78 protein-coding genes, 2 tRNA genes and 2 pseudogenes (1 of these 82 only partly in view) are annotated in these 82,989 nt (G+C 66.1%); 37 read left to right on the top strand and 45 right to left on the bottom strand.

Features of this window, described 5'->3' with window-relative positions; genetic code table 11:
* The 3 genes from ACT53T_RS14840 to ACT53T_RS14830 form a co-directional block, all read left to right on the top strand.
* A partial coding sequence (locus ACT53T_RS14840; RefSeq protein WP_476161780.1) for a DUF3363 domain-containing protein occupies nt 1-255 on the top strand: 255 nt, incomplete at its 5' end.
* 115 nt (nt 256-370) lie between these two features.
* On the top strand, nt 371-610 hold the full coding sequence (locus tag ACT53T_RS14835; protein ID WP_196409916.1) for an antitoxin MazE family protein: 240 nt from the start codon (nt 371-373) through the stop codon (nt 608-610).
* Nucleotides 607-966, top strand: coding sequence for a type II toxin-antitoxin system PemK/MazF family toxin (locus tag ACT53T_RS14830; RefSeq protein WP_476161779.1), 360 nt, complete (start codon nt 607-609; stop codon nt 964-966). The genes ACT53T_RS14835 and ACT53T_RS14830 overlap by 4 nt, the downstream gene beginning before the upstream one ends.
* A gap of 395 nt (nt 967-1,361) precedes the next feature.
* Here ACT53T_RS14830 and ACT53T_RS14825 read toward each other — a convergent pair whose 3' ends face one another.
* Entirely contained in the window at nt 1,362-1,601 is a 240-nt protein-coding gene (locus ACT53T_RS14825) for a transcriptional regulator (RefSeq protein ID WP_196410648.1), read from the bottom strand.
* A gap of 311 nt (nt 1,602-1,912) precedes the next feature.
* Here ACT53T_RS14825 and ACT53T_RS14820 point away from each other — a divergent pair, with 311 nt between their 5' ends.
* Nucleotides 1,913-2,365 carry a hypothetical protein gene (locus tag ACT53T_RS14820; protein ID WP_476161778.1) on the top strand — a complete coding sequence of 151 codons (453 nt, stop codon included), beginning with the start codon at nt 1,913-1,915 and terminating at the stop codon, nt 2,363-2,365.
* Between the two features lie 215 nt (nt 2,366-2,580).
* Nucleotides 2,581-3,618, top strand: a pseudogene (locus tag ACT53T_RS14815) (recombinase family protein); the annotation flags it as partial.
* Nucleotides 3,619-3,951: 333 nt separating this feature from the next.
* Here the strand turns inward: ACT53T_RS14815 and ACT53T_RS14810 are convergent.
* From ACT53T_RS14810 to ACT53T_RS14795, 4 genes are all read right to left on the bottom strand, one after another.
* The gene (locus ACT53T_RS14810) at nt 3,952-4,143 is read right to left on the bottom strand and encodes a hypothetical protein (protein WP_476161777.1); all 192 of its coding nucleotides are present in this window, start codon (nt 4,141-4,143) and stop codon (nt 3,952-3,954) included.
* Between the two features lie 33 nt (nt 4,144-4,176).
* Nucleotides 4,177-4,252 (bottom strand) — tRNA-Glu (locus ACT53T_RS14805).
* Nucleotides 4,253-4,359: 107 nt separating this feature from the next.
* Nucleotides 4,360-5,919 (bottom strand): leucyl aminopeptidase, encoded by a 1,560-nt coding sequence (locus ACT53T_RS14800; RefSeq protein WP_400769320.1) that lies wholly within the window; start codon nt 5,917-5,919, stop codon nt 4,360-4,362.
* Nucleotides 5,920-6,125: 206 nt separating this feature from the next.
* Nucleotides 6,126-7,052, bottom strand: a complete 927-nt coding sequence (locus ACT53T_RS14795) for an MBL fold metallo-hydrolase (protein WP_476161776.1) — start codon at nt 7,050-7,052, stop codon at nt 6,126-6,128.
* Nucleotides 7,053-7,341: 289 nt separating this feature from the next.
* Here ACT53T_RS14795 and ACT53T_RS14790 point away from each other — a divergent pair, with 289 nt between their 5' ends.
* Nucleotides 7,342-8,547: an MFS transporter gene (locus tag ACT53T_RS14790; RefSeq protein WP_476161775.1), complete on the top strand. Its 1,206-nt coding sequence runs from the start codon at nt 7,342-7,344 to the stop codon at nt 8,545-8,547.
* On the opposite strand, the gene ACT53T_RS14785 is transcribed toward ACT53T_RS14790, so the two are convergent.
* Genes ACT53T_RS14785 through ACT53T_RS14775 form a run of 3 tightly spaced genes read right to left on the bottom strand, consistent with a single transcriptional unit; the run spans nt 8,469 to nt 10,790 of the window.
* The gene (locus tag ACT53T_RS14785) at nt 8,469-9,104 is read right to left on the bottom strand and encodes a LabA-like NYN domain-containing protein (RefSeq protein WP_476161774.1); all 636 of its coding nucleotides are present in this window, start codon (nt 9,102-9,104) and stop codon (nt 8,469-8,471) included. The genes ACT53T_RS14790 and ACT53T_RS14785 overlap by 79 nt on opposite strands.
* Before the next feature lie 40 nt (nt 9,105-9,144).
* Nucleotides 9,145-9,288, bottom strand: coding sequence for a hypothetical protein (locus tag ACT53T_RS14780; protein ID WP_018266354.1), 144 nt, complete (start codon nt 9,286-9,288; stop codon nt 9,145-9,147).
* Nucleotides 9,285-10,790: a glycosyltransferase family 4 protein gene (locus ACT53T_RS14775; protein ID WP_476161773.1), complete on the bottom strand. Its 1,506-nt coding sequence runs from the start codon at nt 10,788-10,790 to the stop codon at nt 9,285-9,287. The genes ACT53T_RS14780 and ACT53T_RS14775 overlap by 4 nt, the downstream gene beginning before the upstream one ends.
* A gap of 228 nt (nt 10,791-11,018) precedes the next feature.
* On the opposite strand from ACT53T_RS14775, the gene ACT53T_RS14770 reads away from it, so the two are divergent.
* Together ACT53T_RS14770 and ACT53T_RS14765 are read left to right on the top strand one after the other, a co-directional pair.
* A complete protein-coding gene (locus ACT53T_RS14770; protein ID WP_476161772.1) occupies nt 11,019-11,882 on the top strand; it encodes a DUF6502 family protein in 864 nt (287 codons plus the stop codon).
* A complete protein-coding gene (locus ACT53T_RS14765; RefSeq protein WP_476161771.1) occupies nt 11,879-13,057 on the top strand; it encodes a DUF5666 domain-containing protein in 1,179 nt (392 codons plus the stop codon). Before ACT53T_RS14770 ends, ACT53T_RS14765 begins: the two co-directional genes overlap by 4 nt.
* A gap of 178 nt (nt 13,058-13,235) precedes the next feature.
* Here ACT53T_RS14765 and ACT53T_RS14760 read toward each other — a convergent pair.
* Nucleotides 13,236-13,312: transfer RNA gene (locus tag ACT53T_RS14760), tRNA-His, on the bottom strand.
* A gap of 162 nt (nt 13,313-13,474) precedes the next feature.
* Here ACT53T_RS14760 and ACT53T_RS14755 point away from each other — a divergent pair.
* Both ACT53T_RS14755 and ACT53T_RS14750 read left to right on the top strand, forming a co-directional pair.
* Nucleotides 13,475-14,299: a carbon-nitrogen hydrolase family protein gene (locus ACT53T_RS14755; protein WP_018266369.1), complete on the top strand. Its 825-nt coding sequence runs from the start codon at nt 13,475-13,477 to the stop codon at nt 14,297-14,299.
* Nucleotides 14,300-14,526: 227 nt separating this feature from the next.
* Nucleotides 14,527-14,865: an integration host factor subunit alpha gene (locus ACT53T_RS14750; protein WP_018266370.1), complete on the top strand. Its 339-nt coding sequence runs from the start codon at nt 14,527-14,529 to the stop codon at nt 14,863-14,865.
* 127 nt (nt 14,866-14,992) lie between these two features.
* Here ACT53T_RS14750 and ACT53T_RS14745 read toward each other — a convergent pair whose 3' ends face one another.
* Together ACT53T_RS14745 and ACT53T_RS14740 are read right to left on the bottom strand one after the other, a co-directional pair.
* On the bottom strand, nt 14,993-15,739 hold the full coding sequence (locus ACT53T_RS14745; RefSeq protein WP_018266371.1) for a YebC/PmpR family DNA-binding transcriptional regulator: 747 nt from the start codon (nt 15,737-15,739) through the stop codon (nt 14,993-14,995).
* A 162-nt stretch (nt 15,740-15,901) separates the two neighbouring features.
* On the bottom strand, nt 15,902-16,393 hold the full coding sequence (locus ACT53T_RS14740; protein WP_476161770.1) for a DUF4265 domain-containing protein: 492 nt from the start codon (nt 16,391-16,393) through the stop codon (nt 15,902-15,904).
* Between the two features lie 140 nt (nt 16,394-16,533).
* On the opposite strand from ACT53T_RS14740, the gene ACT53T_RS14735 reads away from it, so the two are divergent.
* On the top strand, nt 16,534-16,938 hold the full coding sequence (locus ACT53T_RS14735) for a YidB family protein (RefSeq protein WP_476161769.1): 405 nt from the start codon (nt 16,534-16,536) through the stop codon (nt 16,936-16,938).
* Between the two features lie 41 nt (nt 16,939-16,979).
* Here ACT53T_RS14735 and ACT53T_RS14730 read toward each other — a convergent pair whose 3' ends face one another.
* The 4 genes and pseudogenes from ACT53T_RS14730 to ACT53T_RS14715 all read right to left on the bottom strand — a co-directional run.
* Nucleotides 16,980-18,050, bottom strand: a complete 1,071-nt coding sequence (locus tag ACT53T_RS14730) for a hypothetical protein (RefSeq protein ID WP_476161768.1) — start codon at nt 18,048-18,050, stop codon at nt 16,980-16,982.
* 148 nt (nt 18,051-18,198) lie between these two features.
* A complete protein-coding gene (gene mutL, locus ACT53T_RS14725) occupies nt 18,199-20,049 on the bottom strand; it encodes a DNA mismatch repair endonuclease MutL (protein ID WP_476161767.1) in 1,851 nt (616 codons plus the stop codon).
* Nucleotides 20,050-20,125: 76 nt separating this feature from the next.
* Nucleotides 20,126-20,584: a YaiI/YqxD family protein gene (locus ACT53T_RS14720; RefSeq protein ID WP_476161766.1), complete on the bottom strand. Its 459-nt coding sequence runs from the start codon at nt 20,582-20,584 to the stop codon at nt 20,126-20,128.
* Between the two features lie 352 nt (nt 20,585-20,936).
* Nucleotides 20,937-21,059 (bottom strand): annotated as a pseudogene (locus ACT53T_RS14715) (ClpX C4-type zinc finger protein); the annotation flags it as partial.
* A gap of 180 nt (nt 21,060-21,239) precedes the next feature.
* Between ACT53T_RS14715 and ACT53T_RS14710 the strand changes: the two are divergent.
* The gene (locus tag ACT53T_RS14710) at nt 21,240-21,587 is read left to right on the top strand and encodes a hypothetical protein (RefSeq protein WP_476161765.1); all 348 of its coding nucleotides are present in this window, start codon (nt 21,240-21,242) and stop codon (nt 21,585-21,587) included.
* A gap of 90 nt (nt 21,588-21,677) precedes the next feature.
* Here the strand turns inward: ACT53T_RS14710 and ACT53T_RS14705 are convergent, their stop codons facing one another.
* The 6 genes from ACT53T_RS14705 to ACT53T_RS14680 form a co-directional block, all read right to left on the bottom strand.
* Nucleotides 21,678-22,022 (bottom strand): ADP-ribosylation/crystallin J1, encoded by a 345-nt coding sequence (locus ACT53T_RS14705; RefSeq protein WP_196409075.1) that lies wholly within the window; start codon nt 22,020-22,022, stop codon nt 21,678-21,680.
* 670 nt (nt 22,023-22,692) lie between these two features.
* A complete protein-coding gene (locus ACT53T_RS14700; RefSeq protein ID WP_400769421.1) occupies nt 22,693-23,289 on the bottom strand; it encodes a Yip1 family protein in 597 nt (198 codons plus the stop codon).
* 93 nt (nt 23,290-23,382) lie between these two features.
* Complete coding sequence (locus tag ACT53T_RS14695; protein ID WP_476161764.1) at nt 23,383-23,907, bottom strand: hypothetical protein; 525 nt, start codon at nt 23,905-23,907, stop codon at nt 23,383-23,385.
* Nucleotides 23,908-23,992: 85 nt separating this feature from the next.
* Nucleotides 23,993-24,670 (bottom strand): response regulator FixJ, encoded by a 678-nt coding sequence (gene fixJ / locus ACT53T_RS14690; RefSeq protein ID WP_400769425.1) that lies wholly within the window; start codon nt 24,668-24,670, stop codon nt 23,993-23,995.
* Entirely contained in the window at nt 24,667-27,450 is a 2,784-nt protein-coding gene (locus ACT53T_RS14685; protein WP_476161763.1) for a PAS domain S-box protein, read from the bottom strand. Before ACT53T_RS14685 ends, fixJ begins: the two co-directional genes overlap by 4 nt.
* Nucleotides 27,451-27,775: 325 nt before the next feature.
* Nucleotides 27,776-29,389 (bottom strand): methyl-accepting chemotaxis protein, encoded by a 1,614-nt coding sequence (locus ACT53T_RS14680; protein ID WP_476161762.1) that lies wholly within the window; start codon nt 29,387-29,389, stop codon nt 27,776-27,778.
* Nucleotides 29,390-29,643: 254 nt separating this feature from the next.
* Between ACT53T_RS14680 and ACT53T_RS14675 the strand changes: the two genes are divergently transcribed.
* Nucleotides 29,644-32,175: a tetratricopeptide repeat protein gene (locus ACT53T_RS14675; protein ID WP_476161761.1), complete on the top strand. Its 2,532-nt coding sequence runs from the start codon at nt 29,644-29,646 to the stop codon at nt 32,173-32,175.
* Nucleotides 32,176-32,193: 18 nt separating this feature from the next.
* Here the strand turns inward: ACT53T_RS14675 and ACT53T_RS14670 are convergent, their stop codons facing one another.
* Entirely contained in the window at nt 32,194-33,525 is a 1,332-nt protein-coding gene (locus ACT53T_RS14670) for a TldD/PmbA family protein (protein WP_476161760.1), read from the bottom strand.
* 205 nt (nt 33,526-33,730) lie between these two features.
* Here ACT53T_RS14670 and ACT53T_RS14665 point away from each other — a divergent pair, with 205 nt between their 5' ends.
* From ACT53T_RS14665 to ACT53T_RS14650, 4 genes are all read left to right on the top strand, one after another.
* Entirely contained in the window at nt 33,731-34,102 is a 372-nt protein-coding gene (locus ACT53T_RS14665) for a hypothetical protein (RefSeq protein ID WP_476161759.1), read from the top strand.
* An 88-nt stretch (nt 34,103-34,190) separates the two neighbouring features.
* Nucleotides 34,191-34,736: an RNA polymerase sigma factor gene (locus ACT53T_RS14660; RefSeq protein WP_400769439.1), complete on the top strand. Its 546-nt coding sequence runs from the start codon at nt 34,191-34,193 to the stop codon at nt 34,734-34,736.
* Between the two features lie 88 nt (nt 34,737-34,824).
* Nucleotides 34,825-35,769 (top strand): FecR family protein, encoded by a 945-nt coding sequence (locus tag ACT53T_RS14655; RefSeq protein ID WP_476161758.1) that lies wholly within the window; start codon nt 34,825-34,827, stop codon nt 35,767-35,769.
* Between the two features lie 127 nt (nt 35,770-35,896).
* Entirely contained in the window at nt 35,897-38,605 is a 2,709-nt protein-coding gene (locus ACT53T_RS14650; protein ID WP_476161757.1) for a TonB-dependent receptor domain-containing protein, read from the top strand.
* A 251-nt stretch (nt 38,606-38,856) separates the two neighbouring features.
* Here ACT53T_RS14650 and ACT53T_RS14645 read toward each other — a convergent pair whose 3' ends face one another.
* Both ACT53T_RS14645 and modA read right to left on the bottom strand, forming a co-directional pair.
* Nucleotides 38,857-40,380, bottom strand: a complete 1,524-nt coding sequence (locus ACT53T_RS14645; RefSeq protein WP_476161756.1) for a TldD/PmbA family protein — start codon at nt 40,378-40,380, stop codon at nt 38,857-38,859.
* 53 nt (nt 40,381-40,433) lie between these two features.
* Nucleotides 40,434-41,234 (bottom strand): molybdate ABC transporter substrate-binding protein, encoded by an 801-nt coding sequence (gene modA / locus ACT53T_RS14640; RefSeq protein WP_476161755.1) that lies wholly within the window; start codon nt 41,232-41,234, stop codon nt 40,434-40,436.
* 213 nt (nt 41,235-41,447) lie between these two features.
* Between modA and ACT53T_RS14635 the strand changes: the two genes are divergently transcribed.
* Nucleotides 41,448-42,329, top strand: a complete 882-nt coding sequence (locus ACT53T_RS14635) for a substrate-binding domain-containing protein (protein ID WP_476161754.1) — start codon at nt 41,448-41,450, stop codon at nt 42,327-42,329.
* Between the two features lie 121 nt (nt 42,330-42,450).
* Complete coding sequence (locus tag ACT53T_RS14630; RefSeq protein WP_476161753.1) at nt 42,451-42,867, top strand: group III truncated hemoglobin; 417 nt, start codon at nt 42,451-42,453, stop codon at nt 42,865-42,867.
* 17 nt (nt 42,868-42,884) lie between these two features.
* Here the strand turns inward: ACT53T_RS14630 and ACT53T_RS14625 are convergent, their stop codons facing one another.
* Nucleotides 42,885-43,727: a hypothetical protein gene (locus ACT53T_RS14625; protein ID WP_018266393.1), complete on the bottom strand. Its 843-nt coding sequence runs from the start codon at nt 43,725-43,727 to the stop codon at nt 42,885-42,887.
* Nucleotides 43,728-44,005: 278 nt separating this feature from the next.
* Here ACT53T_RS14625 and ACT53T_RS14620 point away from each other — a divergent pair, with 278 nt between their 5' ends.
* Together ACT53T_RS14620 and ACT53T_RS14615 are read left to right on the top strand one after the other, a co-directional pair.
* On the top strand, nt 44,006-44,326 hold the full coding sequence (locus tag ACT53T_RS14620; protein WP_476161752.1) for a hypothetical protein: 321 nt from the start codon (nt 44,006-44,008) through the stop codon (nt 44,324-44,326).
* A 136-nt stretch (nt 44,327-44,462) separates the two neighbouring features.
* Entirely contained in the window at nt 44,463-44,951 is a 489-nt protein-coding gene (locus ACT53T_RS14615; protein WP_400769460.1) for a TOBE domain-containing protein, read from the top strand.
* Here ACT53T_RS14615 and ACT53T_RS14610 read toward each other — a convergent pair.
* From ACT53T_RS14610 to ACT53T_RS14585, 6 genes are all read right to left on the bottom strand, one after another.
* A complete protein-coding gene (locus ACT53T_RS14610; RefSeq protein ID WP_018266396.1) occupies nt 44,866-45,282 on the bottom strand; it encodes a winged helix-turn-helix domain-containing protein in 417 nt (138 codons plus the stop codon). The genes ACT53T_RS14615 and ACT53T_RS14610 overlap by 86 nt on opposite strands.
* 86 nt (nt 45,283-45,368) lie before the next feature.
* Nucleotides 45,369-46,238, bottom strand: coding sequence for a xanthine dehydrogenase (locus tag ACT53T_RS14605; RefSeq protein ID WP_400769462.1), 870 nt, complete (start codon nt 46,236-46,238; stop codon nt 45,369-45,371).
* Between the two features lie 169 nt (nt 46,239-46,407).
* Nucleotides 46,408-46,743, bottom strand: a complete 336-nt coding sequence (locus ACT53T_RS14600) for a cupin domain-containing protein (protein WP_476161751.1) — start codon at nt 46,741-46,743, stop codon at nt 46,408-46,410.
* A 47-nt stretch (nt 46,744-46,790) separates the two neighbouring features.
* Nucleotides 46,791-47,963, bottom strand: coding sequence for a DNA methyltransferase (locus tag ACT53T_RS14595; protein ID WP_476161750.1), 1,173 nt, complete (start codon nt 47,961-47,963; stop codon nt 46,791-46,793).
* A gap of 155 nt (nt 47,964-48,118) precedes the next feature.
* Entirely contained in the window at nt 48,119-48,751 is a 633-nt protein-coding gene (locus ACT53T_RS14590; protein WP_476161749.1) for a ribonuclease HII, read from the bottom strand.
* A gap of 81 nt (nt 48,752-48,832) precedes the next feature.
* Nucleotides 48,833-50,014 (bottom strand): PA0069 family radical SAM protein, encoded by a 1,182-nt coding sequence (locus ACT53T_RS14585; protein ID WP_476161784.1) that lies wholly within the window; start codon nt 50,012-50,014, stop codon nt 48,833-48,835.
* A 369-nt stretch (nt 50,015-50,383) separates the two neighbouring features.
* Between ACT53T_RS14585 and ACT53T_RS14580 the strand changes: the two genes are divergently transcribed.
* Nucleotides 50,384-51,883: an ATP-binding protein gene (locus ACT53T_RS14580; protein WP_476161748.1), complete on the top strand. Its 1,500-nt coding sequence runs from the start codon at nt 50,384-50,386 to the stop codon at nt 51,881-51,883.
* 92 nt (nt 51,884-51,975) lie between these two features.
* Here ACT53T_RS14580 and scpA read toward each other — a convergent pair whose 3' ends face one another.
* From scpA to ACT53T_RS14565, 3 genes are all read right to left on the bottom strand, one after another.
* Entirely contained in the window at nt 51,976-54,141 is a 2,166-nt protein-coding gene (gene scpA / locus ACT53T_RS14575; protein ID WP_476161747.1) for a methylmalonyl-CoA mutase, read from the bottom strand.
* Nucleotides 54,142-54,235: 94 nt separating this feature from the next.
* Nucleotides 54,236-55,045: an SDR family oxidoreductase gene (locus ACT53T_RS14570; RefSeq protein WP_476161746.1), complete on the bottom strand. Its 810-nt coding sequence runs from the start codon at nt 55,043-55,045 to the stop codon at nt 54,236-54,238.
* Between the two features lie 213 nt (nt 55,046-55,258).
* Nucleotides 55,259-56,170 carry an aspartyl protease family protein gene (locus ACT53T_RS14565; RefSeq protein WP_476161745.1) on the bottom strand — a complete coding sequence of 304 codons (912 nt, stop codon included), beginning with the start codon at nt 56,168-56,170 and terminating at the stop codon, nt 55,259-55,261.
* A gap of 157 nt (nt 56,171-56,327) precedes the next feature.
* Here ACT53T_RS14565 and ACT53T_RS14560 point away from each other — a divergent pair, with 157 nt between their 5' ends.
* The gene (locus tag ACT53T_RS14560) at nt 56,328-56,909 is read left to right on the top strand and encodes an EF-hand domain-containing protein (protein ID WP_476161744.1); all 582 of its coding nucleotides are present in this window, start codon (nt 56,328-56,330) and stop codon (nt 56,907-56,909) included.
* A gap of 89 nt (nt 56,910-56,998) precedes the next feature.
* On the opposite strand, the gene ACT53T_RS14555 is transcribed toward ACT53T_RS14560, so the two are convergent.
* The 4 genes from ACT53T_RS14555 to ACT53T_RS14540 all read right to left on the bottom strand — a co-directional run bounded on the left by ACT53T_RS14555 (nt 56,999) and on the right by ACT53T_RS14540 (nt 61,280).
* On the bottom strand, nt 56,999-58,891 hold the full coding sequence (locus ACT53T_RS14555) for a methyl-accepting chemotaxis protein (protein WP_476161743.1): 1,893 nt from the start codon (nt 58,889-58,891) through the stop codon (nt 56,999-57,001).
* 253 nt (nt 58,892-59,144) lie between these two features.
* Nucleotides 59,145-59,501, bottom strand: a complete 357-nt coding sequence (locus tag ACT53T_RS14550) for a c-type cytochrome (protein ID WP_400769481.1) — start codon at nt 59,499-59,501, stop codon at nt 59,145-59,147.
* Between the two features lie 25 nt (nt 59,502-59,526).
* Entirely contained in the window at nt 59,527-60,744 is a 1,218-nt protein-coding gene (locus ACT53T_RS14545) for an LL-diaminopimelate aminotransferase (RefSeq protein WP_018266410.1), read from the bottom strand.
* Between the two features lie 152 nt (nt 60,745-60,896).
* Nucleotides 60,897-61,280 carry a hypothetical protein gene (locus ACT53T_RS14540; protein WP_400769484.1) on the bottom strand — a complete coding sequence of 128 codons (384 nt, stop codon included), beginning with the start codon at nt 61,278-61,280 and terminating at the stop codon, nt 60,897-60,899.
* A 218-nt stretch (nt 61,281-61,498) separates the two neighbouring features.
* Between ACT53T_RS14540 and ACT53T_RS14535 the strand changes: the two genes are divergently transcribed.
* Nucleotides 61,499-63,757, top strand: coding sequence for a PHA/PHB synthase family protein (locus tag ACT53T_RS14535; RefSeq protein WP_476161742.1), 2,259 nt, complete (start codon nt 61,499-61,501; stop codon nt 63,755-63,757).
* Between the two features lie 56 nt (nt 63,758-63,813).
* Here the strand turns inward: ACT53T_RS14535 and ACT53T_RS14530 are convergent, their stop codons facing one another.
* Nucleotides 63,814-64,107, bottom strand: coding sequence for a type II toxin-antitoxin system RelE/ParE family toxin (locus tag ACT53T_RS14530; RefSeq protein WP_476161741.1), 294 nt, complete (start codon nt 64,105-64,107; stop codon nt 63,814-63,816).
* Entirely contained in the window at nt 64,104-64,349 is a 246-nt protein-coding gene (locus ACT53T_RS14525) for a CopG family ribbon-helix-helix protein (RefSeq protein ID WP_476161740.1), read from the bottom strand. Before ACT53T_RS14525 ends, ACT53T_RS14530 begins: the two co-directional genes overlap by 4 nt.
* Nucleotides 64,350-64,506: 157 nt before the next feature.
* Here ACT53T_RS14525 and ACT53T_RS14520 point away from each other — a divergent pair, with 157 nt between their 5' ends.
* Both ACT53T_RS14520 and ACT53T_RS14515 read left to right on the top strand, forming a co-directional pair.
* The gene (locus ACT53T_RS14520; RefSeq protein ID WP_018266414.1) at nt 64,507-64,767 is read left to right on the top strand and encodes a zinc-finger domain-containing protein; all 261 of its coding nucleotides are present in this window, start codon (nt 64,507-64,509) and stop codon (nt 64,765-64,767) included.
* Between the two features lie 10 nt (nt 64,768-64,777).
* Entirely contained in the window at nt 64,778-65,941 is a 1,164-nt protein-coding gene (locus ACT53T_RS14515) for an FAD-dependent monooxygenase (protein ID WP_476161739.1), read from the top strand.
* Here the strand turns inward: ACT53T_RS14515 and ACT53T_RS14510 are convergent.
* Nucleotides 65,932-66,525 carry a TMEM175 family protein gene (locus ACT53T_RS14510; protein WP_400769492.1) on the bottom strand — a complete coding sequence of 198 codons (594 nt, stop codon included), beginning with the start codon at nt 66,523-66,525 and terminating at the stop codon, nt 65,932-65,934. The genes ACT53T_RS14515 and ACT53T_RS14510 overlap by 10 nt on opposite strands.
* A gap of 129 nt (nt 66,526-66,654) precedes the next feature.
* Between ACT53T_RS14510 and ACT53T_RS14505 the strand changes: the two genes are divergently transcribed.
* Together ACT53T_RS14505 and ACT53T_RS14500 are read left to right on the top strand one after the other, a co-directional pair.
* Nucleotides 66,655-67,572: a MipA/OmpV family protein gene (locus tag ACT53T_RS14505; RefSeq protein ID WP_476161738.1), complete on the top strand. Its 918-nt coding sequence runs from the start codon at nt 66,655-66,657 to the stop codon at nt 67,570-67,572.
* Between the two features lie 38 nt (nt 67,573-67,610).
* Nucleotides 67,611-67,997 carry a hypothetical protein gene (locus ACT53T_RS14500; RefSeq protein WP_400769496.1) on the top strand — a complete coding sequence of 129 codons (387 nt, stop codon included), beginning with the start codon at nt 67,611-67,613 and terminating at the stop codon, nt 67,995-67,997.
* A 506-nt stretch (nt 67,998-68,503) separates the two neighbouring features.
* Here the strand turns inward: ACT53T_RS14500 and ACT53T_RS14495 are convergent.
* The 3 genes from ACT53T_RS14495 to hppD form a co-directional block, all read right to left on the bottom strand.
* Nucleotides 68,504-69,520 (bottom strand): fumarylacetoacetate hydrolase family protein, encoded by a 1,017-nt coding sequence (locus ACT53T_RS14495; RefSeq protein WP_476161737.1) that lies wholly within the window; start codon nt 69,518-69,520, stop codon nt 68,504-68,506.
* A gap of 9 nt (nt 69,521-69,529) precedes the next feature.
* On the bottom strand, nt 69,530-70,828 hold the full coding sequence (gene hmgA / locus ACT53T_RS14490) for a homogentisate 1,2-dioxygenase (protein ID WP_476161736.1): 1,299 nt from the start codon (nt 70,826-70,828) through the stop codon (nt 69,530-69,532).
* Nucleotides 70,829-71,010: 182 nt separating this feature from the next.
* Complete coding sequence (gene hppD, locus ACT53T_RS14485; protein ID WP_476161735.1) at nt 71,011-72,075, bottom strand: 4-hydroxyphenylpyruvate dioxygenase; 1,065 nt, start codon at nt 72,073-72,075, stop codon at nt 71,011-71,013.
* An 83-nt stretch (nt 72,076-72,158) separates the two neighbouring features.
* Here hppD and maiA point away from each other — a divergent pair, with 83 nt between their 5' ends.
* The 3 genes from maiA to ACT53T_RS14470 all read left to right on the top strand — a co-directional run bounded on the left by maiA (nt 72,159) and on the right by ACT53T_RS14470 (nt 74,789).
* Complete coding sequence (gene maiA / locus ACT53T_RS14480; protein ID WP_476161734.1) at nt 72,159-72,794, top strand: maleylacetoacetate isomerase; 636 nt, start codon at nt 72,159-72,161, stop codon at nt 72,792-72,794.
* Nucleotides 72,795-73,092: 298 nt separating this feature from the next.
* On the top strand, nt 73,093-73,752 hold the full coding sequence (locus tag ACT53T_RS14475; RefSeq protein ID WP_018266423.1) for a peroxiredoxin: 660 nt from the start codon (nt 73,093-73,095) through the stop codon (nt 73,750-73,752).
* Between the two features lie 266 nt (nt 73,753-74,018).
* Nucleotides 74,019-74,789 carry a L,D-transpeptidase gene (locus tag ACT53T_RS14470; RefSeq protein ID WP_476161733.1) on the top strand — a complete coding sequence of 257 codons (771 nt, stop codon included), beginning with the start codon at nt 74,019-74,021 and terminating at the stop codon, nt 74,787-74,789.
* Here ACT53T_RS14470 and ACT53T_RS14465 read toward each other — a convergent pair whose 3' ends face one another.
* On the bottom strand, nt 74,790-75,080 hold the full coding sequence (locus ACT53T_RS14465) for an acyl carrier protein (RefSeq protein WP_476161732.1): 291 nt from the start codon (nt 75,078-75,080) through the stop codon (nt 74,790-74,792).
* Nucleotides 75,081-75,276: 196 nt separating this feature from the next.
* Between ACT53T_RS14465 and egtB the strand changes: the two genes are divergently transcribed.
* From egtB to ACT53T_RS14435, 6 genes are all read left to right on the top strand, one after another.
* Entirely contained in the window at nt 75,277-76,614 is a 1,338-nt protein-coding gene (gene egtB, locus ACT53T_RS14460; RefSeq protein ID WP_476161731.1) for an ergothioneine biosynthesis protein EgtB, read from the top strand.
* A complete protein-coding gene (egtD, locus tag ACT53T_RS14455; RefSeq protein WP_476161730.1) occupies nt 76,611-77,573 on the top strand; it encodes an L-histidine N(alpha)-methyltransferase in 963 nt (320 codons plus the stop codon). The genes egtB and egtD overlap by 4 nt, the downstream gene beginning before the upstream one ends.
* Nucleotides 77,574-77,811: 238 nt before the next feature.
* Nucleotides 77,812-79,608: a PHA/PHB synthase family protein gene (locus ACT53T_RS14450; protein WP_476161729.1), complete on the top strand. Its 1,797-nt coding sequence runs from the start codon at nt 77,812-77,814 to the stop codon at nt 79,606-79,608.
* Between the two features lie 69 nt (nt 79,609-79,677).
* A complete protein-coding gene (locus ACT53T_RS14445; protein ID WP_476161728.1) occupies nt 79,678-80,370 on the top strand; it encodes a Crp/Fnr family transcriptional regulator in 693 nt (230 codons plus the stop codon).
* 101 nt (nt 80,371-80,471) lie between these two features.
* Nucleotides 80,472-80,927: a hypothetical protein gene (locus tag ACT53T_RS14440; protein WP_476161727.1), complete on the top strand. Its 456-nt coding sequence runs from the start codon at nt 80,472-80,474 to the stop codon at nt 80,925-80,927.
* 55 nt (nt 80,928-80,982) lie between these two features.
* Nucleotides 80,983-82,989, top strand: partial view of a CHASE2 domain-containing protein gene (locus tag ACT53T_RS14435; protein WP_476161726.1) — the 5' portion only. It continues 225 nt past the right edge of the window; 2,007 of the gene's 2,232 nt are visible here — the first part of the coding sequence; it begins with the start codon at nt 80,983-80,985; its stop codon lies off the right edge, out of view.

Raw genomic sequence — 82,989 nt, 5'->3', positions numbered from 1 at the left:
GGCCGGCAGATGGCCGCGGAGCGCGGGCTGACGTATTCGCCGAGCGGGCCGGGCGAATATGTGTCGGGGCGGCTGGCGGGCGTCGCCAATCTCGCCAGCGGGCGCTTCGCGATGATCGAGGACGGCCTCGGCTTCCAGCTCGTGCCTTGGCAGCCCGTTCTCGAAAAGCGCATTGGCCAATATCTCAGCGGCGTTCACCGTGACGGCGGCGGCATCGAGTGGGGCCTCGGCCGGAAGCGCGGGCTGGGACTGTGATGAAAGCCTCGAGCCCCGTGGAGGTCCGGCCGCGACCAGAGCCGATGCAAAAGGTCGGGATTGTCGAAACGCAACGGCTCGTGATATGTTACATGTAACCAATTGGAGACTGATTATGACCCCAGCGGCGAAGCCCAAGCCCTCCCGCGTCAAGGTGCGCGATCATCGCGAGCGCCTGCGCGCCCAAGGGCTGCGCCCTATTCAGATCTGGGTGCCGGACGTGCGCGCCGCTTCCTTCCGGGCGGAGGCGCATCGCCAGTCGCTCGCGGTCGCCACGAGCCCCCATTCTCTCGATGACCAATCGTTCATCGATACGGTGTCGGTCATCGACGTCGATGACAACGGTAACGAATGAGACGCGGCGACATCTGGACCGTTGCCGGCGGCAAGGACTACGCGGGCAAGCCGCGCCCTGTGGTCATTATTCAGGATGACAGTTTCGACGCGACGGACTCCATCACCATTTGCGCTTTCACGACAGACGAGACGGATGCGCCTCTGTTCCGTCTGCCCGTGGAGCCGAACGAGCGCAACGGATTGCGCGTGCCCTGCCGCTTGATGGCGGACAAGGTCACCACCGTTCCGAAATCGAAGATCGGCGCACATATCGGGCGCTTGGACGAAGAGGACATTTTGCGTCTCAACCAAGCGGTGCTCGTCTTCCTCGGACTCGCTGTGTCGCCGAGACCTCGGCGCGCACGGCGATCATGAGTTGGCCGTCATCCGTTCAACGTCTCGATGGCAGTGCATAGGAAAGCGCATCCCGGAGTAAAATTAGGCCATTCTTGTTCGAGATCGAGCGCGCGATCCTGCCGGGATGTCGCGAGCGCGCGCAAATCCTCTCGATCCTCGCTGCGTCGGCGCCGATCGCCGCGTCGCGTCGACGCGGAATGACGCTCGGTCAAACATCGATCGAGAGGCGCAACGAGACCTCGAAACCTGGACTGTCACCGATGATTGGCCCGAAGAAGTCCCGGTCACGCGCGCCGAGGTCGATGTAATCGAGGCGTGGCTCGGGGACTTGTTCGACCAACAATTCGGACCACGTCGATGAAGGGGCAAGGAAACGAAGATCGCCCACTTGTTGCCGGTCGACGGCGACCCCTCTACTTCTTCAGCCGCACGCCGGCGCCGGCGCCATTCTCGGGAATGAATTCCACGCCTGCATTCTCCAAGGCGATGCGAATAGCGTTCAGGTTTGCAGCGGTGGTCGACGGCTGCCCGTCTTCGCCCTCGGCGCGTCGCACGGTGGCGATGCCGACTTTTGCGGTAGACGCTAAGTCTTCGGCGGTCCAACGAATGAGGGCGCGCGCCGCCCGTATTTGCGCTCCTGTGATCACATACAGCTCATATGATATATTGTTGATCTCCACGGCGGGCGTGATATGATTCCACTCGCATGGCGTTCTCGCTATCACATCGCCCGAGCAACTGGAAACAGCCTCGAGCCGTGTGCGCCTGTGCGGCCGGACGACGTGCGTCAACACCTCGCCCGGCCTGACCACAACCCGGCTTATGAGGAGCTCGGATCATGGCTGACCCCGAGACTATCACGAGTGCGTCTGCTTTCACCCGAAGGACTTTGTTGGTTTCGAGCGTCGGCGCCGTCACGCCGGCGCCTTTCAAGGGAATCGCGAGCGTCGACTCGTCTCATACGATGGTCGTCGATCCGGCAACGTCCCTGTGGACGCAATGGAAGACCGCCCAGGACCTCACCGACGTTCTCTGCCAGAAGCAGCAGAGCTTGGAAACCCGATTGATGCAGATGATCCGCGCGTCAGACGGCGTCGACGATGACGAAGGCACCGAGGCGGGCTGCGCCACCGAGGAAGAAATCTATCGGGCGCGCTGGGCCGCCGCCGATTTGGCTGTCGATTACTCCGAAGCGAAAAAAGACGAAGAGCGAGCCGCAGATATAGCGAGAGATCTCGCCGATGCGCTGGCGGCCACGCCGGCGTCGACCGTCGAAGGCGTCGCGGCCAAGCTCCACGCTGTGCTCCGCGAGGGCGAATGGTGCGAGAACTGCCCCGAATTTCCCTGGCCGCAGGTCCGCTCGGCCCTGACCGACTTTGTCCGTATCGGTCGCCTCGATTCGTTTCCGAAGTTTTGAAGCGGGCCGTGTGACGGCGAGATTGTCGATCTCACAATTTTCGAGCCGCGGTCTCCGCGGCTCGTTTTGCTTCTCATTGCGGGGCGATCCGGGGCGATCCGGGGCGATTGTCGCTGGCGCAGCCGAAATTCCGGTGACGCCTGCGAATCTCGGGAATAGACTCGGCCGATTGATCGGACTCGCGCCACGAATTTGATGACGACGGGAGTTTTCCCATGCCCGATTGCATCCGCGCCGCGCTCTATCTCCGGGTTTCGACGACGCGGCAGGCGGAGGTCGACCTGTCGATCCCCGACCAGCTGGCGCAGACGAGCGCCTATTGCGCACGCCATGGCTGGCGCATCGTCGCCGAATATATCGAGCCCGGCGCTTCCGCCATGGACGACCAGCGGCCAGAGTTTCAGCGCATGATCGAACGCGCCTGCGACGATGATCATCCGATCGATGTCATCGTGGTCCATTCGTTCTCTCGCTTCTTCCGTGACGCCTTCGGCCTGGAAATGTATGTGCGCAGGCTCGCCAAGCACAATGTGCGGCTCGTCTCGATCACCCAGGAACTCGGCGACGACCCGGCCCAGGTGATGATGCGGCAGGTCATCGCTCTGTTCGACGAATATCAGAGCCGTGAGAACGGCAAGCATGTCTTGCGCGCCATGAAGGAGAACGCCCGCCAGGGATTCTACAACGGCTCACGCCTGCCGCTCGGCTATGCGCTCGCCGAAGTGGAGAAACGCGGACACAGGACAAAGAAAAAGCTCGTCGTCGATCCTGTCGAGGCCGAGACCGTGCGGATGATCTACCGCTTGTATCTCGAAGGCGAGGCCGGCAAGGGGCCGATGGGCGTCAAGGAGGTGACGAAGACGCTCAATGGGCGCGGGCTGAGAACGCGACTCGGCGCGCGCTTCGGCGTCGCGTCGGTCCACAAAGTCTTGACCAATCCGGTCTATGCGGGCCGGTGGCGCTTCAACAAGCGCGAGGCCAAAACCGGGAGAGCCAAGGCCGAAAGTGAAGTCATAGAGATCGCCGTTCCGCCGATCATCGAAACGGCGGTGTTCGACAAGGCCCAGGCGAGCCTGAAAGCCAGAGACCCGCGCGTCCTGCCGCCTCGCGTCGTCACCGGCCCCATTCTCCTTACCGGCCTCGTCGTCTGCGCTACTTGCGGCGGCGCGATGACGCTGCGCACCGGGACCTCGAAGAGCGGCAAAGTGCATCGCTATTACAGCTGCTCCACGGCCGCCCGCGTCGGCAAGACCGGCTGCAAGGGCCGCTCGATCCCGATGGACCGGCTCGACGGGCTGGTCACGACCCATCTCGCCGGCCGGCTATTCGGCCCGAACCGGCTGGCCGGCATATTGACGTCCCTGGCTCAGAAGCGCGCCGCCGGCGACGACGAGGTCCGGAATCGAGTTGAAGCCCTCCAAGCAGAAATCCTCGACGCCGAGAACAAGCTGAAGCGCCTCTATAAATTGGTCGAGGACGGCCTCACCGACATGGACGATCTTTTGCGAGAACGTCTCGCCGCGCTCAAGTCGGAGCGGGAGCGCGCGAAAGCCGCGCTGGACCGGATCAAAGCCCAGTCCGCGCCGTCAATCGCAATCGAACCGGACCAGCTCGAGCGATTCGGGACGTTCATGCGCGAAAAGATCACGGTCGGCGAAACGTCGTTCCGCAGAGCCTATTTGCGGGCGGTCGTCGAAGCCATCGAGGTCGACGACCAAGTCGTCCGCATTCACGGCTCGAAAACCAGCCTCGAACAGGCCGTCGTCGCCGGAGAACAAATCGGCAAGGGTGTTCGTAGTTTTATACGCAAATGGCGCTCCCTAGGGGACTCGAACCCCTGTTTTCGCCGTGAGAGGGCGACGTCCTGGGCCACTAGACGAAGGGAGCGGACGAGGGGGTCTATAGACTGCTCCGGTCGGTCGAGCAAGAGGTTATCGGAACCAAATCGCGCGTCTTTCGCCGCCCCGCCGAAGCCCGGCGGGGCGGCCTTCTCGTCAGGCCTCGTAATAATCCTTCACCAAGCGATCCAGCAGCCGCACGCCCCAGCCGGAAGCCCAGCTCTGGTTGATGTCGGAGGCCGGGGAGCCCATGCCCGTGCCGGCGATGTCGAGATGCGCCCAGGGCGTCTTGTCGACGAATCGCTCCAGAAATTGCGCCGCCGTGATCGAGCCGGCGTGGCGGCCGCCCGTGTTCTTCATATCGGCGAATTTCGAATCGACGAGCTTGTCATAGGCCGGCCCCATCGGCAGCCGCCACAGCTTCTCGCCGGTCGCCTTGCCCGCCTCGAGAATGCGGCCCGCCAGCTCGTCATTGTTGGAGAAGAGGCCGGCGTGCTCCTGGCCCAGCGCCACGAGAATGGCGCCGGTCAGCGTCGCCAGATCGATGATGAAGGCGGGCTTGTATTTCTCCTTCACATGCCAGAGCGCGTCGGCGAGCACGAGGCGCCCTTCCGCGTCGGTGTTGATGATCTCGATGGTCTGGCCGGAGAGCGAGGTGACGATGTCGCCCGGCCGCTGCGCCTCTCCCGAGGGCATGTTCTCGACGAGGCCGAGCACGCCGATGACATTGGCCTTGGCCTTGCGCGTGGCGAGCGCGTGGAGAAGGCCGGTCACGGCGGCGGCGCCGGCCATGTCGCCCTTCATATCCTCCATGCTGGCGGCGGGCTTGATGGAGATGCCGCCCGTGTCGAAGCAGACGCCCTTGCCCACGAAAGCGATGGGCTGCGCGCCGGGGGCGCCGCCGTTCCAGCGCAGCACCACCACGCGGCTCGGATGCGCGGAGCCCTGGCCGACGCCGAGCAGCGCGCGGAAGCCCAGCGCCTGCAGCGCCGGCACGTCGAGAATCTCCACCTCGACGCCGAGAGCGGCGAGCTTGGCGGCGCGGCGCGCGAACTCCTCTGGATAGAGGACATTGGCCGGCTCATTGACGAGATCGCGGGCGATGACGACGCCCTCGGCGAGGCCGAGCGACTGCCCGACCGCGGCGCGCGCGGCGTCCGGGTCGGCGATGGCGAGCGCAATGTCGCTCGCGCCGTCGCGCTCCGTATCGTCCTTTTTCTTTTTGGTGCGGTAGAGATCGAACTTATAGGCGCGCAGCTCCGCGCCGAGCGCGAATTGGCCGGCCGCAGCGGCCGGATCGGCCGGCGCCTCCGGCGGGTCGAAGACGACGAGCGCATTCTGGCCCTGGCCGAGCTTGGCGGACAGCTGGCCGCCGAGGCCGAGGAAATCGTCGAAAATCTCGGCCTTGTCGGCCGCATCGCCCTCCGTGGCGGCGCCGACGCCGACGACCAGCAGGCGGCCGACGTTGGGAAGCCCCTGCGGCGCATAGAGATCGAGCGAGGTTCCGCGCTTGCCGGTGAATTTCGCCGCGGCGGCGGCGCGGGTCAGCTGCGGAAGCGCCTCTTTGAGAATGGTCTCCGACTCGGAGCCGAAGCGAAGCTTGGCGCCGGCGAAAGCGACGAGGACGAGAGGTTTGCCGCCGTCCTCCGAAGCCGTCGCCAGGCGTCGCTCCGCCTCGCCGAAAGACACAGTCTCGATTTTCACATAGGCGGACATCTTCTAACCTCTCATAGGGAAAACAGGCGCTTGCCGCATTTGCGCGGAGTCGTTGCCGCACTATCGTCCCGACGGCGCCGAGGGTCAACGCTCGTCAGAGCGCGGCCGCCGCCCGCAGCGGCGGGGCCGGCGTCGAGAGCGGGCCGCAAATAAGCCGAAGGCGGCCGTCGCCGGCCGCCCTCGCGTCGATTGGAAATCGTCTCGGCTCAGCGCGCGGCTGTCTTGGTCTTGGCCGTCTTGACCTCGGCGTAGAGCCATTTGACGAAGCGCTCGGAGCTCTGCTCCGCATTCGGAACCTTGGCGTCGAACTCGGCCGTCGGCTTGGCGGCGATGGTCTCCTCCAGCGTCTTGCCCTGATCGACGAGCGCGGCGACCTTGTCGCGCACGGCGATGATGAGATCGCGCTGGGCGATGAGCGCATCGCGACCGACGATCGGGCCATGGCCGGGCACGACCTTGGTGTTGGGACCCGCGCGGCCGATGGTGGCGCCGAGCCCGTCTATGATGCCGGCGAGCGTGCCGCCATTGTTGAGATCGACGACCGGATAGCCCGTGCTGCGGAAATAATCGCCGACCGCGAGAATGTCGTGCTCGGGGAAGAAGACCAGCGTGTCGCCATCCGTATGCGCGCTGCGGATGGGAATGAGCCGCACATGCTCGCCGTCGATATGAATCGTGACCTGATTGTCATAGGTGACGACAGGCAGCGCCTCGGCCACGGCGGGCTTGCCGGGCGTTCCATCCGCCGCCGGATTGGGATTCTGCAGGCGGGCGCGCAGCTGATCGCGCGCGAAGATCAGCGCGCCGGCCTTGGCCAGATTCTCATTGCCGCCCACATGGTCGCCATGCACATGCGTGTTGACGAGGAAGCGGATCGGCTTGTCGGAGATCTTCTTGATCGCCTCGACGATCTTGTCGGTCAGCGGCGCGAATTGCGAGTCGACGAGCAGCACGCCCTCGGGACCGCTCAGCACGCTGATCGCGCCGCCCTGCCCTTCCAGAACGTGGAAATTCGGCGCGAGCTGCGTCGTCTTGATTTCGACCTTGCTGAAGTCGGGGCGCTGCTGCGCCGCGGCCGCGAGAGCGAAAACGCTCGCGACGAGAACGAGGGAGGCGCGGGCGATCTTATGCATCGTCGGGAGGCTCCATTAGCTGACTAATATACTAGGAAATAGACATATGCGGCCCGCGCCGACAAGCGATTTTTTGGCGGGGCCGCTTATTCTCTCCGGCGAGAGCAAAGAGAGAAAAATCGCGCGGCGACGCGCGCGCCGCGTCGATTTTCCTCCCCTCGGCGACGCCTCTTCGGGTGGACGACGAAGGCTCCGCCTTTTATGAATCGCCGCCTCGGACGGCGTGAGCCCCGAGTCGGAATTCCCTCTCCAGCCGCGGCCTCGCGCGCCGAGGGAGAAAGGCGTCCCCTTGAGCAGATCCGTCGCCGATCGGCCGGAGGCCGGCGCGCCCGCATTTCCCGTGCTGGGCGCGATCAGCTTCAGCCATTTTCTGAACGATATGATGCAGTCGCTGCTGCCGGCGATCTATCCGCTGCTGAAAGGCGGGTTCGATCTCGATTTCGGGCAGATCGGCCTGCTCAGCCTCACCTATCAGATCACCGCCTCGCTGCTGCAGCCGCTGGTCGGCCTCTACACGGATCGCCGCCCGCAACCGTTCTCGCTGGTCGTCGGCATGGGATCGACCCTGTGCGGCCTGCTCGGCCTCGCCTTCGCGCCGAGCTATCCGGCGCTGCTCGCGGCGGCGGCGCTGCTCGGCGTCGGCTCCTCCATCTTCCATCCCGAATCCTCGCGCATCGCCCGCATCGCCTCGGGCGGCGCGCATGGCCTCGCGCAATCGCTGTTTCAGGTCGGCGGCAATTTCGGCTCCTCGCTCGGACCATTGCTCGCCGCATTCTTCATTCTGCCGCGCGGACAGAGCAGCCTCGCCTGGTTCGCGCTCGTCGCGCTCGCCGGCATTTGCGTGGTGACGCCGCTCGGACATTGGATTCGCAGCAATGGCCATGCGCGGACCAGATCCAGCGCGGCGACGCGCGAGAGCGCCGGCCTCTCGCCCGCGCAACGCCGCCGCACGCTCGCTGTGCTCATCGCGCTGATGTTCTCGAAATTCGTCTATCTCGCCGGGCTCAGCAATTATTACGTCTTCTATCTGATGAGCCGCTTCGACACCTCGCCGCGGGACTCACAAATCTATCTGTTCGTCTTTCTCGCCACATCGGCGGGAGGCACGGTCATCGGCGGCGCGGTGGGCGATCGGCTCGGCCGCAAGCGCGTGATCTGGGGCTCCATTCTCGGCGTCCTGCCCTTCACTCTCGCCCTGCCCTATGTCGGCCTGCCGGCGACGGTCGGCCTCAGCGCGGTGATCGGCTTCATGCTGTCCTCGGCCTTTCCGGCGATTCTCGTCTATGCGCAGGAGCTGACGCCCAATCGCATCGGCGCGGTCTCCGGCCTCTTCTTCGGCTTCGCATTCGGCATGAGCGGACTCGGCGCGGCGGCGCTGGGCGCGCTCGCGGATCGCACGAGCATAGAATTCGTCTATCAGATCTGCTCTTTCCTGCCGCTGATCGGGCTGCTCGCGGTCTTCCTTCCCGCAGGCGACGCAAAGGCGCGGGCGTGATCGCCAGCGCTCTCCTCGGCCGCTTCGATCAAACCGACATTCGCGATGGAGACGCGTTTGATCTTATCCGCTATGGCGCCGATATCGATGAAGTCATCGGCTTGGCGCCGTAGCTCCTCGGCGATGATCGGCGGGTGCGTCTTGATCGTGGACGCGACTGAGACGCGCACGCCCTTGCGCTGAACGGCGCCGATCAGCGATCGATAAGCGCCATTGCCCGACACCAATGTCATCGCATCGACACGCTCGGCCATCGCCATGGCGGCGACGGCGAGATCGACGTCTATGCTGCCTTTGAACCGTCGCCGGCCGAAACCGTCGATCGTTTCGGCGATCGGCTTCGCGACGACGATATATCCATTATAGGCGAGCCAGTCCGTCAGCCGATTTATGGAGCCATTGGCTTGCGTGTCGCTCAACGCCACGTAATAGAAGGCCTGAGCGGAGGACGCCTTTCCGCGCAGCGCCCGCAGCAGCCGGGCGTAATCGAGCTCTATGCCGAGACAGCTGACCGTCAGATGAAGATTCGCGCCGTCGATGAATATTGCGCTTCGCATTTTCTGTCTCGCAACCGCATGCGCCGCTCTGGCGGCGGCGTCAAAATAGCTCGAAGACGAGAGCTCCGAGGATAAGCAGAAAGCCGGCGAGGTCGATGACGACGAGCCCATTGCCCAAGAGCCGAAGAACGCCGTCGGCTTTCTCGATCAGCGGCTGGATCATCATGATGACCGATAGATTCATGAAGGCTCCTGTTGCGGCATGTTGCAAAAATCGCTGGCCGCGCCGGCGATTCGCGCCTGATAGGCGTCATTCGTCACCAGCTCCAGCAGCGCATCCGCGGCGTCGTCCCATGTGAGATAGGAGGCTTCGCCACGCATCGGCGCCTCGCGCGCGAGACGCAGAATCTCGCGCGCGAGATCGACCGAATCGAGAAGATCGAAATAGCGGACGTCAGGGCCGGCGATTTCGCGAAACACCGGAATATCCGAGGCGATGACGGGAACTCCGCGCCGGCCGGCCTCGACGAGCGGCAGGCCGAATCCTTCGACCATGGACGGAAAGATCAAGCCGCGCGCGCGCTCATAGCAATGGCGAAGATCGGCGTCGCTCGCATCGTTCAGCCAGAAGAGACGGCGACCGAACTCTGGATGTTCTCTGATCTCGCGCTGAAGCGCCTCGCTCTGCCAGCCGGGACGGCCGATGATGACATAGCGCGCGTCGAGGACATTGGAGCGCCACAGAAGATCGAAGGCTTCGAGCGCGATCGGATAGGCTTTTCTGGGCTCGAGCGTGCCGACGCTCAAAAAGAAAGGCGTCTCGTCGGCCGCTATCGCCCGCGCCTCGGCGGACACGGATTTTTCGGCCTGCTCGTCGAAATCGGCGCCGAGGCGCCACCAGCCGACGCGCAGATCCGGCTTCGTCCGCGCGCCTTCGCGCGAGATATAGGCGACGACGTCATCCGCCACGCTGCGCGATATGCAGAGGATGCGATCGCTCTTCAGCACGATGGATTCGAACCATGTCCTGAATTGATCGGTCATCGGCCCGGCGACGCTGAGCGGCTGCGTCAGCGGGATGAGATCATAGACCAGAGTGACGAGCTGGCCGCCCGCGGCCGTCAGCTTTTCGATGATCGGAACATATTCGGCCGTCGCCTGCCAGCTCGCGTCCAAGATCAGGAATTTATCGCCCTTGCGAAATTCTATCGGCGGCAGCGGCGCGCGGCGCTCGAAGAAAGGCGCGAGCCGACCATTGGCGATCACCACGGGAAGCGCGCCTTCGCCGCGCATGGAACGCTTGGCGATCTCACGAACGACGCGCTGAATTCCCTGATTGCCGCCATGCCGATAGGTCGGCGTCACATCGATGAAGAGGCGCGGCGAGGCGGAGTCGAGAATGGCGCGAGTGGGGTCGTTCTCGCCCAGCGGATTCAGAGGATGCCGCGGCGCGGGAATGCGCTTGCGCGTGCCGTCGTGCAGATGCGCGAGGCCGAGCAGACGCATCATGGTCCAGCCGAATTCCTTGATCTTCAGATAGCAATGCGCGGTGACGGGATCGATGGCGCCGGCGACGCGCTGGCGATGCAGCTCGAAATGCTCTTTTTGAATCTGCGCAGCGAGATAGAGCGCGATCCGCGTCGCCTCATCCTGCTGTCGCGCCATGTCCTGCTGTCGCGCCATGTCTTCGGCGAGCCGGGCCGAGGCTGCGTCTTTCAGAAAATCCGGCGTTGCATGCATGTTCATGGCTCGAAGTTTCCCGAATGCTCCGACGATCGCCGCCGCCTCGCGCCTTTCGACCACAGCCGTCATCGGCAATGGGTCGAGAAAGCGCGTTTCGAGCGTGACATTCGCCCATATCCGCCAACCCTTCGCGTGGCGTGGGAAAATGTCCCACGCACTCTGCGAACAAAAATCCAGCCTGTCAAGAGCGCGTGGGATTGTGTCCCACGGCGTCGCGGGTTAGATTCGATCATGGCCGATAGCGAGGACAATGGGCTTACCGACGCCGCGCGTCTGCAACAGCCGATCGCCCGGCTGCTGCGTCCGCTCGTGCGGCTGCTGATTCGCTACGGCGTGACATTTCCCGCGCTCTGCGAGCTGCTGCGCGAGCTCTATGTGAATGTCGCGGTTCACGACTGCGCTCTGCCGGACAAGGAGCAGACCGACAGCCGCATCAGCCTGCTCACCGGCATTCACCGCAAGGAGATCCGCCGCCTCCGAGAGGCCGGCGCGCCGGTGCGAACCGTTCCCGCCAGCGTCTCGCGCACCTCGCAGATCGTCGCGCTCTGGCTCGGCGATCGGCGCTTCGCCGATCGGAAAGGCGCCCCGGCGCCGCTGCGGCGCGCCGGATCGCCGGGGCGCGGTCCGACCTTCGAATCGCTGGTCGAGGAAGTGACGCGCGACGTGCGGCCGCGCGCCGTGCTCGACGAATGGCTCGATCGCAAGATCGTCTCGCTGGATGCGGATGGACGCGTCGTGCTCGGCGAGGCGGCGATCGCGCCCGACAAGGGCGACGAGCGTCAGCTCTACTATTTCGGCCGCAATCTCCACGATCACATAGCGGCGGCGGCCGCCAATATCGTTCAGGAGCCGGCGCCCTTCATGGAACGCGCCGTTCATTATGAAGGTCTCTCGGAAGCTGGCGCGCGGCGTCTCGAGGCGCTGTCGCGCGAGCTGGCGATGGATGGGCTGATCGCGGCCAATCGCGAGGCGCAGACGCTCCAGCGCAGCGACGAGGAAGGACGCTGGCGCTGGACCTTCGGCGTCTATGTCTATCGTGAGGACGAGCGGCCATCGAGCGAGCCGGCGAGCGGAAAGAAGGGCGCGCGCGCGTGAGCCCGTTCCGCCATCCGACCCGACGGCAATTGGCGAGCCTGCTCGCCTCGCTGCTCTCCTCCGCCGTGACGCGCGTCCAGGCCGCGGGCGACAAGCCCAAGGACAATGGCATTGGCGGGACCGGCTATATTTCCGTCATTCCCGACCGCGACAATGGCATTGGCGGAACCGGCGTCGTCGGAACCATTCGCGCTTTCGGCAGTATCATCGTCAACGGGCTTCGCATCTCCTATCCCGCGGACGCGGACGTGCGCATCGACGGCCGCGCGGCGAGCGTCGGCGATCTGCGCATCGGCCATGTCGTCTCGCTGGTGGCCGTCAACGACGGCGGACGATCGACGACGAATAAAATTCAGATTTTGCGCGAGGTCGTCGGGCCGGTGGAGCAAGTCTCCGACCATGGCTTGCGCGTTCTCGGCCAAAGAATCGAATTCGGGCGCGGCGCCCGGATCGAGAAGCCGAGCGCCTTCGCCATCGGCCAGCATGTGGCGGTGAGCGGCCTTCGCCTGCCGGATCAGACGATCGTCGCGAGCCTCGTGGAGCGCGTGGAGCCCGGCGCCGCCCAGATCGCCGGCGTCGTCACGCGCGCGGCGGATCGCCGGCTCGCGATCGGCGCGCAAACCCTGTCCGGCGTCGCGGAGGCCATGCTCGGCCAACGCATATTGGTGCGCGGCGCCGCCATGGACGGAACGCTGGACGTCACCTCGACATCCGCCGACGCCTGGCTCCCGCGCGGGCCGAGCAATTTTCTCGTCGAGACCTATCTCGAGCGGCGCGGCGCGACAGTGAAGACCGCGAGCGGCCTGGCGCTGGGCGGCGGCCGCGACCTTTCCTTCCAGGGCGTGGCGCGCGCGGTCGTCGACATAGACGCGACATCGGCGGGCGGCTGGTCGATCCGCTCGCTGACGACGAGCGAGACGCTCGGCAAGCGCGGCGCCGCCAAGGAGCAGCGCGAGAGCCCCGAGCTGCCGAGCCCGACGCGCCGGCCCGCGGACACATCCCCCGGCGTCGGCGTCGAATTTCCGTCCGGCCTAGACTCTTCGGCCGCGCCGCGCGGCTATGAGACTCCTTCGATTCCGACGGGTCCGGTCGGTCACGGCTTTCCCTCTGGGCCGGGCGGCTTCGGCGGCGGCGGCGGCGCGCCGAGCCCCGGCGTCGGACGGCCGGGACGGTGATTTGCGCGTGTAAAATCGGAGGCGGCGGCGGAGGGTCGCGACGCAGCTAGAGCGCGTTGCGAGCGACTGACAAATTCACGCGCGGAGAGAGAGGCCGCACGGCGAGATTCGAGACCGCGCCAGCCACGTCACGGCTGCGCCCGCGGAAGCCAAGAGCCTCGATTTTTCAGCAGCTTGATGGTACCGCCACCCCGACTTGAACGGGGGACCCCCAGATCCACAATCTGGTGCTCTAACCAACTGAGCTATGGCGGCACGTCGGCGGGGCGGAAACTAGAAGCATCGTCGCGCCAATGCAATGCTGAAATGCAGGAAGGGGCGCGAAAATTTCCGCGTTTCGCGATCGCCGCGCCGGTCTAGAATGCCGCCTCCCATGGCGGCGGCGCCGCCCCCTTCCAGCCCGCGAGACGTGAAGCGATGAAAGTCACCCTGGTCCAGATGAACTCGGTCAGCGACAAACCCGCCAATCTCGCCACCGCCCGGGCGCTCATCGACCAGGCCGTTCGCGAGGAGCGGCCGGACTGGATCTGTCTGCCGGAGGTTTTCGACTTCATCGGCGGCAATCGCGCCGACAAGGCCGCCGCCGCCGAGGAGCTGCCCGGCGGCCCCGCCTATTCGCTCTGCAGCGCTCTCGCCCGCGAATATGGCGTCTTCATCCACGCCGGCTCCATTCTGGAGAAGATCCCCGGCGAGGAGCGCCTCCACAACACCACGGTCGCCTTCGACCGCAGCGGCGCGGAAGTGGCGCGCTACCGCAAGATTCACATGTTCGACATCACCGCCCCGGACGGCGCGCAATATCGCGAGAGCGCCGCCTTCAAGCCCGGCGATGCGGTCGTCACCTATGATTGCGAGGGCCTCACCATAGGCTGCGCCATTTGCTACGATCTGCGCTTTCCCTATCTTTTCCAGGCGCTGGCCGACAAGGGCGCGGATATCGTCGCCCTGCCCTCCGCCTTCACTCTCGTCACCGGCAAGGATCATTGGGAGGTGCTGGCCCGCGCCCGGGCGATCGAGATTCAGGCCTATTTCTGCGCCCCGAATCAGACCGGCGCGCATAAGGCGGGGCATGAGACCCGCGCGAGCTATGGCAATTCGCTGATCGCCGACCCGTGGGGCCATGTGGTCGCCCGCGCTTCGGAGGGCGTCGGCCTCGTCTCGACGCGAATCGACCGCGACCGCATCCGTAAGGTCCGCGCCATGATTCCCGTCGCGAGCCATAGGGTGAGCCTGCCCGGCTGAGCGGGCGGCGGCGCTGCGTTTACGATCTAACCAGCGGAGCCTTCAGGGGAAATCCCAGGCGCTCTTGCGTGATTCGGCAAAGTGTGGCTACATTATTGTTTAGACTGCCGACAATCCAGAAAACAGGATAGCGCCGCCAAAAGGCGCCGGCAGAAGGGGGGAGCAAAAATAATGGCCTCGCGAACCACGAGCCGCGAAGCGGGCAGGCTTGCGCCCGCATCCGTAGCATGACGAAGAAAATCGAGCCAGGGCGCACTTTGACGCGGGCGTCCCTGCGCGAGGCCGTGTACAGCTGTTGTCCAACGCTGTCGCGCGCCGAAGCCCGCCAAATCCTCGACGCCACATTCGAGGAAATCAGCGAAGCCCTCGTGCGAGGGGAATCGGTCAAGCTGCGATCCTTCGGCAGCTTCAACGTTCGCGCCAAGCGCGAACGGATCGGCCGCAATCCCAAGACCGGCGTGGAGGCGCCGATCTGCTCGCGCAAGGTGCTGACCTTCAAGGCCTCGCCCGTGCTCATCGCGCAGGTGAACGGGCTGCCGATCGAGCATTTGGAAGAGGCGGACTGACCGCCCTTTCCCCACCATCGAAGCGCGCCTGAAGGCACGCGGTCCAGAATGCGCAATGGACCGCGAGCCTTCAGGCGCGCATCCATTCTCGTCTCTCGGCCCGAGAGCTCGTCGGCCCGAGAGCCCGTCAGCCCGAGAGCTTGGCGACCAGAGCGTCCGACACCTCGAAATTGGCGTAGACGTTCTGCACGTCGTCATTGTCCTCGAGGGCGCCGATCAGCTTGAGGATTTTCTCGCCCGCCTCATCGTCGACGGCGACGGAATTCTGCGGCCGCCACACCAGCGCGGCCTTTTTCGGCTCGCCGAACTTGGCCTCCAGCGCCTTGGCGACGTCGCGCAGGCCCTCGAGCGAGGTGATGATCTCATGCGTCTCCTCGCCGGAGGAGACGTCTTCGGCTCCCGCCTCGATCGCCGCTTCCATGATCGCGTCCTCGGAGGCCGCCTTGCGCGGAAACTCGATGAGGCCGACGCGATCGAACATGAAGGAGACGGCGCCCGTCTCCGCCAGCGCGCCGCCCGCCTTGGTGAAATAGGAGCGAACCTCGCCGGCGGTGCGATTGCGATTGTCGGTCAGCGCCTCGATGATGACGGCGACGCCGCCCGGCGCATAGCCCTCATAGCGCACCTCGTCGTAATTCTCGGCGTCGGCGCCCGAGGCCTTTTTGATGGCGCGCTCGATATTGTCCTTGGGCATGTTCTCGGCGCGGGCCGCGAGCACGGCGGCGCGCAGGCGGGCGTTCATATTGGGATCGGGCAGGCCCATTTTGGCGGCGACGGTGATTTCGCGGGCGAGCTTGGAGAAGAGCTTGGAGCGGATCGCGTCCTGCTTGCCCTTCTTATGCATGATGTTCTTGAACTGACTATGTCCCGCCATCGTCCCGGCCCTTGAAATTTCCGCTTTCCTGCCCCGCGGGGCTTCGCCGCGTCATATACGCCGGCCCCGCGCGGAAATAAAGGAAGGCGAAGCAGCGTGAAAACGCGGCCTCGCGCTTTCGCCACCATGCGCCGCTCGACCCTGCCGCTCGACCGTCGCCGCTCAGGAGAGCAGCCGCGTCTCCTCCTCGAAAGTGGTGGAGCCGATCTGATAGAGCCAGAAGCCTTTGGACTCGCCCGCCGCGATGATCGCATGCGCCGCGGCGATATCGACATTGTCTGGAATATCGACGCTCAGCAGCAGCTTGCGCCCGACGTTGAGGTCCATATGCATGCTCTCGTAAGAGCAGCCCATCGCCTTGAGCAGCCGCCAGTCCGAACCGGCCAGAACCTCCTCGCCGTCGATCAGCAGCATATAGGTCGAATGACCGCCGCTCCTCGCCAAGCCTTTGAAGTCGAAGACATGGCCGTCGGCCCTGGGGACGGCGATCACAATGTCGCGGAACGACACTCCGGTGACGAAATAGGGAGAGTTCAGCAGCCGGAACCGCGTCCACTCGCTTCCTTCGACCGGCTCGGCCCAGAGCGTTTCCGACGCATGGCCGTGCCAATCCTCGGGGTCCAGCGGAAACAAGACTTTCGGCTTGCTTTCCACCCGCGCCCCTTCCCTGAAATGCAAATCTCGGAAGATAGGCAAAAACCCTAGCCGAGCCGAGGCCTCCGCGTCAATTCGTCGGCTGCGGCCCGCCCCTTCGCGGCGCCGCGCCGCATCGACGCGGCCGGGGCGCGCCCTAAGTGAGCAGCGTCGCCGTGGCCCCTCGGGGCCGTGGGCGCTCCGGCTTTTGCCAAGGAGGACGAAAAATGGGTCTGCTGGACGGAATCATCGGCGGCGCGATCGGCGTCGAGCTCGCCTCTCTGATCAACGGCTATATCGAAAAGCGCGGCGGATTGGAGAATGTCATCAAGGACTTCGAGAAGAGCGGCTATGGCGAGAAGGTGAAGTCCTGGGTCGGCACCGGCCCCAATCTGCCCATCTCCGCGGAGCAGGTGCAGCAGACGCTCGGCTCCGATCGCGTGAAGGAGCTCGGCAATAAATTCGGCATTCCGCTGGACAAGGTCTCGGCGGCGCTGGCCGAATATCTGCCCAAGGTCGTCGACAAGGCGACGCCGGAAGGCAAGCTGCCGCCGCAGCAGCACTAAAAGGCTCGGAACAAAGCCGGGCGGGGCCGCGAAAGCCCCGCTCAGGCCCGCTTCGACTGTGCGGCCTCGCCCGGATCGGCGGCGGTGGCAGCGGCGATCTCCGCCATTCGCACGCCGAGATCGACGATCGCTTGGCGCAGAACCAGCACCTCGCGGTCGCCGGTCGCGGCCGCCTCGGCGGGCGCCGCCGCCGGGGCCGTCGCGGCGATCGTTTCGCGCAGGCTCGCATGCTCCTTGCGCAGCGCGTCCATCGCCCCTTGCAGCAGCGCATTGTCGGAACGCGCCGTCTCCAGCCGGTCGGCATGGTCGCGCTCCTCGGCGCGGGCGACGCGCAGAGCCGCCTCGAGATGCGCGATCTCGGCCGCGGAGCTATGCTCCAGCGCCGCCAGCCGCGCGCGGGTCTCGTCGAGATCCTTTTTCAGATCGGCGGTCTCCAGCACGGCGGCGTCGAGCTCGCGCGTCGTGCGCGCCAGCACGCCGTCGACGGCGGAGAGGCGCTCCGCCACGGCGGAGGCGGCGGCGAATTCCGTCTGCAGCGCCTCCAGCCTCTGGCGCAGCTCGGCGTTCTGCACATGCAGGCTGGCGATGCTCGACTCATGGGTCGCGACCTCGGCGCGGCTCTCCTGGCTGAGGCGGGCGAGCTGCTCCTTGTCCATCTCCACATTGCGCAGATTGTAGATCAGCGTCTCGACACGATCGGTCATGTCGTGCAGCGCGGTTTCCGTCGATTGCAGCAGCGCCGTGCGCTCCTCGAGGAAGCCGCTGGTCTCGTTGAACTTGCGCTCGAACTCATCGCCGCGGGCGACGGCCTGCGTCAGCGCGCCGTCGAGCTGCGCGACGCGGGCGGCGTTGCGGCCGATCTCGACCATGTCCTGCGCCTTGGTGGAGCGGACCGCCGCCATCTGCTGCTCGAGCCGGCGATAGCGCACGGCCAGCTCGCCGCGCAGCAGATCGCGCTCCGCCACCATTTTCTCGATCGAGAGCGGCGTCAGCATATTCAGTCGGCGCAACGACAGACGCATGGCCCGCCGCCAGAAGGCGGGCAGGAACATCAGCGTGAACAGCCCGGCCGCGAGGAACCCGAGCGCGAAATACATCGCTTGTTCGATCAAGGCGCGGCGTTCCTTCGCTCTGGCTCGGGCGCTGTCATTTTCCCTTCGGGGGGCCGAATGTCGCGCCGCGACAATGCCACGTCGCCGCCCTGAAATCAAAGCGCTCGGCCGCGCCCGGACTTAAGGGTTTTTCCGCGTCTTCCGCCCCTCAGCCGCGCCCGAACAGCTTCTCTATGTCGGCGAGCTTCAGCTCCACATAGGTCGGCCGGCCGTGATTGCACTGGCCGGCGCCCGGCGTTTTCTCCATCTCGCGCAGCAGGGCGTTCATCTCCTCCGCCGTCAGCCGGCGGCCGGCGCGCACCGAATGATGACAGGCGACCCGCGACAAAAGCGCGTCGAGCCGCCGGGTCAACCCACGCGCGTCCCCCTCCTCGGCGAGGAGATCGGCGATATCCTCGACGAGCCTTCCGACATCTATGTCGCCGAGCGCCGCCGGCGTCTCCCGCACCAGCGCGGCGCCCGGACCGAAAGGCTCCAGCGCCAGGCCGAGGGCGGACAGCTCCTCCTGCGCCGACAGCAGCGCGTCGAGCCGCGTCGCATCCAGCTCGACGACGCGCGGAACCAGCAGCAGCTGGCGGGCGACGCCCTCCGCCTCCCGCTGCGCCTTCAATTTCTCATAGACGAGCCGCTCATGCGCGGCGTGCTGATCGACGATGACGAGCCCGTCCTTGGTCTGCGCGACAATATAGGTCTCGTGCAGCTGCGCCCGCGCCGCGCCGAGCGGGTTTTCCACAGCAGCGGCCGCGGGCGGCGCGGCGGCAGGCCGCGCGTCGGCCGAAGGCGGGCCGACGTCGAAAGCCGCTTGCGGCGGCTCCGCAAAGCCGGCCGGGGCGCTGGGCGAGCTGCGCACATTCCAGTCGAGCGCCCGGCTGCGCGGCGGCCCGCCGAAGGAAGAGAAGCCTCCGCCGCCGGAAGCCGGCGACCATTCCCGCCCGGGCGCGGTTCTGGCCCGCTCGGCCAGCACATCCAGCGCCGCGCGGGCCGGCGTGTCGGCGCTGCGATGGAGCGCCGAGGCCAGCGCCTCCTTCAGCGCGCCCACCACCAGGCCGCGCGCGCGGCCGGGATCGGAAAAGCGCACCTCCGCCTTGGCCGGATGGACATTCACATCGACGACGCGCGGATCGCATTCCAGGAACAGCGCCAGCGCCGGATGGCGGTCATGCGAGAGAAAATCGAGATAGGCGGCCCGAATCGCGCCCGAGAACAGCTTGTCGCGCACCGGACGGCCGTTCACATAGACATATTGCATCAGCGCATTGGCGCGATGAAAGGTCGGCAGGCCGGCGAGCCCTTCGAGGCGGAACGCCTCGCGCTCCGCATGCAGCGTGATCGCATTATCGGCGAATTCCGTCCCCAGCGCCTGGGCGATGCGCCGCGCCCGCCCCTCCTCGGAAGCGCCGCAGGCGGGATAATCGAAAGAGGCGCCCATATCCGCCGCGAAGGAGAAGCGCACGGCCGGATTGGCCATGGCCAGCCGTTTGACCACATCGGCGACGGCCGCCGTCTCCGCCCGCTCGGTTTTCAAAAATTTGAGCCGCGCCGGCGTCGCCGCGAAGAGATCGCGCGCCTCCACCCGCGCGCCCTTGGGCCAATTGCTGGCCCTGAGCCCGCGCTTCTCGCCCGCCTCCACCCTTATCTGCGCGCCGACCTCGGCGCCGGCGGCGCGCGCGTCGATGGTCAGATCGGCGACCGCGGCGATGGAGGGCAGCGCCTCGCCGCGAAAGCCGAGCGTCGCTATGGCGGTCAGATCGCCATCGGGGATTTTCGATGTGGCGTGGCGCTCGACGGCGAGCGCCAGATCCTCGGCGCTCATGCCGCATCCATCGTCGATCACGCGAATGAGCCGCCGCCCGCCCGCCTCAATGGCGACATCGATGCGCGCGGCGCCGGCGTCGAGCGCATTCTCGACCAGTTCCTTGACGGCGGAGGCCGGCCGCTCGATCACCTCGCCGGCGGCGATGCGATCGACGAGAATGGGATCGAGACGGCGAACGCGCATGAAGGAAGCCGGCGGTGAATGGAGCGCAGCAATCTATAGGAGGGGAGCGATTCGGTGAAATGGGGCGGGCGCCGGCCTATCGCCGCCGCCTCTGTTCTCTGGCGATGGCCTGGTCCAGGGCCTGAAGGAACTGCGACCGGGCGGCCGAAGAAAACGGCGGCGGCCCGCCGGTGACCTCGCCCGTCGAGCGTATATGCTCCATGAGCGAGCGCTGCGCGAGCGCCAGACCGATCGAATCCTTGGTGAAGGCGCGGCCATAGGGCGCGATGGCGTGCGCCTCCTTCGCCAATACACGCGCGGCCAAAGGAATATCGGCGGTGACGACCACATCTCCGGCGGCGACCTGCTCGGCGATCCAATCATCGGCCGCGTCGGCCCCCGCCTCGACGATGATTCTCGAGATCAGCGGCGATCGCGGAATTTGCATGAAGCTGTTGGAAACGACGAAAGTCTGCAACCCATAGCGAGAGGCGACCTTATAGGTCTCGTCTTTCACAGGGCATGCGTCGCCGTCGATGTAGATTTTGATCGTCATGACGCATTCTAGCCGATCGGGCGTCGGTCGTCGCCCGCACGAACGGCGATGTCGCGCCAATTGCAGACCTTCACTCGCATCATAATGGGCAATTATGCGAGTCCGACGGGCAGCCGGAGTAGCTTTAACCGAACCGCTCCCACGCCGTTTGGCGCGAAACGCCGAGCTTTTCGCCAATCGCCGCCCAACTGATGTCTCGCGCTCTCAGAGCGTCAACAACTGCACCGAGGTGACGACGATGCGCCTCCGCCGTGGCGTTCAGGGGCCCGAGCACTTCGAGCAATCGCTCGGTCGGCCAGTTCGTCGGCTCGAAATCGCGCGGCAACGCCGCCTCTCCGCTCATGAACAGGCGACAGGCTTCCACGCATTCGTCGCAAATGTGTATGCCGCCAGGACCGGCCGCCAGCTTGGTGACTTGGTGCTCCGATTTACCGCAGAAGGAGCAGCACAGAATTTTTTTGAGTGGCAGTTTCATGTGGGTCTATGGATTTGCCTTATTGTAAGGGCTGGTCTGACATATTGTCAGGACAGTCCTGACACGGGAAATTGGCCATTGCCGCTGCACAGATGTTTCGAAACTCAATAATTTTGTACGGCGAATTAGTCTTACCGAAGTTGACTTCACGGGCGTTGTGCGCAGAGCTATCAAAGCTGGATGAGCATCAACCTGAACGAGATCGAAGCGGCTCGGGCGGCCATCATTGATTTAGCGAAGAAGATGTTGGCCGGAGAGCTTTCGTACATGGCGGGCAGCAGTTCGATCGTCGGGCTGCTAAAGGCCGCGCGCCTTGAAAGATCGGATGAGTTTCTGCCCTTTGTCGCCATAGATTGTGAAACTGACCGTTTTCCAGCGGAGTGCGCACGACAGTTTTGGCATCCCAATGCCTTGTTGGATTTACAGCCAGAGATCGAGGAGACCGAGCGTTGGGCCAAGACGGCTGGTGAGGCCGCCTGCCGCACAGTGATCAAAAGCCTTAAACTGAACCCATTTAGCGATATCTGACAGCTGGTAGCTGCCGGTCGTTGCGGCAACAATTTCCGTCCATGTGCACAACTCAAGAATTCTGCATCTGAGCGGGGCACGTCACATTGTTCAGCGGAACGTTTGCACAACTTCAATCTGGCCCACGATAGCCGCGTTGAAGGCATCGAGTTCCGACGCTGGAATCCAGTATTCGAGATGGGAGTTACCGCCAGCTTCTTGCGCGACGAAGCCGTCGATATACGCCTTCCGGACGAGGAAGCGGGTGACGAATCCCGCGCCGTCAGCGGCCACATTCCAATCTCGGGCGATTTTGATGGCGTAGTCCTCGCTGATTACCGGATAGAAAATCGGCTGTTCAGGAAGGCGGGGCGGAAATGCCCGCATTCCCGTTGCCTTGATCAAGGCGAGTTCCTTCGGCCCAACGGGCCGCCATAGCGTGATCGTTTCATCCATAGTTCTGACAATGTATACCGAGCGGCGGGAACGCGTCACTTGGACGGCGTCAGCGCTGATGGATGATTCATATGGCCCACCCCCGATGTCTGCAACGGGTCAAAAGCCGAATCTCCCCACCGCCGGCCCTCAACGCATCATGAAAATATTCCTATATCTCCCTCGCTCTCGCTGACGCAAGGGCGCGTTCCTCGGGTCGTGGAGCGCTGGTGGGGGCCGGCTCCATCCGGGACGGCGACCCCCGTCCCTGGACAGGCGGCGCGTCGCCGGACCGGCGTTTCTCTCCCGTCCATAGGGAGAGTGAGAGCCGTTCCGTGAACACAGGCATTCGGAAGCGATCGGGTCTTGCACGTGAAAACCCAGGATTCGCGGGTCCGAAAACGCCTCGGGACGTCGATGAGAAGGCGAAGCCGCGTTTCGGGACGCTCCGAAACCACGCATATTTCTTCGCGCTGCGGCCGAAAGGGGCCGGAGCGTCCCGAGCCGCCCTCCTCCCCCGCCGCCACGAGGCGCCGGGCGCATCGGCGCGGCCGGACGATAATCCTATTTGGAAGGCGTCGCGCATCAGAACCATCGGTTCGCGTGACGACATCAGGTCCGAGCGAAGAGACGAGAGTCATTCCGATTCGATCTGAACCGGAATGACTCTAGAGGAGCGAAACGCCCCGCCTCACACGGTCGGCGTCGGGACCAGCATATGGACGATCAGCCCGTGCAGAAAGGATGTCGCAATGCCGAGCACCAGGGCAGCCGCCGTGTAGACGTCCGAATATTCCTCCTTGCTGCGCATCATTCGCGAGACGCCGACATAGAAGAGATAAACCGCGAAGACGCCGAGCACGTCGAGCCAGCGCAGGCCCGGGACGAGGCCGAATATTTCGGCGAGCCAGATGGGCGTGTAGGAATAGGCGATGAGCTTCAGCGCGCGCAGATCGTCGCGCTTGCCCTCGAAGCTGGGCGCCAGCATCGAGATCACCAGAGCCACGCCATAGAGCAGCGGCAGGCCGAGCCCATATTGCAGCGCCGCGCGGATGAGGCCGGTGAGGAAGGAGTAATGCACGACATTGGAGCCGCGCGAGAAGCCGAACAGCCAGCCGCCGAGGAAATTGGCGATGGCCGGCACCGCCGCCAGATAGAGGATGTAATTGCGATAGAGATCGAGCGCGGTCGTCTGCTCCGCCTCGATCGCCGCCCACTCCGTCTTGGGCGACGATATGATGCGCTTGGCGCGCTCTAGAATGTCCCGGAGCCGCTCCTTGATATCCATGCTCTACTCCCCTGCCTCGCCCTATTGCGCCGCAGCGGGAGACTGGCCCAAGGCGCGCGCCGAGACAAGCGCGCGCTGCGCCATCGCGGGGGATCAGTCGACGCCTGTCCACTCCCGCGCAAGCTCCTCCGCCCCCATCAGCCGCGCGAAGCAGGAGAGGAGCGGCAGAGCGGCGGCGCGCGCGGCGGCGCTCTCCTCCGCCGCCCCCTGCGGAAAGGGCGCGGCGTCCTTCACCACTATGATCGGATGGCCGGCGAGAAATCCGTCGATCGCGGTCTCGAGAGCGAGATCGCCGAGCGCGTCGCCGAGCAGAATCAGCAGCGGGCCGCCGAGGCCCTCGAACAGCCGCAGAAAGCCGGCGTCGCGCAGCAGCGACGGCGCCTCGGCGCGCAGCGAGGTCTCGCCCGCGCCGGCGGAGCCCGCCCGCTGCAGAGCGAGATCGCGCTCCACGAAGACTGTCGGCAGGCCGGCGGCCTCCCATCGCCGCAGCAGCCGCGCGCCAGATGTCTCGAGCGCGTCCGGCTCGCGCGGATGGCGCCTCTCGGCGATGCAAACCAATATGGCCCTTGGTCGCGGGTCGAGGATCGACGATCGAAACACGGTGGGGTCCATTCCCAAAATGCGGCCTCGCCGGTCTCTTGAGGCCCGCGTGAAATTTCGTGAATTTCTACCTATGGATAATGCAGAGCCGGCGCTCGCCGCGTCATCTCTCGCTCGTCGCCTCGCCATTGGGCTGGCCCGTTTCCGCGCTCTGGCCCTCCGCCTCGCGCTCCGCCCGCGGCGCCTGCACCAGCGACATGCGCACCAGCTCCGGCAGGCTGCCGGCCTGCATCTTGGCCATCACATTGGCGCGATGCACCTCCACCGTGCGCACGCTGATGCCGAGCTCATGAGCGATGATCTTGTTGGGCTGGCCGCGCAGCAGAGCGGCCAGCACCTCGTTCTCGCGGCTCGTCAGCGTGGTGAGCCGGCGCTGTATCTCCTGCGCCTGCAGATCGCGCGCGCGCTTGCCGCTGTCATAAGCGAGCGCCTGACGCACGGCGGAGAGCAGCGATTCGTCGGTGAAGGGCTTCTCGAGAAGATCGAGCGCGCCCTCCTTCATCGCCTGCACGGCGAGCGGCACATCGGCATGGGCGGAGATCACCACCACGGGCAGCGACAGCCCCATGTTCTTCACCTTCAGCAGCAGCTCTATGCCGGTCATCTCCGGCATGCGGACGTCGGTGACGATGCAGCCCGTGGCGGCGCGATCGACTCCGGCGAGAAAATCGACCGCCGATCCATGCGTCGTCACCTCATGGCCTTCGGTTCGCAACAGCAAGCGCAGCGCGTCGCGAACGGCGGCGTCGTCGTCGATGACATGCACAGTCGGCTCGCTCACTCTTCCTCCTCCATCGCGGCCAGCGGCAGCGTAAAGCTGAATGTCGCGCCGCCGTCGCTATTGGGACCGGCCCAGATTTTTCCGTAATGCGCCTCGACGATCGAACGCGCGATGGTGAGGCCGACGCCGAGGCCGTTGGGCTTCGTCGTCGCAAAGGGCTCGAAGAGGCTCGCGCGCGCTTCCTCGGAGAGGCCGGCGCCCGTGTCGGCGACGTCGAGCCGCACCATGGAGCGGCCGCAGAGCGCGGTCGAGATCGTCATCCTACGCGTGCGCGAGGCGCTCATCGCGTCGCGCGCATTGCGCATGAGATTGACCAGCACCTGCTTGATCTGCACGCGATCGGCGAGAATGCGATCATCGGCGGCGTCGAGGCGCAAGACGACATTTATGTTTGACTGCTTGGCTTCGACGATGACGAGCTCATGCGCCTCATCGAGAATGTCGTGCAGATTCTGCAATGTCTTGTCCGGCTCGCCGCGCGAGATGAACTCGCGCAGATGCGCGATGATCTGGCCGGCGCGCACGATCTGCGTCGCTGCGTTGTCGAGCGCGTCCTCCACATTCGCGGGGCGCTGCTCGACCGGCATTTGCAGCAGGCGGCGCGCCGCCTTCAGATAGATGGCGGTCGCCGAGAGCGGCTGATTGAGCTCATGCGCGAGGCCGGCCGCGAGCTCGCCCACCGCATCCAGCCGCTCGGCATGCAGCTTCTGCATGCGCGCCTCGATCTTGCGCCGCTCGGTGAGGTCGCGGATGAAGGCGATATAGAGCCGGCATCCATGATAGGAGGCCTCGCTGACCGCGAGATCGACGGGAAACAAGCCGCCGTCCTTGCGACGGCCCTGCGTCTCCACGACATTGCCGAGCGGCTCCCTCCCGTCCATGAAGCAGGCGCCGGAGCCGGCGCCGGCCTTGCGGCCGCCGAAGAGGCGCACGGGCACCAAGGTCTCGACATGCGCGCCGATCGCCTCCGCCTCCGCATAACCGAACATGCGCACGGCGGCGGAGTTGAGCGATTGGATCGCGCCTTTCTCATCGACGGTGAGAATGGCGTCATGCGCGCCTTCCACTGTGGCGTAGAGGCGCGCCTCCTTGTCCACCAGCGCCTGCTCTATGCGCTTGCGCTCGGTGACGTCCTGCAGATAGCCGTGCCACAGAGTCGCGCCGTCGGGCTCGCGCGTCGGCTTCGACTGCGCATCCACCCATATCCAGCCCTTGCGCGGATGATTATAGCGATAGCTCTCGCGCCATACGCTCATCGAGCGCGCCGATTCGGCGATGCTGGCGAGAACATGCGGAAGATCGTCGGGATGAACGCGCGCGAACTTGTCGTCGACGCCCTGCCGCAATGTCTCGGCGTCCATGCCGTAAATGTCTTCTACATTGGGCGAGGTATATGGCATCGAGGCCTTGCCGTCGGGGCCGAGCCGATAAGAAGCGATGAGGCCGGGCACGGAGGCGGCGACGCCGGCGAGCTGATCGGCGAGCCGCGCCTTCTCGCGCAATTCGGCCTCGATCGCCTTTTTCTCGGTGATGTCGCTGACGACGCCGATGAGCCGCACGGCGCGGCCATTCTCGACCGAGGCCTCGGCGCGACATGCGATCCAGCGCAGAGCGCCATCGCTCTTTCTGTGAATGCGAAACTCCGCCTGATAGCGCCCCTCGCCATGCGGATCGAGCGCCGAGCGCACCGACTGGCGCACCGACGCGACGTCATCCTCATGCACTATGGCGAAGACCACATCCGGCGAGAGCGGCTGATCTGCAGGAAAGCCATAGATCTCGCGATATTTCTGATCGGCCTCGGTGACGTCCGCAGCGACGTCGTATTCCCAGCTGCCGATCGCGCCGGCCGCGAGCGCGAGGCGCAGGCGCTCATTGCTGCGCCGCAGAGAATCCTCGATCTCGCGGCGGTCGGTCACATCGATCGCGGCGCCGATCGCGCGCGTCGCGACGACGCCGCGCGAGGTGCGGCGGAACTCGAATTGTCCGGCGAGAGCGATCCAGCGCAAGGCGCCGTCCATGCGCCTGATGCGCATCTCATGGCTCCACTCGCCATTCTTGGCGCCCGCGCAGGCCTCGAGAAACTTGCGCTCGAAATCGCCTTTGTCCGCCTCGACCAGCATAGCGTCCGCCTCTGCGAAGCAGAGCGTCTGATCCGGCGCCAATCCCAAAATCTCGTGCATGGTGACGGAGAAGCGGCTCGTCCCGGTGAGAAGATCCACGTCGAAAATGCCGACGCCGCCGGCGGCCACGGCGAGCCGCGACCATTTCTCGCGCTCGCGCAACGCCTCATTGGCGGCGAAGGAGCGCTCCATCCATTTCATCTGGGTGAGATCGGTGACGATGGCGAGGCGCGGCCGCGCATCCTCCGCCGGCGCGCCTAGCTCGACGCTCGCCGACAGCAGCGAGCCGTCGGCGCGGCGAATCTCGAACTCGCGGCTCGCCGCCTCCGGCGCCGCGAAAAAGGCGGCGAAACGCTCGGCCTGATCGGGCGCGATGTGATCGAGCATGTTGTCGCCGATGAGCTGCGCCGCCGGGCGGCCGATCATCTCGCGAAACTGGCGATTGCAATGCAGGATCACGCCGTCGGGCGAAAGCTCGATCGAGCCCTCGCGCATCTGCTCGAGCAGACGACGGCAGAAATGCTCGGCGCCCTCGCTGGGCGCCGAGGACGCAGCCGGCGCCGTTCGCGCTCCGAGACGCTCGCGGCTCTGCCCGGCCTCGAGAAGAAGCCGACGCAGATCCTCGATATCCTGAAGCTGGTCGCCTTGCTCGTCCACCGACTTCCTCTCCCCTTCCAAGACGCGGGCGTCATGAGGCGCCCGAGCCGGGAAGGTCTTTCCCACCACGGCGCGGCTGCGGACCGCGCGATTTGCGGACGTCGCGTTCGAGCCGTCGGCGACGCGCATTAAGAGGCGAGAGCTCGCGCCTCGCTTAGGGATTCGGTGGCTTGTAAGACAGGCGCGGCCGGCAGGCTTCCTGTGGAAACTACTTAGCGCGCTCTTTTGTTCTACTATGCCGGCGGCGCAAAAAAATATGCGCCAGATCAATCCTCTGGCGCATATTGTGAAAGAAGCGGCCTATATTTTGTCTGCATTCGAACGATCAGAACTCTTCCCAGCCCTCGTCCGCGGCCGGAGCCGAGGCGCCGCGGCCGCCGGCGGAAGCGGCGCGCCGCCGCGCCGGAGCCGGAGCCGCCTCGGCACGCCGCTCGCTCGCGCGCGGAGCGGACGCCGGACGCGCGCCATCGCCGCGCTCGATGCGGAAAACGGAAATGAGGCTCGCGAGCTCTTCCGCCTCATGACTGAGGCTGTGGCTCGCCGCCGTCGTCTCCTCGACCATTGTGGCGTTCTGCTGCGTCATGCTGTCGAGCTGGCCGACGGCGCGATTGACCTCGGTGAGGCCAGTCGCCTGCTCGCGCGAGCCGGCGGCGATATCGGTGACAACGCGGCTCACCTCGCCGACCTGCGAGACGATGCGCTCCAGCGCCGCGCCCGTCTCCGTCACCAGCACCACGCCATTCTCCACCTGCGAGGTCGAGGCGGCGATCAGCGCCTTGATCTCCTTGGCCGCCTCCGCCGAGCGCTGCGCCAGCGCGCGCACTTCCGAGGCGACGACGGCGAAGCCGCGTCCCGCCTCGCCCGCGCGCGCCGCCTCGACGCCGGCGTTGAGCGCGAGAAGATTGGTCTGAAAGGCGATCTCGTCGATGACGCCGATGATCTTGCCGATGTCGCGCGTCGAATTCTCGATGCGCCGCATCGCCTCCACGGCGTCGCGCACAATGGCGCCGCCCTTTTCGGCGTCGGAGCGCGTCACGTCGAAGACCTCGCTCGCATGGCGCGTGCTGTCGGCGGTCTTGTTCACCGTCGCGGTGATCTCCTCGAGCGCGGCGGCCGTCTGCTCGAGATTGGCGGCCTGCGCCTCGGTGCGGCGCGCGAGATTGTCGGACGCCTTGGCGATCTCGACGCTGGAGGAGCGGATCGCGCTCGCCGAGGCGCCCACATCGGCGAAGGCGGTGGCGAGCTTGGCGGCCGCGTTGTTGAAGTCTTCCTTGATCTTGTCGAAGCCGCCGTCGAGCTTGTCGACGACGCGCCGCTGCAGATCGCCGCGCGCGAGCTCCTCGAGCGCATTCGCCATCACATCGAGCGCGTGGCGCTGATGCGCCTCGGCGTCGGCGCGCTGCGCCTCGGCGACGCGGCGCTCCTCGCGCAGAACGTCGAGATAGACGGACACGGAGAGATTCATGTCGAGGAAGACGGCCTTGGCGAGCGCGGCGACGCAGCGGGAGGTGCGATCGACGCGCGTCTTGCCGGCGAGCATGGAGCCCGAGAGATTATCCTCGACAATGGCCTGAATCAGACGCTCGGTGATGAGCGCATAAGCGGAGATATAGAAGCTCGGCTCCAAGCCGATGCGGGCGTGCGCCTGGCCGACGGCCGTCACCATGCGCACATATTCCACGCCGAACTCGGCCTCCGTGATCTGCGACCAATGACGCATCTGCGCGGCTTTCGCCGCCGCCATATGGCGCTCGTCGGAGAAGAAGCCGCGCAGCTTCGCGTCGCCGCGAACCTTGTCGTAAAATGCGTCGAGAGCCGGGCCGAGAGCCTTCGAGATGACCGGCTTGGCCTGGCGCAAGGCGCCGCGAGCCGCCTCGTTCATCTCCATGAACGCCAGACTGTCGTTCAGAGACGCGCTGCTCTTGGAAGGCTCGGCCATCTTTTGCTCCCGCAATTCGTTAAACGCCGAATACGACTCGTCCCCGACAAGGCGAATCGATTCGCGAATCCTGATCGGTAACGATTAAGCTATCCGGGAAGTTTAGGCATTACTAACGCGTCACAATTTCATCGCTGCATCGCACTGTGTTGTCGCACGCAACATTATAACGTCTATAAAATATTGGACGTCAGTCCGAGACAAGCTCGCCTCGCTAGTCGAAAGCTTCGCCCCTCTGCGTCGAGGCCAGCTCATTGAAATCGAAACAGCAGAAACGACATCTGGCCGCGACGCCGCGGCCCGCGGATGCGAGCGAATTGCTCGCCGATCTCATGGCGAGCCTGCGCGCGGACGACCTCACGACCGCGCTGCGAAAAATCGACGCATCCCGCGCGCTGGTCGACCGAAATGCTTTCGCGAGCTATCTCGCCGGGCTCGTCCGCGTCTCGGTCGGACAGCATGAAGCGGCGATCGATCATTTCGGCAAGGCGATCGCAGTCGAGCCCGATCATGCGCAGGCGCTCTATGGCCGGGCGGTGGCGTTGCAAAAGTCTGGACGGCCGGAAGCCGCGATCGCCGATCACGCGCGATCGCTGCAGCTCGATCCCGGCAATGTCGAGGGCTGGCTGAATTACGGCGTCGCGCTGCAAATGGCGGGACGCAGCGGCGAGGCTGTCGAAGCCTATGGGCAATTGCTGGCGCGCGCGCCCAATCATGCGCAGGGCTTCGCCAATCGCGGCCTGTCGCTGCATGCGATCGGCGAGGATGCGCGCGCGATCGACGATTACGATCGCGCCATCGCGCTTCTGCCCGCCGATCCCGCGCCGCTGCGCAACAAGGCCGTTTCGCTCGCGCGGCTCGCGCGGCATGAGGACGCGCTCGATTGCTTCGCGCGCGCCTTCGCGCTCGATCCCACCTGTCTCGACGCCGCCGATGGCGCGCTCGCGGCGCTCGTCGCTCTGCGACTCTTCGAGGAGGCCGTCTCCTTCTGCGACACTGTGCTGAGCCTTGCGCCCGGCCATGTTCCGGCGCTGCTGACCAAGGCCAATGCGCTGCACGAAACCAAGCGCTACGCCGCCGCGCTCGCAATATTCGACGAAGCCCTCGCGCGCGCGCCGCAGGACCCCAAGCTGCTCACCAATCGCGGCATGTGCCTGTTCGAGCTCGGCCGGCTCGAGGAGGCGCAGGCTTGCGCGCTCGCCGCCATCGCCGCCGATCCGACATTCGCGCTCGCCTGGCGCTGCCGCGGCATGGTGGAGATGCGGCGTTCCGATCTCGACAACGCCCTCGGCTCTTTCGACACGGCGCTGCGCCTCGCCGACAATGAGCCGGACGTGCATTGCGGCCGCGGCATCGTGCTGAAGGAGCTCGGCCGCTTCGACGAGGCGCGAGTCGAATTCGACCGCGCGCTCGAGATCGATCCGCGCCATGCGGAGACGAAAGCCAATAAGGGCACGCTGCTGCTGCTGCGCGGCGAGTTCGCGGAAGGCCTCGATCTGTTCGAGCATCGCTGGGTGCTCGACGACCGCCCCAAGACCGAGATCGCCTATCGCTGGCCGGAATGGCGCGGCGAGCCGCTGGCCGGCAAATCCATCCTCATTCTCGACGAGGCGGGCCTCGGCGACGCGCTGCAATTCATCCGCTATGCGCCCTTGCTGGCGAAGGCGGGCGCGAAGGTCGCCTATCATTGCCGCCCCGCGCTGCAGCGCCTGATGCGCGGCCTCGGCGACAGCGTCGAGATCGTCGCCGCTCCGGCGCAGGATGCGGCCTATGATTATTGCGTCACCCTATGCAGCCTGCCGCACGCCTTCGGCACGCGCGCGGAGACGATACCGGGCGGCTCCTATCTTTCTGCGGAGCCGGAACGCGTGGCGCTGTGGCGCGAGCGCCTCTCGGGCGAAGGATTGAAGGTCGGAATCGCCTGGCAAGGCAGCGCGCATTCGCGCTCCGACCATGCGCGCGCCGCGCCGCTCTCGGCTTTCGCGCCGCTCGGCGCTATTCCCGGCGTGCGGCTCTACAGCCTGCAGAAGAATTTCGGCGCCGATCAATTGCGCGACGCGCCCATGCGCGTCATGTCCTTCGGCGAGGATTTCGACGCCGGCGCCGACGCTTTCGTCGATACGGCGGCGGTGATCGCCAATCTCGATCTCGTCGTGACGATCGACACATCCATCGCTCATCTCGCCGGCGCGCTCGGCAAGCCGGTGTGGATCGCGATCAAGCATGCGCCGGAATGGCGCTGGCAATTGGAGCGCGAGGACAGTCCCTGGTATCACAGCGCGCGGCTGTTCCGTCAGGAGAAGCGCGGCGATTGGAGCGACGTCTTCACGCGCATCGCGCGCGAGCTGGAAGCCCTCGCGGCGCCGCAGGCGCGGCCGGCCGAGGCGGACGCCATTCTCATTCCCGGCTCGGTCGGCGAGCTGATCGATCGCATCACCATCCTCGAGATAAAGGCGCGCAAGATCGCCGACGCCGAAAAGCGCGCCAATGTCGCGCGCGAGCTGGCTCTGCTGCAAGGACTGCGCAACGAGCGCGGCTTCGTCGGCGGCGCATTGGACGCGCTGGCGCGCGAGCTGGAGGAGACCAATCTCGCGCTGTGGAACATAGAGGACGATATTCGCAATTGCGAGAAGCGCAGCGATTTCGGCCCGCAATTCATCGCGCTGGCGCGCAGCGTCTATCAGCGCAACGACCATCGCGCGGCGCTGAAGAAGCGCATCAACCTCGCCTGCGGCTCTCTGATCGTGGAAGAGAAATCCTATGACGAGGCGCCGCGCGCCTCGTGAGCTTTCGCTGACGACTGGTCAGATGCCGCTCGACTTCGACGAGAACTCGAAACCTTCGATCAGCATGGGCGGGGCCGAGATCGCGGCGCCGCCCATCTCGGTCTTCACGCGCTCGCTCGCGCCGATCGCCGCTATGCGCGAGAAGGCGCCGTGGAGATTCTCGTTGAAGCGCATGTTGCGCACGGGCGCGACGACCGCGCCATTCTCGATGAGGAAATTGCCGTCGCGCGTCAGCCCGGTGAGCAGCAGGCTGCGCGGCTCGACCATATTGGTATACCAGAAGCGCGTCACCAATATGCCGCGCCGCACGCCGCGGATCATCTCCTCGAGGCTCGTCGCGCCGCCGGCGACGGTAAAATTATGCGCCGCGGGAATGGCCTCGGCGCCGGATTTCTGCGCCCAATAGCGCGGACGCGCGAGCGTCTTCAGCACGCCCTTGTCCACCCACAGCCGCGCCTCTTGCGCGAGGCCCTCCTCGCCGAAGGGCGCCTCTGGCGCGATCGGGTCGCACGGATCGGAGCGCAGCGAGAAATCGGCGCTGAACAGAGCCTCGCCGAGCTTGGTTCCGCCGCCGGCGCGGGAAAAGAAGCTGCGGCCCTCGTCGGCCGGGCGGGCGCGCAGCATCCACATCAGCCATTGCGCCAGCTCGCCCACCGCCGTCGGCTCCAATATCACCGTATAGCGGCCGGGCTCGAGATCGAGCGGCTCCTCGTCGCGCGCCGCTTTCAGCGCGGCGCGGCGGCCGATGTCGGCGGGATCGAGCTGCGCGACCGAAAAATGCCGCGCGCCTGCCCAGCCGGACCAGCCGTCGCTCTTGTGGCGCGCGGTGGTCGAGAGATCGACGAAGCTCTCGCGATCATAGGCGAAGAGTCCGGCGCTCGAGGCCAGCGCCGAGAAGCGGCGGCCCCCTGCCGCGCAGCCGAACATGTTCACGCCCCGCGCCGTCCCCTCGGCGACGACGCGCGCGCTCGCCTCGGCGAGAAAGGCGAGATCGAGCGCTCCGGTCGCCTCGTCATAGCGGGCGCTCTCAGAATAGACCTGCGCGCCGAGCGGCGACAGAAATTCAGGGTCCGCCGGCAACAGGCGCGCGATCTCCTCCGAGCGCGCCACGGCGCGGGCGAGCGCCTCCCGATCCAGCCCGCCGACCGAGACCGAGCCGACGCGCCCGCCGACATGCGACTCGATGCGAGTTTTCACATGCGCCGTCGCGACATTGGTGGTGACGCCGCCGCCGGCGAAGCGCAGGCTCTGCGCCTCCTCGCCCTCGATATGGATCACGCAGGAGTCCGCCGCGGACAGGGACCGCAGACGATCGGCGAGGGCGAGGGCGTCGTCTCGCGTCAGGAACATGGCCGGCCTTTCTCATTCGACGGGTCCGGCGGCGGCCGGCGGTCGCATGATAAGATGGTTGTCCTCCATTCGAAAGCGTCCGGCGCGGCCGCGACTGTGGCCGCCGCGCAACAGCGGCTCCGATATTCGGCCCCGCCGGCGCCCGATCATTGACCCGGGAATTCCAGCGGACCTATTTTTGCCGCCGATGAGGACAATCTCCTCCATGCGCCGCCCGGCGCGCCGGCTCCTCGCCTGCGCAACGGTGATTCTCGCCCTGCTGCAGGCCGTCGCCCTCCTCGGCTCGACAGCGCGGGCGCATGGGGCCATCGGCCTCTCCCCCGCTCTCTCGGCCGACGCGCTCTGCGCAGCGGCCCGCGACGGCGATGGAGCGCCCCTCGCCCATCAAGCCGGCGAGCATCATTGCGTCCTGTGCTCGGATCGAGGCGCCGAGCCGCCCGCCATCGCGCCGACGGCCGCGCCTCTCCTGCCGCCGCCGAACGGCGTCGCCAGCATAGGCGCGCGGGGGCTGTCGCCGCGCGCGCCTCCGCTCGGCTGGGCGAGCTCCTGGTCCTCGCGCGCGCCGCCATCGGTCTGAAAATCGAATGCCGCCGCCCCCTCGGGCGAGCGGCCGGCCTCGACCTTTCGGATCAATCGCGCTCGCGCGCCAGCCAGGGCGTTCCACTTTGTCTCGATCGATCTCGTCGCGCGGCGATCGGCCTGCGGACGCCAAACCGTGGCGGCTCCGCGAGCTGTTTCTCGCCCATAAGCGCGATCTCTTCGGCTTTCTCGTGCGCAAGGTCGGCGCCGTCGACGCGCCGGATCTGCTGCAGGAGACCTTCCTGCGCATGGTCCGCCATGATCGGCCCGAGACCATCGAGGACCCGCCGGCCTTTCTCAAGCAGATCGCGGTCAATCTGGCCCGCGACTTCGCCCGCCGCCGCAAGACCGAGGAGGGTCGTCTCCAATTCGGCGATTATGTGATCGACCCGCCGGCGCCGGAAACGCCGATCGAGGAGCGGCTCGACTATGAGCGGCGCTCGGCGCTGCTGAAAGCGGCCATGGCGACATTGCCGCCGCGCTGCCGCGAGGCCTTCGAGCTGCACATCTATCATGACGTTCCGCTCGCCGAGGTGGCGCGGCGGATGGACATATCCGACCGCATGGCGCGCAAGCATGTCAGCGTCGCGCTGCGCGCCTGCCGCGCCGCGCTGCGGAGCGAGGCCGAGTGATTTTTTCCCGCTTCGAGGTTCCGTCTCGCGCCGGCGCCGCGTCATCTATAGCATCGGGCCGCGCGGCGCCGCGAGGACGGATGGAGAGATGACCGCAGACAAGGCGACAGAACCCGCGCCGGACGAAGCCGGGGACGCCGCGATCGAATGGTTCGTGCGCCAGCGCGAGGGACGGCTGTCTGCGGAGGAGACGGCCGCCTTCGAGGCGTGGCGCGCCGAGCCGGCCAACGCCGCCGCCTTCGACGAGGTGCTGCATATGTACGGCCATCTCGCCGGCATGAGCCCTGCCCGCCGCATGCGGCCGGCGCCGCGCGCCGCGCGCGGGATGAGAGCCGCGGCCCTCGCCTTCGCCGCGGCGGCGGCGGTCGCGATCTTCGCCTCTTATGACGAGATCGCCCTGCGGCTCGAGGCCGATCACATCACCGGCGTCGGCGAGAAGCGTCTGGTGACGCTGGACGACGGCTCGCATGCATTGCTCGACTCGCGCTCCGCCATCGCTTTGCGCTATTCGGCGGGCGAGCGGCGGCTCCGGCTCCTTTCCGGCGAAGCCTGGTTCGACGTCGCGCCCGACGCCTCGCGCCCCTTTGTCGTCGAGGCCGGCGCGGGCCGCGTGACAGCGCTCGGCACCGCCTTCGACATCGCGCTGGAAAGAGGCGGCGCGCGCGTCACTGTGACGGAACATCGCGTCGGCGTCGCCAGCGGCGGCAAGACCACCATCGTCGAGAAAGGCCAGCAGACCACATTCGAGCGCGATGCGCCGGCGCATGCGCCGATGAGCGTCGATATCGACATTGCGACCGCTTGGCGGCGCGGCAAGCTCATCGTCAATCGCCAGCCGCTCGGCGATGTGCTCACCGCGCTCGGCCGCTATCATCGCGGCTATATTTATTGCGTCGATCGCGCGATCTGCGCGCGGCGCATCTCCGGCGTCTTCGGCGCAGAGGAGGACGCGCTGCAATCCTTGGCGGAGATCGAGGCCTCGCTCGGCCTGCGCGCCATCCATGTCACCAGCTATCTGATCCTGCTGTATTGAATTTAAACGCCTCATCGGCGCGCGAATTTTTTCGCGCGACGGAGGTTCCGCTTTTTCCGCCTGCCGCGTCCTGTTCCCGAGAGCCCGAACTCTATGGCGGGCGTTGCGACGGCGGGACGAAATGGCCATGGCGAGGAAGAAGTCGGCAGGCGAGGGCGTGAATATGAGTTCGACGGCGATCGCCTTGGCGCTGAGCGCGATGACGCTCGGCGCAGAGGCTCCGGTGACGAGCGCGCAGGCCTCCATCTCGCCGCAGGAGCGCGACGGCGCGCTGCGCGACTATCGCATTCCCGCCGGCGCCATGGAGACGGCGCTCAACGCTTTCGCCGACCGCAGCGGCCTGCATATCGTCTTCGACGTCGGCCTCACAGAGGCGATGCGAACGCGCGGCGTCGTCGGCGCCTATTCGGTGCGCGAAGGACTCGACCGGCTGCTCTCGGGAACCGGCCTCTCCTATCGCCTGTCGGAGAATGGCCGCTCCGTCTCCATCATTCTCGCGCAGGCCGCGCGCGGAACCATGACCGACGCCAACGGCGAGGAGCTGCCGCCGATCGACGTCGGCGCCGAGCAGAAGCGCGCGAGCGGCGCCTCCAATGCGCCGGGCTTCGACGCCGAGCGCGCGCAGCAGCCGATCTATCGCGATCCGCCCGGGCAGACGGTGACGACCGTCGATCACAAATTCCTCGAAACGACGCCGATGCAGACTGTGCAGGACATGCTGCAATACGGTCCCGGCGTCTCCATCTCGCAAGGGACGATGCCGCGCGAGCTGATGCCGTCGATCCGCGGCTCCGGCAATCGGCTGGGCATGACCTATCCTTTCACCGTCCGCAACATCATGCTCTATGAGGACGGATTCCCCATCGTCACCGCGGACGGCAATGGCCGCACCGACATGCTGGACCCGCATTCCTTCTCCGGCGTCGATGTCTATCGCGGCCCCTCTTCCGCTATGTTCGGCAATTACGCCTATGGCGGCGCGATCAATTTCCGCAGCCTGACCGGCAAGGAGATCGACGGCGTCGAGACCGGATCGGAATTCGGCAGCTTCGGCTATTTCAACAATTATCTGCGCGCCGGAAAAAAGATCACGGATCGCGATCTCGGCGATTTCGACCTTGCGATCTTCGGCTCAGACACGCGCGGCGACGGCTATCTCGCCCGCGGCGCGCATGAGTTCGACCAGGGCAAGGTTCTGGCGACATGGACGCCGGTTCCGACCGATCGGCTGACGTTCAAATTTCTCGCCAGCAGCTCCTTCGCGGAATTCATGAACCGCAGCTCGCTGACGCAATTCTACAAAAATCCCTATGGCAAGACTGTCGATTGCCGCATCGCGACGCCCGCCAATCTGCCCTTCTGCAACAATCTCTATGCGCCCGCGAATGGCGCCTTCACCAGCGGCTCCTCGGGGCTCGTCAATCAGAGCGTCTGGCAGCTCGGCACGCATTGGCATGTAATGCGCGACATTGTCGGCCTGCGCTATGAGCACGACTTCGACAACGCCACCACATGGCGCACGCAATTCACCTATGATTATCTCGATTACATCAATAGCACCTGGCCGCCGCCGAAAGTCGGCCCCGCCATTTTCGGCGGTCTCGGCGGGCCGGTCGCGATCCGCGGCCCGTCCTATGGCGTCAGCGCCTCCACCGACATCACCAATCATGGCGCGATCTTCGGCCTGCCGGCGACGCATTATCTCGGCTTCTTCTATGACGCTCTGAAGAGCGACAATCCGCTCTATTCGCAGATTCCCAATGTGTGGAATTACGGCGCGATCGGCGGCGCGGTCGGCAATATCGAATCCAATCACTCCAATATCGGCATTCGCGCGCGGGAAGAGATCGCGCTGACGCCGCAGCTCACCGCGGCGATCGGCTTCAGCTCCAATTGGAACAGAATCTCCGGCGTCTACACCGTCTATAATTACGCCAATAATGGAGCCATGACGCGGCCGACGCAGATCGGCGTCGACAATGACTATTGGAACACGGCGCCGGAGGCTTCGCTCACTTATCGCTACAGCCCGGAATGGCAGTTCCGCGCGCGCTATGCGACGGGCTATGGAACGCCGAACTTCATGTATCTCACCAATACGCCGACCGGCGCGGGCAATAATACGTCGCTCAAGGCGCAGACCAATATGGGCGTCGATCTCGGCGTCGATTGGACGCCGGCGAAAAATCTGACGGCGAGCGTCACGCTCTATCACGAATGGTTCCGCAACGAGATTCTCACTCAGGCGAACGGCCTCGTCAGCTATCAGCTCAATGCGCCCTCCTCGATCCATCGCGGCGTCGAGGCGAGCGTCGATTGGCGGCCCTTCGACGGTTGGCGCCTCATCGCGGCCTATGCCTATAACGACCAGTATTTCACCAATTTCTGGGACAATCTCTCATCCACCGTCTCCTATAATCGCGCCGGAAATCGCATCCCCAATGTGCCGACGCATACTCTGACGAGCCGCGCCGGCTATGACATTGCGGACGGCGATCTCAAAGGGCTCGGCGCTTTCGTCGAATATGTGTTCAAGAGCTCCTACACGATCGACAACGCCAATCTGACGTCGGTCCCGGGCTATGGGCTCGTCAATCTCAATGTGCATTACAGCCGCGCCATCGCGGACAGCTATGTGAAGAACATAGAGGTCTATTTCGATGTGAAGAATCTCTTCGACCGCACCTATGTCGCCGGCGCCAATGTGCTGACCAACACGCTGATGACGGGAACCGCCGTGCAGACGCCGGCGATATTGCTCGCCAATTCGACCGGCGCGTCGATCATCGCCGGCTCGCCGCGCGCTTTCATCGGAGGGGTGAAGCTCAAATTCTGAGCCGGCGGTGAAAGGCGAGTAGCGAGTAGCGAGTAGCGAGTAGCGAGTAGCGAGTAGCGAGTAGCAAAATGACTATTCGCTACCGCGCGTCAACGAAAGCGAATGCGCTCGAGCCCCCTCCCCAGCCCTCCCCCGCTACGCGGGAGAGGGAGCAGATCGCGCGCTTCATCGATGGTTCGCGAAACGTCACCGCCTTCCCTCTCCCGCGAAGCGGGGGAGGGTGAGGGAGGGGGCTCTCGGCGCGAGGAAATTCAGTCGCGCGCTGTGTTCAGCACCGTCACGCCGCGGAAGCGCGCCGCCGGCGCGCCATGCGAGACCGGCGCGAGCTGCATCGGCTCCGCCTTGCCGCAAGTGAAGGTGCCGCAGAGCCGGTAGGTGGAGGCGTCGCCCAGTCCGTCGAGCGAATTCCAAAACGGAATGGTGCGGCCCTGATAGGCGGCGTCGCGCACCGGCTCGCCGAGCTCGCCGTCGCGGATCTCGTAGAACATCTGCCCGCCGAATTGGAAATTGTCGCGCTGCTGATCGATGCTCCAGCTTCCCGCGCCGACGATATAGAGCCCCTTCTCGACGCCGCCGATCAGCTCTTTCAGCGCGCAGGCTTCAGGATTGGGCGCGAGCGAGATATTGGGCATGCGCTGAATGGGGAAAGCGGTCGGGTCGTCCGCATAGGCGCAGCCATTGGAGCGCTCGGCGCCGATGAGATGCGCCTGTCCCATCGCCATCTGATAATTGCGAAACACGCCTTTGGAGACGATCTCGAATTCCGCGCGCGCGCGCGGCGCGCCATCGTCGTCGAAGGCGATGCTGGCGAGACCGCCCTCCTGCGAGCGATCCGCCTTGATCGTCATCAGCTCGCTGCCGAAGCGCAGATTGTTCAGCATATGCGGCTTGACGAAGGAGGTGCCGGCGAAATTCGCCTCCCAGCCGAGCGCGCGATCGAGCTCTGTGGAGTGGCCGACCGTCTCGTGAATGGTGAGCCAGAGATTGGTGGGATCGATGACCACATCCGTCACGCCCGCCTCGACGGGCTTGGCGCCCAGCTTTTGGCGCGCATCCTCGACCGCCTGACGCGCCTCGCCGAGGAGATCGCAGGAGAGCGCATAATCCCAGCCGGCGGCGCGCGCCGGCGCGAGGCTCTCGCGCGTTGCGAAACGGCCAGAGGCCTTGTCGAGCAGCGTGACCTCGAAAGAGGGCTGCGTGCGCGTGCGCGACTGAAAGATGCGGCTGCCGCGGCTGTCGGCGAAGAGCCGCTCCTCTGTGGCGAAGGCGAAGGAGGAGACGCAATAATCCGCGCCCGCCGCCAGCGCCGCGGCGTTGACCGCCACGAGGCGCTCGACCTTGGCGGGCGCATCGACCGCGAAAGGATCGACGCCGAGCGGCATGATCCATTCGGCGACATGCGGCTCGGTCTCCTCGAGCCGCACGGGCGTGGCGCGGATCGGCGCGACGGCGCGGGCGTTGTGAATGGCGCGCTCCACCGCCGCGGCCAGGGCGCCTCGCTCCAGCGAGCGCGCGCCATAAAAGCCCCAGCAGCCGTCGACGAGCACGCGCAGGCCGAAGCCGGGGCTGACGCTCTCGAAAAATTCGTCGAGCCGCTCTTCCTTCGCCTGGATGAATTGGCGGCGCGTCTCGCCGAGGCGTATGTCGGCGTAGCTCGCGCCGGCGCGGCGCGCTGCGGCCAACGCCGTCTCCGCCAGCTCGGCGAGAAGGTTGCGATCGAGACGAAACGGCGCGGCCGTCCGCGAAAGCTCTTTGGGATTATGCGCTACGGTCATGGTTCCCTCGCCGCCGAAGGATAGACTGGGAGCGGCGGCGAGGGAAAGCCGATTCAGCGAAGAACGGCGAAGCCCTGCTTCTTGTAGAAGCCGGCGGCCTCCGGTCCCTTCAGAAAGGCGAAGAATTTCGCCGCCGAGTCGCTGGTCGAAGAGGCGGTCAGCGCGATGGGATAGACGATCGGCGGATGCGAGGAGGCCGGGAAGGTCGCGACGACCGAGACCTTGGGATCCGAATACGCGTCGGTCAGATAGACGATGCCGAGCGGCGCCTCGTCGCGCGCGACGAAGAGAAGCGCGGCGCGCACATTCTCGGCGAAGGCGAAACGCGATTCCAAATCTTCCCACAGGCCGAGCTTCTGCAGCGCCGCCTTGGCGTATTTGCCCACAGGCACCGAGGCCGGATCGCCGGTGGCGATGCGGCCGCTGTCGCCGAGCGCGCCGAGCAGCGAGGCCTTGTCCAGCGTGATCTTCTTCGTGTTGGCGACCTTGGGCGCGATGACGACGAGGCTGTTGCCGAGCAGATCGACGCGCGAGCCCTCCTTCAGCAGCCCACGGGAGGAGAGATAATCGGCGGAAGCGGCGTCGGCCGAAATGAAAATATCCGCCGGCGCGCCCGATTCGATCTGCTTGGCGAGCGGCAGGGAGGCCGCATAGCTGATGGTGACCTCGACGCCCGCCTTTTTCTTGAAGGCGGCGGCGGCCTCGTCCAGCGCATTTTTCAGGCTCGCCGCGGCGAACACGGTCACGGTCTTGGCGCCGGTCGCCTTATCGGCCGCAGGAGCCTCTGCGAAGGCGGGCGTGAAATTCAGCGAGAGAAAAGCGGCGACGAACGCCAGACTTGCCATTTTGACCATGAGAACTGCTCCGATGATCGGCCCCGACAGGTGAGCCTTGTCTTACTTATGCATATATTCTGCCTATTTGTGAGTCTTTCACATAATTTCACATAAGAATAACAGACCGCGCCCAGCGCCGGAGCGCGCCCCCTGGGCAATGACAGGGATGAGCGGGCGATTGTCGACGAAGGTCGGCTATGTTAATTTTCCGCGTCTCGGAAAAAACGCACAATGTCTGAATTTCTCACCACGCGGGAGCTCGCCGCGCTGCTGCGCGTCAAGGAACGCAAGGTCTATGATCTCGCCGCGGAAGGCGCGCTGCCGGTGCGCCGCGTCACTGGAAAGCTGCTGTTTCCGCGCCTCGAGATCGAGGAGTGGCTGGCCGCGGGCGCGAGCGGCCGAGCGCCGCGCGGCGAAGGCGCGGCTGCGCGCCCGCTCGTCGTCGCCGGCGGCCATGATCCGCTGCTCGAATGGGCGCTGCGCGAATCGCGCTGCGGCGTCGCGGCGCTGCTCGACGGCGCGCTGGACGGGCTGGAGCGCGCGGCCATGGGCGGCTGCATCGCCGCCGGGCTGCATATTCCAGAGCCGGAGGACGGCTGGAACGTCGAAACGGTGCAGAGACGGCTCGCGGGCGAGCCGATCGTCGTCATGGAATGGGCCAAGCGCCGCCGCGGGCTGATGTTTCGCAAGGGCCTCCCCCGCCGAATCGACGGGCTCGCCGATGTGCGCGACCTCGCCTTCCAATCCCGCCAGCCCGAGGCCGGCAGCGAGCTCGTGCTCACCCAGCTGCTCGCGCGGGCGGGGATGAAGCGCGAGCATTTGCGCCTCGTTCCCGCCGTGGAGCGCTCGGAGACCGATCTCGCCTCCGCCATCGCCGCCGGCGGCGCCGACGTCGGCCTCGGCCTCGAGGCCTGCGCGCGCCAGTTCGGCCTCGATTTCGCGCCGCAAATCGTCGAGCGCTTCGATCTCGTGGTCTGGCGCAAAGCCTATTTCGATCCGCCCTGGCAGACGCTCATGCGGTTTTGCGCGAGCGAGGCGTTTCAGGAACGCGCCGCGCGGCTCGGCGGCTATGACATCTCGCAATCGGGCGCCGTGCGCTTCAACGCGGATTAGAGCGTCGCCAGCCGAAGCGGACGCCGGTTCGGCGTTGGAAACGCGTCAAAAACAAAGACTCTGGCGGAGCGCGCGCTGGCGCCCGCATTGCTGTATCGCCAAAGGAATAGGAGGAGAGACAATGTCAGCTTCCACCGAGGCGACCGCCGAGCCGACGACGCTCGAGGCCGCGATCACGACCTGCGTGCGCGCCTTCTACGACAAAGGCCTGGCCGATCCGCTGCTGGGGCCGATCTTCAGCGCGATCCCAGAGCTCGACCAGCATCTCGATATCATCGCGAATTTCTGGTCCAAGTCGCTGCTCGGCACAGATCGCTACCAGGGCCATCCTTTCGCCGTTCACATCAACCTGCCCGTCGAGCCGGAGCATTTCGCCCGCTGGGTGGAGCTGTTCATGCAATCGGCCCGCGAGAATCTCCCCTCGGCTCAGGCCGAGGAGGCCATCGCCAAAGCGACACATATGTCACAATGCTTCCAAGGCGGGCTGTTTCCCTTCACTGGCGCGGATGGCAAGCCCTCGCGCCTGCCCCCGCACTGAAGTGATAGGGCGGCCCCTCAGATCGAGAGGCCGCCGCCGCCCTCCAGAAACGCGTCCCAGGAAAAGGGCGTCCAGCCTTCCGCCTGCATCTCGATCGCGAAGGAGACGCCCCGCGCGATGAGTCGGTTGCGCGCGGTCATGCCGGCGACCTGAGCGCCGGTCGAGGCGGCGATGTCGGCGAGCGGCGTGCCTTTGGCGACCGCCCTGCCCTGCTTGATGATGCCGCGAATGCGGCCGCCATAGGGAGCCGGCACGGGAGCGCCGTCGATCTCGCCGAACGCCTCTCCCGCCTCGACGATATTGCCTATGTCCTTGTACATCTTGAAGAGTCCGGCGACAGGCGCGCGCACGGGCTCCGCCTCCGGCGGATCCGCCTCGCAGCTCGGGCCGGGGCCTTCGCCGGGACGCCTTATCGCGCCCGGATCCTTGCCATAGGCGTCTATGGCGAGATCGCAGCTCTCGCCGGGGATCGAGCCCGGCGCGACGCCAATGGTGAGGCCGGCGAGATTTTTGACGGAGAACGGGTCCTTGCGCGGATTCATCTCCGCATCGACGACGACCTCCCAGGGCCAGCGCTCGAGAATTTCGTTGAGCGGATGCGTCAGCACCGGCACGAACATGCGGCTGCGCAGGCCGAGCATGAATTCGGCGACGAGATCGGCGCGGCGCGCCTCCACGCCCTCCAGAACGCAGGAGCCGTCGAACCAAGCGTCCGAAAACGTCATCTTGCGGCGGAGATCGGGCGGCGGAGCGGCCTCGTGGACGGCGACGATATGATCGGCGAGGAACAGCTCGCGCGCTATGGCGGATGCGGTTTCGCCGATGCCGAGAACGAGAACGCAGGAATGTCTCTCTGACATGACGGGCTCACTTCGGCTGAGGTGAAGAGGGATTGTGGACCCTAGCAAGAATCTGGCCTTTGTCGCGAAATCGGCGCCAGCCGGACCGAGGCGCGCCGCCTCGGCGCGCTGCGCCCGAATGCCGCAGGGGCGGACCGCCAGTCTGGAACTTTTGCAATATAGTTTGGTATACGGCTCGCATAGGACGAAACGTCTCGGGCGGAGACGCCGGCTCGGCCGGCCCGTCGCCGGCCCGACAAGTCGGAGAACGCCGCGAGCCGGCGAATATGGAGGACGATGTGCAACCGAATGTTTCTTCAGACGTCACGACCGAAGCCGGCCATGTTGTCGCGAATATTCCCGCGGCTGTCGAGCCGGTGGAAAAGGACGCCAGCGTCGCGACCGCGGTCGGCGACGCCGTCATCATCATGGTGCGCTTCCGCCCCGATACGACTGTCTGGGAAATCAACGGCCTTCCCGCTCATCTCGACAAGCAGGCCTGGTTCACGCTGCTGTGCAAGCGCGCGGGCTCCAAGTTCGAGACGCGCGCCGGCGGCCGCGGCTATTTCCGCCTGACCCGCGCGGAATATGAGGCGATCGCCGCTCGCAACCCGAACTGATCCTTCGAAGCGGGCGCCGCCGAGCGGCGTCCGCCCCTAGAGCAAAAAAGCGCGCAAAAACGCCTTTCCAGCGCCAAAACGGCCGCTTTTCTCACTAAAATGTGAGATTGGCGCATTTCTCGCTAGTTCGGCGATCATGCTGGACAAGACATCGCCGCTCTTTGCGCAGACCCACCATTACGTCTCGATTTTCCCGGCGCGCGTGCTGCGGCACGACCCGGACATCGGCCTCTCCACGCTGCTTTTCGCCGGCGGGGAATTGCGCGTGCCTCTGGTCGACGCCGTCGTGGGAACCGCGATAGAGGTGGAGATCGACGCGCGCGACGTCTCCATCGCCCTCTCGCGGCCGATGGATGTCTCCATACTCAATCGCCTTCCCGGCGCCATTGTCGAGCTGGATTTTCTGCCGCCGCCCTTCACGCGCGCGCGGCTTTCGCTCGGCGGAGCCCATGTGGACGCGCTGATCACGCATGAATCGGTCGAGCGGCTCGCTCTGGTCGAGGGACTCTCGGCCTGGGCGATGATCAAGACGGTCGCCGTCAGCGGCCGGACGCTCGATCCCGACGAGGCTCCGCTTCCGCGTCAGTGGCCGACTTCTGATAGGACCAGTCGAGCGCGCCGATGATCTCGTCCAGCGTTCGCTTGGCCGAATTGGCCGCGTGACGCTCGATCGAACGGTAGACGCCCACCAGCCGCTCGCCGAAAGGCGTGATCTCCGCCCCGCCCTCGCGCCGGCCGGGGAAGGTCGCCACCACCGGACTTTCGAAGGTCCGATTGAGCGCATCCACCGACAGCCAGCACTTGCGATAGGATAGGCCGAGCGCCCGGCTCGCGCCGATGATCGAGCGTTCCTTGCGCAGCGCGTCGATCAGCTCGAGATCGGCCGGAGCGAGAACTCCGCCATTGGGCAGCTTCAAAATAACGCCGACCTGCGGCGCATCCACTTCTGTTCGCATCGTTCCGCGCCTCCACGACGCCGCGATCTGTATCGAACAAAATATAGCTGAAAGACGACGATCCTGTCACATTGGCAACAGGATTGTCAGTGGGCGACGAAGGGCCCCTCGACCGGCGTCGCATCGCGCTTGGCGAGCTCGATGCGGATCGCGCGGCCCACGGCGCTCGCGACCAGCCCGGATCGCTCGTCTATGCCGGTCCATTTCGCCGAGCGGCCGCGCGGATCGATTTCCAGCAGCTTGCACCCGGCCGGAATCTGGAGGCCGTCGCGGACGACGCCGCGCAGCACGCCATCCAGCGGCGCCGTCACCGGCTCGCCATCCAAATGGCCGACGACGAAATCCTTGAACACGCGGACGCCGATATCGATCGCCGAATGCCACAGGCCGGGCTTGCTCGAATAGACGAAGCGCTCCTCGCCGACATCGCCGAGGCGGTTCGGCACATGGTCGGCCGGCTCGGTCGCGCCCTCGTGAACGATGAGGCCGGCCTGCGACGGCTTGGTCTCGATCGCCACGTCGCAATTGCGGCCCACGGCGAAGTTCGGCCCGAGGCCCACCGCGACTTTGGCGAGATGCCGCAGATCCGGCGTCGCGCGATATTTCTGCATGCGCGCATCGACCAGCGCATGGGCCGTGCGAACCGCCGCGAGATCGTGAAACTGCAGCGGCGTCACCGCGACCTTGGTCGTGTAGTCGAGTATCTCCACCAGCTCCATCGTCGAATCGGCGCGCTCGGCCTCGACCCCGTCGAGCGTGATGCGCTCGCCATAGAGGCAATCGTGAAAGGCCATCTGACGACGGATGACGGGCGGGAAGGCGTCGTGGCTCAGCACGCAGGCCCAGCCGATCCGATTCATATGCACGGCGACCGCCGAGGCGATCTCATTCGTTCCCAATATGACAGCCAGCGGCCGTTTTCGCCGCGGCGTCTCGAATTCGTGTCGAGGGCGCATCGCTCACTCCTGATCTCGCCAGGGGATAGCAAGCCGCGCGCCAGCGCTATGGCATTTATTTTCCGATTTTATTTCAACGCTCTATGGAATTTTCCGACACGGCGGGCGGGAAGCGCACCTATATTGTCACGTATATAACAGTGACGGTTTTCAGCCTTTTGTCGCAGCGTCAGGCGCCCTCGGCGCGAAAATGGACAGCGAGCCAGACGGTCGGCAAGCTCTCATCCGTCCATTCGACGCGATGTCGGCGATGCGCCGCGATCTCGAGATAATCGCCGGGGGCGAGCGTCAGCACCTCGTCACGCCCCTCGAAGCGCAGCCCCGCCGAGCCGGCGAGCAGGATCACCCATTCCGCCTCGTCCTGATCGTGCCAAAATCCGGGCGGGCTCGCCTGGCCGAAGGAGACGATGCGCTCGACGCGCATGTTCGGAGCGGCGAGCAGCGGCAGAAACTGCTCCTCCTCCGCCTTTTCCGGCAGATCGACGAAAATATTTTTCAGTCGCATGCGTCTTCCCGCGGCTCGCGCCGCGCCGCGGGGCGTCGCTCTCGCGACTATTCCGCGGCGTCGCGCAGACGCGCGCGGGCGACCGCGCGCAAATCATCGATCGGCGCGAGGCCCTCGCCCGATTCGAAATGCCAGAAGGTCCAGCCATTGCAGGCGGGAAGGCCCTGCACCAAGGCGCCTGTCTTGTGAATGGAGCCGACGATGGGGCCGATCGACAAAGCGCCATCGGCCCGCACGACCGCCTTGTGGCGTCCTTTGGCGTCGGTGAGCGTCGCGCCGGGGGCGACGAGGCCGGCCTCGACGACGCTGGCGAAAGCGATGCGCGGCTCATTGCGCTTGGACGGCGCGGGCGCCACGGCCTCGGCCGGCAGCGGCGAGATCGCCGCTATGCGCGCGCGCGCCGCGGCGGCGTAGACCGGCTCGCGCTCTATGCCGAGATAGTCGCGGCCGAGCAGGCGCGCCGCCGCGCCCGTGGTGCCGGAGCCGAAGAAAGGATCGAGCACCAAATCGCCGGGATTGGTGGCGGCGAGCATGATGCGGGCGAGCAGCGCCTCGGGTTTTTGCGTCGGATGCGTCTTGCGGCCGCTCGAATCCTTGAGACGCTCGCCGCCCGAGCAGATCGGCAGCAGCCAGTCCGAGCGCATCTGGCAATCCTCATTGCCGGCCTTCAGCGCCTCGTAATGGAATGTGTAATTGCGCGCCGAAGCGTCGCGCGCCGCCCAGATCAGCGTCTCATGCGCATTGGTGAAGCGACGGCCGCGGAAATTCGGCATCGGATTGTTCTTCCGCCACACGATGTCGTTCAGGATCCAGAACCCGAGGTCCTGCATGATCGCGCCGACGCGGAATATATTGTGATAGGAGCCGATGACGAAAATAGTGGCGTTGGGCTTCATGGCCCGCCGGGCCGCCGCCAGCCAGTCGCGGGTGAAGGCGTCATAAGCGGCGAAATCGGCGAATTTGTCCCAGTCATCGTCGACCGCGTCGACGACGCTCTGATCCGGCCGGGTGAGCCGATTGGCGAGCTGGAGATTGTAAGGAGGGTCGGCGAAAACGAGATCGACGCTCGCCTCCGGCAGGCCGAGCATGACCTCGACGCTGTCGCCGACGACGACCTCGTTACGCGACATCGCGCGAGGCGACCCGTAATTCGACGTCCCAGTACGCGAGACCTTTATCTGGGACTTGGGGCGGGCCGCCCCGACGCGCGCGCTACTCATGAACAATCACCGGCTACGCAACCAACGATGCGAACAATGCCCGATCGCGGTAAAAGCCGGGTTTAGAAAGCCCGTGCGCGGCTGTCTCTTTTCCGCACGCCTTCGTTAAGAAATTCCATTTTCACCAGATATTTACGAACGCTCATGACAGGCGGTCAGAGGGCGGCGGCCTCGCGGCGCGGCGCGCGCGGCTCCCGCAGCGGCGCGAAGCTCATGCGGTGAAAGGGCGTCGGCCCATGGGCTTCGAGGGCGGCGAGATGCTCGCGCGTGCCATAGCCGGCGTTGGTCTCGAATCCGTAATGGGGATAGAGCCGGGCGAGGCGGCGCATCTGGCTGTCGCGGGCGACCTTGGCGACAATCGACGCGGCGGCGATAGAAAGAGAGAGCGCGTCTCCTTTCACGATCGCCTCGCCCGGACAGGCGAGCTCGGGCAGGTCGCGGCCGTCGACCAGCACGAAGCCCGGCGCGATATGAAGCGCGGCGACGGCGCGCGCCATGGCCAGCAGCGCGGCGCGGCGAATGTTCAGCCGATCGATCTCCTCGACGCTGGCGAAAGCGACGCCGATGGCCAGCGCGCTGGAGACGATTCGCTCGAAGGCGGCGTCCCGCGCCTTGGCGGACAGAGCTTTCGAATCGTCGACGCCATCCGGCAGCCGATCTGGATCGAGAATCACGGCCGCGGCCGCGACCGGGCCGGCCAACGGCCCGCGCCCGACCTCGTCGACGCCGGCGATGGGTCGAGCGCCGCCGCGCAGGACGCGCGTCTCGGTGAAAAAATGGGGAGGCATGCTCGCTCGGCTCGTCGAAAAAGGGCGGCTGAAACAAACACAGCGGCGGAGCCGGAGCAATCAGCCCCGGCGCGCCTTTTTTTAAAAAAGGCTCAGCTGCTCGGCGTCGCTGCGCGGCGGCCGGAACAGATCGGCGCGCAGCCGCGTGCGGGAGAAGCCGAGACGCTGCGCCGCCAGCTCGAAACGACGGCCGATCATCCAGGCGTAAGGGCCGTCGCCGCTCATGCGCTTGTCGAAGGAAGGATCGTAGAGCTTGCCGTCGCGCGCCGAGCGCACCAGCGAGAGCACATGCCGGGCCTTGGCCGGAAAATGGGTGACGAGCCATTCGCTGAACAATTCGCGCAGCTCGAGCGGCAGCCGCAGCATCACATAGCCGGCCTCGCGCGCGCCGGCGGCATGGGCGCGCGTCAATATGGTCTCGATCTCGGCGTCATTGATCGCCGGAATGATCGGCGCGACCAGAACGGCGACCGGAATTCCCGCCTCGGCCAGCCGCTCGATCGTGGCGAGCCGCCGCTCCGGCGAGGCGGCGCGCGGCTCCATCGCCCGCGCCAAGGCCGGATCGAGCGTCGTCATCGAGATCGCGACCTTGACCAGCCCCTTGCGCGCCATGGGCGCGAGAATGTCGATGTCGCGAACGACCAGAGAGGATTTCGTCACTATGCCGATCGGATGATCGGCGCGGCTCGCCACCTCGAGCAGGCCGCGGGTGACGCGATAGCGCTTCTCGAGCGGCTGATAGGGATCGGTGTTGGCGCCGATGGCGATGGTCTTGGGCGAATAATTGCGCGCCGACAATTCGCGCTCGAGCAATTGCGCCGCGCCTTCCTTGACGAAAATCTCCGTCTCGAAGTCGAGGCCCGGCGAAAGGCCCATATAGGCGTGGCTGGGACGCGCATAGCAATAGACGCAGCCATGCTCGCAGCCGCGATAGGGATTGATGGAGCGATCGAAGGAAATATCCGGCGAGTCGTTGCGCGTGATGATCGTCTTCGCCCGCTCGGCATGGACATTGGTGTGAAACTCGGCGAGCTCTTCCAGCCCATTCCATCCGTCGTCGGTCTCGACGCGCCGCTCGCGCTCGAAACGCCCGCTCTCATTGGAGAGCGCGCCGCGTCCGCGCCGCCGCGCCGGATCGACGATCGGACGCTCCTCGCTGGAAAAATTCACGACCGCGCCGATCGCCTCGCGGCTCAGCTGCGCCGCCCGGCGCCAGTCGCTCTTCTCCGATTTCTCGATCAGACGTTTGGCCGAGCTCGCCATGGCGATGATCTCCTTGCCGGCTCTGCGGCCGGCGTCTCGCCGGTCTCGCTTCGGCTCGCGGCGCGAGACGCCCATGCGCGACACTGGGGCGCCTCGCGACCGCGAGCCTCGATGCGACGCAGCTACTTACAACTCTAGGGGACTTGTTTACGCACGCTAGGAACATTTGACGAACAAGAGAACACATACGGAACACTTTGGGCCGTGTCAAGCGCCGACGCAGCCGATCACAAAGCGCGAGGCGGAGAGAAACCTCGCCGGGCGCGCTCTTGTCCACAGGCGCAGCGGCGCGGTTGAACGCGCGGCGCGAATCGATGTTTAAGTCCGCGCCATGATCCTTCCCTCCTTCACGGCCGGAGCGGCGCCGAGATGACGGCGCCCGCCAAGGTTTCCATCGATCTCGGGACCCGCGCCGATGGCGGCGTCGCGACGCTCGATCTCGAGGAGCTGCTGGCGACCCGCCTTCTGGTGCAGGGCAATTCCGGCTCCGGCAAATCGCATCTGCTGCGCCGCCTGCTGGAGCAGAGCGCGCCCTGGGTGCAGCAGGCGATCATCGATCCCGAGGGCGATTTCGTCACGCTGGCCGAGCGCTACGGCCATGTGGTGGTGGACGCCCGCTGCGGCATCGCCGATCTCACGCGCATCGCCGCGCGGGCGCGCCAGCACCGCGTCTCTGTCGTGCTCGATCTCGAGGGGCTGGACGCCGAGCAGCAGATGCACGCCGCCGCCGCTTTTCTCGGCGGGCTCTTCGACGCCGAGCGCGACCAATGGTATCCGCTGCTCGTCGTGGTCGACGAGGCGCAGCTCTTCGCGCCCGCCGTCGCCGGCGAAGTGTCGGACGAGGCGCGCAAGGCCTCGCTCGGCGCCATGACCAATCTGATGTGCCGCGGCCGCAAGCGCGGTCTCGCCGGCGTCATCGCCACGCAGCGGCTCGCCAAGCTCGCCAAGAATGTCGCGGCGGAAGCGTCCAATTTTCTCATGGGACGCACCTTTCTCGACATAGACATGGCGCGCGCCGCCGATCTGCTCGGCATGGAGCGGCGGCAGGCGGAAATGTTCCGCGATTTGCAGAGCGGCAATTTCGTCGCGCTCGGCCCGGCCATGGCGCGCCGCCCGCTGCCCGTGCGCATCGGCCCGGTGGAGACTTCCGCGCGCAATGTCAGCCCGCGGCTGCTGCCGCTGCCGGAGGCCGGCGCCGACGACGCGCATCTCATTTTCACGCCCGGCGCCAATGAAGCGCGTTTCGAGACGCCGCGCCGGCCGCCGCCGCCCGCGCCGACCGCCGATGTGCTGGCGCGGCTCGCCCGCAGCGCGCCGCCGGCGCCGCCCGCCGCCGAGCCGCCGCCGAGCATTTCACCCGAGCAGCGACAGGCCGCGATCGATTCGGCGCTGCGCGAGATTTTGAGCGACAGCGACGCCAATTTCCGCACCATTGCGGTGCTCTATCAGGATTTTCTGGTGCGCTGCCGGATTCGCCGCATCGGCGGCGAGCCCTTGAGCCTGCCCGCCTTCCGCCGTCGCCTCGCCGTGGCCCATGCCGGCATAGAGCTCGCCGAAGCCGAATCCGAGGATTCGCCCTGGGCCGAGGTTCTCGCAATGGCCGGCGCGCTGCCGGAGGATATGCAGGGCGTTTTTCTGTCGCTGGCGCGCGCGGCCTTCGACCGCCGCCCCTGCCCTTCCGACGCCGATGTCGCCAGCGCCTATGGCACGCGTTCGCCGGGGCGGGCGCGGCGGCTGCTCGCCTATATGGAGGAGCGGCAAGCGATCGTCTGCCGTCTCGACCAGCGCGGCTGGCGCATCGTCGCCATTCCCGGCGTCGCTTGGGAGACCGAGCCCGGCGATCCGGCCGCAGAGGCGGCCTCGGGCTGACAAAATTCAGAGTGTAGAAATTGATGCGAGCCTGAAGGCTCGCGGTCCAAAGCGCTCCCTGGACCGCGAGCCTTCAGGCTCGCTCGATGAACCTATTGCCGAACTGTCTCCCGCTGCGCATAGCCGAGGCGGACGTTCAGCTCTTGCAGCACTTTCTCGGCGGCCTCTGGAATATTGGTGCCGGGCGGGAAGATCGCGGCGGCGCCGGCGTCATAGAGCGCCTGGAAATCCTGCTCGGGAATGACGCCGCCGACGACCATCATCACCTCCTCGCGTCCGGCCGCCTTCAGCGCGTCGCGCAATTCCGGCGTCAGAGCGAGATGGCCGGCGGTCATCGTGTTCACGCCGACGATATGCACCTTCTCTTCCGCGGCGCGCTTGGCCACTTCTTCCGGCGTCGCGAAGAGATCGCCGATCACCACCTCGAAGCCCAAATCCGTGAAGGCGGAGGCGATGACCTTCTGGCCGCGATCATGGCCGTCCTGGCCGAGCTTGGCGACGAGGATCTTCGGCTTGCGCTTTTCATTCTCGGCGAAGGCCGCCGTCATGCCGCGCACGCGCGCGACCTTGTCGCAATCGGCGCCGGCCTCGCGCGCATAGACGCCGGAGATCACATTGGCCTTGGGCTTATGGCGGTCGAAGACTTTCTCGAGCGCATAGGAGATTTCGCCGACGCTGGCCTTGGCGCGCGCGGCCTCTATGGCCAGCGCCAGCAGATTGCCGTCGCCCTTAGCGCCTTCCGTCAGCGCGTCGAGCGCGGCTTGCGTCTTGGCCTCGTCACGCTCGGCGCGCAGGCGCTGGAGCTTGGCGATCTGCGCGGCGCGCACGGCGGAATTGTCGACCTTCAGCACATCCGGCGCGACGTCATTGTCGGGGCGGAACTTATTCACGCCGACGACGACCTGCTGTCCCGTGTCGATGCGCGCCTGCGTCTTGGCGGCGACTTCCTCGATGCGCTGCTTCGGCAGGCCGGCGGCGATCGCCTTGGCCATGCCGCCGAGGCTCTCGATCTCCTCGATATGCTTCCACGCCGCCTCGGCCAGCTCGGCGGTCAGCTTCTCCACATAGAAGGAGCCGCCCCAAGGATCGATGATGCGCGTGGTCCCGCTCTCCTCCTGCAAGACAATTTGGGTGTTGCGGGCGATGCGCGCGGAGAAGTCGGTCGGCAGCGCCAGCGCCTCGTCCAGCGCATTTGTGTGCAGCGATTGCGTATGGCCTTGCGTCGCCGCCATCGCCTCGACGCTGGTGCGGATGGCGTTGACGTACACGTCCTGCGCGGTGAGCGACCAGCCCGACGTCTGGCAATGGGTGCGCAGAGTCATGCTCTTCTCGGTCTTGGCGCCGAGATCCTTCATCAGCCGCGCCCACAACAGGCGCGCGGCGCGGAGCTTCGCCACCTCCATGAAGAAATTCATGCCGATGGCGAAGAAGAAGGAGAGCCGCGGCGCGAAAGCGTCGATATCGAGCCCCGCGGCGACGCCGGCGCGCACATATTCGACGCCATCGGCGAGCGTGTAGCCCAATTCCAGATCGGCCGAGGCGCCCGCCTCCTGCATGTGATAGCCGGAGATCGAAATGGAGTTGAACTTCGGCATATTCTTGCTGGTGTAGGCGAATATGTCCGAGACGATGCGCATCGACGGAAACGGCGGGTAGATATAGGTGTTGCGCACCATGAATTCTTTGAGAATGTCGTTCTGGATCGTGCCGGTGAGCTGCGCCGGCGGCACGCCCTGCTCCTCGCCCGCCACGATGAACAGAGCGAGCACCGGAAGAACGGCGCCGTTCATCGTCATCGACACGCTCATCTGCTCTAGCGGAATGCCGTCGAACAAAGTGCGCATGTCATAGATGGAATCGATGGCGACGCCCGCCATGCCGACATCGCCGGAGACGCGCGGATGATCGCTGTCATAGCCGCGATGGGTGGCGAGATCGAAGGCGATGGAGAGGCCCTTCTGCCCCGCCGCGAGATTGCGACGGTAGAAGGCGTTGGAATCCTCGGCCGTGGAGAAGCCCGCATATTGGCGGATGGTCCAGGGCTGGGCGACATACATGGTCGGATAGGGCCCGCGCACGTAAGGCGCGACGCCGGGATAGCCGTCGATGAAAGAGAGGCCGTCTATGTCCTGCGGCCCATAGGAATTCTTGACTTCTATGCCCTCGGGCGTCAGCCAGCGGCGCGGCGCGGCGGCCTCCTTCGGGGTCGCGGCGACGGGAGCGAAGGCGATTTTGCTGAAGTCGGGAATTTGGGACATTTCTTTCCTCTGACGGCTCCGTCAGTCTATTAGCGAAAAGCCGCGGCCGGCGCAAAGGGCGGCCAGGGCGCGAGGATCGCGGCGGGACGAACCCTCACCCGAGCGCTCTGGCGATCAGCGCGTCGAACGCGCTCTGAGGCAGAATTTTCTTCAAAACCAGCACGATGCGCTGGAAAAACGGCCCCACGAAATAATAGCCTTTCGGATGATCGCCGGACAGAATCTCATCGATCAGCGCGGCGACGGGCTCCGGCGTCGACATGTTCTTCATGAACTTGTCTTTGCCTTTCAGAAACTTGGCGAAATCTCCGGCATAGGCGCCATGCAGCGTCCCCTCCGAGATGACGACATTCTCCGTCATCCGCGTCTTGAACAGGCCCGGCGACACATCGACCACCCGGACGCCCGAGGGGGCCAGCTCCCGACGCAGGCTTTCCGTCAAGCCGCGAACAGCGAATTTGGAGGCGGCGTAATGGCCTCCGAACTGCGTGCCGATCGATCCGCCGAAGGAGCTGATGTTGACGATGACGCCCTTGCTGGCGCGAATGGCGGGCAGCGTCGCCTGGCACACCCTCAGCACGCCGAACAGGTTCGTCTCCATGATTTGCCGGGCTTCCGCCATAGGAACATCCTCGACCGATCCGCGCGTGCTGACGCCCCCGCTATTGATGACAGCGTCGATGCGACCGCTTTTCTCGAGAATGAGCGCCACGCCGTCGCGGACGGAGTCGTCGTCGTCTATGTCGATGCGCAGCGTTTCATAAGCCTCCGCCGGCGGCGCCGACCGCGATGCGCCAAAAACGCGCCAGCCCGAAGCCGCCAGCCGTTCCGCGCAGCATTTTCCGATGCCCGAGGAGGCGCCGATGATCAACACAGTTTTTCGATCCGAACTCGAAACGCTCATCGACTATCTCTTTTTGAAGTCGCCGTCGAAATATTTGAAAAATGCGTCGACGACACGGCCGAGAAACGCTCTCACGAGCGACACATTACAGAAATAATGCAAAATTCTCGTGAAAATGCAACTATCTACGCCGCCCGACGCGACGCTTTGCGATCCCGATGCAGCATCCAAATAGGAAAGTCGAGCGAAGAAAAGCGCTCTCGAAGAAAGAAGCTACCTCCCCACCGCCTTCCACCGCGGTCCCTCCGCCCCGAAATCCAGCTCCCATCGAAACCGGCTCAGCACATCGAAGCCGAGGATGATCGCCGCCTCGCCGCCGAGCGCCTCGCGCAACGGGCCGAAATCATAGGAGACGAAGACGACGTCCTTCAGCACGCGTCCCGCGCCTATGTCTATCTCCTTGACCTTATAGACCTTCGCGTCGATCTTCTTGCCGGAGGCCTCGCTCACCTTGGCCTTTTTCTTCACCGGGACGAACAGCCCCTTGTGCCGCTCCAGAAAGCGGCGATCGACGGCGGAGATTTCGGCCCCCGTGTCGAAGAGCCCGACCGCCTCCGTCTTGCCGAGGCGCGCCTCGAGGCCGACGAGCTTCTGATCCGGCCACAGCCTGCGGAAGGGCCGCCAATCGGCGCCGTCGCTCTCGGGAAAAAAGACCATCTCGCCGCCCGTAAGATCGAGCGAGAAGCGCGCGCCTTGGAAGAAATCTAGGCCGAGCAGATCGTCTCCGTCCGAGGTCGCGCAGCGGGTGACGCGATATTTGGCCCGGCCGATATTATTGCCCTGCGCCGCCTTCAGCTCGACATTGGCGGCCTCCACATCCTCGCAGCGGGAAGCAACGCCCGAGGCGCTGGTGGACACGCTGGCGCCCAGCGCCGGAAAGCCGGCGTTCCAGGGCGCGAGCCTGATGCGGCTGGTGGAGGCGGCCGTGTCCAGCCGCATCGGCCCCATCACATTGCCGAAGCGCATGGTGACATAGGCGCGGCCGCCGTCATCGGCGCCATGGACCACATTCAGCGAAACGATGGAGCGCTCCATGGCGCGCTCCTGGGCGCGCGCCGGCAAGGCGCAGAGGAGCAAGTCGCAGAAGAGAATGAGCGGCAGAAAAAGCGTGAGGATTCTCGGCATGGCGCGGCGGCTCCGTCCCTGCGGGGAAGGCGTCTATAGCGCGGCGCGGCGCTTTCGTCTGCCGCGGAAAACCGCGCCGCCCGCGCAAAGGCCGTGCTATTGCAGAACCGCCGGCTCTCGCCGCGGGCGGGACGGCGCCAGGCTTGGAGGTCATCTCATGCGGCATGCGGCGATCCGGCTCGCGACGGTCGGACTATTGGCCTTGGTTTCGAGCGCGGCGCTCGCGCAGCATCGGTCGCGCGGCGTTCCCGCAGACGCGCCCCGCGCGGGCGGAGGCGGCGGGCCGGACGATGTGCTCGCCACGTCGAGCGAATGGGGCGGCGCCGGCGGCGTCTATACTTGCGAGCAGTGGAAGCAATATCTCGAGCGCATGTTCCGCCTCGCCGACAAGCGCAAGCGCGGCTTCATCGACGCGCAGGATTTCGAGGTCATTCCGCGGTTGAGCCCGGTGTTTCACGCGGCGACCTTCGACTATTTCGACATGGCCGGAAAAGGCCGCGTCACCCGCGCGGAATTCCTCGCCTTTCCGAGCCCTTTCTTCGCGCGCTATGACCGCAAGAAGAGCTGCCGCGTCTTCCAGGAAGAGCTGGCGCGGGCGCAGGGGCCGAGCGCCGCGCCGCAATCGCCGTCGCCGAACGCGGGCGGCGGCTTCCCCGGCAGGAGCGGCGGCGGTTTCGGCGGCGGCTATGGCGGGGGCGGATTCGGCGGCGGGGGCGGAGGCGGCGGCTTCGGGCGCTGAGTCGGGGGTGACGAAGCCCCCTCCCCGACCCTCCCCCGCTATGCGGGAGAGGGGGTAGATTCCGCGTGTGATGTAAAGTTTCGTGAGCCTCAGAACTCGGCCCACTCTTCCTCCTGCGGCGCCTCCTTGCGCACGGCGGAGCCGGAGCGCGAGGTCGCGACACGCTTCAGCATGGGCCGCGAGGGCGCGCGCGTCTCGACCTCGCCGATTTTGAAGCGCGCGACGAGCTGCACCAGCTCGGCGCTGTCCTCGGCGAGCGAACGGGTCGCCGCATTGGTCTCCTCGGACATTGCGGCGTTCTTCTGCGTGACCTGATCGATCTCCTGCACCGCCGTGTTCACCTCGCGCAGGCCGGTCGATTGCGCCTCCGCACTCGACGCTATGCCGGTGACGACGACATCGATGCGATTGACCTGCTCGACGATGCGATGCAGCGAGGCGCCGGTCTCGGCCACCAGCGCGACGCCGTCCTGCACGCGCGTGTTGGAGGCGGCGATGAGATCCTTGATCTCCTTGGCGGCCTCCGCCGAGCGCTGGGCGAGCGAGCGCACTTCCGTCGCCACCACGGCGAAGCCGCGGCCGGCCTCGCCCGCGCGCGCCGCCTCGACGCCGGCGTTGAGCGCCAGCAGATTGGTCTGGAAGGCGATCTCGTCGATGACGCCGATGATCTGGCCGATCTGCTCGGAGGATTTCTCTATGCCGCTCATCGCCTCTATCGCGTCGCCGACGATCTTCTCGCCCTTGACCGCGTCGGTCTTGGCGTCGCCGACGATCTCGCGCGCCTCGACGGCGCTCCCGGCGGCCTTGCGCACCGTGTCGGTGATCTGGCCGACGGCCGCGGCCGTCTGCGCCAGCGTCGCCGCCTGCTGCTCATTGCGCTGCGACAAATCCTCGGCCGCGCGGGCGATCTCGCGCGTGCTGGAGCCGATCGCGCCGCTCGTCGTCACAATGCCGCGCAGCGTGTGCTGCATGCGCTCCACGGCGGTATTGAAGCGCGCGCGGAGCTTCTCGTAATCCTTGATGAACTCCTTCTCGAGCCGCACCTCGAGATCGCCCTCGGCGAGACGCTCCATGGCGGCGGTGTATTCGGCGAAGAAGAAGTCGCGGTTCTCGATATACCATTTCGCGCCGGCGGCCTTTTCTTCCAGCTTGGCGGCGGCGGCGGCGTTCTGCTCGGCGGCGCGCGTCTCGGCGAGACGCACCTCCTCGAGCTTGTCGCGGAATATGGCGATCGCATCTCGCATTTCGCCGATCTCGTCGCTGCGGCTCATCACGGGCGGCTTGTCCAATGTCTGGCCGCGCGCGAGCCTGGACGTGTAATTGGCGAGCGTGACGATCGGCCTCACGACATGGCGATGGGCGATCAGGCCCGCGCCGGCGAGAAGGCACAAAATAGCGATCGTGGCCGCGAGGCTCGCAATGTCGGAGCGATCGCCGAGCAGAGCGGCGTCCTTCTCCGTCGAAGCGGCGAAAGCGTTCGCCGCTTCGACCTGGCGCGTCTCGAATGCGCGATAGGCGCTGAAGCCTGCGTCGAGTCGATCCATGGAGGCGGCCACGCCGGCGCCGTCGCCGCGCTCGAGCGCCGGAAGAAACGCGTCGATCTCACGCCAGAAGGCGTCGGCCGTCTCTGTCGCCGGCCCTTTGGCGAGCGTCAACAGCTCGGCCGGCAGCAGCTTCGACTTGGACCAGAAGGCGCGACGCTCCTCATATTCCTTGCGCAAGGAAGCGAGGCGCGTCTTCGCCTCGCGCGCGTCGATCCTGTAGGTCGCGGCGAGCTCGACGTCGAGATAGGCTTCCAAAAGGGAGAACGGAGGCGGCAGCGCATCCGCGACGAGATCCTTGCCCGCGGCGATCGTCTGATAGGCGTGTCCGCCGATGCGCAGCTCGTCGAGAATATAGCGCCCGGCGCCGGCGGTTGCGAGGAAAGCGAGAAAAGCGACGGCGGCGAGCAGGCTCGCGGCGCGAGAAATCGACAGGCGCATGAAGTGCCTCCGGGAGAAGAGCCGCTCGGAGACGATGAATGTCCTGGCGGCGAATGTCGGATGGGAGAGAGACGGCTCGCGGAGATCTTCCGCGATCGAGCACAGCCGGATCGGCGCCGGAATGAAGAAACGGCGTCATGCCTTCGGGCGCATGCCCGCCGCATGCGCTCGATCCTCCATGCGACGAAATTACGCAGCAGGCATTAAGAAATCATGCAATGCGCCGGCGCGCATGCGCCTCGCGCCACGGGCGTCACTTGCGCTGGATCGACGCAATGTAGTCGAGCAGCGCCTCGATTTGCGCCGGCGAGAATTCGAAGCGCGGCATGTCCAGCCCGCCATGGCCGACGACGATGCCTTCGGCCAGCGCCTCCTCGAGATTTTCGAGCGGATATTTCTTCGTCAGCGTGCGGAAGGGCGGCGAGGCCGGATTGGGGCTCTTGCCTCGCGTTCCGGTCGCATGACAGCGGCTGCAATTGGCCTTGGCGATGGCGCGGCCGCGCTCGATCTGCGTGTGCTGCGTGTCCTGCCGCTTGTCTTGCGGCTCGTCCAGCGCGAGAGCCGCGCCGGCGGCGAGAATGGCGGCTATCGCCACGAAAATGCGAACCATGCCGCCCTCCCCTTCGCTCGCTGCGTCAGCCGCGCGCCTGCAGCGGCACGACATTGTGCAGCGTCGTCTCCGCGCCCTCGAAGAAGCGGCGCAGATTGCGCGCCGCCTGGCGAATGCGCTGCTCATTCTCGACCAGAGCGAGACGCAGATAGCCTTCGCCATGCTCGCCGAAGCCGACGCCCGGCGCGACGGCGACATCCGCCTTCTCGATGAGGAGCTTGGAAAATTCGAGGCTGGTCATGCCGGAAAAGCGCTCCGGGATCGGCGCCCAGACGAACATCGACGCGGAAGGCGCCGGGATCGGCCAGCCCGCCTGCGCGAAGCTCTCCACCATCACGTCGCGGCGCTTCTTATAGATGGCGCGCATCTCCTTGATGCAATCGTCCGGGCCGTTGAGCGCCGCGGTCGCCGCCACCTGCACCGGCGTGAAGGCGCCATAGTCGAGATAGCTCTTCACCCGCGCCAGCGCGGCGCACAAACGCTCATTGCCGACCGCGAAGCCGATGCGCCAGCCGGCCATGGAGAAGGTCTTCGACAGAGACGAGAATTCGACGGCTATGTCGATCGCGCCATTGACCTGCAGGATCGACGGCGGCGGATTATCGTCGAAATAGACCTCGGCATAGGCGATGTCGGAGAGCACGAATATGTCGTGCCGCTTCGCGAAGGCGACGAGATCCTTGTAGAAATCCAGCGAGGCGACCGTCGCCGTCGGATTGGCCGGATAGCAGACGACGATGGCGATGGGCTTGGGAATGGAATGGGCGACCGCCTTTTCCAGCGCATGGAAGAGCTGCGGCGTCGGATCGGCCGGCACGGAGCGGATGACGCCGCCGGCCATCAGAAAGCCGAAGGCGTGAATGGGATAGGACGGATTGGGCGCGAGGATCACATCGCCGGGCGCGGTGATCGCCTGCGCCATATTGGCGAAGCCTTCCTTGGAGCCGAGCGTCGCCACCACCTGCGTCTCGGGATCGAGCTTCACGCCGAAGCGGCGCTCGTAATAGCCGGCCTGGGCGCGGCGCAGACCGGCGATGCCCTTGGAGGCCGAATAGCGATCGGTGCGCGGACGGCCGGCCGTCTCGACCAGCTTCTCGATCACATGGCGCGGCGCGGGCAGATCGGGATTGCCCATGCCGAGATCGATGATATCGGCGCCGCCGGCGCGCGCCTTGGCCTTGAGCCGATTGACCTGCTCGAAAACATAAGGGGGAAGCCGCTTGATGCGATAGAAGTCCGACATCGCCTATTTCCGTTGAAAGCTCCGCCGACCTCGTTTCGAGGCGCGGCGGACGAGTATGGCGCGAAACCCTTTCGAAAGAGCTAGAGCGCTGTCCGCTCGAACGGGATGTTCGAAACGACCAGAATTCGCGTCCGACGAAAGAATCTAGCGCGCTATTGCGCGCTCTGGCGCTGTTTCGTCTCGGCGCGCCGCTCTTTCGGCGCGTCGGGAATTTTGACGCGGGCGCCGCGGGCGCGATTGGCGGCCGCGGCGGCGATGAGCTCTTTCTCGAGCTCGGCGGCGCGGGCGGCGCTCTTCTTGACGTCTTTCTTGACGTCGGCCGCCGGCGTCGGCGCGGCGAAGGGCGTGTAGCCGGTCGCCCCATTGCGCGAGCGCTCGACGAAATCGGCCGGGGCCGGCGGCGGACGCCGCATCTCCATTCCCTCGAAGAATTTGCCGATCGACTCGCCCGCGGTCTCGGACCCCGCTTCCTGCGCGCGCGCGCCGCCCGCGGCGACGGCGAACAGGGCGAGGCAGATCGCGAGACGGCAAATCATCGGCTTCTCCAGAGGCTGGCCTCCGTCATAGTGCGACAATGCGGCTTTGATAAGGGGGCGCCGATATGGGGGCTCCCGCCCTTCCGCGACGCATCGCCGCGCTTAAGTATTGGAGGAAGCGCTTTTCTCCGTGAGAGACGGTTTCCGAACCTTCGCGGGATATGCTCTAAGGAAGAGACGAGGCCGGCGGCGCGAAGCCGCCGAGGACAGGACAGCCCATGACCGCACAAAGACGTTCGCCAGCCGGAGCCAAACGGCGGCCGCCGCTTCACGCCGCGGCCGAGCCCGAGGCCGAGCCCCGGGTCGAGCCCCGAGCTGCGCCAGCGGCGCCGAAGGGGCGCGCCGCGGCAGGCGAGCGAACGTCGACGCTCACGCTGGAGGGCCGCGCGCCCAAAGGCGACGGCGCGGTGAAAAAGCCCGTGGCAGCGGCGCCGGCGAAACCGGCGGCGAAAGCAAAGTTGAAAAAGCCGGCCCCGGCCATAGCCGCGCCGGCGCCCCGCCACGCCGTCGCAAAGGATGCAGAGGCCGATCGTCACGCCGCGCTCGAGGCCGCGGCCGCGCTGCTGGCCAGCGCCGTGGAGGAATTGTCCGAGGAGCAGCGTCGCCTGCTGGTCGACCGGCTGGCGCGCCGGGCGCCGGAGCCCGAGCCCCAGCCCGCGCCGGCCGCCGCGCGGCAAAAGCCGCCGGCTCTGACCACGGCCGCGCCGAACGCGCATGATTTCGAGATTTTTGCGGAAAATCTCGCTCGGCTCGTCGATCAGGGCCGCAAGGCGCTGGCCGCCGCCATAGGCGGGATGGAGCCGGGCGACACGCGCAGCGAGCTGGCCAGCAATGTCGCCGACGCCGTCAAGACGCTGGGCGTCGTCGCCGAGCGCTGGATGGCCAAGCCGGATCAGGCCTACGCCGCCCAGGCGACGCTCGTCGCCGGCCTCACCGATATTTGGAGCCAGACGCTGCGCCGCTTCTCCGGCGAGGACACGCCGCCGATCGTGCCGCCGGACCCCAATGACAAGCGCTTCGCAGCGCCGGAGTGGAACGACAATCCCTTCTTCGACTGGCTGCGCCAATCCTATGCGCTGACGACGCGCTGGGCCGGCGACGCAGTGGAGCGCACAGAAGGGCTCGACCCGCAGGTGAAGGCCAAGGCGGCCTTCTACACGCGGCTCGTCGCCAGCGCGCTGTCGCCCTCCAATTTCGTCGCCACAAATCCCGAGCTGCTGCGCGCCACGCTCGACGCGCGCGGCGAGAATCTCGTGCGCGGCATGAAGATGCTGACCGAGGATCTCTCCGCCGGCCATGGCATGCTGAAGCTGCGTCAGAGCGACGAGAGCAAATTCGAGCTCGGCGTCGATATGGCGACCACGCCCGGCAAGGTCGTCTATCGCACGCCGGTGATGGAGCTCATCCAATATGCGCCGTCGACAGAGACGGTCTATGAGCGCCCGCTGCTGATCGTGCCGCCCTGGATCAACAAATTCTATGTGCTCGATCTCAATCGCGAGAAGAGCTTCGTGCGCTGGGCGACGGCGCAGGGCCTCACCGTCTTCGTCATCTCCTGGGTCAATCCCGACGAGAGCCAGGCGGAGAAAGGCTTCGACGCCTATATGAAGGAAGGCGTGCTCGCCGCGCTGGACGCGGTGCAGCAGGCGACAGGCGCGAAACATGTGGCGGCGGCCGGCTATTGCGTCGGCGGCACAATGCTCGCCGCCACGCTCGCCTATATGGCCGAGAAGGGCGACGATCGCATCGACAGCGTGACCTTTCTGGCGACGCAGGTGGATTTCACCGACGCCGGCGACATGCAGGTCTTCATCGACGAGGCGCGCCTCGCCGCGCTCGACGAGGCCATGTCGCGCACCGGCTATCTCGAAGGCGTCAAAATGGCGACGACCTTCAATCTTCTGCGTCCGAATGAATTGTTCTGGACCTATTTCGTCAACAATTACATGAAGGGCGTCGAGCCGGCGGCTTTCGATCTCCTCACCTGGAACTCCGATTGCACGCGCATCCCGCGCGCGAACCATCTCTTCTATCTGCGCTATTGCTACATAGAGAATGCGCTGTCGCAGGGCCGCATGGTCATAGACGGCGTCACGCTCAATCTGCGCAAGGTGAAAATTCCGATCTATGAGCTCGCCGCCAAGGAAGATCACATCGCGCCGGCGCGCTCCGTCTTCACCGGCGCGAAATATTTCGGCGGCGAGGTGCGCTATGTGCTCGCCGGCGCCGGCCATATAGCGGGCGTCGTCAATCCGCCGGCCAAGAACAAATATCAATATTGGACCGGCGGCCCGCCCGTGGGCCTCTATGAGGATTGGGCGAAGACCGCCCATGAGAACAAGGGTTCCTGGTGGGGCGACTGGCTCGCCTGGATCACCGCGCAAGCGCCGCAGCGCGTGCCGGCGCGCATCCCCGGCGGCGGGAAGCTGAAGCCGCTCTGCGACGCGCCGGGGGAGTATGTGCGGGTGCGGGGGTGAGGGGGCGAACGCCTCGCGATATCAGAGCGCGCTCCCTCCCCTTTCGGGATCCGCGCTCATAATTCCTCCGGCCATTTTTGAGCCGCGTGCATGACAGTCAAAATCTCGACTTCACTCAATGTGACGCGATAGGGGATGACATAGGGAATATCGGCCAACGCCAGCTCACGCATGCCCGCGAAGCGTCCCGTGCGGCCGATCGCCGGATGTTCCGAGAGAGCATCCACCGCCGAGACGATCCGCGCGACAACGCGCCCGGCGGTGGGTGGATTGTCCTTCGCGATATGGGCGCCGATCTGGTCGAGCCGACGCAGGGCTCGCTTGGTCCAACGGATCGTGCGGCGGCTCATGCCTTACGGGCGGGCTTCACATATTTCTGGACGACCTCGGCCAGCTCAGCCTCGGAGGCGAAATCTCCGCGCTCGGCGTCGGCCAATCCGGCGTCGATCTCGGCGAGCTGCCACCCCTCGCGCTCCACGAAATCCTCGATCGCCTGCGCCGCGACGAATGAACGCGAACGGTCGAGCTTCTTGGCGAGCTTCTCGAGCTTGGCGGCGGTGGCGTCGGCCACACGGACGGTAAAGGCAGTCATGGGCGATGCCCTCGTTGGTTCATACAGATTATATGTGAACCAGATTGGTTCGATCAACGGCTTCCGCGCTCCCCGCGACCTTCCTCCCCCTACCCAAAACCGCGCGGCTCCAATATAGCTGCGCGCAGCCAACCGACCGCTCGAGGGATTCCCCGCCATGTCGCACGATTCCACACCGCACTTCCACAATCAGCCGGGCGTCGCCAAGATCACGGTCGGCTCCAAGGAATTCATGTGCATCGGCGCGCTGCCGCCCTTCGACCATCCGCATGTCTTCATCGACATGGGCGCGGCGGACGAGGCGGTCTGCCCCTATTGCTCGACGCATTATGTGTTCGACGCCGCCCTCGGCCATGGCGCGGCCGATCCGGCCGAATGCGTCTATCATTCCGAGACCGTCCTCGACCCGACCGCCTGACGCCGCGCGAATGGGCGCTCCCTTCATCGTCGTCGGCGCCGGCATAGGCGGGCTCGCGGCGGCGATCGCCCTGGCGCGCGCCGGCAAAAGGACGCTCGTCCTCGAGCAGGCCGAGCGCATTGAGGAAGTGGGCGCCGGCCTGCAAATCTCGCCCAACGCCGGGCGAATTCTACAGGGCTTCGGCATGCGCCCGGCGCTGGACGCCGTCGCCCTCGAGCCGCGCGCCCTCAATATTCGCCGCGCCGCCGACGGCGCCGTTCTGGCGCGACTGCCGCTCGCCGAGGCGCGCGACCGCTGGGGCGCGCCCTTCCGCGTCTTCCATCGCGCCGATCTGCAGAAAGCGCTGCTCGACGAGGCGCAGCGCCTCGGCGTCGAGACGCGCATCGCCGCGCGCTGCGCGGGCTTCACGCAGGATGCGGATTGCGTGCGGCCGGCGATCGGCGAGGCGACGCTGGAGGCGGCGGCGCTGATCGGCGCCGATGGGCTGCGCTCGACGATTCGCGATGCGCTCGGCCTCCTCGCAGACGACGCGCCCCGTTCGGCGCGGCTCACCGCCTGGCGGACGCTGATGCCGATCGATTCGGCGCCCGCGGCCCTGCGCGAGCGCGAAACTCACATTTGGCTCGGGCCGGGCGGACATGTCGTCCATTATCCGCTGCGCGACGCCAGCATCGTCAGCGCCGTCGCCATTATCGAGGATCGCGCCGATCGCGGCCCCATCGCCGAGACGCGCTCCGGCGAGGAACTGGTCCAGGCGATGGGCTTTTCGCGCTGGAGCCGCGATCTGCGCGCGCTGCTGGAAGCCGGCGACGCTTGGCGACGTTGGCCGCTCTACGCCCGCCCGGAGCTCACGCGCTGGGGCCGCGGCCGCGTGGCGCTGCTCGGCGACGCCGCGCATCCCATGGTGCCCTTCCTCGCCCAGGGCGCGGCGCAGGCGATAGAGGACGCCGCAGCGCTCGGCCACGCCTTCACCGATGCACGCGCGGAAGTGGAGACGGCGCTCGCGGCCTATCAATCGGCGCGAATCGCGCGGGCGACCCGCGTTCAGCGCGCCTCGCGCGAGCAAGGCGCCAATTGCCATTTCTCCGGGCCGATGGCGCTGGTGCGCGACGCGGCGGTGCGGATTATGGGCGGCGAGGGCGTGCTGTCCCGCAACGCCTGGATCTATCGCTGATCTCGTGAGCCGGCGACGGTCCTCTCTATGCGCGGATCGGGCGCGAACCACATGATCGCGACCCCCACATAGATGGCGAGCGCCAGCAGCGGAGAAGCGAAATATCCCCCGGCGACGGCGCAAAAATACAGTGCGATCGACGCTTTGGTCTTCACATCGCGGCCGAGCGCGCCGGCGAGCGGCGAGGCCGGGCCGTCCGCCCGCAATATCGCCAATGTCAGCAGATAATAAGCGATCGCCGGCAGCAGCAGCGTGAGCCCGTAGAGAATGGTGGGCGCGCGGGCGAAATCATTGTCCGCCATCCAGGCGGTGGCGAAGGGGATGAGCGACAGCCAGAACAGCAGATGCATGTTGGCCCACAGCACGCGGCCATCCACCCGCGAGACGGCGTAGAGCAGATGATGGTGATTGTTCCAATAGATGGCGACATAGACGAAGCTGAGCGCATAGCTGGCGAAAGTCGGAGCCAGCGGAATGAGCGCGGACCAATCCGCGCTATGCGGCGCCTTCAGCTCCAGCACCATTATGGTGACGATGATCGCGACGACGCCGTCGCTGAAAGCGGCCAGCCTGTCCTTTTCCATCGCTCCGCTCCGATCGCGCCCGGTGGATGCATAGCGGCGAAAAAGAGGCCGCGTCTCCACGGACTTGGCAGCTTCGGCCGGCGGCTGATAATGATGACGAATTGGTTACGCTGCAAGGAGGGTTCCGCCATGCCTCGCGCCCGCGCCGCGATGATCGGCCTTCTCGCCTGTGTCGGCCTTGCCGGCGCAGCCCCTTTTGCGCGTGCCGAGGAGCCGCGCGCGCAAGACGTCCGTGCGCAAGACGTGCGCGCGCAAGACCTGCGCACCGGGGATTTGCGCACTGGAGATCTGCGCGCGCAGGAGCCCCCTGCCCCCATATTCGCCGCGGCGGATCAGGGTTGGATCGTGACGGTGGGCGTCATGGGCGCGCTGACGCCGAGCTTTCCGGGCTCTGGCACGCTGCGCCCGTATCCGTTTCCCTCGATCAGCTTCCGACGCATCGGCGAGCCGGAGCTGTTCTCGACGCCCGACGATGGATTCGGCTTCGCCATTCTCGACTACAACGGCTTTCGCGCTGGTCCCGTGGCCAATTTCGTGTTCAAGCGCGGACAGCGCGACGGGCTCACTGGCGTGCACACTGTCGAGCTCACTCATGAGATCGGCGGCTTCGCCGAATATCAGGGCGAGCATTTCCGCACGCGCGCCGAGCTGCGGCAGGGCATAGACGGGCACAAGGGCTTCGTCGCCTCGCTGGGGGCCGATGTCTATGGCGGCGACGGCCGCGCGACGCTCTCCTTCGGACCGCGCCTCAGCCTCGGCGACAATCGATACGCCAACGCCTATTTCTCGGTGACGCCTTTCGAATCTCTGGCCAATGGCCGCATCGAGCCCTATGAGGCCAATGGCGGATTCACCGCCGCCGGCGGGCTCGCCACCTTCCGCTATGATTTCACCAAGGACACCAACGCCACCATTTACGGCGGCCTGCAGCGGCTGACCGGCAGCGTCGGCGCGAGCCCGATTCCCAATGAGATCGGCTCCCGCAATCAATTCACCGCCGGCCTCTCCATCGCCCGATCCTTCGAGCTGCGCGGCTTTTCTTGGTGAAGCGCCGCTCGCGCTCTCCTTGACTCTGACAAAGATGAATGCAAGTCTCGTTGACCATGGCCGATAGATTACGCTCGACCTTTTTCCGGCGACTGGCGCTGGGGCTCTATACGCTGACGATCATCGTCGGCGCGCTGGGCTTCGCGTCGCATCGCGGCCATGGGGGAGCGGGCGTCAGCGTCTTCGAGGATCGCGCCGCTTTCTGCCAGGATTTCCAAAAGTCCCATGGCGCGCCCAAGACGCCCTTCGTCGTCTGCTGCGACGCCTGCGTCGCCAGCGCGGCGCCGACCTTGCCGGCGACCATCACGCATATCGTTTATCGTTTCGAGATTTCCACGCGTTTCGATTTCGCCTCTCGCCTCGGTCGGGACCTCGATGAGAGCCCGGACAATCTCCGCTCGCGAGCGCCGCCTGCCTTCGTCTGATGTCGATGCGGCCCTCCCGGACGCGCTGCGTCCGGCTTGTCTCCTAAGCTTCGTTCCTCGTTTCTCTCGCGTCTGAACGCGCGGGCGTCACGTAGGCCACAGGAACAAGAAACACGAATTGTCGCGCTCTTCTCCCGGGAGCGGCGACAATTCGAGCGGACTTCCGCGAGCGCTCGCCGTCCCGGATGGCGGACCCCGCAATTGCGTCGCCCAATGTCTCATCCTCGACGCGCCTTTCCCCGAGGCGCGAAATCTCCCCCCGATGCGAGGCGGGACATGCGACGGAAAAGCGGTTCAGGGCCGGTGAGGCTCGCGGAATCTGTCGACCGACTCGAAAAAGGCGGAGATCGGACCTCCCTCCGACGAGCTGCGCCTTCCGAGCGAGCGCCGAGCGGACCAAATGCGGTCCATGCCGCCTCGCTTCTCTTGTCGGCCGCCACTGCGCGGCGCTCCCTTCTCCCCCGGAGGGAGCGCCGCCCTTGGGCGAACCATCCCCCAATGTCTCCCTAAATCTCGCTGGCCGCGACCACCTCCTGCTCGATCGCGCCGAAGATCGAGTGACCCGCGACGTCGCGCATCTCTATGCGGATGCGGTCGCCCGGCAGCAGAAATCGCGTGCGCGCCGCGCCGCCGAGGAGACTCTCGACGACGCGCTGCTCGGCGAGGCAGGAATAGCCCACCCCTCCATCGGCGATCGGCAGGCCCGGCCCGCCGTCGGCGGCGCGATTCGACACAGTGCCGGAGCCGATGATGGCGCCGGCGCAGAGCCCGCGGGTGCGCGCCGCATGGGCGATGAGGCCGCCGAAATCGAAGGTCATGTCGACGCCGGCGTCGGGCCGGCCGAGCGGCGCGCCATTGACGAAGGACAGCAGCGGCGCGGAGAGCCGCCCGCCGTCCCATGCCGCGCCGAGCTCGTCCGGCGTCACGGCGACGGGAGAAAAAGCGGAGGCGGGCTTGGATTGGAAAAAGCCGAAGCCCTTGGCCAGCTCGCCGGCGGTGAGGCCGCGCAAGGTCACGTCATTGGCCAGCATGACGAGCGCGATATGGGCGCGCGCCGACCGGGCGTCCACGCCGAGCGGAACATCGTCGGCGACGACGGCGACCTCCGCCTCGAGATCGAGGCCGAATTTCTCATCGAGAAAAGGGATGGGATCGCGCGGGCCGAGAAAGCCGTCCGAGCCGCCCTGATAGATCAGCGGATCGCTCCAAAAGGAGGGGGGCATCTCCACGCCGCGCGCCTTGCGCACCAGAGCGACGTGATTCACATAGGCCGAGCCGTCGGCCCATTGATAGGCGCGCGGCAGCGGCGACGCGCACTCATGCTCGCGAAAGCGAAAGGAGGGGATCAGCCCCGCCTCCAGCCGCTCGGCGATCTCGGCGAGCCGCGGCGCGGCGCGCGGCCAATCATCCAGCGCCGCCTGCAGAGTGGGCGCGACCGCCGCCGCCTGCGTGGCGCGCGTCAAATCCCGCGAGACGACGACGAGCCTGCCGTCGCGTCCGGCTTTCAAAGAAGCGAGCTTCATCGCTTGTCCTCACGGCGTTCCGTCGAAGCGGCGCGCGAGCCCCGCCCAGCAATCGGCATAATCATTCTGATATGTCTCGAGCCGCGCGGCGTAGCGCGTCACATGCTGCGGCAGCCGCGTCTCCAGCATGAAGGCGAGCGTCCCCTCGAGCTTTTGCGGGACCAGCGCCTCCGCGCTCGCCTGCGCGAAGCTCTGCGCATCCGGCCCATGCGGCAGCATGCTGTTGTGCAGCGAGACGCCGCCGGGCGCGAACCCCTCCGCCTTGGCGTCATAGCGCCCATAGATCAGCCCCATGAATTCGCTCATCACATTCATATGGAACCAGGGCGGACGAAACGTATGCTCGGCGACGAGCCACCGCTCGGGGAAGATCAGAAAATCGATATTGGCCGTCCCCTCCCGCTCCGAGGGCGCCGTCAGCACGCAGAAGATCGACGGATCGGGATGGTCGAAGAGCAGAGCGCCGACCGGCGCGAAGCGCCGAAGATCATATTTGTAGGGCGCGTAATCGCCATGCCAGGCGACGACATCCAGCGGCGAATGATCGAGCCCGCAGATGAAGAATTTGCCGCCCCATTTCACCGTGAGCCGGCATGGCCGCTCGACATCCTCGAAAGCCGCGACGGGCGTCTCGAAATCGCGGGCGTTGGCGAGGCAATTGGCGCCGATCGGCCCGCGATTCGGCAGAGTGAAAGGCGCGCCGTAATTTTCGCACAGATAGCCGCGCGCCGGCCCGGCGATCGGCTCCGCCTTGAATTTCACGCCGCGCGGAACGACGCCGATCTCGCCGGGCGCGATCTCCATCACGCCGAATTCGGTGACGAGGCGCAACGCGCCCTCCTGCGGCAGCAGCAGCAATTCGCCGTCGGCGTCGTAGAAATAATCATCGGTCATCGAGCGCGTGACGAAATAGAGCCCCGCCGCCATGCCGCTCTGCGCATCGACGTCGCCGGCCGTCGTCATCATGCGCACGCCGGCGAGAAAAGTGACCGCGCCATCGGGCATGGGCGGCGGCCCCCAGCGATAGCGGCCGAGCGGCAGATCATGCTCCTCGCGCGAAGGCGCGCTCGTCCAGAAGGGAAGCTCGAGCCGCTCGAAACGCCCGAAATGCTGCACCGACGGGCGAATGCGATAGAGCCAGCTGCGCGTGTTGGCGCCGCGCGGCGCGGTGAAGGGCGAGCCCGACAATTGCTCTGCATAGAGCTTATAGGGGCAATGCTGCGGAGAGTTCTGCCCGATCGGCAGAGCGCCCGGCAGCGCCTCGCTGGCGAACTCATTGCCGAAGCCGGACATGTAGCGGAGAGTCATGGCTCAATCTCCGAATGGCGGCGCGCGCCCCACCCTCCCCTTCAGGGGGAGGGTCGGACCGCGAAGCGATCCGGGGTGGGGTCGCTCCCGAGATGCGGGCGTCACCCCCTCCCGCCCGCCTTCGGCGGTCGACCTCCCCCCTCGAGGGGGAGGTGGGTTCTGCGTCGCGTCGAATTCATCCCTCACCCTCCCGCGCGCAGCACGCCGCGGTTCACCTGATCGTCCTCGATCGACTGGAACAGAGCGCGGAAATTTCCCTCGCCGAATCCCTCGTCGCCCTTGCGCTCGATGAACTCGAAGAAGATCGGCCCGATCACCGTCTTCGAGAAAATCTGCAACAGCAGCCTGCGTCCCTCGCCGTCGATGAGAATGCCCAGCTCGCGCAAGCGCTCCAGCGGCTCGCCATGGCCGGGAAGCCGCTCCTCGACGCGAGCGTAATAAGAATCCGGCGGCGCCGGCATGAATTGCAGCCCGCGCGCCCGCAGCGCCGTCACCGTGCGATAAATGTCGTCGCAGGCGCAGGCGACATGCTGAATGCCTTCTCCCCGATAAGCGACGAGATATTCCTCGATCTGACTCTTGTCGTCGACGCTCTCGTTGATCGGAATTCGTATCTTCCCGCAGGGGCTGGTCATGGCGCGCGAATGCAGGCCGGTGAGCTCGCCCTCTATGTCGAAATAGCGAATCTGCCGAAAGGAGAAGAAGCGCTCGTACCACCCGGCCCATTCGTCCATATGGCCGCGATAGACATTATGGGTGAGGTGATCGATGACCGTGAGGCCGACGCCTTCGGGATGCGGATCGCGCGCGCCGGTCCAGCGAAAATCGACGTCGAAGATCGAGCCGCGCTCGCCATAGCGATCGACGAGATAGATCAATGCGCCGCCGACGCCGACGAGCGCCGGAATCTTCAATTCCATCGGCCCGATCTTCGTCTCCGCCGCGCTCGCGCCCAAGGCGAGCGCGCGCTCATAGGCGACGCGCGCATCCGCCACGCGAAAGCCCATGGCACAGGCGCAAGGCCCATGCGCGCGGGCGAAATCCGCGGCGAAGCTGTCCGGCTCGGCGTTGAGCACATAATTCACGTCGCCCTGGCGATAGAGCGTCACATCCTTGGAGCGATGACGCGCGACGGCGACGAAGCCCATCTGCTCGAGCAGAGCCGCGAGCTTCGCCGGCTCGGGATGGGCGAACTCGACGAATTCGAAACCATCCGTTCCCATCGGATTTTCCGGCGAAGGCGACATTGCGGCCTCCTTGCGAATGGCGCACTCCTTCAACATATTGCGCGCGACCTGCGATTCCAGAGCGGACGGCGGAGACGACGGCAATGAAGCTCTATGATTATTTCCGCTCCTCGGCCGCCTATCGCGTGCGCATCGCGATCGAGCTGAAAGACTTGGACGTCGAGCGAATCCCCGTGCATCTCGCGCGCGGCGAGCAGCGCGGAGCCGATTATCTCGCAAAGAATCCGCAAGGCCTCGCGCCGGCGCTCGAGCTGGACGATGGGACGATCCTCACCCAATCATTGGCGATCATCGATTATCTCGACGCGCTCGCGCCGCAGCCGCTGCTGACGCCGAAAGATCCGCTGCTCGCGGCCAAGGTGCGCGGCGTCGCGCTCGCCATCGCCTGCGACATTCATCCGCTGAACAATCGCCGTGTGCTGGACTATTTGCGCGAGCGGCTGGGGCAGGACGACTCCGGCGTCGACGCCTGGGTCCATCATTGGGCTCTGCAGGGCGGGCTCGAGGCGGTGGAACGGCTCGTCGAGCCCGGCCCCTTCTGCTTCGGCGCGCAGCCGACGCTCGCCGACGTCTGCCTCGTGCCGCAGCTCTTCGCGGCGCGGCGCTTCTCGACGCCGCTCGAGACGCTGCCGAAGCTTCTCGCCGTGGAGGCGCATTGCCTCGCCCATCCCGCCTTCGCCGCGGCCGAGCCGTCGCGTCAGGCGGATGCGGAACCCTGACAATCGCCGCGCCCTCTGTCGCAGATGCGACAAGACGAAAGCCGAGGCGGGAAGAAAGAAATTCTTTCTCTTCATCGATACGAGACAGAACCATTCTCCGTCTCGACGCCATGTCGGCAGCTCATGTCGCAGCTGTCATGAAAAAGAGAAGGTTTCAGCATAGTACAATTGCCGACAAAATTCGCATTGAAGGCCGTTTCTCCTTCGGTATGATTTCTGCACACGATCGCGCAGCCGCCGCAAATCTCGACAGCGACGACTCGAAGAGGGTTCGAACATCGAGCGAGGAGTACCGCATATGCCGCTCCAAATTGGCGAAGCAGCGCCGGATTTCGAAGCCGACACGACCGAGGGACGCATCAAGTTCCATGATTGGATCGGCGATTCTTATGTCGTCCTGTTCTCGCATCCCAAGGACTTCACCCCCGTCTGCACGACAGAGCTCGGCTATCTCGCCAAGGTGAAAGCCGAATTCGACAAGCGCGGAACCAAGGTCATCGGGCTCAGCGTCGACAAGGTCGACAATCACGCCGCCTGGGCCAAGGACATAGAAGAAACCCAAGGCGCGGCGCCGAATTATCCCGTCATCGGCGACGCCGACCTCAATGTCTCCAAGCTCTATGGCATGCTGCCGGCGGCCGCCTCCGGCGATTCCGCGACGCGCACGCCGGCCGACAATCTGACCGTGCGCAATGTGTTCATCATCGGGCCGGACAAGAAGATCAAGCTCGTCATCGCCTATCCCATGACGACGGGCCGCAATTTCGACGAGGTGATCCGCGTGCTGGATTCGATCCAGCTGACCGCCAAGCATCGCGTCGCGACGCCGGTGAATTGGAAGCAGGGCGACGACGTCATCATCGCCGGCTCGGTCTCCGACGATGAGGCGAAGACGATCTATCCCGAGGGCTGGAAGGCGCCCAAGCCCTATCTCCGCATCGTGCCGCAGCCGAAGTAGCGCGCCTCGCCCAACTTTCCGCGAGACGAGAGAGCCCGGCGAGCCGCCGGGCTTTTTTCGTTTCCGCGTCCTTTCATTTTCGGCGCGAGCGTGGCTTTTGGTCCCCGGCTCTGCGATGATCGACGACGAGTCGGCCGGCCCTGTCACGCCCGCGCCGGCGCTCCATATGGCTCATGGGCGGGGATGCGCCATCGTCGCGGCGCCGTTCCGCTTTTCGCCTTTTTCGTCTTCGACAAAGAGCGTCGGAATCGATCGGAAAGACCGTCATGTCGCTTCATCTGCGTCTCGTCCTCGGCGTCGCCGCTCTGCTGGCCAATGCGAGCGCGGCGACCGCGCAATATTATTTCTGGCCGGAGTCGACGCAGAATGGCGCGGCGGCCGACCCCGACTACGAGGCGCAGCCGCGCCGCCAGCGCGCGCGCGCCAATTGGCCGTTCGACGAAGAGCGCCGCGACGCGCAGCGAGCGCGCGCCAGGGAAAATCACGAGCGTGACGATCGCGACCGGGAGCGCCTCGCCGCCCTGCCGCCCGACGCCGACCCGAATTATTCGACGCCGATCGACTATGACGACGATGTCGACATGCGGCAGACGCGGCGGCGTTTTATCGGCGACCCCACCGCCGAGGAGCCCGGCACGCTGACGATCGACACGCGCGCGCGGCGTCTCTATCTCTCGCTCGAGGACGGCAAGGCGGTGGAATATGCGATCGGCGTCGGCCGCACGGGCTTCGCCTGGAAGGGCGAAGCGAAGATCGGCCGCAAAGCTTTCTGGCCGGGCTGGACGCCGCCGCCGGAAATGCTGGAGCGCCGCCCCGATCTGCCCGAGCATATGGACGGGGGCTTGAGAAATCCGCTCGGCGCGCGGGCGCTTTATCTGTTCCAGGGGCAGAAGGACACTTTGTTCCGCATTCACGGAACCAATGAGCCGGAGAGCATTGGCCGCGCGGTCTCTTCCGGCTGCATCCGCATGCTCAATGCGGATGTGATCGATCTCTACAAGCGCGTCGCCAAAGGCGCCCGCGTCGTGGTGCGGTGATCACGCCGCCCGCAGGTGAGCCTCGGCCTGCAGCAGATCGCCGATGAGCGCGGCGATCGTCGCCATGGTCGCCATGCTGCGGCGCTGCAGCATGGACTTCGGAAACTCCACGCCGAGCTCCGCCTCGAGCCACAGCATCACCTGAACGGCGCAGAAGGGCGAGAGCCCGCCGGCGTAGAGATCGGCCTCGGCGGAAAGGCTCGCCACGGCGACCGGCAGACCGCCCTTGGCCTCCATGGCGCGGCGGATGATCTCGATCGACGTTTCGCTGTTCATGATTTCGGTCTTCATGGCCCCATCCCCTCGCTTCGCGCTCTCGTCGAGCGTGAAAGGAGCATAGGAGGCGCCATCCCGCGCGGCTGTGCGCCTTCGCACGAGCCTCGCCGCGAGCGTGGAGGCGGCGCGGATTGCCGGGGCGGCGGCGCGGCCTATATGCCGGCTGCTCGAGGCGCCGCAGCGGCGCGACCTTTGCCCAGGATGAGAGCCGATGGCGACGCGGCCGATGGCGCGAACGGATTTCGCTTCGCCGCCCCATGGCGAGCCTCCCCTCGAAACATTTCGCGCCCGGCTCGCGGCGACGCGCGCGCGCACTCTGGCGCTCGCCGCGCCGCTCGGCCCCGAGGATATGGCGGCGCAGGCGATAGAGGAGGCGAGCCCCACGAAATGGCATCTCGCCCATACGAGCTGGTTTTTCGAGAGCTTCGTGCTGACGCGCTTTCTGCCCGGCTATCGCCTCTTCGATCCCGCCTTCGCCTATTGCTTCAACTCCTATTACGAGGGCGCCGGCTCCCGGCAGCCGCGGCCGCAGCGCGGCCTGCTGAGCCAGCCTACGCTCGAGCGCGTCATGGCCTATCGCCGCCATGTCGAGGCGGCGCTGGAGCGGCTTTTCGATCTCGGCCTCGCGCCGCAGAGCGAGGCCGCCCGGCTGCTGGAGCTCGGCCTGCAGCATGAGCAGCAGCATCAGGAGCTGATCCTCAGCGACATTCTCGCGCTCTTCGCCGCCAATCCGCTGCGGCCGGCCTATCGCGCCGCGCCGACGCGCGGCCTTTGCGGCGCGCCGGAGCCGCTGCGCTGGATCGGCTACGCGGGCGGAATCGTGCGCATCGGAAGCGACGCGGATGATGAGCATTTCGCCTTCGACCAAGGTTTCGCCTTCGATAATGAGACGCCGCGCCATGACGCGCTGATCCACCCTTTCGAGATCGCCGATCGGCCCGTGACCAACGCCGAATGGCTGGAATTCATCGAGGACGGCGGCTATGGCGATCCCGCCTTCTGGCTCTTCGACGGCTGGGAGACGATCCAGCGCGAGGGCTGGGAGGCGCCGGCCTATTGGGAGCGGCGCGGCGACCTCTGGCTCGCCATGACGCTCGAGGGCTTGCGGCCGCTGGAGCCCGCCGCCCCTGTCGTCCATGTGAGCTTCTACGAGGCCGACGCTTTCGCCCGCTGGGCCGGCGCGCGCCTGCCCACCGAATTCGAATGGGAGACGGTGGCGCAGCAGGAGCCGATCGCCGGCAATCTGCTCGAGGACGGCGCGCTACGTCCGCTGCCGCCGGCGGAGACATTCCAGGGCCATGCGCGCCAGCTCTTCGGCGATGTGTGGGAGTGGACGGGCGGCGCATATCTCCCCTACCCCGGCTATCGTCGGCCGGCCGGCGCCATAGGCGAATACAACGCCAAATTCATGTGCGACCAGCATGTGCTGCGCGGCGGCGGCTGCGCGACGCCGCAGAGCCATATTCGCGCCAGCTATCGCAACTTCCTCCATGCGCGCCAGCGCTGGCTGTTCGCCGGCCTGCGCCTCGCCAGGGATGTCGGCCGATGACCAATGATATCGATCGCGCGACGCCTTCGGAGCCGAAGGGCCACGGCTTCGCGGCGGATGTGCTCGACGGGCTCTCGCGCGCAGAGAAGCGCCTCTCCTGCCTCTATTTCTACGATGCGGCGGGCAGCGAGCTGTTCGACGAGATCACGCGACTGCCGGATTATTATCCGACGCGCGTGGAGACGGACATTCTCGCCGCGCATGGCGAGGAGATGCTCGACGGCGCCGATGAGGACTCGGCGCTGGTCGAGTTCGGCTCCGGCTCCAGCCGCAAGACCGAACTATTGCTCGAGCGCGCGCCGCGCCTCGCGCTCTATGCGCCGATCGACGTCTGCTCCAGCGCGCTGGAGAAAGCGCGCGCACGTCTTTCCGCACGTTTCCCGCATTTGCGAGTCTGCCCCATCGTCGCCGATTTCTCGCGGCCGGCGCCGCTGCCCGCGGCGCTCGCCGATCGCCGCCGCATCGGCTTCTTTCCCGGCTCGACGATCGGCAATTTCACGCCGGACGAAGCGCGCGCATTGCTGCTGGCCATGCGCGTATTGCTCGGGCCGGGCGGGCGGCTCATCGTCGGCGTCGATCTGAAGAAAGACCCGTCACGCCTCATCGCCGCCTACAATGACGCGCATGGCGTGACGGCGGCCTTCAACCTCAATCTCCTCGCGCGCATAAATCGCGAGCTCGGCGGCGGCTTCGATCTCTCCGGCTTTTGCCATCAGGCGATCTATGACGCGCGCGCCGGCCGCATAGAAATGCGCCTCGTCAGCCGCCGACGCCAGACGGCGAAGATCGGCGGCCGCGACTTCGCCTTCTCGCGCGGCGAGACGATCCATACGGAAGACTGCTACAAATATGGCGTGGACGAGTTCCGCGTCACGGCGAGCGACGCCGGCTGGGCGCCCGGCCGCGTGTGGACCGATGCGGAGGCGCTGTTCAGCGTGCACGAGCTGCGGGCGCCGTAGGGGGCTTTCTCGATCCCGGAAATCGTAACGGCCCTCATCCCGAGACGCACGCTTTCTGAACCTTCATCGATGAAATAACAGCCGCGGCAGATCGCGCATAGCGCGGCGCCGGCTCGCGGTATAGATTTCACAGTTGCAGCTCATAGCATCGTCGTTTCAGGACGGGGCCGCGCGCCGTCACGATCATTTCATGAATTTCGCGTCGACATTAGCCCTCACCGCCACAGGAGCGACCGCGATGAACATCGTCTCCCCCGCCGTCGTCACGCCGCCGCTCGCAGATGCGACGCCGCGGGAGATCGACCATAGCGGCGACATCCCCTCCTTCGACACGCTGGATCGCGCGGCCCGCGCCTTTGCGGCGCGCTTCACGCAAGGCGTCTCTCCGCTCGCGCAAATGTCGGCCTGGCTCGATTGGGCGACGCATCTCTCCCGCGCGCCCGGCCGGCAAATCGAGCTCTCGCTCGCCGCCATGCAGGACGCCGCCCGATACGCCCAATTCGTCGCTCATGCGGCGCGCGGCGAGGCCGTCGCGGGGCCTTTCGCGCCCGCGCCTTTCGACAAGCGCTTCGATGATCCCGCCTGGGACGCGCCGCCTTTCGCCTTTTGGAAGCAGGGCTTTCTCGCGAGCGAGCATTGGTGGCGGCAGGCGACGCGCGAGGCGCGCGGCATGACGCCCAATGACGCCGCCCGCGTCGCCTTCATGGCGCAGCAATGGCTGGCGCTGTTCTCGCCCTCCAACGCCTTCTGGCTCAATCCCACGGTCATCGACCGCACGATGAAGGAGGGCGGCGCCAATCTCCTGCGCGGCGCGGAAAACTTCATCGAGGACTATACGCGCGCGCTTCTGAACACGCCCAATGGCGGCAATGGCTTTCGCGTCGGAATCGATGTCGCGGCGACGCCGGGCGAGGTGATCTTCCGCAATGAGCTGATCGAGCTCATTCAATATGGCCCCTCGACAGAGACCGTCCACGCCGAGCCGATATTTATCGTCCCGGCCTGGATCATGAAATATTACGTGCTCGATCTGCGGCCGCAGAATTCGCTGGCGCGCTATTTCGTCGCGCAGGGCTTTACCGTCTTCATGATTTCTTGGCGCAATCCGACGCCGGAAGATCGCGATCTCTCCTTCGACGATTACCGCGTCTCCGGCGTGCTCGCCGCGCTGAACGCGATCGACGCCGTGCTGCCCGGCCGCAAGGTCCATGGCTGCGGCTATTGCCTCGGCGGCACGCTGCTCTCCATCACGGCGGCGGCCATGGCGCGCGATCACGACGAGCGCCTCGCCAGCATCACTCTGCTCGCCGCGCAGACCGATTTCAGCGAGCCGGGCGAGCTGATGCTGTTCGTCGACGCCGCCCAGGTCGCTTTTCTGGAAGACATGATGTGGGACCAGGGCGTGCTCGACACGCGGCAGATGGCCGGCGCCTTCGCGGCGCTGCGCTCCAATGAGCTGGTCTGGGCCAAGGCGGTGCGCGAATATCTGCTCGGCGAGCGGCAGAAGCCCAATGATCTGATGGCCTGGAGCGCCGATCAGACGCGCATGCCCTATCGCATGCATTCGCAATATTTGCGCGGGCTGTTCCTGGAGAACCGCCTCACCGCCGGCCGCTACGCCGTGGACGGCGAGGTGGTGGCGCTGAAGGATATTTCCGCGCCGATGTTCGTCATCGGCACGGAGACCGACCATATCGCGCCCTGGCGCTCGGTGTACAAGGTCCATCTCTTCACCGACAATGAGCTGACCTTCGCGCTCACCTCCGGCGGCCATAACGCCGGCGTCGTCTCGGAGCCCGGCCATCGCGGCCGCGCCTTTCATGTCGCCTTGCGCCGCGCCGGGGACCATTATGTCTCGGCCGACAAATGGCTGGCCGCGGCGCGGCGGGAGGAAGGCTCCTGGTGGCCGCTCTGGGCGGAATGGCTCGCCGCCCGCGGCTCGGCGGAGCGCGTTTCGCCGCCGTCCATGGGAGCCGCGACGCGCGGCTTTCCGCCGCTCTGCGCCGCGCCCGGAAACTATGTCCACGAACATTGAGCGCTTGCCCCTCGACGCGAGACGAAATACTCATCAAATTGCGATGGTGGCTCTGGGCGGGGCGATACCGTGTCGAATTCTTTGTTGCGCATTGCTTATTTCGAGGGGCTCGACCCCGCCGAGGCGGAGCGGATCGCCCGCAAATGCGTTTGGCGGCGCGTGGACGAGCGCGAGCTGGTCGTCGATTACGACGACCGCTCGACCGACGTCTATTTCATCGTCTCCGGCGATCTGCGCGTGCTCATCCGCACGCCGGCGGGCAAGGAGGTCATTCTCTGCGACCTCCATCCCGGCCAGATTTTCGGGGAGATGGCGGCGATCGACGGGGCCGAGCGCTCCGCCAATGTCTCGGCTCTGACCAAATCCGAGCTGTGCATCATGCCGTCGAGCGTGTTCAAGACCGTGCTGTTCAGCCAGCCGGCCGTCTGCGAGAAAGTGCTGCGCCTGCTGACGAAGCGCATTCGCGATCTCAACTCGCGGCTGTTCGAGCGCTCCGTGCTCGATCTGCGCCACCGGCTCTATGCCGAGCTGCTGCGGCTGGCCCTGCCGCGCAAGGGCCACGAGGGCCAGTCGATCATCTCGCCGCCGCCGCTGCAGCATGATCTCGCCGCGCGCATCGGCTGCCGGCGCGAGCAGGTCAATCGCGAGGTGCAGGCGATGATCCACGAGGGCCTCGCCGAGAAGATCCGCGGCGGGCTGGTGCTGCTGCGCCCCTCGACTCTGGAGCAGCGTCTGACCGCCTGCCTCGAGCAGGCCGGCTGAGCGCGTCTTTGTGCGCTCTCGCACATATACGCGGCCGCGCGCCGGCCTAATATGGCGATACGCGCTCGACAGGAGCGCCCAACCCGCCAGACGAGCCCGCAATGTCCTTCGCCCTCATCCCTCTTTCGCGTTGCGCCGAGCTCTGCGGGCTCGCTCCCCATGAGATGATCGCCGGCGCCGCGCCCTCGCCCTTTCATCAATCCCTCTATGAGAGCTATCTGATGCTCTGCGATCGCGGCGCGGATTTCGTGCGCGATCTCATCGTCTCCGATCTGCGGCGGGCGCTCGACTTAGGCGCGACCCGCCTCGCCGCCGAATTGCTGCTGGTGCTGCGCCGCTTCCTCTCGGTTCCGCGCGGCGCGCCGCGCTTCCGGGCCGCGCCGCCGGACGGGATGGCGCTCGACGCCGCCCTCGGCGTCATCGACAGGCTGGCGACGATGCGTCCCGCGTCCGACTCGTCGCGTCTCTCGCGGTTCGGGGACCGTCGGCGACCGCCGAACTGTGTCTCCGCGCGCCCCGGCTCGGCTTGCGTCCCGAGGCGTTTCGAGTCAGCGTGACCCGCGCCTTCGGCGAACATCTCGCGCCCGCGACGGACGCACAAGGGAGGCGCGATTGAAGCGGTCGCGGCGACGCAGGCCCGCCTATTTTCTCGCGACGGCCGCCGCGGCGCTCGGCGTCGTCGCCCTCGGCCGGCTGCAGCCGCCGGCGCTGGACGATCTGCGCAATTTCGTCTTCGACTCCTATCAGCGCCTCGCCCCGCGCCCTTACGATCCGGGCCTTCCCGTGCGCGTGATCGCGGTGGACGAGGACAGCCTCGCCGCCTTCGGCCAATGGCCCTGGCCGCGCACCCGCCTCGCCGCTCTGCTCGACAAGCTCGTCGAGGCGGGCGCGGCGGCCGTCGCTTTCGATATCGTCTTCGCCGAGGCGGATCAGACGAGCCTCGATCATTATGCGCGACGCCTGCCGGAGGGGCCCGCCAAGACGCAGATCGCCGCCATCGCCGCCGGCGCCGTTCCCAACGATCAAATCTTCGCGCAATCCATCGCCGCCGCGCCGACGGCGCTCGGCCTCACCCTCTCCGGCGCCGGACCGAAGCGCGCGCCGCCGCAAAAGGCGGGCGTCGCCATGGCCGGCGACGATCCTTCCGCCTTCCTCGCCGCCTTCCCCGCCGCCATCGCGCCGATCGCGGAGCTGGCGGAGGCGGCGCGCGGTCTCGGCGCGACCAATTGGGCGCCCGATCGCGACGGCGTGGTGCGCCGCATTCCGCTGCTCGCGCTCGGCCCCGGCGGCGTCACGCCCTCCCTCGCTCTCGAGGCGCTGCGCGTCGCCCAGGGCGCCTCGACGATCATCATCCGCTCCTCCAACGCCAGCGGCGAAACCGCCTTCGGACGCCAGACCGGCGTCAATGCGGTCAAGGTCGGCGCCTTCGAGATCGCCGCCGGCGCCGCAGCGGACATTCGCCCGCGCTATGGCGCCGCGGCGCCGCAGCGTCTCGTCTCCGCGGCCGCCCTTCTCGAGGATCGCGTCCCGCGCGAGGAGATAGACGGGCGCATCGTCTTCATCGGCACCACAGCCGTCGGGCTCGGCGATATTCGCGCGACGCCGCTGCAGCCGACCATTCCGGGCGTCGAGATTCACGCGCAAATTCTCGAATCGCTGCTCTCGGGCGCGCTGCTGTCGCGGCCCGACTGGGCCAATGGCCTCGAGCTCGTCGTCGCCGGCGCCGCCTTCCTCCTCATCGCCGCGCTGCTGCCGCTGGTCGCGCCATTGGTCTCGGCGCTCGCCGCGACCGGCTTGATCGGCGCGCTCTTCGCTGCGTCTTTCCTCGCTTTCGATCGCTACGGCCTGCTCGTCGACGCGGCTTTCCCCAGCCTCTCGGCCGCGCTCGCCTATGGCGTCGGCGCCGTCGCGCTATGGCGCCAGGACCAGGCCGCGCGGCGCCATGTGCATATGGCTTTCGGCAAATTCATCGCGCCCGCCGTGGTCGAGGGCCTCGTCGAGCATCCCGAGCGGCTGGTGCTGGGCGGCGAGACGCGCGAGCTCACCGTATTGTTCTCCGATCTGCGCGATTTCTCGACCATCTCCGAGGGGCTGAGCGCGCAAGAGCTCACACATTTCATGAACGCCTATCTGACGCCGATGACGGACGCCATTCTCGATCGCGAGGGCACGGTCGACAAATATATCGGCGACGCCGTCATGGCGTTCTGGAATGCGCCGCTCGATGTCGCCGATCATCCGCGCAAGGCCGTTCACGCCGCGCTCGACATGCGCGCCGCGCTCGCGCGCTTCAACGGCGAGCGCGCCGCCGAGGCCAATCGCGAAGGGCGCGACTATCGCAAGGCGGCGATGGGCATAGGCCTCAATCTGGGGCCTTGCAGCGTCGGCAACATGGGCTCGGCGCGCCGCTTCGACTATTCGATTCTCGGCGACGTGGTGAATCTCACATCGCGGCTGGAAGGACTGTGTAAATGGTTCCGCGTGGATATTCTCGCTTCCGGCGATTTGCGCGACGCCGCCGCTGACTTCGCCTGGCTCGATCTCGGCGCGGCGCAAGTCGTCGGACGCTCGACGCCGACGCGCATCTATGCGCTCGTCGGAGACGAGAGCTTTGCGGCG

Source organism: Methylosinus sp. DMC45 (assembly GCF_056313885.1).
This window is presented reverse-complemented; position numbering and strand designations above follow the sequence as displayed.

Bases quoted from the DNA above. Each gene is read 5' to 3' on its own strand.
- ACT53T_RS14835 (WP_196409916.1), top strand. From the start codon at position 371: ATGACCCCAGCGGCGAAGCCCAAGCCCTCCCGCGTCAAGGTGCGCGAT.
- ACT53T_RS14830 (WP_476161779.1), top strand. From the start codon at position 607: ATGAGACGCGGCGACATCTGGACCGTTGCCGGCGGCAAGGACTACGCG.
- ACT53T_RS14820 (WP_476161778.1), top strand. From the start codon at position 1,913: ATGGTCGTCGATCCGGCAACGTCCCTGTGGACGCAATGGAAGACCGCC.
- ACT53T_RS14800 (WP_400769320.1), bottom strand. From the start codon at position 5,919: ATGTCCGCCTATGTGAAAATCGAGACTGTGTCTTTCGGCGAGGCGGAG.
- ACT53T_RS14795 (WP_476161776.1), bottom strand. From the start codon at position 7,052: ATGCATAAGATCGCCCGCGCCTCCCTCGTTCTCGTCGCGAGCGTTTTC.
- ACT53T_RS14785 (WP_476161774.1), bottom strand. From the start codon at position 9,104: ATGCGAAGCGCAATATTCATCGACGGCGCGAATCTTCATCTGACGGTC.
- ACT53T_RS14780 (WP_018266354.1), bottom strand. From the start codon at position 9,288: ATGAATCTATCGGTCATCATGATGATCCAGCCGCTGATCGAGAAAGCC.
- ACT53T_RS14775 (WP_476161773.1), bottom strand. From the start codon at position 10,790: ATGAACATGCATGCAACGCCGGATTTTCTGAAAGACGCAGCCTCGGCC.
- ACT53T_RS14770 (WP_476161772.1), top strand. From the start codon at position 11,019: ATGGCCGATAGCGAGGACAATGGGCTTACCGACGCCGCGCGTCTGCAA.
- ACT53T_RS14755 (WP_018266369.1), top strand. From the start codon at position 13,475: ATGAAAGTCACCCTGGTCCAGATGAACTCGGTCAGCGACAAACCCGCC.
- ACT53T_RS14750 (WP_018266370.1), top strand. From the start codon at position 14,527: ATGACGAAGAAAATCGAGCCAGGGCGCACTTTGACGCGGGCGTCCCTG.
- ACT53T_RS14745 (WP_018266371.1), bottom strand. From the start codon at position 15,739: ATGGCGGGACATAGTCAGTTCAAGAACATCATGCATAAGAAGGGCAAG.
- mutL (WP_476161767.1), bottom strand. From the start codon at position 20,049: ATGCGCGTTCGCCGTCTCGATCCCATTCTCGTCGATCGCATCGCCGCC.
- ACT53T_RS14720 (WP_476161766.1), bottom strand. From the start codon at position 20,584: ATGACGATCAAAATCTACATCGACGGCGACGCATGCCCTGTGAAAGAC.
- ACT53T_RS14710 (WP_476161765.1), top strand. From the start codon at position 21,240: ATGAGCATCAACCTGAACGAGATCGAAGCGGCTCGGGCGGCCATCATT.
- ACT53T_RS14705 (WP_196409075.1), bottom strand. From the start codon at position 22,022: ATGGATGAAACGATCACGCTATGGCGGCCCGTTGGGCCGAAGGAACTC.
- ACT53T_RS14700 (WP_400769421.1), bottom strand. From the start codon at position 23,289: ATGGATATCAAGGAGCGGCTCCGGGACATTCTAGAGCGCGCCAAGCGC.
- ACT53T_RS14680 (WP_476161762.1), bottom strand. From the start codon at position 29,389: ATGGCCGAGCCTTCCAAGAGCAGCGCGTCTCTGAACGACAGTCTGGCG.
- ACT53T_RS14670 (WP_476161760.1), bottom strand. From the start codon at position 33,525: ATGTTCCTGACGCGAGACGACGCCCTCGCCCTCGCCGATCGTCTGCGG.
- ACT53T_RS14665 (WP_476161759.1), top strand. From the start codon at position 33,731: ATGCGCCGCCCGGCGCGCCGGCTCCTCGCCTGCGCAACGGTGATTCTC.
- ACT53T_RS14655 (WP_476161758.1), top strand. From the start codon at position 34,825: ATGACCGCAGACAAGGCGACAGAACCCGCGCCGGACGAAGCCGGGGAC.
- ACT53T_RS14650 (WP_476161757.1), top strand. From the start codon at position 35,897: ATGGCGAGGAAGAAGTCGGCAGGCGAGGGCGTGAATATGAGTTCGACG.
- ACT53T_RS14645 (WP_476161756.1), bottom strand. From the start codon at position 40,380: ATGACCGTAGCGCATAATCCCAAAGAGCTTTCGCGGACGGCCGCGCCG.
- modA (WP_476161755.1), bottom strand. From the start codon at position 41,234: ATGGTCAAAATGGCAAGTCTGGCGTTCGTCGCCGCTTTTCTCTCGCTG.
- ACT53T_RS14635 (WP_476161754.1), top strand. From the start codon at position 41,448: ATGTCTGAATTTCTCACCACGCGGGAGCTCGCCGCGCTGCTGCGCGTC.
- ACT53T_RS14630 (WP_476161753.1), top strand. From the start codon at position 42,451: ATGTCAGCTTCCACCGAGGCGACCGCCGAGCCGACGACGCTCGAGGCC.
- ACT53T_RS14625 (WP_018266393.1), bottom strand. From the start codon at position 43,727: ATGTCAGAGAGACATTCCTGCGTTCTCGTTCTCGGCATCGGCGAAACC.
- ACT53T_RS14615 (WP_400769460.1), top strand. From the start codon at position 44,463: ATGCTGGACAAGACATCGCCGCTCTTTGCGCAGACCCACCATTACGTC.
- ACT53T_RS14610 (WP_018266396.1), bottom strand. From the start codon at position 45,282: ATGCGAACAGAAGTGGATGCGCCGCAGGTCGGCGTTATTTTGAAGCTG.
- ACT53T_RS14605 (WP_400769462.1), bottom strand. From the start codon at position 46,238: ATGCGCCCTCGACACGAATTCGAGACGCCGCGGCGAAAACGGCCGCTG.
- ACT53T_RS14600 (WP_476161751.1), bottom strand. From the start codon at position 46,743: ATGCGACTGAAAAATATTTTCGTCGATCTGCCGGAAAAGGCGGAGGAG.
- ACT53T_RS14595 (WP_476161750.1), bottom strand. From the start codon at position 47,963: ATGAGTAGCGCGCGCGTCGGGGCGGCCCGCCCCAAGTCCCAGATAAAG.
- ACT53T_RS14590 (WP_476161749.1), bottom strand. From the start codon at position 48,751: ATGCCTCCCCATTTTTTCACCGAGACGCGCGTCCTGCGCGGCGGCGCT.
- ACT53T_RS14585 (WP_476161784.1), bottom strand. From the start codon at position 50,014: ATGGCGAGCTCGGCCAAACGTCTGATCGAGAAATCGGAGAAGAGCGAC.
- ACT53T_RS14580 (WP_476161748.1), top strand. From the start codon at position 50,384: ATGACGGCGCCCGCCAAGGTTTCCATCGATCTCGGGACCCGCGCCGAT.
- scpA (WP_476161747.1), bottom strand. From the start codon at position 54,141: ATGTCCCAAATTCCCGACTTCAGCAAAATCGCCTTCGCTCCCGTCGCC.
- ACT53T_RS14570 (WP_476161746.1), bottom strand. From the start codon at position 55,045: ATGAGCGTTTCGAGTTCGGATCGAAAAACTGTGTTGATCATCGGCGCC.
- ACT53T_RS14565 (WP_476161745.1), bottom strand. From the start codon at position 56,170: ATGCCGAGAATCCTCACGCTTTTTCTGCCGCTCATTCTCTTCTGCGAC.
- ACT53T_RS14560 (WP_476161744.1), top strand. From the start codon at position 56,328: ATGCGGCATGCGGCGATCCGGCTCGCGACGGTCGGACTATTGGCCTTG.
- ACT53T_RS14555 (WP_476161743.1), bottom strand. From the start codon at position 58,891: ATGCGCCTGTCGATTTCTCGCGCCGCGAGCCTGCTCGCCGCCGTCGCT.
- ACT53T_RS14550 (WP_400769481.1), bottom strand. From the start codon at position 59,501: ATGGTTCGCATTTTCGTGGCGATAGCCGCCATTCTCGCCGCCGGCGCG.
- ACT53T_RS14545 (WP_018266410.1), bottom strand. From the start codon at position 60,744: ATGTCGGACTTCTATCGCATCAAGCGGCTTCCCCCTTATGTTTTCGAG.
- ACT53T_RS14540 (WP_400769484.1), bottom strand. From the start codon at position 61,280: ATGATTTGCCGTCTCGCGATCTGCCTCGCCCTGTTCGCCGTCGCCGCG.
- ACT53T_RS14535 (WP_476161742.1), top strand. From the start codon at position 61,499: ATGACCGCACAAAGACGTTCGCCAGCCGGAGCCAAACGGCGGCCGCCG.
- ACT53T_RS14530 (WP_476161741.1), bottom strand. From the start codon at position 64,107: ATGAGCCGCCGCACGATCCGTTGGACCAAGCGAGCCCTGCGTCGGCTC.
- ACT53T_RS14525 (WP_476161740.1), bottom strand. From the start codon at position 64,349: ATGACTGCCTTTACCGTCCGTGTGGCCGACGCCACCGCCGCCAAGCTC.
- ACT53T_RS14520 (WP_018266414.1), top strand. From the start codon at position 64,507: ATGTCGCACGATTCCACACCGCACTTCCACAATCAGCCGGGCGTCGCC.
- ACT53T_RS14515 (WP_476161739.1), top strand. From the start codon at position 64,778: ATGGGCGCTCCCTTCATCGTCGTCGGCGCCGGCATAGGCGGGCTCGCG.
- ACT53T_RS14510 (WP_400769492.1), bottom strand. From the start codon at position 66,525: ATGGAAAAGGACAGGCTGGCCGCTTTCAGCGACGGCGTCGTCGCGATC.
- ACT53T_RS14505 (WP_476161738.1), top strand. From the start codon at position 66,655: ATGCCTCGCGCCCGCGCCGCGATGATCGGCCTTCTCGCCTGTGTCGGC.
- ACT53T_RS14500 (WP_400769496.1), top strand. From the start codon at position 67,611: ATGCAAGTCTCGTTGACCATGGCCGATAGATTACGCTCGACCTTTTTC.
- ACT53T_RS14495 (WP_476161737.1), bottom strand. From the start codon at position 69,520: ATGAAGCTCGCTTCTTTGAAAGCCGGACGCGACGGCAGGCTCGTCGTC.
- hmgA (WP_476161736.1), bottom strand. From the start codon at position 70,828: ATGACTCTCCGCTACATGTCCGGCTTCGGCAATGAGTTCGCCAGCGAG.
- hppD (WP_476161735.1), bottom strand. From the start codon at position 72,075: ATGTCGCCTTCGCCGGAAAATCCGATGGGAACGGATGGTTTCGAATTC.
- maiA (WP_476161734.1), top strand. From the start codon at position 72,159: ATGAAGCTCTATGATTATTTCCGCTCCTCGGCCGCCTATCGCGTGCGC.
- ACT53T_RS14475 (WP_018266423.1), top strand. From the start codon at position 73,093: ATGCCGCTCCAAATTGGCGAAGCAGCGCCGGATTTCGAAGCCGACACG.
- ACT53T_RS14470 (WP_476161733.1), top strand. From the start codon at position 74,019: ATGTCGCTTCATCTGCGTCTCGTCCTCGGCGTCGCCGCTCTGCTGGCC.
- ACT53T_RS14465 (WP_476161732.1), bottom strand. From the start codon at position 75,080: ATGAAGACCGAAATCATGAACAGCGAAACGTCGATCGAGATCATCCGC.
- egtB (WP_476161731.1), top strand. From the start codon at position 75,277: ATGGCGACGCGGCCGATGGCGCGAACGGATTTCGCTTCGCCGCCCCAT.
- egtD (WP_476161730.1), top strand. From the start codon at position 76,611: ATGACCAATGATATCGATCGCGCGACGCCTTCGGAGCCGAAGGGCCAC.
- ACT53T_RS14450 (WP_476161729.1), top strand. From the start codon at position 77,812: ATGAACATCGTCTCCCCCGCCGTCGTCACGCCGCCGCTCGCAGATGCG.
- ACT53T_RS14440 (WP_476161727.1), top strand. From the start codon at position 80,472: ATGTCCTTCGCCCTCATCCCTCTTTCGCGTTGCGCCGAGCTCTGCGGG.